The organism is Lysinibacillus sp. GbtcB16 (assembly GCF_019091145.1).
Lineage (GTDB): Bacteria > Bacillota > Bacilli > Bacillales_A > Planococcaceae > Lysinibacillus > Lysinibacillus fusiformis.
Window position 1 is genome coordinate 57672 of record NZ_JAGXJV010000005.1, and the last position, 115343, is coordinate 173014.

At 38.3% G+C, this 115343-nt stretch carries 103 protein-coding genes, 1 pseudogene and 1 riboswitch (2 of these 105 cut by a window edge); of the genes and pseudogenes, 87 read left to right on the plus strand and 17 right to left on the minus strand.

The annotated features are described in order from the left end of the window. Window positions 1–243: the start of a bifunctional hydroxymethylpyrimidine kinase/phosphomethylpyrimidine kinase gene (gene thiD / locus KVT27_RS17395; protein ID WP_217581681.1), read on the minus strand. It extends 588 nt beyond the left edge of the window; the window shows 243 of its 831 coding nt (coding positions 1–243); it begins with the start codon at window positions 241–243; its stop codon lies beyond the left edge, outside the window. Between the two features lie 174 nt (window positions 244–417). Here thiD and KVT27_RS17400 point away from each other — a divergent pair, with 174 nt between their 5' ends. The 5 genes from KVT27_RS17400 to KVT27_RS17420 all read left to right on the plus strand — a co-directional run bounded on the left by KVT27_RS17400 (window position 418) and on the right by KVT27_RS17420 (window position 3355). Further along, on the plus strand, window positions 418–1095 hold the full coding sequence (locus KVT27_RS17400) for a uracil-DNA glycosylase (RefSeq protein ID WP_008176027.1): 678 nt from the start codon (window positions 418–420) through the stop codon (window positions 1093–1095). A gap of 75 nt (window positions 1096–1170) precedes the next feature. Then, the gene (locus KVT27_RS17405) at window positions 1171–1350 is read left to right on the plus strand and encodes a hypothetical protein (protein WP_036122925.1); all 180 of its coding nucleotides are present in this window, start codon (window positions 1171–1173) and stop codon (window positions 1348–1350) included. After that, window positions 1347–1616 carry a YwdI family protein gene (locus KVT27_RS17410; protein WP_008176024.1) on the plus strand — a complete coding sequence of 90 codons (270 nt, stop codon included), beginning with the start codon at window positions 1347–1349 and terminating at the stop codon, window positions 1614–1616. Before KVT27_RS17405 ends, KVT27_RS17410 begins: the two co-directional genes overlap by 4 nt. Before the next feature lie 27 nt (window positions 1617–1643). Continuing rightward, window positions 1644–2024: a DUF423 domain-containing protein gene (locus tag KVT27_RS17415; protein ID WP_008176022.1), complete on the plus strand. Its 381-nt coding sequence runs from the start codon at window positions 1644–1646 to the stop codon at window positions 2022–2024. A 155-nt stretch (window positions 2025–2179) separates the two neighbouring features. Next, complete coding sequence (locus KVT27_RS17420) at window positions 2180–3355, plus strand: amidohydrolase (protein WP_217581682.1); 1176 nt, start codon at window positions 2180–2182, stop codon at window positions 3353–3355. 83 nt (window positions 3356–3438) lie between these two features. On the opposite strand, the gene gerQ is transcribed toward KVT27_RS17420, so the two are convergent. Both gerQ and KVT27_RS17430 read right to left on the minus strand, forming a co-directional pair. After that, window positions 3439–3774, minus strand: a complete 336-nt coding sequence (gene gerQ, locus KVT27_RS17425; RefSeq protein WP_008176019.1) for a spore coat protein GerQ — start codon at window positions 3772–3774, stop codon at window positions 3439–3441. A 22-nt stretch (window positions 3775–3796) separates the two neighbouring features. Next, complete coding sequence (locus tag KVT27_RS17430) at window positions 3797–4222, minus strand: cell wall hydrolase (protein WP_036122931.1); 426 nt, start codon at window positions 4220–4222, stop codon at window positions 3797–3799. Between the two features lie 246 nt (window positions 4223–4468). Here KVT27_RS17430 and KVT27_RS17435 point away from each other — a divergent pair, with 246 nt between their 5' ends. Both KVT27_RS17435 and KVT27_RS17440 read left to right on the plus strand, forming a co-directional pair. Further along, window positions 4469–4639: a hypothetical protein gene (locus KVT27_RS17435; protein WP_008176015.1), complete on the plus strand. Its 171-nt coding sequence runs from the start codon at window positions 4469–4471 to the stop codon at window positions 4637–4639. A 159-nt stretch (window positions 4640–4798) separates the two neighbouring features. Further along, window positions 4799–4981, plus strand: coding sequence for a hypothetical protein (locus tag KVT27_RS17440; RefSeq protein ID WP_008176013.1), 183 nt, complete (start codon window positions 4799–4801; stop codon window positions 4979–4981). A 43-nt stretch (window positions 4982–5024) separates the two neighbouring features. Here the strand turns inward: KVT27_RS17440 and hemQ are convergent, their stop codons facing one another. After that, complete coding sequence (gene hemQ / locus KVT27_RS17445) at window positions 5025–5774, minus strand: hydrogen peroxide-dependent heme synthase (RefSeq protein WP_031418454.1); 750 nt, start codon at window positions 5772–5774, stop codon at window positions 5025–5027. 155 nt (window positions 5775–5929) lie between these two features. Between hemQ and lipL the strand changes: the two genes are divergently transcribed. Continuing rightward, the gene (gene lipL / locus KVT27_RS17450; protein WP_036122935.1) at window positions 5930–6766 is read left to right on the plus strand and encodes an octanoyl-[GcvH]:protein N-octanoyltransferase; all 837 of its coding nucleotides are present in this window, start codon (window positions 5930–5932) and stop codon (window positions 6764–6766) included. A 37-nt stretch (window positions 6767–6803) separates the two neighbouring features. Here the strand turns inward: lipL and KVT27_RS17455 are convergent, their stop codons facing one another. After that, window positions 6804–7454 (minus strand): RsfA family transcriptional regulator, encoded by a 651-nt coding sequence (locus KVT27_RS17455; protein ID WP_025115432.1) that lies wholly within the window; start codon window positions 7452–7454, stop codon window positions 6804–6806. 236 nt (window positions 7455–7690) lie between these two features. On the opposite strand from KVT27_RS17455, the gene KVT27_RS17460 reads away from it, so the two are divergent. From KVT27_RS17460 to KVT27_RS17470, 3 genes are all read left to right on the plus strand, one after another. Beyond that, on the plus strand, window positions 7691–7918 hold the full coding sequence (locus KVT27_RS17460; protein ID WP_008179127.1) for a YuzB family protein: 228 nt from the start codon (window positions 7691–7693) through the stop codon (window positions 7916–7918). A gap of 182 nt (window positions 7919–8100) precedes the next feature. Continuing rightward, a complete protein-coding gene (locus KVT27_RS17465) occupies window positions 8101–9408 on the plus strand; it encodes an HD domain-containing protein (protein WP_036122938.1) in 1308 nt (435 codons plus the stop codon). 371 nt (window positions 9409–9779) lie between these two features. Next, window positions 9780–14948 carry a collagen binding domain-containing protein gene (locus tag KVT27_RS17470; RefSeq protein WP_217581683.1) on the plus strand — a complete coding sequence of 1723 codons (5169 nt, stop codon included), beginning with the start codon at window positions 9780–9782 and terminating at the stop codon, window positions 14946–14948. Between the two features lie 43 nt (window positions 14949–14991). On the opposite strand, the gene KVT27_RS17475 is transcribed toward KVT27_RS17470, so the two are convergent. Further along, window positions 14992–15654 carry a class A sortase gene (locus KVT27_RS17475; RefSeq protein ID WP_036222521.1) on the minus strand — a complete coding sequence of 221 codons (663 nt, stop codon included), beginning with the start codon at window positions 15652–15654 and terminating at the stop codon, window positions 14992–14994. 89 nt (window positions 15655–15743) lie between these two features. Next, entirely contained in the window at window positions 15744–15929 is a 186-nt protein-coding gene (locus KVT27_RS17480) for a 2-hydroxymuconate tautomerase (RefSeq protein ID WP_012292709.1), read from the minus strand. A 144-nt stretch (window positions 15930–16073) separates the two neighbouring features. Here KVT27_RS17480 and KVT27_RS17485 point away from each other — a divergent pair, with 144 nt between their 5' ends. Beyond that, window positions 16074–16592 (plus strand): YwhD family protein, encoded by a 519-nt coding sequence (locus KVT27_RS17485; RefSeq protein ID WP_036222524.1) that lies wholly within the window; start codon window positions 16074–16076, stop codon window positions 16590–16592. Window positions 16593–16948: 356 nt separating this feature from the next. Here KVT27_RS17485 and KVT27_RS17490 read toward each other — a convergent pair whose 3' ends face one another. Beyond that, window positions 16949–19003, minus strand: a complete 2055-nt coding sequence (locus KVT27_RS17490) for a transglycosylase domain-containing protein (protein WP_036122944.1) — start codon at window positions 19001–19003, stop codon at window positions 16949–16951. Window positions 19004–19323: 320 nt separating this feature from the next. Between KVT27_RS17490 and speB the strand changes: the two genes are divergently transcribed. The 21 genes from speB to KVT27_RS17595 all read left to right on the plus strand — a co-directional run bounded on the left by speB (window position 19324) and on the right by KVT27_RS17595 (window position 45916). Continuing rightward, window positions 19324–20196, plus strand: a complete 873-nt coding sequence (speB, locus tag KVT27_RS17495) for an agmatinase (RefSeq protein ID WP_217581684.1) — start codon at window positions 19324–19326, stop codon at window positions 20194–20196. Window positions 20197–20337: 141 nt separating this feature from the next. Next, complete coding sequence (locus KVT27_RS17500; RefSeq protein WP_036122950.1) at window positions 20338–20613, plus strand: hypothetical protein; 276 nt, start codon at window positions 20338–20340, stop codon at window positions 20611–20613. Between the two features lie 24 nt (window positions 20614–20637). Then, window positions 20638–21270: a membrane protein insertase YidC gene (yidC, locus tag KVT27_RS17505; protein ID WP_036122952.1), complete on the plus strand. Its 633-nt coding sequence runs from the start codon at window positions 20638–20640 to the stop codon at window positions 21268–21270. A gap of 156 nt (window positions 21271–21426) precedes the next feature. Then, window positions 21427–21858 (plus strand): YwiB family protein, encoded by a 432-nt coding sequence (locus KVT27_RS17510; RefSeq protein WP_036122956.1) that lies wholly within the window; start codon window positions 21427–21429, stop codon window positions 21856–21858. Beyond that, window positions 21858–23525 carry an arginine--tRNA ligase gene (gene argS, locus KVT27_RS17515; RefSeq protein WP_036145222.1) on the plus strand — a complete coding sequence of 556 codons (1668 nt, stop codon included), beginning with the start codon at window positions 21858–21860 and terminating at the stop codon, window positions 23523–23525. Before KVT27_RS17510 ends, argS begins: the two co-directional genes overlap by 1 nt. A 221-nt stretch (window positions 23526–23746) precedes the next feature. Further along, complete coding sequence (locus KVT27_RS17520) at window positions 23747–24136, plus strand: MerR family transcriptional regulator (RefSeq protein WP_036145223.1); 390 nt, start codon at window positions 23747–23749, stop codon at window positions 24134–24136. Next, a complete protein-coding gene (locus tag KVT27_RS17525; RefSeq protein ID WP_036145224.1) occupies window positions 24129–25631 on the plus strand; it encodes a class I adenylate-forming enzyme family protein in 1503 nt (500 codons plus the stop codon). The genes KVT27_RS17520 and KVT27_RS17525 overlap by 8 nt, the downstream gene beginning before the upstream one ends. A 1-nt stretch (window position 25632) precedes the next feature. Continuing rightward, complete coding sequence (locus KVT27_RS17530) at window positions 25633–27300, plus strand: acyl-CoA dehydrogenase family protein (protein WP_217581685.1); 1668 nt, start codon at window positions 25633–25635, stop codon at window positions 27298–27300. 59 nt (window positions 27301–27359) lie between these two features. After that, window positions 27360–27540: riboswitch (cobalamin riboswitch) on the plus strand. A gap of 144 nt (window positions 27541–27684) precedes the next feature. Then, window positions 27685–28656 (plus strand): ABC transporter substrate-binding protein, encoded by a 972-nt coding sequence (locus KVT27_RS17535; RefSeq protein ID WP_036122970.1) that lies wholly within the window; start codon window positions 27685–27687, stop codon window positions 28654–28656. After that, on the plus strand, window positions 28653–29654 hold the full coding sequence (locus tag KVT27_RS17540) for a FecCD family ABC transporter permease (RefSeq protein WP_036122974.1): 1002 nt from the start codon (window positions 28653–28655) through the stop codon (window positions 29652–29654). The genes KVT27_RS17535 and KVT27_RS17540 overlap by 4 nt, the downstream gene beginning before the upstream one ends. Further along, window positions 29651–31111, plus strand: coding sequence for an adenosylcobinamide amidohydrolase (locus KVT27_RS17545; protein ID WP_150908219.1), 1461 nt, complete (start codon window positions 29651–29653; stop codon window positions 31109–31111). Before KVT27_RS17540 ends, KVT27_RS17545 begins: the two co-directional genes overlap by 4 nt. 12 nt (window positions 31112–31123) lie before the next feature. After that, entirely contained in the window at window positions 31124–31687 is a 564-nt protein-coding gene (locus tag KVT27_RS17550; protein WP_004231536.1) for a cob(I)yrinic acid a,c-diamide adenosyltransferase, read from the plus strand. A 235-nt stretch (window positions 31688–31922) separates the two neighbouring features. Beyond that, window positions 31923–34142 carry a heterodisulfide reductase-related iron-sulfur binding cluster gene (locus KVT27_RS17555; protein ID WP_217581686.1) on the plus strand — a complete coding sequence of 740 codons (2220 nt, stop codon included), beginning with the start codon at window positions 31923–31925 and terminating at the stop codon, window positions 34140–34142. Window positions 34143–34339: 197 nt separating this feature from the next. Then, a complete protein-coding gene (locus KVT27_RS17560; protein ID WP_036122987.1) occupies window positions 34340–35545 on the plus strand; it encodes an acetyl-CoA C-acetyltransferase in 1206 nt (401 codons plus the stop codon). Then, window positions 35545–36396: a 3-hydroxybutyryl-CoA dehydrogenase gene (locus KVT27_RS17565; protein ID WP_036122989.1), complete on the plus strand. Its 852-nt coding sequence runs from the start codon at window positions 35545–35547 to the stop codon at window positions 36394–36396. The genes KVT27_RS17560 and KVT27_RS17565 overlap by 1 nt, the downstream gene beginning before the upstream one ends. A 59-nt stretch (window positions 36397–36455) precedes the next feature. Then, window positions 36456–37592: an acyl-CoA dehydrogenase gene (locus KVT27_RS17570; protein WP_036122992.1), complete on the plus strand. Its 1137-nt coding sequence runs from the start codon at window positions 36456–36458 to the stop codon at window positions 37590–37592. Window positions 37593–37748: 156 nt separating this feature from the next. Next, entirely contained in the window at window positions 37749–38885 is a 1137-nt protein-coding gene (locus KVT27_RS17575; protein ID WP_036122994.1) for an acyl-CoA dehydrogenase, read from the plus strand. Between the two features lie 3 nt (window positions 38886–38888). Continuing rightward, window positions 38889–39521 carry a TetR/AcrR family transcriptional regulator gene (locus tag KVT27_RS17580; RefSeq protein ID WP_025114794.1) on the plus strand — a complete coding sequence of 211 codons (633 nt, stop codon included), beginning with the start codon at window positions 38889–38891 and terminating at the stop codon, window positions 39519–39521. Between the two features lie 92 nt (window positions 39522–39613). Continuing rightward, window positions 39614–42862 carry a fused isobutyryl-CoA mutase/GTPase IcmF gene (gene icmF, locus KVT27_RS17585; protein ID WP_217581687.1) on the plus strand — a complete coding sequence of 1083 codons (3249 nt, stop codon included), beginning with the start codon at window positions 39614–39616 and terminating at the stop codon, window positions 42860–42862. Between the two features lie 464 nt (window positions 42863–43326). Continuing rightward, window positions 43327–43881: a DNA-directed RNA polymerase subunit delta gene (rpoE, locus tag KVT27_RS17590; protein ID WP_191967794.1), complete on the plus strand. Its 555-nt coding sequence runs from the start codon at window positions 43327–43329 to the stop codon at window positions 43879–43881. A gap of 442 nt (window positions 43882–44323) precedes the next feature. Next, window positions 44324–45916, plus strand: coding sequence for a CTP synthase (locus KVT27_RS17595; protein WP_008179025.1), 1593 nt, complete (start codon window positions 44324–44326; stop codon window positions 45914–45916). Window positions 45917–45965: 49 nt separating this feature from the next. Here the strand turns inward: KVT27_RS17595 and KVT27_RS17600 are convergent, their stop codons facing one another. Continuing rightward, window positions 45966–46496 (minus strand): DUF2529 family protein, encoded by a 531-nt coding sequence (locus KVT27_RS17600; protein WP_217581688.1) that lies wholly within the window; start codon window positions 46494–46496, stop codon window positions 45966–45968. Between the two features lie 155 nt (window positions 46497–46651). Here KVT27_RS17600 and KVT27_RS17605 point away from each other — a divergent pair, with 155 nt between their 5' ends. The 48 genes from KVT27_RS17605 to KVT27_RS17840 all read left to right on the plus strand — a co-directional run bounded on the left by KVT27_RS17605 (window position 46652) and on the right by KVT27_RS17840 (window position 91686). Beyond that, on the plus strand, window positions 46652–47011 hold the full coding sequence (locus KVT27_RS17605) for a response regulator (RefSeq protein ID WP_008179021.1): 360 nt from the start codon (window positions 46652–46654) through the stop codon (window positions 47009–47011). 228 nt (window positions 47012–47239) lie between these two features. Next, the gene (locus tag KVT27_RS17610) at window positions 47240–48094 is read left to right on the plus strand and encodes a class II fructose-bisphosphate aldolase (RefSeq protein ID WP_036123008.1); all 855 of its coding nucleotides are present in this window, start codon (window positions 47240–47242) and stop codon (window positions 48092–48094) included. 149 nt (window positions 48095–48243) lie between these two features. Continuing rightward, entirely contained in the window at window positions 48244–48894 is a 651-nt protein-coding gene (gene fsa / locus KVT27_RS17615) for a fructose-6-phosphate aldolase (protein ID WP_004269447.1), read from the plus strand. A 63-nt stretch (window positions 48895–48957) separates the two neighbouring features. Beyond that, window positions 48958–50244 (plus strand): UDP-N-acetylglucosamine 1-carboxyvinyltransferase, encoded by a 1287-nt coding sequence (locus tag KVT27_RS17620; protein WP_217581689.1) that lies wholly within the window; start codon window positions 48958–48960, stop codon window positions 50242–50244. 94 nt (window positions 50245–50338) lie between these two features. After that, window positions 50339–51295, plus strand: a complete 957-nt coding sequence (gene glpX / locus KVT27_RS17625) for a class II fructose-bisphosphatase (protein ID WP_008179010.1) — start codon at window positions 50339–50341, stop codon at window positions 51293–51295. Window positions 51296–51528: 233 nt separating this feature from the next. Further along, a complete protein-coding gene (gene rho, locus KVT27_RS17630) occupies window positions 51529–52812 on the plus strand; it encodes a transcription termination factor Rho (RefSeq protein ID WP_012292741.1) in 1284 nt (427 codons plus the stop codon). 135 nt (window positions 52813–52947) lie between these two features. Next, the gene (locus tag KVT27_RS17635) at window positions 52948–54849 is read left to right on the plus strand and encodes an AraC family transcriptional regulator (RefSeq protein ID WP_217581690.1); all 1902 of its coding nucleotides are present in this window, start codon (window positions 52948–52950) and stop codon (window positions 54847–54849) included. Between the two features lie 44 nt (window positions 54850–54893). Beyond that, on the plus strand, window positions 54894–56618 hold the full coding sequence (locus KVT27_RS17640; RefSeq protein ID WP_217581691.1) for an ABC transporter ATP-binding protein: 1725 nt from the start codon (window positions 54894–54896) through the stop codon (window positions 56616–56618). 41 nt (window positions 56619–56659) lie between these two features. Beyond that, the gene (locus KVT27_RS17645) at window positions 56660–57454 is read left to right on the plus strand and encodes an ABC transporter ATP-binding protein (RefSeq protein WP_008180587.1); all 795 of its coding nucleotides are present in this window, start codon (window positions 56660–56662) and stop codon (window positions 57452–57454) included. 46 nt (window positions 57455–57500) lie between these two features. After that, a complete protein-coding gene (locus KVT27_RS17650) occupies window positions 57501–58553 on the plus strand; it encodes a FecCD family ABC transporter permease (RefSeq protein ID WP_036145242.1) in 1053 nt (350 codons plus the stop codon). Continuing rightward, on the plus strand, window positions 58550–59584 hold the full coding sequence (locus tag KVT27_RS17655) for a FecCD family ABC transporter permease (RefSeq protein ID WP_025114782.1): 1035 nt from the start codon (window positions 58550–58552) through the stop codon (window positions 59582–59584). The genes KVT27_RS17650 and KVT27_RS17655 overlap by 4 nt, the downstream gene beginning before the upstream one ends. Window positions 59585–59676: 92 nt before the next feature. Next, window positions 59677–60726 carry an NAD(P)/FAD-dependent oxidoreductase gene (locus KVT27_RS17660; protein WP_217581692.1) on the plus strand — a complete coding sequence of 350 codons (1050 nt, stop codon included), beginning with the start codon at window positions 59677–59679 and terminating at the stop codon, window positions 60724–60726. Window positions 60727–60908: 182 nt separating this feature from the next. Next, a complete protein-coding gene (gene rpmE, locus KVT27_RS17665) occupies window positions 60909–61112 on the plus strand; it encodes a 50S ribosomal protein L31 (protein WP_025114780.1) in 204 nt (67 codons plus the stop codon). A gap of 116 nt (window positions 61113–61228) precedes the next feature. Beyond that, window positions 61229–61801: a thymidine kinase gene (locus KVT27_RS17670; RefSeq protein ID WP_025114779.1), complete on the plus strand. Its 573-nt coding sequence runs from the start codon at window positions 61229–61231 to the stop codon at window positions 61799–61801. Between the two features lie 170 nt (window positions 61802–61971). Beyond that, a complete protein-coding gene (prfA, locus tag KVT27_RS17675) occupies window positions 61972–63048 on the plus strand; it encodes a peptide chain release factor 1 (protein ID WP_008180577.1) in 1077 nt (358 codons plus the stop codon). Continuing rightward, window positions 63035–63895, plus strand: coding sequence for a peptide chain release factor N(5)-glutamine methyltransferase (gene prmC / locus KVT27_RS17680; protein WP_036123032.1), 861 nt, complete (start codon window positions 63035–63037; stop codon window positions 63893–63895). The genes prfA and prmC overlap by 14 nt, the downstream gene beginning before the upstream one ends. A 44-nt stretch (window positions 63896–63939) precedes the next feature. Then, window positions 63940–64530 carry a stage II sporulation protein R gene (locus tag KVT27_RS17685; RefSeq protein WP_036123034.1) on the plus strand — a complete coding sequence of 197 codons (591 nt, stop codon included), beginning with the start codon at window positions 63940–63942 and terminating at the stop codon, window positions 64528–64530. A 101-nt stretch (window positions 64531–64631) separates the two neighbouring features. Next, the gene (locus KVT27_RS17690) at window positions 64632–65666 is read left to right on the plus strand and encodes an L-threonylcarbamoyladenylate synthase (protein WP_150908214.1); all 1035 of its coding nucleotides are present in this window, start codon (window positions 64632–64634) and stop codon (window positions 65664–65666) included. A gap of 164 nt (window positions 65667–65830) precedes the next feature. After that, complete coding sequence (locus KVT27_RS17695) at window positions 65831–66328, plus strand: manganese efflux pump MntP (RefSeq protein ID WP_217581693.1); 498 nt, start codon at window positions 65831–65833, stop codon at window positions 66326–66328. 27 nt (window positions 66329–66355) lie between these two features. Further along, window positions 66356–66790 (plus strand): low molecular weight protein arginine phosphatase, encoded by a 435-nt coding sequence (locus KVT27_RS17700; RefSeq protein ID WP_150908213.1) that lies wholly within the window; start codon window positions 66356–66358, stop codon window positions 66788–66790. Window positions 66791–66804: 14 nt separating this feature from the next. After that, window positions 66805–68088 carry a methyl-accepting chemotaxis protein gene (locus KVT27_RS17705; RefSeq protein WP_036123044.1) on the plus strand — a complete coding sequence of 428 codons (1284 nt, stop codon included), beginning with the start codon at window positions 66805–66807 and terminating at the stop codon, window positions 68086–68088. 339 nt (window positions 68089–68427) lie between these two features. Further along, on the plus strand, window positions 68428–68865 hold the full coding sequence (gene rpiB / locus KVT27_RS17710) for a ribose 5-phosphate isomerase B (RefSeq protein ID WP_036145253.1): 438 nt from the start codon (window positions 68428–68430) through the stop codon (window positions 68863–68865). Between the two features lie 85 nt (window positions 68866–68950). Further along, a complete protein-coding gene (locus KVT27_RS17715) occupies window positions 68951–69493 on the plus strand; it encodes a TIGR01440 family protein (RefSeq protein ID WP_025114771.1) in 543 nt (180 codons plus the stop codon). A 28-nt stretch (window positions 69494–69521) separates the two neighbouring features. After that, a complete protein-coding gene (glyA, locus tag KVT27_RS17720; RefSeq protein ID WP_008180561.1) occupies window positions 69522–70763 on the plus strand; it encodes a serine hydroxymethyltransferase in 1242 nt (413 codons plus the stop codon). 269 nt (window positions 70764–71032) lie between these two features. After that, on the plus strand, window positions 71033–73189 hold the full coding sequence (locus KVT27_RS17725) for a bifunctional diguanylate cyclase/phosphodiesterase (protein WP_217581694.1): 2157 nt from the start codon (window positions 71033–71035) through the stop codon (window positions 73187–73189). Window positions 73190–73313: 124 nt separating this feature from the next. Continuing rightward, window positions 73314–73943 carry a uracil phosphoribosyltransferase gene (upp, locus tag KVT27_RS17730; protein ID WP_008180557.1) on the plus strand — a complete coding sequence of 210 codons (630 nt, stop codon included), beginning with the start codon at window positions 73314–73316 and terminating at the stop codon, window positions 73941–73943. Window positions 73944–74109: 166 nt separating this feature from the next. Beyond that, window positions 74110–75231 (plus strand): non-hydrolyzing UDP-N-acetylglucosamine 2-epimerase, encoded by a 1122-nt coding sequence (wecB, locus tag KVT27_RS17735; protein ID WP_305799932.1) that lies wholly within the window; start codon window positions 74110–74112, stop codon window positions 75229–75231. A gap of 536 nt (window positions 75232–75767) precedes the next feature. Then, a complete protein-coding gene (locus KVT27_RS17740) occupies window positions 75768–76139 on the plus strand; it encodes an ATP synthase subunit I (RefSeq protein WP_008180553.1) in 372 nt (123 codons plus the stop codon). 36 nt (window positions 76140–76175) lie between these two features. Continuing rightward, window positions 76176–76886, plus strand: a complete 711-nt coding sequence (gene atpB, locus KVT27_RS17745; RefSeq protein WP_036123061.1) for a F0F1 ATP synthase subunit A — start codon at window positions 76176–76178, stop codon at window positions 76884–76886. A 65-nt stretch (window positions 76887–76951) separates the two neighbouring features. Beyond that, complete coding sequence (atpE, locus tag KVT27_RS17750) at window positions 76952–77176, plus strand: F0F1 ATP synthase subunit C (RefSeq protein ID WP_004269474.1); 225 nt, start codon at window positions 76952–76954, stop codon at window positions 77174–77176. A gap of 173 nt (window positions 77177–77349) precedes the next feature. After that, on the plus strand, window positions 77350–77871 hold the full coding sequence (gene atpF / locus KVT27_RS17755; protein WP_008180548.1) for a F0F1 ATP synthase subunit B: 522 nt from the start codon (window positions 77350–77352) through the stop codon (window positions 77869–77871). After that, window positions 77868–78404: a F0F1 ATP synthase subunit delta gene (locus KVT27_RS17760; protein WP_036145261.1), complete on the plus strand. Its 537-nt coding sequence runs from the start codon at window positions 77868–77870 to the stop codon at window positions 78402–78404. The genes atpF and KVT27_RS17760 overlap by 4 nt, the downstream gene beginning before the upstream one ends. A 28-nt stretch (window positions 78405–78432) precedes the next feature. Next, a complete protein-coding gene (gene atpA / locus KVT27_RS17765; protein ID WP_012292766.1) occupies window positions 78433–79941 on the plus strand; it encodes a F0F1 ATP synthase subunit alpha in 1509 nt (502 codons plus the stop codon). A 47-nt stretch (window positions 79942–79988) separates the two neighbouring features. Beyond that, on the plus strand, window positions 79989–80846 hold the full coding sequence (gene atpG / locus KVT27_RS17770; RefSeq protein WP_008180542.1) for an ATP synthase F1 subunit gamma: 858 nt from the start codon (window positions 79989–79991) through the stop codon (window positions 80844–80846). Between the two features lie 48 nt (window positions 80847–80894). Beyond that, entirely contained in the window at window positions 80895–82310 is a 1416-nt protein-coding gene (gene atpD, locus KVT27_RS17775) for a F0F1 ATP synthase subunit beta (protein WP_025114766.1), read from the plus strand. A 24-nt stretch (window positions 82311–82334) separates the two neighbouring features. Then, complete coding sequence (locus KVT27_RS17780; protein WP_025114765.1) at window positions 82335–82742, plus strand: F0F1 ATP synthase subunit epsilon; 408 nt, start codon at window positions 82335–82337, stop codon at window positions 82740–82742. A 77-nt stretch (window positions 82743–82819) separates the two neighbouring features. Next, the gene (locus KVT27_RS17785) at window positions 82820–83059 is read left to right on the plus strand and encodes a DUF1146 family protein (RefSeq protein ID WP_008180537.1); all 240 of its coding nucleotides are present in this window, start codon (window positions 82820–82822) and stop codon (window positions 83057–83059) included. 366 nt (window positions 83060–83425) lie between these two features. Beyond that, a complete protein-coding gene (gene murA / locus KVT27_RS17790) occupies window positions 83426–84739 on the plus strand; it encodes a UDP-N-acetylglucosamine 1-carboxyvinyltransferase (protein ID WP_036123063.1) in 1314 nt (437 codons plus the stop codon). A gap of 82 nt (window positions 84740–84821) precedes the next feature. Continuing rightward, on the plus strand, window positions 84822–85760 hold the full coding sequence (spoIID, locus tag KVT27_RS17795; protein WP_036222605.1) for a stage II sporulation protein D: 939 nt from the start codon (window positions 84822–84824) through the stop codon (window positions 85758–85760). A gap of 37 nt (window positions 85761–85797) precedes the next feature. Continuing rightward, entirely contained in the window at window positions 85798–86475 is a 678-nt protein-coding gene (locus KVT27_RS17800; RefSeq protein WP_036123068.1) for a M23 family metallopeptidase, read from the plus strand. 156 nt (window positions 86476–86631) lie between these two features. Then, the gene (locus KVT27_RS17805; RefSeq protein WP_025114760.1) at window positions 86632–86892 is read left to right on the plus strand and encodes a sporulation transcriptional regulator SpoIIID; all 261 of its coding nucleotides are present in this window, start codon (window positions 86632–86634) and stop codon (window positions 86890–86892) included. 210 nt (window positions 86893–87102) lie between these two features. Beyond that, window positions 87103–88098, plus strand: coding sequence for a rod shape-determining protein (gene mreB / locus KVT27_RS17810; RefSeq protein ID WP_008180529.1), 996 nt, complete (start codon window positions 87103–87105; stop codon window positions 88096–88098). Between the two features lie 21 nt (window positions 88099–88119). Beyond that, a complete protein-coding gene (locus KVT27_RS17815) occupies window positions 88120–88953 on the plus strand; it encodes a flagellar hook-basal body protein (RefSeq protein WP_217581696.1) in 834 nt (277 codons plus the stop codon). A gap of 31 nt (window positions 88954–88984) precedes the next feature. Further along, a complete protein-coding gene (locus tag KVT27_RS17820; RefSeq protein ID WP_036123074.1) occupies window positions 88985–89824 on the plus strand; it encodes a flagellar hook-basal body protein in 840 nt (279 codons plus the stop codon). A 42-nt stretch (window positions 89825–89866) separates the two neighbouring features. After that, window positions 89867–90151, plus strand: coding sequence for a DNA-directed RNA polymerase subunit beta (locus KVT27_RS17825; protein ID WP_025114757.1), 285 nt, complete (start codon window positions 89867–89869; stop codon window positions 90149–90151). A 55-nt stretch (window positions 90152–90206) separates the two neighbouring features. Further along, on the plus strand, window positions 90207–90650 hold the full coding sequence (gene fabZ, locus KVT27_RS17830; protein ID WP_036123078.1) for a 3-hydroxyacyl-ACP dehydratase FabZ: 444 nt from the start codon (window positions 90207–90209) through the stop codon (window positions 90648–90650). A gap of 151 nt (window positions 90651–90801) precedes the next feature. Continuing rightward, entirely contained in the window at window positions 90802–91185 is a 384-nt protein-coding gene (locus tag KVT27_RS17835) for a hypothetical protein (RefSeq protein ID WP_008181355.1), read from the plus strand. Window positions 91186–91293: 108 nt separating this feature from the next. Then, complete coding sequence (locus tag KVT27_RS17840; RefSeq protein ID WP_036145270.1) at window positions 91294–91686, plus strand: hypothetical protein; 393 nt, start codon at window positions 91294–91296, stop codon at window positions 91684–91686. Between the two features lie 193 nt (window positions 91687–91879). Here KVT27_RS17840 and KVT27_RS17845 read toward each other — a convergent pair whose 3' ends face one another. Then, entirely contained in the window at window positions 91880–92305 is a 426-nt protein-coding gene (locus KVT27_RS17845; protein ID WP_025114753.1) for a YwpF family protein, read from the minus strand. Window positions 92306–92602: 297 nt separating this feature from the next. Between KVT27_RS17845 and KVT27_RS17850 the strand changes: the two genes are divergently transcribed. Continuing rightward, on the plus strand, window positions 92603–93001 hold the full coding sequence (locus KVT27_RS17850) for a single-stranded DNA-binding protein (RefSeq protein WP_036145272.1): 399 nt from the start codon (window positions 92603–92605) through the stop codon (window positions 92999–93001). A gap of 246 nt (window positions 93002–93247) precedes the next feature. Here the strand turns inward: KVT27_RS17850 and KVT27_RS17855 are convergent, their stop codons facing one another. Continuing rightward, entirely contained in the window at window positions 93248–96022 is a 2775-nt protein-coding gene (locus KVT27_RS17855) for a DEAD/DEAH box helicase (protein ID WP_217581697.1), read from the minus strand. Beyond that, entirely contained in the window at window positions 96019–97593 is a 1575-nt protein-coding gene (locus tag KVT27_RS17860; protein WP_217581698.1) for a hypothetical protein, read from the minus strand. The genes KVT27_RS17855 and KVT27_RS17860 overlap by 4 nt, the downstream gene beginning before the upstream one ends. Before the next feature lie 206 nt (window positions 97594–97799). On the opposite strand from KVT27_RS17860, the gene KVT27_RS17865 reads away from it, so the two are divergent. Together KVT27_RS17865 and KVT27_RS17870 are read left to right on the plus strand one after the other, a co-directional pair. Beyond that, complete coding sequence (locus KVT27_RS17865; RefSeq protein ID WP_031418525.1) at window positions 97800–98273, plus strand: hypothetical protein; 474 nt, start codon at window positions 97800–97802, stop codon at window positions 98271–98273. Window positions 98274–98472: 199 nt separating this feature from the next. Beyond that, a complete protein-coding gene (locus KVT27_RS17870; protein WP_217581699.1) occupies window positions 98473–99303 on the plus strand; it encodes a flagellin N-terminal helical domain-containing protein in 831 nt (276 codons plus the stop codon). A 39-nt stretch (window positions 99304–99342) separates the two neighbouring features. Here the strand turns inward: KVT27_RS17870 and csaB are convergent, their stop codons facing one another. The 5 genes from csaB to KVT27_RS17895 all read right to left on the minus strand — a co-directional run bounded on the left by csaB (window position 99343) and on the right by KVT27_RS17895 (window position 106823). Then, a complete protein-coding gene (gene csaB, locus KVT27_RS17875) occupies window positions 99343–100422 on the minus strand; it encodes a polysaccharide pyruvyl transferase CsaB (protein WP_217581700.1) in 1080 nt (359 codons plus the stop codon). Beyond that, entirely contained in the window at window positions 100422–102335 is a 1914-nt protein-coding gene (locus tag KVT27_RS17880) for a DUF5693 family protein (RefSeq protein ID WP_217581701.1), read from the minus strand. Before KVT27_RS17880 ends, csaB begins: the two co-directional genes overlap by 1 nt. A 20-nt stretch (window positions 102336–102355) precedes the next feature. Continuing rightward, window positions 102356–103912, minus strand: coding sequence for a putative polysaccharide biosynthesis protein (locus KVT27_RS17885; RefSeq protein ID WP_217581702.1), 1557 nt, complete (start codon window positions 103910–103912; stop codon window positions 102356–102358). After that, complete coding sequence (locus KVT27_RS17890; RefSeq protein ID WP_008181379.1) at window positions 103909–104631, minus strand: WecB/TagA/CpsF family glycosyltransferase; 723 nt, start codon at window positions 104629–104631, stop codon at window positions 103909–103911. Before KVT27_RS17890 ends, KVT27_RS17885 begins: the two co-directional genes overlap by 4 nt. A 341-nt stretch (window positions 104632–104972) precedes the next feature. After that, window positions 104973–106823, minus strand: coding sequence for an S-layer homology domain-containing protein (locus KVT27_RS17895; protein WP_217581703.1), 1851 nt, complete (start codon window positions 106821–106823; stop codon window positions 104973–104975). A 631-nt stretch (window positions 106824–107454) separates the two neighbouring features. Between KVT27_RS17895 and KVT27_RS17900 the strand changes: the two genes are divergently transcribed. From KVT27_RS17900 to KVT27_RS17910, 3 genes and pseudogenes are all read left to right on the plus strand, one after another. After that, window positions 107455–111099, plus strand: coding sequence for an S-layer homology domain-containing protein (locus tag KVT27_RS17900; RefSeq protein WP_217581704.1), 3645 nt, complete (start codon window positions 107455–107457; stop codon window positions 111097–111099). A 2009-nt stretch (window positions 111100–113108) separates the two neighbouring features. Then, window positions 113109–114935, plus strand: a pseudogene (locus tag KVT27_RS17905) (bifunctional metallophosphatase/5'-nucleotidase); the annotation flags it as partial. 93 nt (window positions 114936–115028) lie between these two features. After that, on the plus strand, window positions 115029–115343 hold the 5' end (the start) of the coding sequence (locus KVT27_RS17910; RefSeq protein ID WP_217581706.1) for an endonuclease. 4194 nt of this gene lie beyond the right edge of the window; only the first 315 of its 4509 coding nucleotides appear in the window; its start codon is at window positions 115029–115031; its stop codon lies off the right edge, out of view.

Here is a 115343-nt window from a genome sequence, read left to right on the forward strand (position 1 = left end):
AAGCATGCCTGTTTTAATAGCATCAATTCCTGTTGAAAGGGCAGTATCAATTTGTTTTTGTAGAAGTTCAGTTGGTAATGGTGTGACATTATGTGTCCAACCATTTGGGTCCATTGTTACGACAACTGTTAAAGCCACCATACCGTATGTACCGTGCTCTTGAAATGTTTTAAGATCGGCCTGCATACCTGCGCCGCCGGATGTATCAGAACCAGCAATTGTTAATGTTTTTTTTAGAGTCATGAAAAGATCTCCTTTATTGTTAAGAGTGTTAAAATTACCATTTAGTATAGTCTTATTCTGATTCTATAAAAATAGTCAGAATTTGATATTTTTATATGGTCAGTTTGAGCTGAGACTTGAATTCATGGATGATTTTTTGTACCGTTGTAAGAAAAGAAAGGGGCTTAAAGGACGATGAAACAAGTATTCCCGAATGATTGGCAAGAAATACTTGCAGCTGAGTTAGAAAAACCATACTATCACACATTACGTCAATTTATTGCTAATGAATATTCAACGCACACTATTTATCCTCCTATGCAGGATGTAATGAATGCATTTTATACAACAGCCTATCAACATGTGAAGGTCATTATTTTAGGACAAGACCCATATCATGGCCCTAATCAAGCACATGGCTTAAGCTTTTCTGTCAAGCCAGGTATTCCGCATCCACCTAGCTTACGAAATATGCTACAAGAGCTACAAGATGATCTCGGCTGTTCAATTCCTAAAGATGGCACTTTGACGAAGTGGGCAGAACAAGGTGTTATGCTTTTGAACACAGTTCTTACTGTGCGAGCTGGACAGGCAAATTCCCATAAAGATCAAGGTTGGGAGCAGTTCACTGATGCAGTTATCGATAAGCTAGCTGCAAGAGAGGAACCACTTATTTTTGTACTGTGGGGGAAGCCTGCGCAACGAAAAAAACAGTTGATACGTAAATATGACACGCCACATGTCATATTAGAAGCACCACATCCTAGCCCATTAAGTGCTTATCGAGGATTCTTTGGGAGTAAACCTTATTCAAAGATTAATCAACAATTAGTAGAATGGGGTAAACAGCCAATTGATTGGTGTTTAGCATAGATTGGCACAAATCGTTTACTTTATACACTACATAAATCGTGATACAGTTAAGATAGATGAAAGAGAGGGACAACGATGAAGGCGAATTGTTTTCAATGTCATTTTTTTAAAGTAACGTGGGACCCTCAAACTCCACGTGCCTGTGTCGCATATGGCTTTAAAACAAAACAAATTCCATCCGTTGTCGTGAAACAATCCTCAGGTATGGAATGTTTAAAATTTGTACCAAAAGTAGAAAGTAGGAGAACGCAATGATTCCTTATCAAGCCGTTATACAACAACTTGAAAAACAATTATCTGGTGCAAAAAATGCAGGGAATGATCAGCAGATCCGCGAAGCTCTTACAGCAATTCGAGCATTATGTGATGTGGTGTTAGATTCTCCTAGTAATACACCATCTATCACAACACCTTCTAAGCATTTACCACAAATGCTTGTATCAGAGATGAAGCCATCTAGTTTATCTACATCCAAAATTGAAGAAGATGGAGCCAATGGTGATTCAATTTTTGATTTTTAATCAATATTAAAGGTAGGGTAACGCGCAATGAAAAAATTTATCGTGACAGGGGCTCTCCATGGCCTATTAGCAGTAGCCTTTGGTGCATTTGGTGCACATGCTTTAAAGGAAATTTTAGATGATTATAGTCAAGGTATTTGGGAGACGGCTGTTCAATATCAAATGTTCCATGCTACTGGTTTGTTAGTAATTGGACTATTAATGAGTTCTAAATTATTTGGTGAAGTGAAGCAATTGAATTTGGCAGGAATTTTCTTTAATTTTGGGATTGTCTTCTTTTCGGGTAGCTTATACGTATTAGCGATTAGTGGTATTAAAGTATTGGGCGCGATTACACCAATTGGTGGTGTACTATTTTTAATTGGATGGATACTTATTATTTTATCGGCTTTAAAACATGCTCGTTAATTTAAAATTAGGACTCTCTTACATGATTTGTAGGAGAGTCTTTTCTTTATTTTGTAAGATTACGATTTAAATCCTATTCTTTTTGTAAGAATTTATAGTACACTACTACTATTACTTGCAATATTTCGAAAATACAAAAAGAGAGGTTGTGTAGGATGGAAAAGCTATTTACATTAATAGATGAGAATTATGAAGAAATGGTAGGGATTCGTCGTCACTTGCACGAATATCCTGAATTATCCTTTGAAGAAGTGGAGACACCAGCCTATATAGCCGCCTACCATAAAGAATTGGGTCATGAGGTTCGTGAAGGGGTAGGAGGAAGAGGTGTAGTTGCCGTACTACGTGGTGCGAGGCCAGGAAAAACAGTGGCGTTACGGGCTGATTTTGATGCATTGGCGATCCAGGAGGAAAACGATTTACCTTATAAATCAAAGGTCGCGGGTAAAATGCATGCTTGTGGGCATGATGGTCATACAGCAACATTACTAGGATTAGCTAAGGCACTCAATAAAATGAAATCTGAAATTACAGGAAATATTATATTTATTCATCAGCACGCTGAAGAGGTGGCACCAGGTGGGGCTAAGCCGATGATAGAGGATGGGTGTTTAGATGGTGTAGATGTTATTTTTGGTACACATCTCTGGGCTCCCACTCCCATAGGGGAAATTTTAGTGAAAGATGGCGCGATTATGGCAGCTGCAGACAAAGTAGAAATTGCTATTCAAGGGAAGGGTGGACATGGTGCCGAACCACATCACTCCATTGATGCAGTTTCTCTTGCCTCGCAGTTTGTAATTAGCGCACAACAACTTATTTCAAGACGTATTGATCCATTAAAGTCAGCCGTTTTAACAATTGGTCATTTCGAGGCGATTAATCCGTTTAATGTGATTGCTGATCGTGTTAAACTGGCAGGCACAATTCGCACCTTTGAGGAAGATGTGCGCACACAGATCGAGCAGGAGCTAGAAGCCGTTCTAAACGCCACTTGTCTAGCCTTTGGAGCAAGCTATGAATACCGTTATACAAGAGGTTATCCACCTGTGTATAACCATCAGAAAGAAACGGAGTTTGTGGCACAGTTAGCGTCAACTGTCCCAGGTGTAGAGCAAGTGAAAACTTGTCCACCGTTTATGGTTGGAGAGGATTTTGCGTACTATTTAGAAAAAGTACCGGGTACATTCTTCTTCACAGGTGCGAAAAGTCCAGAATGGGAAACAGCTTATCCACATCATCACGCGCGCTTTAATTTTGATGAACGTGCAATGCTAATAGCTGCTAAAACTTTAGGAAAAGCTACCTTGGAATATTTAAAAGAATATTAATCTAGCGCAAGTTAAAAATCCGCATACTCTCATCGACTATTGTCAGTGAGAGTATTGCGGATTTTTAAGATACAATATAGCGATTATGGATTTTGATTAAAATAAGCCATTTCTTCATCATATTCAGCAAAATCGAAGTAAATCATTGGGAATAAGAAGCGGTGATTGGATTTAAGTTCACGAATGATAACATGATCTCGCCCAGCAGCCTCTACCACACCACGCACAGTTTTTGTGTTTTTGCCTTGTTCCACTGCATGCTCAAAAGAAAAATGGAAGGTAGCTGGTTTTCCGCGATTCAACCGTAAAATATTTTCTATATAGGACTCTTCGCGGCCTGGTGGTCGTCCGGTCGGGATTGTGACTGGAGGAGGAGTCATTTGTTGTTGAGTTGTTGGTGTCCAATAATAAGGCATCATCAATAATCAACCTACTTTCTTTTTAAATTTGAGGACAATCTTCTTCAGTTGGCGAGAAGAAGCAATGAGATTTGTATCTGCCTGTATTCCATTGGCCATACCATTGTGCAGGACAATCGCCCGCCGGCATGAAAAACCACAAGGAACGGTTAGCTGGGTGAAATCTTTCGCCTTGAATCACCCTTCTGGCTAACCGGATATCTTGATCACGTGCTCGTTGATAAAAATAACTTTTTTGAGTTGCTTCAAAGCCACCTGGACGCTGATAAACCATCTGTTCAATTGTTCGAATATCACCAAAATCTAAACAATCACCCCTTACACGATTAACGCCAACATTCCCAACCATCAGCATGCCTAACTCACCTTCGCCTTCTGCCTCGGCACGCATAAGCCTTGCTAGCAGGGCTGTCTGGGCATCATTCGTCTTAATAACAGCGATTTTCATACCTCCTCGCTGTCAGTATATGCATGATGGTATTGTAGACATGTTCAATTTTGTGAAGAAAGAAATTCACACAACAAAGGTACTACGCATATAGTAGTAATAACGACAAGTCCGTAAAAAATAATCTAAAAGCCATTCATATTAGATAACTTTTATAAAAAATTGGGTAAATAGAAAAAGATATAAATAGGGGGATAGGGGATCAATAAATTGCATGTGTAGGCCATACATGTGAGGTGATTACTTATGGAAATAGGGGTATGGTTTGGGATATTACTAAGTGCAGTGCTGGCCTTTTTACTAGGGGAGTATTATGGACAGCCGCTCCATTGGTATCTATTTATTTTAATAATAGTGATTGGTTTCTTTATTCAAACGATCATCTTAATTTTAAAAGTAAAGGACGAAAGCTCTTGAGGAAATACGAAAAAAATAAATTCAATGATTAAGGAAGTGTCATCGCAGTGGGATGGCGCTTTTTTATTTTATAGATAATTTTACTTTGCCAGTATAGTACTGATATTCAGAGACATACTAAGGTTGAATTTATTTTTGCTTTCATGAAGGAGCGTTACAATGCGTATTTTTAGTATGTTTGTAGCAATAATTATTAGTGCCTTTATGGCAGTCGGGATAGCAGAATACTATCATCAGCCGTATAATTGGTATTTGGTTTTTCTGATGATTCTTACCGGATTTTTTATTCATACAATCATCTTAATATTTGAAGCTGAGAATGCGGAAGAAAATGAAATTTAAAATGCGAGTCCTCACTAGGGACCCGCATTTTTTAATGTACGTATTAAACTGTTAAGAATGTTACTAATTTATCGTTATCAAGTAGATTTCCGACGAAGAATGCACCAAACTCACCATAGCGAGCAGATACTTCATCAAAGCGCATTTCATACACTAACTTTTTGAATTGTAAAACGTCATCAGCAAATAATGTTACGCCCCATTCGTGATCATCAAAGCCAACAGAGCCTGTAATAATTTGCTTTACTTTACCAGCATAACCGCGACCAATCATACCGTGAGAACGCATTAATGATTTGCGCTCATCCATTGATAGCATGTACCAGTTATCATTCCCTTGACGGCGTTTATCCATAGGGTAGAAGCACACATATTTAGAACGAGGAAGCTCAGGGTATAGACGTGCACGTACATGTGGATTTTGATATGGATCTTCATTTGATTCACCAGCTAAATAGTTTGAAAGCTCAACAACAGATACATAAGAGTATGTAGGAATTGTAAAATCAGCAATGGCTAATTTATTAAATTCTGCTTCAAGCTCTTGTAGCTCATCCATTGTTTCACGCAATGTCATAATCATAAAGTCAGCCTTTTGACCAACGATTGCATAGAAGGCATGAGCACCTGTTTTAGCGATATCTGCTTCATTTAATTTCTCCAAATAAGCAAGAAATTCTTCTACTGCTGCTTGACGTTCTTCAGCAGAAACGAGCTTCCATGAAGCCCAATCAATTGAGCGAAAATCATGTAAAGCGTACCAACCATCTAACGTAATTGCTGCTTCATTCATTATTGAAAACACTCCTTTATAAGTGAATACTATTCAAAATTAGTTTATCATAGTTTGTGCAAAATCCCTAAGTTCATGAATGGTTTTCACGAATTTGACACCAACTATAGATGATGTATGCTAAAGAGAAGAGATGGAATTAGAGGAGTACCAATATGAAAAGTATTTTACAGCAGCCAATTTGGCGTTATTATGATCAATCAATTAGCGCAAAGCAGCGATCTCCGTTAGAATCATTTGCAACTGATGATACGTTGTGCCAGCTAGTTGGACAATTAGTATCACCACCAACTGTTCGGACATGGGTTCACGAGGCATCGGTTGTGCTTGGCATCCAAGATCATCGTTTACCATATGTACAGCAGGGAATGGATTTACTAAAATCGAGAGGTTATCAACCTATCGTTCGGAATTCAGGTGGATTAGCTGTTGTCCTTGATGAAGGAGTTCTAAACATTTCCATTGTATTATCTGAACAAATGGATTCATTAAGCATAAATGATGGCTATGATGTGATGGTCGACCTCGTCAAAGGTTTATTTCCAGAGGTAGCTGAGAAGATTGAAGCCTATGAAATAGTAGGCTCATATTGCCCCGGTTCGTATGATCTAAGTATTGAAGGGAAAAAGTTTGCAGGGATTTCACAAAGACGTTTACGCCAAGGTGTAGCTGTACAAATCTATTTATGTATAGAAGGTAGCGGCTCGCAGCGTGCTGCCCTTATTCGAGATTTTTACGAGAAAAGCTTACAGCAGGAAGAGACGAAATTTACTTATCCACAAATCGTTCCTGAAGTCATGGCATCATTATCGGAGCTTGTCGATCCACATTTAACAGTAGAGGCAGTCGTTATTCGTCTACAGCAATACCTTCATCACTTAGGTGGAAAAGTACATCCAGAATCTTTTCATGACGAAGAATTAACATTATACGGTTTCTATTTAAAGCGTGTTTTTGAGCGTAATGCTAAAATGCTAGAACGACATGAATAGAGACTGCTATTAACACACATAAAAAAAGGCGATGCTGCTAATTAAGCGCATCGCCATTTTCAGGCTGGAAATTAGAACTACTTACTACGAGATTTCCGTTTTTCTCCATTTTAAAAACAGGTGCAACACGTTCTTCCTCTTCATCTAATGTAACAAGTCGTCTAGCACGATTCATAATTTGAACAAATTGTTCGTAATCTTTGCGGATTGCTCGGTTTTCTTCTTCGAGCTTTGTAATTGTTTTCTCTAGTTTTTTATTTTTCTCTGATGTTACATGTACAAGCTGTCTCCATTTTGAAGATTCATTGCCTACTTCACCAGAATGCTGTAAACGTAGTAAATAAGCTATAACAATATCAAGAGAAAGAGCGGATAGCGGAATTGATTTTCCTTCTGCTGCACTACTATTTACTGTAAACATACTAGAAGTGCGACGTCTTGCAGGAGCTCCTAACACTCGCATTCTTTCTTTTCTTTCCTTTTTAGCCTCTGCTAATTGTTCTTCATATTCTTTACGAACAACAGCATTCCAACGGAAACCACAGGCTGCAGCCGTACGATTTAACGCATCACCAGCTTCTTCAAAAGCGTTTAGCTGTGTGCTTCCCTCCGTTACGTGACGAATGACCGCCTCTGCTAATAATTCATCATTTTCTTCTAACCAAGCATCTTGTCTGATTTTACTCATATTAAAAACCTCCACCTTTTTTGGAACTTATTATTTAAGACTAGCATGACCAATCTTTTAACCTTTTATTCATCCATGTGAAATGAATTATGCTTGAATAGAAGGGGAAAAGTACGATACAATACCCGTTGTAGGTTTGTACGTATGCTGCATACTTAAATATGTGAAGGTCATACGTTCCATAGAGCGAGCGGATTTTGTTTGAAAAATACTATATAGAAAGGGTTGTTGACAAAATGGCAAACGAGTTTAAAGTTTGCGATGAATGTCAGGCCGTTAACTTAAAAACGTTAATTCCAAAATTAAAGGAAATCGATCCTGATGCAACCATCGAAATTGGCTGTCATTCTTATTGTGGTCCAGGACGCAAAAAAACATTTACCTTCGTAAATAGCCGCCCTGTTGCTGCATTAACAGAAGAAGAACTAATGGAAAAGGTTTTAACAAAATTAAAGAATAAGTAAAACGAAAAGCTGTCTCTACTTGTTGGAGAAAGCTTTTTGTTCATTTATTCAATAGAAATTTAGAATAATTGTGAAAATGATCGAAAAAGGTTGTTAGTATCTATAGAAAAAAGTGAATAAGTATGCTAGTCCTAGATTTATCGCATATAATAGAACTATAACAAAATGGGGGTGCTATACAAATGACATATGCAAACGCTAAATTACAAGAAGAAAAGGTATTTAAAGACCCTGTTCACCGTTATGTGCATGTTCGAGACCAAGTGATATGGGATTTAGTAGGTACAAGAGAATTTCAGCGTTTACGTAGAATTCGTCAGCTTGGTACCACATTTTTAGTCTTTCATGGGGCGGAACACAGCCGCTTTAGCCATTCGCTTGGTGTTTATGAAATAGTACGCCGTATAGTGGATGATATCTTTGTTGGTCGTCCGGATTGGGATGAGGGTGAGCGACTTTTAGTGCTATGTGCGGCACTCCTACATGATTTAGGACATGGGCCATTCTCACATGCGTTTGAAAATGTCTTTGAGCTGGATCATGAATACTATACGAGAGAAATTTTACTGGGTGATACGGAAGTCAATGCTGTGTTGAAAAAAGTGGCAGGTGATTTTCCTGAAAAGGTATCACAAGTAATTGAAAAGACGTATCCAAACAAACAAGTTATTAGCTTAATTTCAAGCCAAATTGATGCGGACCGTATGGATTATCTACAACGTGATGCTTATTTTACTGGCGTTAGTTATGGTCACTTTGATATGGAGCGGATTTTAAGAGTAATGCGTCCTCGAAAAAACCAAGTGGTCATAAAAGCTACTGGTATGCATGCAGTAGAAGATTATATTATGAGTCGCTATCAAATGTACTTACAAATTTACTTCCATCCTGTGTCACGAAGTGCAGAGGTTATTTTAAATAAAATTTTAAAACGAGTAAAACAATTGAGCTTGGAAGGCTATACATTTAAGCATGAACCTACACACTTCCTAGCATTTTTCCGTAACGCAATTACGCTTGAGGATTATCTTGCCTTAGATGAGAGTATTCTTTTTACATATTTTCAACTATGGATGCAAGAGGAAGATACTATTCTAAGTGATTTAAGTCGTCGCTTTGTTAATCGTAAGCTATTCCAATACATTGATTTAGATCCTGGAGTAGAGCTTGATAAATATCAAAAACTACAGGAACTTTTCAAAGAGGCAGACTTGAACCCAGACTATTATCTTGTTCATGATACAACAGCAGATCTGCCGTATGATTTTTACAGACCTGGTGAAGAGGAAGTGCGCGTGCCGATTTTTTTAGAAATGAAAAATGGTGAACTACGTGAGCTTTCGCGTGAATCAATTATTGTTGATTCCATTTCAGGACGGATGAAGCGTGACCATAAAATATATTTCCCTTTAGATTTTTTAGAAGATGATTCAACGCATTCAACCATTAAACAGAGAATATTAACTTTGTTGAGAAGAGACGGAAAATAAAATATGAAATAGAAAGCAGTAAACACGTTCAAAGGAGCGATGTTTACTGCTTTTTTTGTATGTTTAGATGATTGTTTAGAATCTGTTCAGTACTTGTAGTTATAATGTATCAAAAATGATAAAAGGTGGTGATGTCTGTTGTTTTGAGTATCGCAAAAGTAATGCATCTAAATTGAAATACAGGAAAGTCTATAATTTGTTAATTCCTATGTCCTATGTTAGGATACAATTTGGCTTTTATTCACAAGAATGACAAGTTAATTTCAGGGAGGAGAGCAACCATTGTTTGGGGCAGGCTTAACTGAAAATGAAAGAAAGCTATCGTCGTAGTAAACAATCAAGCTCTCTATCTATTAGAAAAGAGGAGTGTCATGAGAAAAAAATTGAATATTGCTATGCTGACCATGTTGTTAGTGTTCCAAACACTACTCAGCCCACTGTCAGTATTTGCATCTGAAGACCTTTCGACACCACCAGTCGTGAATGACAATGGTTCGGATGATGAAATGGAAAAAAATCCTTCTACACCAGTGAGCAATGATACAGATTTGTCAGAAGATAACATAGGTGAAGAAGAGCTTTCTACAACACCGCAAGAAAATGAAAACAAGGAGCAAGATCCTGAGGGCCAGGCTCCTGAAGAAGAAAAAGTGGAGGATGAACCTGCTAAAACATTGCCAGTGGATAATTCACCATTGGTTCCTCAAGAAATTCCAGCTTCACTATTATCATTTGTAATGAAAATAGGTGAAAAAACAGTTGGAGCAGGTGAATTTGGTACAGAGTTAGCTCCAAATACAACAGCTAACTTCACGGTTAAATTTTCCGTGCCAATGCAAGATAGTCAAGCAGAAGCTTGGGGAGATGGGAGTTGGTTTGAATTCCAATTGACACAGTCGTTAATTGATTTTGATGGGGCATTCGCCGGTAGCAAAACAGTAAACGGTATCACATATAATTATGTAACTACGGATAATAAAGTTCGTGTAGAGTTAAGTGGTATGGAGCCCGGCTCAGGAAGCTCTCAACCAGAGGAATTAACCGTTACATTCAATTCTGGTTTTAATAACCTTTCTGACGACATTGAGCAGGATCTGGAAATTCCTGCAGCCACAGGCGGTAGTGAGATAATTAAAGTTAAATTTACTTTTTTACCTTCAACGAGCAACAAAAAGGTAAGTAAGGAGAAACTAGGGACTCCTACACCTGCAGCAAATGGTAACCATGAGATGGAATGGCAGGTATGGGTTAATGAAGCAGGTAAATTATTAAGTAATCCAACTTTAACAGACGAGCCAACATCACATGAAATTATGGCTAATTCCGTAAATGTGTATCAATATGAGGTTGGTCTTAATGGTGTGAGAACAAGTACAGAAAACATTGTTCTGACAAATGGTAGTTGGAGCGATATTCAAAGTACGCTGACTGGTAAGTATGCATATAAAATTACGTATAAAACGTCTGTAACATTAGAGGCGGATAAACGTGATGGTGTAGTTAACTTTAATAACAAGGTACTATTTACTAATGATGGACAAATAGAATCTTCTAATACGGCAACGCACACCATTACGTATGGAAAAGCGCTAGATAAAAAGTTAGATAAAAATACAAACTACGAAACAAAATGGCATATTGATTACAATCATAATTTGTTAAGTATCGATCAAACTGATGCATATATTATAGATACAATTAAAGGTCCTCACGAAATCGATGCATCAAGCATTAAGGTTTATAAAATGAATGATGCAGCTGGCAATGTGGCAACAAAAGTTTCGGAAGCTAACAGAGTAACAAATGGATTTACTATTAATCCGACAACTGGAAATGCTAAAAGCTTCACATTAACCTTTGATAACGATATTTCAGATGCCTATACAATTGTGTATGATGCGAACTATAGTAAACAGGATTTTTATGAAGATGAAGCAGGGCAGTTTAATAATAGTGTGACAAGCGGTTCAGGTAAAGAGAAGAATATAAACTATGTACTTACTGAAAACCTATTAAAAAAATCATATACAGTTGATTTTGATAAAAAAGTAATTACATGGACGATCAACATTGTATCTGATAATCCAACTAAACCAATTAACAACCTAACACTAACAGATACATTTACAGCCGGTGCTGCAGATGGGGTACATGAGTTAATAGATAACACTGTAAAGCTTAATGATAAAGCAATTCCTTATACTCTAATTGCCGGAGATAAGAAAAAAGGCTTTACAATTTCAGGTATTAACGTACCAGCAGGTAGTACATCAACTATCACTTATCAAACGAGCTTCGCAATTGGTGATGAGGGTACTGTACAAAAGCAAGGGTATGGAAATACAGCTGCTACAGAGTGGACAAGTGGCGGTAAATTATATGAAAAATCATCTTCTGCGAGCTATATTCCACAATCAACTACTGTTAATAATGGCAGTAAATCGGGAACGTTTAACTACTCCACGCAGCAATTTACATGGGATGTAAAAGTGAATATCAATAAAAAGGATATTAATGGAGCTATTTTAATCGATACAGTTGGTGAGGGACATAAGTATCTACCGGGAACAATTGAAGTGTTACCTTTAACTAATTTAGGTGGTAGTGATACAGGCGGAACTATTGGTACTACACCGATTGACTCGAATAATTACACAATTTCAGCGGAAACAGATAAAGGCTTTACATTAACATTCCATGATTCCTTATCAGGAGATATCAACTACCAGGCATATGTTGTTCGTTATAACACAAAGGATGACGATCATATTTTAGGTATTGGTTCTGATACGTCTACTGATAGAGGGAATGTATATACGAATGATGCCACATTTAAAACAAAAGGTACGCAAGAATTTACGCTGGAATCTACGCCAGTAAAAATTGATGAGAATGTAGCGAACAATTTAGTGACAAAAAATAAACCACAACAAAACGCGAGTAAAGAAACCATTACTTGGACATTAGATGTGAATAAATCTCATTCTGATTTAGGTCAAAATGTCATCTTAACAGATTTACCAGGTAATAATTTAATGCTATTGGAAAGTAGTATTCTATTAGCACCATATACAGTATCTAAAACAGGTATTCAAAATGGATCTAACTGGCAAACACCTTTGCAATTAGGGGTAACTGTCAAGTTTGATACTCAAGGTGGCTTTAGCCTCGAATTCCCTGATTTAAATCGAAAAGGGTATCAAGTACAGTATAAAACAATAGGCTTTGGTCAAATCGGTGATGCATTAGAAAATACAGCAACATTGCATTATACGGGGCAAACAAAGGCTAATCAAAAAACTGAGAGTGACTATAAGGGTAAATTTAACTTTAGTAGCTCCGAATCAGATTTTTCGTCAACACGAGGCAATGCCAAATTCAAAAAAATTGGTATCGATTCAGCTACAGGTCAATTTAAAGAAAATTTAGCTGGTGTTGAATTCCAACTAATTAAAAAAACCGCAAAACCAAATGAATATATCATACAAACAGCTACTACAGATGCAAATGGTGAGTTCACATTTGAAAATGTGCCGTACAATGACTATCTCATCCGTGAAGTAGCAGCACCAACTGGGTATACTAAAATGTCTGATTTTAAATTTAAGTTAGATGAAAACACGACACTAAATAAGCAGCCAGACTTACTAACACAACTTGTCAATACGACACCAATAGTTGGTGGCAGTTGTACACAATTCGAAATAGAGATTAAGGATATTGATGGTCATTCTATTACTACAGGTACAGTTACATTAAAGGATACCAATGGTACAGAAACAGCACCATATAAAGTAACAAATGGCAAAGTGACATTACCTAATCATTTTACTGCTGGTGAGTATACAGTCACTCATTCAGTTGAAGGTGAATTAGGAAAGGTGATAGTGAAATATGATGGTGGTTGTAAAGCTGTAGTTCAACCAGTGCCAAAATGTGAAAACTACACAATTGTAGTGAAAGATGGTCAAGGTAATATTCGTACAAATATTTTAGAATTAACATTAAAACAAGGTACTACAGTAGTGACAAAGGTATCTCCTGACGCAGTAGGTAAGTTTACTGTTCATTCAAATGACCCTACTACTGGTGTAAAACCAGGTGAATACACAATATACGAGGGTAACCAATTTTTGGGTACAGTTACACTGACATACAAGAAAAGCTGTGGTTATGAATTTACAATTATACAAGCACCAAAATGTGAAACGTTCGACCTAACGGTCAAAGATGTTGATGGAGAATTGATAGCAGATAAAACGAAAGTAACGATTAAAGATTTAGATGGGAAAACGGTAGCTACTGAAGAAACAAAAGACGGTAAAGTAGAATTAAAAGATTTAGAGCCAGGTGTTTATAGTGTATTTGATAAAGATGGCAATAAAATTGGGGAATTCTCCAGCAATATTAATTGCCAAGCAGAAGTTCAACAAACACCAGCCTGCGAGCGCTTTACAGTAGAGTTAAAGGATGCTAATAATGTCCTAATTAAGGCGGGGAAAGACGTTGTTATTAAAGATAAACAAGGTAACGTTATTTCCACAGTGATAGAAGTGGATGGTAGTATGACATTTGTTTCTAAAGATGTACCCGCAGGTAAGTATGACGTTTATGACAATAAAGTTTATTTGGGAGAAATTGTAGTTTCTTACAAACAAATTTGTAAAGTAGACTTATCAGTTGCCCCTGCGTGTCCAAACTTTACATTAACGATTAACAATATGTATGGTCAGCCTCGTGAAGGTGTCAAAGTAACATTCACAGATGAAGCTGGTGTAGTAATAGAAGAGAATGGTTCAACAGAATTTACAACAAATAATATAGGTCAAATTACGATAAGTAATTCATTAATTAGGCCGGGTAAATATATGGTCAAAGAGAATGGTATTACAATCCTTGGTACAGTAACAGTAGGTAATACGTGTGAGGCTAACATTCAGCCAACACCACCTGTAACAAATCCAACTGATCCTGATAATCCCACGTCAGAGCCAGGGCAGCCGGTTGATCCAAACAAACCAAATCCAGATCCAGAGAAGCCAGTTGATCCAAACAAACCAAAACCGGATCCAGAGAAGCCAGTTGATCCAAACAAACCAAATCCAGATCCAGAGAAGCCGGTTGATCCAAACAAACCAAAACCGGATCCAGAGAAGCCAGTTGATCCAAATAACCCAAAGCCAGATACTAACAAACCTACAACTCCTGGTAATGGTGGCACAACAGCACAAAATGTTATTGATCAAGGGAAACAATTACCACCGTATAATCCATCTAACGTAACTAAAGATACGTTAGATGCTTATAAAGATTTCCTGAAAAAATATAGTAAGCTATCAAAAGATGAGCAGACTGAGGTGGCTCAAGCTATTGATATTAATAAAATCAAAGCGGATGCAGAGCGCTTAGAAGCACAGCTAAGAGCACATGGTAAATTACCACAAACAGATGGAGCCAATCAAACAGCTCTTGTATTTGTTGGTTTACTTCTTGTAGCTGGGTCAATATGGTTCATGCGTCGCCGTTCAACAGAGATTTAATCAAAAAAGCGCCATCTTTTAGTGATGGCGCTTTTTGTGTGATTTAAAAGGTTCCTTTGGCATTTTCTAAAGAATAGCTTTGCACAAAATCTGCTTGTAGAGCCAGTCGTTTGGAGCCTTTTTCCGCGCAAGTAATTAAGGTTAACGTCGTCTGATTGGGGATATCATCCACGATGTAAACATCTGTTGCTGCAATAATTTTTTTAGTCGCTAATTTATACTCATACACATTACTCATGTCTGTGACATAAATAATATCGCCAATTTGTGCTTGATAGAGGGGACTGAATAAAATATCTTTCTCTTCAAAATAATGACCTGCCAAAGCATAGTTTCCTTGACCGAGCTGCTGATTGGGCTTCATCGTACCCGCTCCAATAGCAAGAACAGCATTGCCTACTCCCTTTAAAATAGGAAGCTGCATATGGACACTAGGCACGGCAATACTGCCGATAACAGGCATTTTACTAGCATTTATTTGCGCTTGGAGAACCTCGGCGATGGACAGTGATTGCACGGCTTCGAACTCAAAATTCGCATCTAGTTGGTTGTTCTTTTTTATATCGTCAGTGCTGTACTCTACTGCGTTGAATTGGTCACTCATACGTGCAATCAGCGCGTTTTGAATAGGTGTGATAAATATTAGTAACAAGCCGATGATAAGCGCACATAGAAGTAAGGCCAGTTTAAGTTTATTCCTTTTCATTAATCTTTGATCACATCCTAGCAATAGTAACGAAATATTGAAACGTTTAAAAATGGGTAGAGCGTTAGGCGGCTCTACCCAAGTTCAATTTATTTATCACTCAAACGAACGCCAGCAACGCCGTAATGGTTTTTAGACATTTCTTCAATAAAAACTGTTACATTTTCTGCAGGTGCATTCACTGTGCGAGAAACGGCCTCTGTTACTTCTTTTACAAGGGCACGTTTTTGTTCCTCTGTACGACCTTCAAGCATTTTAACTGTTACGTATGGCATAATATTGCCTCCTTTATAGAATAATGTTGTATAGTTAGTTTATAAGAAAGTAGTATAAACTTCTTACTTGCGTTGAGGCATAGTGCCATGATAATTGTGGCTATATGCTTCCTTTTATAATAGCAGAATGGAGGATATTTAAGTATGACAAATGAAGAAAAACCAAAACAAAAAATGGGCTTTACTATTATAAAAAATGACCCAACTGATGGACATAAGGGATTTGGGATTGGTTCGCTTTCGTTAGAAAATGTATCGCCAGTCATTATAGATGTGGAAGAGGGAACAGCATCTGTTGAGATTGGTGCTATGCATGCGCGTAGCGATGTGGAACGCGGAATTAAATTTACAACGGATCGTGCGGATTCAGAGGGTGGCAAGCCATATTGGCTAGTATGGGTGACAATTGATCATAAAGAGGATGGACCTTACTATGCGGGAATAACAGCTTGTGAAATGGTAGTGAACCGTGAAAAACGCCGTGGCTATAAAATTTTGGCTGATCATGTGAATAAAATGGATAAATCCATGAAGCGTCATATTATCGTAGAGCATATGGATACACCGTCTAAAAAAGTGTTAGCTTCTTTCCTAGAACAACTTAATCCAGACTTGTGGGAGCGAAGTAGCGAGCAATTGCGTCAAGACTTATTTGTCGAATAGCCCTTTAATGATTGAACAAACTGTGACATTTTGCAATCGTTTTCGATATTAGGTTGAAAGTGAGTTTGAAACAAAGTAAACTTGAGGCAGAGCTTACATTTTAGTAAGCTAGGACACTTGGTTTCGCGAAAGTGATGAGCGCTATGCGGCATTTGAACAACCCAAGCCAAATGCCCCATGATGCTCATACTTCGCAAACCATAAAAAGAAAAGCTTTCTGTTCCCACGGACACGTCTCCGGGGAAGAGAAAGCTTTTCTTATTTTTCGTATATCTATCTGTTACTTTGTCGAGAGCCTTCATAACTTAAAACGTATTAGGTTTAAAAAGGTTTCCGGATGATTGTTTGTTTTTTTTTTAGTCTTTAAATATGGAGAACGGTAGCATATTCCAAAATTCTCCCCATGTATTACTGTCAAGAATGTCGAAGTTTGTACATTTCTCAGTTGGTACATCCTTAGATTCCATATAGACAAGTCGTTGTTTTGGACATGCGTCAGTCGCTAATTTACCTGTTTCGATATCGATAACAACGCCTTCAACAGCTTTTGGCTTTTTGAAATCTTCATTTTTTGTCCCTTTATTAACAGTCTCCATAAAGTCTATCCATATTTGCTTTGTCGCTGCAGTATCTTCTTTTGTCGTTAGGTTTTTCCCTTGGTCATAGCCGTTCCAGACACCAGCAGTTAGACTTGGTGTAAAACCGATAAGCCACTGGTCACTATTGGTAGACCCTGATTTTGCTGCATAAGTATGGGTCATGCGTGAGCGAATGCTTATACCTGTGGCAGGTGAGTAATCGCTGAATACGGGGTCAAAAATACCTGTCATCATTTCTGTTAAGATAAATGCATTCTCTTTGGAAATAGCTGTCTCCGTTTTTTTCGTCACACCTTTGTTTTCATAAATAACGTCTCCATTAGCATTTTTTATAGATACAATTGCTGTCGGAGTCGTTTGCTGCCCTTGTGATGCTAAAACATTATAAGCATTTGTCATTTCATATAGCGTAGTTTCAATCGTGCCAAGTGCAATTGATAAATTATCCTTTGCACCAATGCCTACATTAAAACGGTTCGCCATATCGTGAAATTCCTTGAAGCCAATGTCTTCTAAAGTCTTTACAGCATAAATATTATCTGAGATAGCAATAGCTTGCGCCATAGTCATATCGTGATCAGCAAACTGCCCATTTACATTTTTAGGGGCATACGTCCCACGTCCATTATCATAGGTAAAAGTTGTTTCACCTACATCTAAAAAAGTAAGCGGAGTGTACCCATTTTCTAAAGCTGCCGCATATAAAATAGGCTTGATGGTAGACCCTGGCTGACGTTTTGCCTGTGTCACACGGTTAAATGAACTTACTGCATAGTCACGACCACCTACTAATGCTGTTACAGCACCAGTTTTTGATTCCATACTAACAAAGGCTGTTTGAAGATCATCAGCAGGCATGTTTTTTGCCACTGCTTCTTCGGCTGCTTTTTGATGTTCAAGATTCAAGGTTGTTTGAATCGTCCAGCCACCCTCACTAATATCCAGATTTTTTGATTTTAAAATTTCACTCGCTTCTTGCCAAGCAACATCTAGGAAATAAGGGGCAACAGATTTGGTAGCTACCCAACTGTCATTTTTCAATACAAGTTGTTCATTTTCCGCACGTGTTTTTTCTTCTTGTGAAATAGCTCCTTGATCTGCCATAAGCTTTAAAATAACATGTTGGCGATTTGTAGCTTTGTCCAAATTAGCAATTGGCGAATAGATACTTGGACCCTTTGGTACACCGGTTAACATGGCTGCCTCTGCAAGCGTTAAATCACGGGCAGACTTGCCAAAGTAAAATCGACTGGCTGCTTCCACCCCGTACATGCCATGACCGTAATAAACCGTATTTAAATAACCTTCTAATATTTCATCCTTATCATAAAAAACTTCTAATCTATAAGCATACAGAGCTTCATTTAATTTACGTGTCCAAGATTTCTCATGAGAAAGATAAAGGTTACGCGCATATTGCTGGGTAATTGTACTAGCTCCTTGTACCTTTCCTCCAGCCTTAATATCCACTAAAATCGCACCAGCAATACGAGAATAGTCAAAGCCACCATGTTTATAAAAATCTTTATCTTCAACAGCTACTACTGCTTCTTTTAAAAAAGGTGACATCTCATCGAGACCAACCCAATAACGTCTTTGATTTGTAAAGTGGTCTCCAATTTGGTTCTCATTTTCATCTAAGAAAATTGAGGCTTTCGGTACGGTTAAAGGCGGTGCACCAGCCACTTGAACATAGATGCGTAGTGCTACAAATGCTACGACAATTGCAGTTGCAAAGGCGACAAAATAAGTAAGTGATTTCCGTGTGCGCTTTACACGCTTTTGCTTTCGATGATAGCTTTTTCGTTTCATCCGACTTTCACCTCGTTTTCTCACAACTTCGAACTTACCGTTAGTATGTGTTCGAACATTCATCTTTAATCGAAATTCTACCTAAAAACTATTGCACTTTATTCAAAAACATCTATACTTTTTTTGTACTACTTGAAACGCTGGCATTCGACAAGAACAACATACTTTGTAGATTTTAATCGAAATTTGCTAGACGTTCCAATAATGTATACGAGGATAAAAGGATACAGGTTTCATTACAATCCTGTAAGCCATCATAGATGGACTTTAAGATAAGTTGTTTTTTAAAATAATATTTTATTTATAACGGAGGTCTAGCAATGAGATTTGATGAAGCGTATTCAGGAAATGTATTTATAAAAAGTCATCCTACATATGAGGATGCTCAGGCAGTTATTTATGGTATGCCGATGGATTGGACAGTTAGTTACCGTCCAGGTTCACGATTCGGCCCACAACGTATCCGTGAGGTATCTATCGGTCTTGAAGAGTACAGCCCATATTTAGATCGTGAGCTTGAGGAAGTAAAGTATTTTGATTCAGGTGATATTCCACTACCATTTGGGAATGCACAACGTTCATTAGATGAAATTGAAAAATTCATTGAAAAATTACTAGCTGATGGCAAAATCCCTGTTGGTATGGGAGGAGAACATTTAGTGTCTTGGCCTGTCATGAAAGCAGTATCTGCTAAATATGATGACCTAGCTATCATACACTTTGATGCTCACACAGATTTACGAGTGGAGTATGAGGGAGAGCCACTATCACACTCGACACCAATTCGTAAAATTGCCGAACATATCGGACCTAAAAATGTATATTCATTTGGTATTCGTTCAGGAATGAAAGAGGAATTTGAATGGGCGAAGGAAAACGGTATGCATATTTCTAAATTTGAAGTACTAGAGCCGTTAAAGGAAGTTCTTCCAACGCTGGAGGGGCGTAATGTTTACGTAACGATCGATATCGACGTGTTAGATCCAGCTCATGCACCGGGAACTGGCACGGTTGATTGCGGTGGTATTACTGCGAAAGAATTACTAGCTTCCATTCATGCCATTGCAGCAAGCGGCGTAAATGTTGTAGGCTTTGATCTGGTGGAAGTAGCACCTATTTATGACACATCTGAAATGACAGCTAACACAGCTTCTAAACTATTACGTGAAATGATTTTAGGCTGGGTAAAATAATTTAAATAAACATGATTAGATGGGGGTAGCTATGGCTAGCCCCATTTTTTTAGTCGTTTCAAAAAAGTAAAGGTATTATTTGACTCAATATTCACAATACGAATATAATTTTTTATATATATAAAGGGAAGGAGGGGTATTGTGATTTGGTCTCTTCTCGTGAATGATATATTTATTTTTATGAGTACAATGGAATATTTTTGGCTATTGGCTTCGTTCGTTCTAACAGTTCTGTGTGTTAATGTACAGCTATATTTCGCCAATAAATTCATGGTTCAAGACATACAAGATGAAGAAATTGAAGTAGATTATGACATCACTAATACTTGGACTCCACCTTTGCTAACGTGGTTCGTTCTATGTATAAGAACGTCAGAAAACAATGAGGAAGAAAGTGTGTCTCCTAGTTTGATGTAAACTTTAAAACTAGGAGGAGAATCATTGTTTACTTTTTTAACGCAACCAATTATTTATTTCGTTCATTTTATCCATTCTTTTACAGGAAGCTATGCCATAGGTGTTATTAGTATTACGATTGCAGTGAGAGCAGTACTTATGCCGCTTTTTATTAAATCGGCCAAGCACCAAAAACATTCAAAAGAATTAATGACATCCATTAAACCTGAACTAGATGTGCTTACTGCTAAATTGAAGAATAGTCATGACGAATCTGAAAAAATAATGGTGCAACAAAAAATACAAGAATTAACTTCAGATTCATTGAAAAGCTCATTATTAGGTTGTTTACCAATCATCATTCAATTGCCCGTGTTATTTTCACTGTACTATGCGATTAAGCTAGATACAGTGATTGCCAGTGAAAATTTCCTTTGGATGAATTTGGGCACAATGGATATCGGGATTTCAATAATTGCTTGTGTCATCTACTTCATGCAAAGCTGGCTTTCGTTAGATAAAAATCAACCGATAAATATGAAGATTATGATGTTCATTAATCCCATCATGATCCTTATTTTTAGTTTGTTTAATCCAGCCATTATTCCAATATATTGGACAGTAAGTGCTTTATTATTAACGGTTCAGCAATTAATTGTTAAAAAATTGTATAGATAAATGGCAAAAATCCACTCTTCATTAGAAGGGAGGATTTTTTTATTGTTCTATTATCCTTAGTAGTTGCGCTCTAGTTGACTTCTATCTTGAAAAAACAATGGTATTCATCCTATAATAAAAAGGTTATAGTAAAAGACTAAAAAGGGAGCGTCCGTTATGGCGAACGAAGTAAGATCGCAAGTAAATATTAAGCTCATTTCTACGATTCGCCCAAGTGATGGAGAATCCGAAAGTTATGAAATGCGGCTCAAAGGGCAGCTACTTGAAAAAGCAGGAAGCTTGTATTTGAAATATGATGAGGTGCAGGAGGATAAAACCATCCGCACGACTATGAAGTTAGGCCATGAGAAGGCGCTTATTATGCGTGCTGGAGCTGTCAGTATGCGTTTACCACTGAACATAATTGAACAGCAAAAGGGGCATTATGAAGGTGAGTTTGGCTCCATGCCACTCGTGATCGACACGAAGAAAATGTCGTTTACGAACAGGGCAGTAAGCGGAGATTTCCATGTACAGTACGATTTACTAATGGGTGGGCAATCTGTTGGCAATTATACATTAGATATTACATTTACGGAGGTACAATGATGAACGCAGTAGAACAAGTACAACAGGCTATAAAAGCAGCGTTGGCTCAAGCCGTGAAAAAAGCAGGCTTAGTGGAGGCTGACACAGAATTAACAATTCACCTGGAAACACCAAAGGATAAAGCAAATGGTGACTATGCAACAAACATTGCTATGCAATTAACAAAGTTAGCGAAGAAGCCACCTCGTGCAATTGCGGAAGCTATTTTAGAAAATCTGGATACTGAAGGAACAGATATTGAGAAAATTGATATTGCTGGTCCTGGTTTCATGAATATCACAGTGCGTAAAGATTTCCTAACAGGGGTAGTTACACAGGTTCTCGAGCAAGGCGCAGACTATGGTCGTTCAAATGCAGGCGCAGGGGAGAAGATTCAAATAGAGTTCGTTTCGGCTAACCCTACAGGAGATCTTCATTTAGGACATGCGCGCGGGGCATCTGTTGGAGATTCATTATGTAATGTATTAGATATGGCTGGCTACAGTGTCTCTCGTGAGTACTATATTAATGATGCAGGGAACCAAATTAATAACCTTGCATACTCATTAGAAGCACGTTATAAGCAGGCATTAGGATTGGATGCTGAAATGCCAGAAGACGGCTACCATGGCCCAGATATTATTGAAATTGCTGGCAAGCTAGCAAAAGAGCATGGTGATGCAATGCTAACTAAATCAGATGAAGAACGTTTTGCATTCTTCCGTCAGCATGGTTTAGAGTTAGAATTAGATAAATTAAAAACAGACCTAGCAAACTTCCGTGTAAACTTTGATGTTTGGTATTCTGAAACGTCTCTATATGAAAACGGAAAAATTGAAGTGGCATTAGATAAATTAAAAGCAAATGGTCATGTGTTTGAAGAGGATGGCGCTACTTGGTTCCGCTCAACAACTTTTGGTGATGATAAAGACCGTGTATTAATTAAAAACGATGGTTCTTTCACATATTTAACGCCAGATATCGCCTATCATGAGGATAAAATTGTCCGTGGCTTTGATAAACTAATCAATATTTGGGGAGCGGACCATCACGGCTATATTCCACGTATGAAAGCTGCCATTCAAGCATTAGGCTATGATCGTGATACATTAGAAGTAGAAGTAATTCAAATGGTTCAGCTTTATAAAAACGGTGAAAAATTCAAAATGTCTAAACGTACAGGCAATGCGGTAACAATGCGCGAGCTTGTGGAAGAGGTTGGTTTAGATGCAGTTCGCTACTTCTTCGTAAAAACAGCAGGCGATTCTCATATGGACTTTGACCTTGACCTTGCTGTATCGCAATCTAATGAAAACCCAGTGTATTATGCACAATATGCACATGCACGTATTTCATCAATTTTACGTTCTGCCAATGAACAAGGTTTTGCGGCTACAAGTGAAAACCTAAACCTATTAACGGCTGAAAAAGAAATTGATTTATTGAAAAAAATAGGCGATTTCCCACAAGTGGTAGCTGACGCGGCTAAACATCGTACACCACACCGTATCGCAAATTATATTCAAGAAACAGCAGCTGCTTTCCATAGTTTCTATAATGCAGAAAAAGTATTAGATGCTTCAAACAAAGAGCTAACAGAAGCTCGCTTAGCATTAATTACTGCAGTTCGTACAACAATTGCTAATGCGCTTCGTTTAATCGGCGTGTCAGCACCAGAGAAAATGTAATAGTCCAACTTAGCCCCTAACAGGAAAAGTGTTAGGGGCTTTTTATATGGATAGTAAGCAAGTTAACATATTAAATAATGGTAGTTAATGATACGAGAGTATTGGCTAGTCATTAAAATTTCTGCTTCGGACTATATTTTTCTGTTTATTTCGAAAATTTTGTTGAAGTTTACGTTAACGTCAATGGTATACTGTTGCCAATCAGGAAGGGGGAGAAGATTATGAAGACGATTCAAGAGGTGGCTAAGGAGTTCCATGTGTCCACGCGTACAATTCGTTATTATGAGGAGCTTGGGCTTCTTTGTCCTCAACGTTCATCTACGAATCAACGAACCTTTTCGAAAAAAGAATTTGCGAAACTCAAGCTTATTTTCAGAGGAAAGCGTTACGGCTTTTCACTGGAGGAGATCAAGGAAATGGTATTACTTTTCGACTTTGATCGCACAGGAATTCAGCAATTGGAGCGAACCGTTGAATACGGAGAGCAAAAGATTCAGGAGATTGATAGGAAAATAGCTGAGCTTACCCAAATGAGAAATGAATTACAACAAATGCATGGCATGTTTAATGAAAAATTAACGACTTTAAGGGGAGAGATGCACGATGAATAGTTCCGATTTATTAGCACGTAATGCCCGTAAGTATCCAACAAAGGAAGCCGTTATTTGTCATGGTAGAAGAGTGACCTATTATGATTTAGATGAGCAAGTGACCCGTTTTAGTCACGCCTTATTAGAACAGGGTGTAAGGCAGGGAGATAAAGTTTTGATTTTTATGCCTAACGTTGTAGAGTTTGTCGTTAGCTATTTTGCTATTCAGCGAATGGGTGCTATTGTCGTCCCAGTCAATGCTAAGTTCACATTACAAGAAGTAGAGTATGTGGCACAGCATGCTGAGGCAAAGGCGATTATTGCTCATGAAGCCATTTTTGCGGCAGTCCAGCATATTGCCGTAATCCCGTTAAAAATTAAAACAGGACAACAAGTAGCTGGCTGGCTTCATTATGAAACAATCATTCAAAGTGCCAGTGCCCAAACGATTGAATGTCAGTTGAACGAGGATGATGCTTCGACTATTTTGTACACATCAGGTACGACTGGGAAACCAAAGGGCGTATTGTTTAGCTATCGTAATATTTTAACGGTTACGCAAATGATTGCAGTTGAAATGGAGGTCAAGCCTGAAAGCCGTATATTGCTAATGATGCCATTAACTCATTCGGCTCCATTGCATTTATTTTTAATGGCAGGTGTATTTGTAGGCTCTACAAATGTGTTAACGCCAACTTTTACACCAGACTTATTAATGGATTCCATTGAACAGGAAAAAACAACCCATTTCTTTGGAGCACCTGTTGCTTATTTATTAACAGCACAGATGCCAAGATTGCAATCAGCTGATTTGTCCTCCATGAAATGGTGGGTATATGGAGGTGCACCTTTATCTGAAAACGAGGTTCGTTTCATTCAACAGTCATTCCGCACAACTAATTTAACATGTGTATATGGATTAACAGAGGCGGGACCAAGTGGATCATTGCTATTTGGCAAGGAACATGAAGGAAAGGCTGGGAGTATTGGACAGCGAGCACCTTTAGGTACAGAGATACGTATTGTTAACGACAGTGGCGAAGATGTACCAGCAGGAGAAGTAGGGGAAATCGTTTTATTTGGTGAGGGTAATATGCTTGGCTACTACAGAGATGAAGCGGCAACCAATGCGGCCTTTATAGACGGTTGGTTAAAAACAGGAGATCTAGCTCGTAAGGATGAAGACGGTTTTATTTGGATTGTTGATCGAAAAAAAGATGTGATTATTTCGGGTGGAGTCAATATTTATCCGAAAGAAATTGAAGATTGCCTTTTAAGCTTTGAGGGGATATTTGAAGCGGCAGTGGTTGGTGTTCCACATCCACAATGGGGAGAGACAGTGAAGGCTGTTTATTCCGCTAAACAGGATATTAATGAAGAGGCTCTAAAAGATCATTTAGAGGGGCAGCTTGCTAAGTATAAAATACCGCGTATTTTTGAAAAAGTGGAAGCGCTACCAAGGAATGCGTCAGGCAAAATTTTAAAACAATCTTTAAAAGGACAAGAGGTGAGATAGCATGAAAGTTTTACAACAGGAAATAGCAGGCACAAGTAATTTCTTTACAGATGATGATACGCTTCAAAAAGTGTTGGAAATGATGCTGGATAAAGAATTTTTATCTTATGCGCATCGGGAATTGATGGACTTTGGTGAGCTATGTGCGGGTGCTATAGACGTGAGGGCGAAACATACTGATCGACAAGGAGAGCCTCGCCTTCAAAGGTATAATGCCTATGGCGAAGAGGTTTCAGAGGTATGGGTCAATGACGGCTACAAAAAAACAATTGAGGAGACATATAATACGGGGATTGTTGGCTATGTGCATAAAGATATTCCCCAACTAGGTCACAAAGGGAATTATGTCTATAGTTTTGCACAAGGTTATTTACTGTCACATGCGGAGCCCGGTTTTTATTGCCCTGTGACGTTAACGATGGCCACTGCCTATTTATTAGACCATTATGCAGAGGAAGAAGTTAAGCAGCGCTTCTTACCGCATGTTTGTGCAACAGGCGATATGGAGCTATATGAGGGAGCGACTTTTTTAACAGAGCGACAAGGAGGCTCGGATGTTGGTGCGAATGTAGTAGAAGCAAAACTTGTGGGGAATGAATACCGCCTCTATGGTGAAAAGTATTTTGCCTCCAATGCAGGGATGTGTGGGGTTGCAATGGTATTGGCACGAATAGAGGGTGCACAAGCAGGCTCTAAAGGATTAACCCTATTTGCAGTTCCATGGCGAAATGAAGATGGATCGGCTAACCATCTTCGTATTCGACGACTAAAAGATAAATTAGGTGTGAAAGCCGTTCCATCTGGTGAGGTTGAGTTTGATGGAGCACTCGCGTATGTAGTTGGTGATCAAAATAAAGGGATTTATTATATGCTGGAGGCGCTTAATTTATCAAGAATTTGTAATGCTGTGGCATCCATTGGTATTATGCGCCGTGGCTTCTTAGAGGCGAAGCACTATGTGTCAAATCGATATGCCTTTGGTAAACCTTTAACACAGTATCCTATGATCCAGGATACATTAGGTAAATATGCCGCTAAGCTGCATGTAGAAGTAGCCACGATTTTTGATCTTATTCAATTATACGATAAAGTGACAAGTGGTCAGGGAACAGAACAAGACATCATCATGAACCGTTTATATATTGCCATTATGAAAAAGGAAACGGCAGAGCAAGCGGTCCATTATGCAAGTGAAGCAATTGAGCTACATGGCGGGAATGGCTATATTGAGGACTTTGTAACACCACGCTTACTGAGAGATGCGCAAGTGTTGACGGTATGGGAGGGTACGGCTAATATACTAGCTTTGGAGCTTATTCGCTTAGTGGATAAATACAGGGCACATGAATTGTTTGTTCAAGAGATGGGCGCGCGATTAGAAGTTTTAACAGACCATTCATTAGTGAAAATCGTTCAAGAGCAATTAACTAAACTATCGGCAACCTTACAAATTTTTAGTACTCTCGATGAAGCGACAAAAACGTTTGAAGCAAAGGATGTTGCCAAAAAAATGGCTCAATTATATGAAAGTGTCGTAGCCGTTGAGTGGGCACAAAAATTTGGTGGGAAATATGACAAACTAGCGGATGTTTATTTAGAGCAAACTTGGTCATTACGAACGATTGGTGCTCCGATGAAAACCATACAGTATTTTGCTGAAATCGTCTAATAACCTTTGGAGTCGCCTTGAGATAGAGGCGACTTTTTTTAATTTCATGTATAATAAAATCAACTGAATAGTATAAAGGTTCTTTACTTATGTAAAGTGAAAAGGGAAATCGGTGTAATTCCGATGCGGTCCCGCCACTGTAAGTGTGAGTTTTTTCAAATGATGCCACTGAAGATTTCGGGAAGGCTTGAAAAAACGTAATGCACAAGCCAGGAGACCTGCCTTTATAGCATAGACATGACAGCCTACGAGGATAGGATGGTGGATTTTGTATCAGTTTTTTGGTGCGATTTTGACCCCTCATCATTCGAAGATGAGGGGTCTTATTTTGATGGAACAATATTTCTAACACCTGAACGCACAAATCAACGAAGGAGGATTCACATGAAGAAATTTTGGAAAATAGGGGTATCGGCATTTTTAACGATAGGGTTGCTAGCAGCTTGTGGACAAGAGGCACAAAAAGACAATTCCACACCTACAAAAGAACAAACACAACAAGAAACATCTAAGGCGGAAGAAGCAACATTCCCTATGACTATAACGGATGCTATTGGGAAGGATATTACACTAGAGGCTCCTCCTGAGAAAATAGTGTCACTTATTCCAAGTAATACAGAAATATTGTTTGGCCTAGGTTTAAAGGATGAAATAGTAGGGGTTACAGACAACGACGATTATCCACCAGAGGTAGCTGAAAAAGAAAAAGTTGGTGGCATGGAGTACAATATTGAACAAATTATTGCCTTAAAGCCAGATATCGTTTTTGCTCATGAATCTAGCATGTCTCTTTCGGAATCAGCTATAGCACAGCTAGAATCGGCGGACGTGAAAGTATTTGTTGTAAAAAATGCCCAAGATTTTAATGAAACCTATACAACGATTGAACAGCTTGGGCGTGCTACAGGGAAATTACCAGAAGCCGAAAAAATCATTGCTGACATGAAGGCGAAAGTGGAAGAGGTTCAGGGGAAAGTGAAAGACGTTGAACCTAAGAACGTTTTTGTAGAAGCCTCTGATGAACCTAATATTTATACAGCTGGACAAGGTACATTTATGAACGCAATGCTTGAGATGATCCATGCAAAAAATGTAGCAGCAGATGGTGATAATTGGTATGAAATTGGTGCAGAACAAATTATCACAAAAAATCCAGATGTCATCGTGGTGACATATAGTTATGTACCTGATATTTTAACAAAAATACCAAAGCGTGCTGGTTTCGATACAATAAATGCAGTGAAAAATAATGCTATTGTGCAAGTAGATGAAAGCACAACAAGCCGTCAGGGACCACGTTTAGCGGATGGCCTTGAGGAATTAGCAAAAGCTATCTACCCTGAGGTATTTAAGTGAAAAAAGTAGCAACAGCCTATGTATTAACATGTACGCTTCTTATCATTAGCATCTGGTGTGGCGTCGCTATAGGCTCTGTTCATATTCCGATAGAAGTGCTGTGGAATCAGTCAGTTGATGAAACAGCTGCCAATATCTTTTGGAAAATTCGCCTGCCCCGTGTGCTTTTAGCGGGGCTAGTAGGAGCTTCTCTCGCCATTGCGGGAGCGGCTTTCCAAGGCTTGCTCAAAAATCCATTAGCAGATCCATATACATTAGGTATTTCATCTGGTGCTTCTGTCGGCGCAGTCATGACAATCTTTTTTAGTATTTCTATGCCTGTTGTAGGCTTGTATGCCTTACCTACCTTTAGCATGATAGGCGCGATTATTACAATGGTGATAGTGATGAGCTTTGCTAGAGTAGTGGACCGTTCTTTAAAGATGGAAACACTGATTTTAACAGGTGTTATCTTTAGTTCATTTTTAGGATCGTTAATCTCGTTAATGATTGCTTTATCGGGAGAGGAACTGCGCCAAGTAATCGGCTGGCTACTCGGTTCTGTTTCTATGCGTGGCTGGCCATATGTTCAAATGATTATCCCATTTGTCATTGTTGGTTCCCTTATGCTGTGGACACAGAGACGTGAGCTTAATGTTTTGTTATATGGGGAAGAAAGAGCGAAGCATTTAGGTGTCAATGTAAAGCGAAGTAAGTATTTGATTTTAGTAGGTGGCTCCATGCTAACTGGAGCAGCAGTTGCTGTTTCAGGCACAATTGGCTTTGTAGGGTTAGTTGTACCACATATGACAAGAATGATTTGGGGTTCTGATCACCGTCATTTACTTCCATTATCATTTTTTAATGGGGCAACATTACTTATTATTTGTGATTTAGTTGCAAGAACCATCATCTTGCCAAGGGAACTGCCCATTGGTGTCATTACTGCATTTATTGGAGCGCCTGTTTTTTCCTATATTTTTTATAAGCAACGAAGAGGCAAGGGGGTACGGGCGTGATTGTTGTTGAACATCTATCAGGTGGTTATGAAGACGTACCGATCGTCAAGGATATAAGCTTTACAGTTGGAAAAGGAAAGATTCTTGGCATTTTAGGGCCAAATGGTAGTGGGAAATCAACATTATTAAAGGTAATGAGTGGTATTTTACCAGCAGTTGAGGGCACGATTTCTATTGATGGAAAAAGCATTCTTTCCTACAATGCCCGTGCTTTAGCAAAAAAAATGGCTGTTTTACCACAGCTCCATGCGAACGCTTTCTCAAACAGTGTAAGAGAGGCTATTTCGCTTGGACGTTATCCACATCAAACAGGCTTTTTTTCAAGTTGGTCTGAGCAAGATGAACAAGCAGTTCAACATGCAATGCTGCAAACAGGCATAAAACGTTATGAGCATACACCGATGGAATTCTTATCGGGTGGTGAACAGCAAAGAGTTTTTGTTGCACAGGCTCTTGCTCAAACTGCGGAAATTTTACTGCTAGATGAGCCGACAAATCATTTAGACATTGCCCATCAGCGGCAAATTTTAGATATGGTGCGGAAGGAAGCTGTGGAGTGTGGTTTAACGGTAGTGATGGTATTACATGATATGAATTTAGCCTCTCTCTATTGTGATGAATTATTGCTCATGGAAAGTGGACAAATGAGAGCTTTCGGGGCACCACATGAAGTATTAATTGCTTCTCAGATTGAAGAAATTTATCAAGCACGAGTAGCTACTTATGCTCATCCAGAAATTCCTAAACCGCAAATTACGATGATGCCTGCAGCAAGCGACTATCAACAGCGAGCTGTAATAAAAAAAGAACATTTTATAATAACGGAACACTTTATTCAGCTTCAGTCAGAGATTCCTATAAAAACGGTATCCTCTGCTGTCCATAACCCTGGAATTGGATGGCATAATTGCTTGTTAAACCGCTCTGTTCCTAGTGATTATGTGATTAGTGATGTAAAGAGAGAGGTTAATGAATTTTTGCAAAGAGGCCATTTTTCGCCTACGAATACAGTTGTCATGCTGACAGCAGTGCCAACAGCTCTTGTGGCGATCAATGAAATTTCTGCACCATTTGGCAGTGTGATAGTAGCTGTTACTGCTGGTGTAGGGAATGCAGTAGATGTATCTCGTGTGCACGAAAGGCAGGATAAACCATATATTGGTACTATTAATACATGGGTAATTATCAACGGCTGTTTATCGGAGGAAGCATTTTTTCAGGCCATGATGACAGCTACAGAAGCGAAAACGAAAGCTATGCAATCAGAAAATATTCGTGATGAGCGTAGTGGAACGATTGCTACAGGTACTGCTACAGATAGCCTTTTAATTGCAGCAACTCAAAAAGGGAAAGAAATGTTATATGGTGGTCCTATTACGGAAGTTGGTAAAATGATTGCAAAGGGTGTTTTTGAAACTACGGTTCAGGCTATCAGAAATTACAAAAATCAATTTTAGGAGATGAGCGAAATGAAGCTGTACACAAAAACAGGGGATACGGGTAAAACAAGTCTTATAGGAGGACGCGTTGATAAAGATAGTTTACGTGTTGAAACGTATGGGGCTATTGATGAATTAAATTCTTTTATTGGTAAAGCTGTAAGTGAATTAGATCAAGCGCTATTCAAGGATATTTTAACGGATTTAGAAACTATTCAACATGAACTGTTCGATGCTGGTGGTGATCTAGCAAACGTGATGAAAGAACGACATTATAAGCTTACTGAACAACCAATTGAGGTGCTAGAGGCTCGTATTGATGCACTATCAGATGAGGCGCCACCATTACAACGTTTTATTTTGCCAGGAGGAGCACCAGCAGCTGCAACTTTACACATTGCGCGTACGGTTGCTCGGCGAGCAGAGCGTGAGATGGTGACACTTATGAAAGAAGTTGAAGATGTGCCAAAAGTTGTACAAAAATATTTAAATCGATTATCAGATTATTTATTTGCAGCCGCTCGTGTAGTAAATGCTCGATTAAATGTTGCGGATGTTGAATATATTCGCAGTGGAAATGTTTTTAAAAAATAAAATTTAGTTTTCTACAGAAAGTAAAAAATGCTACTTTGAAAAAAATCAGGGTGGCTTTTTTTCTTGTAAAATGTAAGAATATAAAATTATCAGAAATATTTCCGTTTTATGTTGACTGAATGCTCACTCATTTATTAGAATAGGAATATAATATCAAAGTGATGAACATTTCCGTATGAGGTAGCAAATTTATCACAAAGAGAGAAAAATTACGACAAACAAGGGGGGACCAACCATGAGTCCATTATTAATTGCTAACATTGTCTTAACAGTCGTGGTTGTACTTTATGCAGTAGGATTGTTCTTCTATCTGTTGAAAACACGCTATAAGTATGTGCAATTGGGGAAAAAGGTTGAGTTTGATGAAAGTGTAAAAGAACGACTTCGCTATATTATGGTCAATGTATTTGGCCAAAACAAGCTATTAAAAGATCCAAAGAGTGGTTTAATCCATGTAATGTTTTTCTATGGATTTTTAATGGTACAGCTAGGGGCGATTGATTTAATTTGGAAAGGATTAGCACCAGGCTCACATTTACCGCTTGGTATTTTCTATGGTGTCTTTACATTCTTCCAAGAACTTGTGGTCTTAATGATTTTGGTAGCGGTTGTCTGGGCATTTTACCGCCGCTATGTTGAAAAGCTAGTACGTTTAAAACGTGGATGGAAAAACGGTCTTGTATTAATTTTCATTGGTGGCTTAATGGTATCGACGTTACTTGCGAATGGTATGGGATTAATTTGGCATGGAGAGGGATTAACCTATACAGAACCAGTAGCATCTAGTATTGCTGCTATTTTTGGTTTCCTACCTGCGTCAGTAGCTGCTGGTGTGTTTTATGTCATGTGGTGGGCACATTTATTAATTCTATTAACATTCCTTGTGTATGTACCACAATCAAAACATTTCCATTTAATTGTAAGTCCACTTAATGTTTACATGAATCGTTTAGACCGAACAGGGACTTTAACACCCATTGATTTTGAGGCATTAGAAAATGCTGAAAGTGAAGAAGATATGCCTTCTATTGGGGTGGGACGCATACAGGACTTCACACAAAAACAAATGTTGGATCTGTATTCTTGTGTGGAATGTGGACGTTGTACAAACATGTGTCCAGCTACAGGGACAGGAAAAATGCTGTCTCCTATGGATTTAATCGTGAAATTACGAGATCATTTAACATTTACAGGAGCTGTTGTCACAAAGCAAAAACCTTGGGTACCTTATCAATTCTTTGCCAATACAAAGGGTAATCAGCTTGCGCTGGCAGCTGGTGCAGAAGGTGCAGTGATTGAAGATATCTACAGTCCATCTTTAATTGGTGATGTGATTACAGAGGAAGAGATTTGGGCTTGTACGACTTGTCGTAACTGTGAAGATCAATGTCCAGTAATGAACGAGCATGTTGATAAAATTATTGATTTACGTCGTTATTTAACAATGACAGAGGGGAAAGTAAATCCTGATGCGCAACGTGCGATGACGAATATCGAGAGACAAGGAAATCCTTGGGGATTAAACCGTAAAGAAAAAGAAAATTGGCGTGATTTAGACCCAACAATCCATATCCCAACAGTAAAAGAATTGAAAAAGTCTGGCGAGGAAATGGAATATCTTTTATGGGTTGGGTCAATGGGAGCATTTGATAACCGATCTCAAAAAATTGCATTAGCATTCTGTCGTCTATTAAACGAAGCCGGTGTGAAGTTTGCAATTTTAGGAAATAAAGAAAAGAACTCTGGGGATACGCCACGTCGTTTAGGAAATGAATTTTTATTCCAAGAGCTTGCTACAGCAAATATTGATGAGTTCGTTAAAAATGACGTGAAAAAAATTGTTACAATTGATCCTCATGCATACAATATCTTTAAAAATGAGTACCAAGATTTTGGTTGGAAAGGCGAAGTCTATCATCATACTGAATTATTAAATCAGTTAATTGAAGAAAATCGTCTAGCATTAAATTACGAGGTACATGAAACAATTGTTTTCCATGATTCATGTTATTTAGGTCGTTACAATGATGTCTATGATGCACCACGAGAAATTTTGCGTGGCATTCCAGGAGTGAAGTTAGTCGAAATGGAACGTAATCGAGAAACAGCCATGTGCTGTGGTGCCGGTGGCGGTCTCATGTGGATGGAAGAGCATGTCGGCAATCGCATTAATGTAGCTCGTACAGAACAGGCTTTAGCAACTAATGCATCTGTTATTTCATCTGGCTGTCCTTACTGCTTAACAATGCTGGAGGATGGTACAAAGGCTAAAGAAGTGGAAGACTCGATCGGCACATTCGATGTAGCAGAGTTATTGGAGCGTTCAGTATTTGGGGAAAAGGTAAAGGTTGTCGACAACTCTCCTGAGGAAGTAGAAGAAACTATGGAAGAAGTTGTGATGACAGTAGAAAATACCAATCAAAACGGGAATAGTGAAATAAGCGCAGAAAAATGATTGCTATTGTAGAAATATTTTAGTTATCTGAAAAATATAAATTGCACAATAAAAAATTGTTTTGTAGAATAAGATTAAATGGAAATGGGAGTTGAAATGAAAACTCCCATTTTTCATCGATAGAAGTCGAGCGAGCGTTCAGTCAATAAAATGCTTCACTACTTCATCGAGAACGTAAAACAAAAGGGGTGTTTTACTTGAATAGAGCTGTAATTTTAGCAGGAGCAAGAACGGCATTTGGTAAATTTGGTGGTTCTTTATCGGCAATACATGCAAGTGATTTAGGTGCCATTGCAATTAAGGGTGCATTAGAGAAAGCTAATATGGGACTTGATGAAGTCGATGAGGTAATTTTAGGCTCGGTTTTACAAGGGGGACAGGGACAAATTCCTTCTCGACAAGCAGCAATAAAGGCTAATTTGCCAATAGGGGTAAAAACAGAAACGATTAATAAAGTCTGTGCGTCGGGGATGCGTGCAGTGACATTAGCAGATCAACTGATTCGTTTAGGGGACGAAGAGGTAATTGTAGCTGGTGGAATGGAGTCCATGTCTAATGCACCATATTATTTGTTAAATGGTCGAACGGGCTTACGAATGGGTGATTCAACGATGGTTGATGGCATGCTTTATGACGGTCTAACATGTGCTTTTGATCCAGCAAGACCACATATGGGCAGCTATGGTAACTCGACAGCTAAAGAATTCTCGCTAAGTCGTGAGGAACAGGATGCTTGGTCAGTTCGTAGCCATGAACGTGCACTAGCAGCAATGGACAAAGGATATTTTGCAGAAGAAATCGTTCCTGTTGAGATTCCTCAACGAAAAGGGGAGCCACTTGTTGTGAATACGGATGAGGCGCCGAGAGCAGGGACTTCTTTAGAAATACTGACAAAGCTTAAACCAGCCTTTGATAAGGACGGTACCATTACTGCAGGTAATGCACCTGGCGTAAATGACGGAGCATGTGCGCTTGTAATCATGAATGAGGAACGTGCGACACGCGAAGGTAGAGAACCATTGGCAATAATTATAGGTCATGAAGAGCTAGCGATTGAGCCAGAAAATTTCCCTCAAACACCAGGATTAGTCATTAATAAGCTGTTGAAAAAGACGAATAAGTCATTAGCAGATATTGATTTGTTTGAAATTAATGAAGCCTTTGCAGCGGTAGCTTTAGTGAGTAAGCAGTTAGCTGATCTAGATGCTGAAAAGGTTAATGTTAATGGTGGCGCAGTTGCTTTAGGACATCCAATCGGAGCTTCTGGAGCACGAATTATTTTAACGCTTGCTCATGAATTAAAGCGTCGAGGCGGTGGCATCGGTATTGCCGCCATTTGTTCAGGTGGTGGGCAAGGCGATGCAATCATGATTGAAGTACCGAAAACAGGGGGACTGAACTGATGGGAATTCAAAAGGTAATGGTCATTGGTGCAGGGCAAATGGGTTCTGGCATTGCACAGGTTTGCGCACAAGCAGGCTTTGACGTGAAATTGAACGATATAAAACAAGAGTTTTACGAGCGTGGATTAGGGGCTATGACTAAAAATTTGTCACGCGATGTAGAAAAGGGTCGTAAAACAGAAGAAGAAAAGGCTGCAATTCTAGGTCGCATTACGATGTCACTAGATTTACAGGATGCTAGTGATGTAGATATTATCATTGAGGCAGCTGTAGAAAATATGGAAGTGAAGCAATCCATTTTTAAACAACTTGATGGAATTGCACAGGCACATGCTATTTTAGCTACGAATACCTCTTCACTACCTATTACAGAAATTGCCGCTGTAACAAATCGACCAGAGCAAGTTATTGGCATGCACTTTATGAATCCAGTACCTGTCATGAAGCTTGTAGAAATTATCCGTGGTTTAGCTACAACTGATGAAGTGTACAAAGCGGTGGAAGAGATGACTGTCAAATTAGCGAAAACGCCAGTTGAAGTGAATGACTTCCCAGGATTTATTTCAAACCGAATCTTACTTCCGATGATCAATGAAGCTATTTATGCTTTATATGAAGGGGTAGCGTCAAAAGAAGCGATTGACGATGTCATGAAACTTGGTATGAACCATCCAATGGGACCGTTAACATTGGCGGATTTCATTGGTTTAGATACATGTCTCTCCATTATGGAGATTTTACATGAGGGCCTAGGAGATAGTAAATATCGTCCTTGTCCACTGCTTCGTAAATATGTTGCAGCGGGTTGGCTAGGAAAGAAATCTGGAAGAGGCTTTTATATTTACGAATAATCCTATGGGGATGGGGTTATAGAAGTGCTACAGGACAACTTAGAGGGGTGACATAATAGATGCATTTGCAATTTACAGATGAGCAAATTATGATGCGCGATATGGTTCGTAATTTTGCTCAAGAAAAAATCCAACCATGGGTAGAGCGAATGGAAGCAGGGGAGTTTCCACGTGAGCTGCTTCAGCAGATGGGTGAACTTGGTTTAATGGGTATTACAACACCTGAAGAGCTTGGAGGCTCTGGCATGGATTTTACATCGTACATTATTGCGATTCATGAATTATCAAAGGTAAGCGCTGTAATGGGAGTTATTTTATCGGTGCATACATCGGTTGGAACGAATCCAATCATTTACTTTGGGAATGAAGAACAAAAGAAACGTTATGTACCTAAACTTGCAGCGGGTGAATATTTAGGTGCCTTTTGTTTAACAGAACCAGGTGCCGGTTCAGATGCTGGCTCTCTTCAATCGAAGGCAGTCCGTGAGGGTGATGAATATGTCATTAATGGCTCCAAAGTATTTATTACTAATGGTGGGGAGGCGGATGTATACATTGTATTCGCATCAACGAATCCTGCTGAAAAAACAAAAGGTATTTCTGCCTTTATCGTTGAAAAGGGAACACCTGGTTTAATTATTGGAAAAGACGAGCATAAAATGGGCTTGCATGGCTCTCGCACTGTACAGCTAACATTCGATAATTGCCGCATACCAGCCGACAACCTTTTAGGGGAAGAGGGAGAAGGCTTCAAAATAGCGATGGCTAATTTAGATGTGGGACGCATTGGTATTGCTGCACAATCTTTAGGAATAGCTGAAGCGGCACTTGAAGCAGCTACTGCTTATGCTAAAGAACGTGTTCAATTTGGCAAACCGATTGTTGCCCAACAAGGTGTTAGCTTTAAACTTGCTGACATGGCAACAGCTGTTGAATCATCCAAACTACTAGTCTACCGTGCTGCAGATTTACGTGCGAAAGGTTTACCGTGTGGCGCTGAAGCTTCAATGGCGAAACTTTTTGCATCTCGATCAGCTGTCCAAACAGCAATAGAGGCTGTTCAAGTATTTGGTGGCTATGGTTATACAGAAGATTACCCAGTAGAGCGATATTTCCGCGATGCCAAGGTAACTGAAATATATGAAGGAACAAGTGAAATACAAAGGCTAGTCATTAGTAAACATTTACTGAAATAATTTGGTGTAAGGTGTTGGTTGTAGCGAATAAAAATGAATCAAACAGCTGCAAAGAGGATGGGAATCGTTCGATATAGTAAGAAAACGACTTAATGAAACACTGAATCCAACTTACCATTACACAGAACAGAGTCTAATAAAAAGGGGAAATGGACAATGAACTTTCAGTTAACAGAAGAGCATGAGCAATTACGTGAAATGATTCGAGATTTCGCTATGAATGAAGTGGCTCCAACAGCGGCAGAACGTGATGAAAATGAAGAATTTGACCGTGCCATTTTCGATAAAATGGCGGAGCTTGGTTTAACAGGTATTCCATGGCCAGAGGAATATGGTGGAGCTGGATTTGATTATCTTGCATATGTCATTGCTGTTGAGGAATTATCACGTGTTTGTGCATCAACAGGAGTAACATTATCTGCACATACATCACTTGCAGGTTGGCCACTGTATAAGTTCGGTACAGAAGAACAGAAACAAAAATATCTTCGTCCAATGGCTGAAGGAAAGCATATTGGGGCTTACGGTTTAACAGAACCAGGATCAGGTTCTGATGCGGGTGGCATGAAAACTTACGCAAAACGCGATGGCGATGATTATATTTTAAATGGCTCAAAAATCTTCATTACAAATGGTGGAGTAGCAGATACATATATTGTATTTGCCGTAACAGATCCTGAAGCCAAAAACGGTACATCAGCATTTATCGTTGAAGCGGGATATGAAGGTTTCTCTGTAGGTAAGAAGGAGAAGAAATTAGGAATTCGTTCATCTCCTACGACAGAAATTACTTTCGACAACTGTCGTGTTCCAAAAGAAAACTTGCTTGGAGCTGAAGGAGAAGGCTTTAAGATTGCGATGACGACACTAGATGGTGGACGAAATGGTATTGCGGCGCAAGCTGTAGGAATTGCACAAGGAGCACTTGATGCAGCAGTTGACTATGCGAAAGAACGTGTACAATTTGGCAAACCAATTACAGCAAATCAAGGTGTTTCCTTTAAGCTAGCGGATATGGCCACTCAAATTGAGGCATCTCGACTTCTTACATATCAAGCGGCTTGGTTAGAATCTAATAACCTACCATATGGTAAGGCATCAGCAATGGCGAAATTAATGGCTGGCGATACGGCGATGAGTGTAACGACGGAGGCGGTTCAAGTATTTGGTGGTTACGGTTATACAAAAGATTATCCAGTAGAACGCTTTATGCGTGATGCGAAAATTACACAAATTTATGAAGGTACGCAAGAGATTCAACGTCTAGTTATCTCGCGTATGTTAACTAAATAATTGATGACAGAAAAAGATAAAAGGCCCCAAGTACAGTCAACTGTAAAAGATGAAAATTTAATCGCCATTCGTCGTGAGCAAATGATTCAGGGAGCAATTAAGTTATTCAAAGAAAAAGGCTACCATCGGGCCACAACGAGAGAAATCGCAAAAGCTGCAGGCTTTAGTATCGGTACTTTATATGAGTACATTCGAACAAAAGAAGATGTTCTTTACCTCGTATGTGATAGTATCTATCATCATGCAATGGAGCGACTATCAAGTTACGAGATTAAAGCAGGGACAATCGAAGAGCTAAAGGAAATGATTCGAGAATATTTCCTGCAAATTGATAGCATGGTTGATGAGCTTACAATCATGTATCAAGAAACAAAATCATTGTCAAAAGAAGCGCAACGTTATGTCTTTAGTAAAGAGTTTGAAATGGTTGCTACGTTTGAAAGATTGCTAAAGCGCTGTGTACAATCTGGTGACATAACAATGACAGACAAGCAAATTCATTTAGCAGCTAATAATTTAGTAGTGTCTGGACAAAGTTGGGCATTCCGCAAATGGGCATTACATCGCCAACATTCAATTGATGAGTTTATTGACATGCAAATCACATTGTTCATTTCAGGCATAAAGGGGTTTTAATATTTCGTTAGGGGTTTGTCGGTAATTGCATAGAGCGACATTGCAATTGCCGGCTTTTTTTATTCATTAAGGGGAGAGAGTGGGGATTTCATATGACAAAGGTAGAAGTATATCGTCCAAAAAATCACGTACGTTTTGTGACAGCATCGAGTCTTTTTGATGGACATGATGCTTCGGTCAATATTATGCGACGCATTTTGCAATCGAGCGGTGTGGAAGTAATCCATTTAGGTCATAATCGTTCCGTGGAAGAAGTCGTAAATGCTGCGATACAAGAGGATGCACAAGGTATTGCTATTTCTTCTTATCAAGGCGGGCATATGGAATACTTTAAATATATGTATGATTTACTGCGTGAAAAAGGGGCGCCACATATAAAAATATATGGCGGTGGTGGTGGAGTAATTCTACCACGTGAAATTAAAGAGCTGCATTCTTACGGCATTGCGGGGATATTCTCACCAGAGGATGGCCGCGTTTTAGGGCTTCAGGGAATGATTAATGAGCAAATTAAAGGAACAGATTTTCCTACTGCAACTGGTAGCTACTTAGAAAAATTAGAATCTTTAACAACAGAGACTCCTGAAATTTTAGCTAATTTAATTACAGCAGCCGAGTCAAATGACGATGAAGACACGAAAAAAATGCTGGAGGAAGCAAGGAAGCGTTCAAAAGGAACACCTGTTATGGGAATTACCGGAACTGGTGGCGCGGGTAAATCTTCGTTAACGGATGAACTAATCCGCCGTTTCTTAAAAGAATTCCCAGAAAAGCATGTGGCAATTCTGTCCGTCGATCCAACAAAGCAAAAAACAGGTGGGGCATTACTTGGAGATCGAATTCGTATGAATGCGATCTTTAATAATCGTGTCTATATGCGTAGCTTAGCTACACGAGGCTCTCGTACGGAATTAACCGCATCCATTGGGGACGTAATAGATGTAGTACGTGTAGCTGGCTATGATTTAATTATCGTTGAAACAAGTGGTATTGGTCAGGGTGATGCCGAGATTACTAAATATACCGATTTATCAATGTATGTTATGACAAGTGAGTTTGGTGCACCAACGCAGCTTGAGAAGATTGATATGATTGATTTTGCGGATGTTATTGCTATTAATAAGTTTGAACGTAAAGGTTCTGAGGATGCACTACGTCAAGTGCAAAAACAATATCAGCGCTCGCGCGAACTTTGGGATGAATCAATTGATAATATGCCGGTTTACGGGACAATCGCTAGCCAATTTAATGATAAAGGAACAAATGCTTTATTTGCCGCGTTAGTGCAAATTATTAACCAAAAAGCTGGTAGCGATTGGGAAACGAGCTATGAGCAATTTGCTAAAACGCAAAAGCAAGATGTAATTATTCCGAATGATCGTCGTTATTATTTACGAGAGCTTACTGATACAGTTCGTGGCTATCATAAAAAAACAGAACAGCAGGTGGCATTTGCTCGTCGTCTTTTCCAATTAGAAGGGGCTCTCACTGCAGTTAAGGAAAAAGCACCTGATGATGCACTTATCACATCACTTAATTCTTTAGCAGAAGGTGTCCGAGACGAATTAACGGCTGAATCCAAGCGTATATTAGACAATTGGCAAGCTTTAAAGGAAGCGTATGCTGGGGATGAATTTGTGACGAAAATTCGCGATAAAGAAATTCGCACAATTTTAAAGACAATAAGTCTTTCAGGTACAAAAATTCCAAAGGTTGTATTACCAAAGTTTGAGGACTATGGTGAAATTTTGCGCTGGGTTTATAAAGAAAATGTACCAGGCGAATTCCCATATACAGCGGGTGTTTTCCAATTCAAACGAGAGGGAGAAGATCCAAAGCGCCAATTTGCTGGTGAGGGGACGCCAGAGCGTACAAATAAACGCTTCCACTATTTATCGAAGGATGATGACGCGAAACGTTTATCTACGGCATTTGATTCCGTAACATTGTACGGGGAGGACCCAGATTACCGACCAGATATTTATGGTAAAGTTGGGGAATCAGGTGTATCTATCTGTACATTAGAGGATATGAAAAAACTATATGCAGGCTTTGATTTATGTGCACCCTCCACATCTGTATCGATGACAATTAATGGTCCAGCACCTATCATTTTGGCTATGTTCATGAATACAGCGATTGATCAGCAAATAAAATTACGTGAGCAAGAGTTAGGACGTACTTTGACAGTTGAAGAATTTACAGAGACACGTGAGAAAACACTTCAGGTCGTACGTGGAACAGTACAAGCGGACATCCTGAAAGAAGACCAAGGTCAAAATACATGTATTTTCTCTACAGAATTTGCCCTACGTATGATGGGTGATATTCAGCAATACTTTATTGACCATAAGGTACGTAACTACTACTCTGTTTCAATTTCTGGCTATCATATAGCGGAGGCGGGAGCAAATCCTATTTCGCAATTAGCCTTCACATTAGCGAATGGCTTTACGTATGTAGAATATTATTTAAGCCGAGGCATGAATATTAATGAATTCGCGCCTAACTTATCATTCTTCTTCTCTAATGGACTTGATCCAGAATATACAGTAATCGGACGTGTAGCTCGTCGTATTTGGGCGATTGTGATGCGCGATAAATATGGCGCAAATGAGCGTGCCCAAAAGTTAAAATATCATATTCAAACTTCAGGTCGTAGTCTACATGCGCAGGAGATTGATTTTAATGATATTCGTACAACATTACAGGCTTTGATGGCCTTACAGGATAACTGTAACTCCTTGCATACAAATGCCTATGATGAGGCAATTACAACGCCTACTGAGGAATCGGTACGTCGTGCAATGGCTATTCAAATGATTATTACAAAAGAGCATGGCTTAGCGAAAAATGAAAATCCACTTCAAGGTGCTTTTATTGTGGAAGAGCTGACAGATCTTGTGGAAGAAGCTGTCCTCGAAGAATTTGATCGTATCAATGATCGTGGTGGTGTGTTAGGAGCAATGGAGACACAATACCAACGAGGGAAAATTCAAGAGGAATCGATGCATTATGAAATGTTAAAACATTCAGGGGAGTTACCGATAATTGGTGTTAATACTTACCTGAACCCAAACCCAGCTTCTGATGCTGATATTGATAATATGGAGATTGCTCGTGCTTCGACGGAAGAGAAGGAAACTCAAATCCACAATTTACAAGATTTCTGGAAGGCCAATGAAGCTAAAAGCGAGGCAGCTATTAACCGATTACAAGAGGTAGCTGTCCATAACGGAAATATCTTTGCGGAATTAATGGAAACTGTTAAAGTAGCTAGTTTGGGACAAATTACGAAGGCTTTGTATGAAGTTGGTGGACAATATCGTCGTAATATGTAAACAGAGATAGAAAATCTCACTAGTTTACCGACATTTCTTTCTAATTTATGTAATAAGCTTCTCTAGTTTTTAGTGTCTAGTCTTAGGATTAGGCACTTCTTTTTTTTTTCGCTATAATAGAAATGTAAAAAAAAGGGGAGGCGCGGTAGAGGATGAAATCAGCTATTCACTACATAATTGTATTAGCTTTAGTATTGGGAGCCATTTTCCTGTATAATAAGCAAATTGGCGCTATTCCTTTACTACTATTATCTGTCTATTTGTTTTATCTTGGCATAAAAAAAATGCGTAATATAAAAAACAGTAATTGAAGCTAGCAAAGGGGCTAAAACTTTGTATATAATGGGTATTATGCTTATTGTATGGAAAGTACCTTTTGCGTGGCCATTTTTGCTGCGCTTGGAAAATAAAGCACCATGTAATTTTAAAACGTCCATTGTGATGAGGGAAAGGAAGTGCACGAATTGAATTTTCGTGAAATGACAAAGGAACAATTAACTGAAGAGTCGTTAATTAACTTAGCGTATGCAATTTTAAATGAAAAACGTGCCTCAGTAACGTTTAATGATTTGTTAAAAATAATTCAAGAGCTTGTAGGCTACAGTGATGAAGAAATTAAATCCCGCCTACTACAATTTTACACAGATATTAATGTAGATGGCCGCTTCTTATATAACCAAGAAACAGGCTGGGGCTTACGTGAATGGTTTAAAGTAGAGCAAATTGAGGAAGAAACAGCACCTTCTGTTAAAACTCAAAAGAAAAAATCTAAAGCTTCTGTGGATGAAGATGATGATCTAGAAGAAGATATCGATTTGGATGAAGAAGATATCGACTTCGACGAGGACTATGAAGAGTTCGTAGAAGAAGAAGAAGAGATAGACGAAGAAGATGAAGATAAAGAAGATATTGATTTTGATGAAGACGAAGATTTAGAAGATATTGAAGAAATCGATGAAGAGTTTATTGATGAAGACGAAGATGAAGAAGAGTTCGAAGAAGAAGAGGAAGAAATCTAAAACCTCGCTCTTAGAATTTTCTTACTTTTACGCTTGATGTAAAAATTCTTGACTTCTATCACGGTTACGTTTAATCTTTTACTTGGGCTCCTTAAAAGAAGGAGAAAGACCGTGTATATAATACGCTCCCCCTGCAGACCTATGCAGGAGGAGCGTTTTTTTGTTTTTAACTTTATTCAGACCAGCTCTCCCATACTTTTTGTGCGGATATGAATATAAATGTTTTAAAGTATTCATGATGTATAGTAAACGGTGACTGAATAAATGTTAAAGTTTTAAGGTTTAAAGGAAAGTGGAAAAGAGATAGAAACGATGACAGCTTCGAATCGACTACAAGTTTGTAGACATTCTCGGCTTTTCTTTTTTTAGGGTGTTTGACTGTCAGATGTTCTAATCCCTAACAAAACAACTTATCTAGCAATTCTAAAGGAGGAATTTTTTCATGACGAAGTATATTTTTGTAACAGGTGGGGTTGTATCATCACTTGGAAAAGGGATTGTTGCAGCATCTCTAGGCCGTTTATTAAAAAACCGCGGTTTAGAAGTTACGATTCAAAAATTTGACCCATATATTAATATCGACCCAGGTACGATGAGTCCTTATCAGCATGGTGAGGTTTTTGTAACAGATGATGGTGCTGAGGCTGACTTAGATTTAGGGCATTATGAGCGTTTTATTGATATCAACCTAGGAAAGCATTCTACAGTAACTTCAGGTCGTGTGTATCAATCGGTATTACAGAAGGAACGTCGTGGCGATTACAACGGTGGTACAGTACAAGTTATTCCTCATATTACAAATGAAATTAAAGATCGTATCCAACGCGCTGGTCGTGAGACAAATGCAGACGTTGTTATTACAGAAGTAGGTGGAACAGTAGGGGATATTGAATCATTACCTTTCCTTGAAGCTATCCGTCAAATGAAAACTAATTTAGGTCATAATAATGTCATGTATATCCACTGTACATTGATTCCTTATATTAAAGCCGCTGGTGAATTAAAAACAAAACCAACTCAGCATTCTGTAAAAGAGTTACGTTCTTTAGGTATTCAACCAAATATTATCGTTGTGCGTACTGAACAAGAAGTACCACAAGATATGAAAGAGAAATTAGCTTTATTCTGTGATGTTCAACCACATGAAATTATTGAATCTCGTGATGCGGAGCATTTATATGAAGTACCATTAAACCTACATGCACAAGATATTGATGATATCGTTCTTGACCACTTTGGTATGGAAGCTCCAGAAGCGGATATGGAAGAATGGCGCGAGCTTGTAGACAAAGTGAAAAACTTACCAAACAAAAGAAAAGTAGCGTTAGTAGGGAAATATGTAGAACTTCAAGATGCTTATATTTCAGTGGTAGAAGCATTAAAGCATGCAGGCTATGTTTATAATTCTGATATTGAAATTGACTGGATTAATGCAGAACATGTCAATGCTGATAATGTAACTGCACTATTAAAAGATGCTGATGCGATTTTAGTACCAGGTGGCTTCGGTGATCGTGGTGTGGAAGGTAAAATTTTAGCTACGCAATTTGCGCGTGAAAATAATGTACCTTTCTTAGGAATCTGCTTAGGTATGCAGCTTGCAACAATTGAATATGCACGTAATGTGTTAGGATTAAAAGGCGCTCATTCTACTGAGCTTGATGCTAACACAGAGTACCCAATTATCGACTTCTTACCAGATCAAAATGATAGCGTAGATATTGGCGGGACATTACGTTTAGGCCTATACCCATGTAAATTAAAAGACGGTTCTAAGGCAAGTGAAGCATATGGCAAAGAGCTTGTTTATGAGCGTCATCGTCATCGTTATGAATTTAACAATGAATATCGTGAAGCAATGGAAGCAGCTGGTCTTGTCTTCTCGGGTACAAGTCCTGACGGTAAGCTGGTTGAAATTATTGAGCTACCAGAGAATAATTTCTTTGTAGCATGTCAATTCCACCCAGAGTTAGTGTCACGACCAAATCGTCCACAACCACTGTTCCGTGACTTTATCGGCGCAACATTTAAATAAACAAAAAGAGTTGTCTCGAAAAATGAGACAACTCTTTTTAATTGGATTATTACAATTCTTCCTCATCAAAACCAAGCATATCATCATAGGCCATTTTGACAGCTTCATAAACAAAAAGCCCTGCAAGTGCATGTGGTACAACTACCCGTTGACCTAAATCATTTGGCAATAAACCACCTTTAATACGAGTAGAAATATACGTATAGGCTAAGTCTGCAAGAGGATTTTCTGTACTTGCTGGTTCACCTGCAACAGCAGCGAAGGGAATAAATTGAGTATTTAATTTCTGAGCTAAAGCTAGTGCTTCTTCATCGTGCGCACTACGAGTAAAAATGCAAACCCGATCGGCTTCTGTTAAGCTTGTATCCGAAGTCCAAGGTGCTAACTTGCTAAATGGTTCTACTGCTTGCAGTGCATTTAATTCCACTGTCTGCATTTCTCCAAAGCAAGCAAAATAGACATTACCTTCGCCAATTGCAGCTTGTGCCAATAACCTGGCAGTCTCCTCGATCGCATTCTCTTCATTTTGTGTAATTCTTTGTAATAATCCACTTAATTGTGTTGTTAGAATTTTTGACATGATCCCACCTCTACCCATATTATAGGGGGGAAAAAGATAGAAAGCAAAAGCAGATAATTTATAATACTAGAAGGTATTAAGCTGAAAAAGTAGAATTATACATAATAAAGAATGTTTTTGTGTAAGAATAAAAAATAAAAAGGGCGGAATGGAATGTGAAACGATTACTAATTGTCGATGATCAGCAGGGAATTCGTTTGCTTTTAAACGAAGTGCTGAAAAAGGAAGGATATGTTACATATTTAGCAGCCAATGGTTTAGAGGCATTAAAGTATGCAGATGAACAAGACATGGATTGCGTATTACTAGATATGAAGATACCCGGAATGGATGGTATCGAAATTTTAAGACGTTTAAAAGAAAAGTTCCCAAAACTTCCTGTATTTATGATGACAGCGTATGGAGAGCTAGATGTTGTACAAGAAGCTTTAAATTTGGGAGCGATCCGTTACTTTACGAAGCCTTTTGATATTTTTGAAGTGCGTGACGAAGTTAATAAAGCGTTACAAGTTTAAAGAACAGGCAGTGAATACACGGCCTGTTTTCTTTATGCTTAAAAAAGGAGTACATATTTTCTTAGCGCCGCCGTTACGTTGCCCTGTACTTTGGCGACACTGCTGCTACGTTGCACTCCGCTTTCGTGTAGAAAATAATAGCCCCTGCTTTTCAGGGGCTATTATTTTTGCTATGATTGAGGAGCATATTTATGTAGAAAGAATAGTCCTAAGAGGAGGATTTTTAGTATGGCATTAGTATCTATGAAAGAGATGTTAATTAAAGCAAAAGCAGAGGGTTATGCTGTTGGTCAATTCAACATTAACAACCTAGAGTGGACACAAGCAATTTTACAAGCAGCTGAAGAAGAAAAATCTCCAGTGATTCTTGGTGTTTCTGAAGGTGCAGGTAAATATATGGGCGGATTTATTTCTGTTGTTCACATGGTAAAAGGTTTAATGGAATCTTATGGTACTACAGTTCCAGTAGCCATTCATCTTGACCATGGTTCTAGCTTTGCAAAATGTAAAGAGGCAATTGATGCAGGCTTTACTTCTGTGATGATTGATGCTTCACACCATCCATTTGAGGAAAATGTGAAAATTACTTCAGAAGTAGTAGAATACGCACATGCTAAAGGCGTTTCTGTAGAAGCGGAATTAGGAACAGTTGGCGGAGATGAAGACGGTGTAATCGGTGGTATTATTTACGCTGATCCAGAAGAATGCCGTAAAATGGTTGAGTTAACAGATATCGACTGCTTAGCGCCAGCACTTGGCTCTGTACATGGTCCTTATAAAGGAGAACCAAACCTAGGCTTCAAAGAAATGGAGGAAATCTCTAAATTGGCAGATCTTCCACTAGTATTACATGGTGGTACAGGTATCCCAACAAAAGATATCCAACGTTCTATTTCATTAGGTACTGCAAAAATTAACGTGAATACTGAAAATCAAATTGAAGCAACAAAAGCAATCCGTGAGATTCTTGACAACGACAAAGTTGTTTACGATCCTCGTAAATTCCTTGGTCCTGCACGTGAAGCGATTAAAGCAACAGTTGTTGGTAAGATTCGCGAATTTGGTAGTGCACAAAAAGCTTAATTTTTGCATTTAATATGTTACAAAAGCATAGATAAATACACATAATAAGAGAAGTGTTGATGCTTTCAATCGACCTTCTCTTGTTTTTGAAATAAAGAAATTTTGGAAAATATTTAATAATATAAGAAAAATGATCAGGAGGAAATAATATGAAATTTTTTATTGATACAGCAAATTTTGAAGAGATTAAAGAGGCACACGCATGGGGGATTTTATCAGGAGTTACAACAAACCCATCACTAGTGGCTAAAGAAGAAAATGTTTCTTTCCATGATCGTCTTCGTGAAATCGCAGAGCTTGTCGATGGTTCCGTAAGTGGAGAAGTTATTGCACTGGATGCAGAAGGAATGATTAAAGAAGGTTTGGAATTAGCTGCTATTGCTCCTAACATTACAGTGAAACTTCCAATGACACCAGCGGGATTAGAGGCTTGTCGTTTCTTTGCAAACAAAGGAATTAAAACAAACGTAACATTAATTTTTAGTGCAAACCAAGCATTAATGGCTGCGCGTGCAGGTGCTACATATGTATCACCATTTATCGGCCGTTTAGATGACATTGGTCAAAATGGTGTAGAGCTAATTGAAACAATTGCCGACATTTTTACAATTCATAATATTGATACACAAATTATTGCTGCCTCTGTTCGTCACCCTCAGCACGTTACGGCTGCAGCTTTAGCTGGCGCGCATATTTCAACAACTCCATTTAAAGTTTTAAAACAACTTTTCCACCATCCATTAACGGAAAAAGGAATTGAAGGATTTTTAGCGGATTGGAATAAGAGAAAAGGCGAATAATAAGAATATACAGTGAGCCAAATGCAAAAAATACTACTTTCCAATCATGAGGGAGAACGCAAAATGGATGTTTATAAAATTACTGGCGAAAATCGTCTTCAAGGTACAATTAAAGTTAGTGGTGCAAAAAATAGTGCAGTCGCCTTAATTCCTGCATCAATTTTGGCGAACTCTCCAGTGACAATTGGAGGGATACCAGAAATTTCAGATGCATGGACGTTAAAGGCTTTATTAGAGGAAATTGGTGGGGAAGTATCGTTTGAGGATGGGAAGATGACAATCGATCCAACAGACATGATTGCCTTACCATTACCGAACGGCAATGTTAAAAAGTTACGCGCTTCCTATTATTTAATGGGGGCAATGCTAGGACGTTTCAAGAAGGCGGTCATTGGTTTACCAGGTGGCTGTTTCTTGGGTCCCCGACCAATTGATCAGCATATAAAGGGCTTTGAAGCATTAGGCGCTAAAATTACGAATGAGCATGGCGCGATTTATTTACGTGCAGATGAATTAATTGGGGCAAAAATTTATTTAGATGTCGCAAGTGTTGGTGCCACAATTAACATTATGTTAGCTGCTGTCCTCGCGAAGGGCCGTACGGTTATAGAAAATGCAGCGAAGGAACCTGAAATTATTGATGTAGCTACACTTCTAACAAATATGGGGGCCAATATTAAAGGGGCAGGTACAAGTGTCATCCGTATTGAAGGGGTAGAAGAACTACATGGTACAGAGCATACAATTATACCGGATCGCATTGAAGCTGCAACATTTATGATCATGGCTGCAGCAGTAGGTGATGGTATTACAATTGATAATGTAATTCCACTGCATTTAGAAGCAATTATAGCGAAGCTTCGTGAAATGGGTGTGAAGTTTGAAATTGGTGAAGAAAGTATTTATGTACCAAAAACAGACCTCTCCACTTTGCAAGCTGTTGATGTAAAAACATTGGTGTATCCTGGTTTCCCAACCGATATTCAGCAACCACTTGCTGTGTTAATGTCACAGGCATTCGGTTCCTCAAAAGTAACAGATACTATTTATACAGCTCGATTTAAACATATTGATGAGCTTCGTCGTATGAATGCTGATGCTCGAGTAGAAGGCAACACGGCTATTATTAAAGGGCCTAGCAGATTACATGGCTCAACAGTAACGGCTACTGATCTACGCGCAGGCGCAGCATTAGTTTTAGCTGGTCTTCTAGCGGAAGGCGAAACGGAAGTGCAAGATATTTATCATATCGAACGTGGCTATAGCTCACTTATTGAGAAATTACGTGATTTAGGCGCTGATATTCGACGTGAAACAATCCTGGCACGCGTAGCTGAGACAAAGGAATAATGAGAGCTAAAAGTTTTCACTCAATTATGTTACAATAGAGGTAATTTGAATGTTTCGGTATGAAAAATGACCGATAACGGGAGGCAAAGCAACAATGGAACGTAGTTTATCGATGGAAGTAGTACGAGTAACAGAAGCAGCAGCAATTGCATCCGGGAAATGGATGGGACGCGGTTTAAAAATTGAGGCAGATGATGCAGCAACAACAGCGATGCGCAAAATGTTCGATACAATTCCAATGCATGCTACAGTAGTAATTGGTGAAGGCGAAATGGATGAAGCACCAATGCTATATATTGGTGAAGAACTTGGCTTACGAAGTGGTGGTCCAAAAGTAGATATTGCTGTGGATCCATTAGAAGGTACAAATATTGTAGCAAAAGGTACGAATGGTGCAATGACAGTCCTTGCAATTGCAGATAAGGGTAATCTGTTAAACGCACCAGATATGTACATGGAGAAAATAGCTGTAGGGCCAGAAGCAGCTGGTAAAGTAGATATCAATGCTTCTGTCACTTATAACTTATTACAAGTAGCAAAAGCAAAAAATAAAGATATTTCAGATGTAGTTGCTACTTTATTAGATCGTCCACGTCACCAAGCAATTGTTGATGAAATTCGCGAAGCTGGTGCACGTATTAAGTTTATCCAAGATGGCGATGTTGGTGCAGCGATTAATACCGCCTTTGATGAAACAGGTATTGATATTATGTTTGGAACAGGTGGTGCACCAGAGGGTGTTATTTCGGCTGTAGCCTTAAAATGTCTAGGTGGGGACTTCCAAGCAAAATTAGTACCAGAAGATGAAGAGCAATTAGAACGCTGCCATAAAATGGGTGTAGATGTTGATAAAGTTCTTTATTTAGATGATCTAGTAAAAGGTGACGATGCTATTTTTGCAGCAACAGCTGTGACAGATTGTGAGCTTTTAAAGGGTGTTCAATATAAAGGTGCTTACGCATTAACTCACTCAGTAGTTATGCGTGCTAAGTCTGGTACGGTTCGCTTTGTAGAAGGCCGTCACGCACTTGAGAAAAAACCTAGATATTAATGATATTTTCTTCTAAAATATACCTAGTACATCTATTGTGCTAGGTACCTTCTTCTTTAAATAAACCATCCCGTAGTTTGTAAGGCAATGTTTCATCATATGGTGGACTATGTATTTATTATTGACCTACTGAGGTAACCGTATCGTGGGAACAGAGCCATTCGTTCGTAAAAAATCTTCGATGATAACCCCAATAATTGTATTATATTTTGAAAAAGACTGGAGTTGTGCATATGTCTGCATTGACAATCGCTCAATTAGAAAACATGACGTTAAAAGAGCTTTACGCTCTTGCACGCCAATATAAAATTTCATATTATAGCAAGCTAACGAAAAAAGAATTAATATTTGCTATTTTGAAAACGCGTTCAGAGCAAGAAGGCTATTTCTTTATGGAAGGCGTACTTGAAATTGTTTCGCAAGAGGGCTTTGGCTTCCTTCGACCAATAAACTACTCTCCAAGTAAAGAGGATATTTATATTTCTGCATCTCAAATTCGTCGCTTTGATCTTCGTAATGGGGACAAGGTATCTGGGAAGGTGCGACCACCTAAGGAGAATGAACGTTATTACGGATTATTACAAGTTGATGCCGTCAATGGCGAGGATCCTGAAGTTGCAAAGGAACGTGTGCATTTCCCTGCACTAACACCGTTATATCCAAACAGACAAATTAAACTGGAAACAACTCAGCGTAATTTATCAACACGTATTATGGATTTAGTGGCGCCTGTAGGTTTTGGTCAGCGTGGATTAATCGTTGCACCGCCGAAAGCGGGGAAAACATCTTTATTAAAAGAAATTGCAAACGCTATTACGACAAATCATCCAGAAGCAGAGCTTATTGTCCTACTGATAGATGAACGTCCTGAGGAAGTAACTGATATTGAACGATCTGTAAATGCAGATGTTGTTAGCTCAACGTTTGATGAAGTTCCAGAGAATCATGTTAAAGTGGCAGAGATCGTTTTAGAACGTGCACGCCGTTTAGTGGAACATAAACGTGATGTCATTATATTAATGGATTCCATCACACGTTTGGCACGTGCATTTAACCTTGTCATTCCTCCAAGTGGACGTACACTTTCAGGGGGGATCGATCCAGCTGCCTTCCATAGACCTAAGCGCTTCTTTGGATCGGCTCGAAATATTGAAGAAGGCGGTAGCTTAACGATATTAGCAACTGCTTTAGTAGATACTGGTTCACGTATGGACGAGGTTATTTACGAAGAATTTAAGGGGACAGGTAATTTAGAGCTTCATTTAGATCGCCAGTTGGCAGAGCGCCGAATTTTCCCTGCGCTTGATATTCGCCGTTCAGGTACACGTAAGGAAGAGTTATTGCTTGAGCCTGAACAACTTGAAAAACTATGGGCGATTCGTAAAACATTTTCAGATGCGCCTGATTTTGCGGAACGCTTCCTGAAAAAACTGCGTACAACAAAATCGAACGAAGAATTTTTTGAAAAACTGAACGAAGATATGAAAAAAGCAACAAAAGGTAAAGGTTTATTATAGAACAGCCATCACCATTGACAAATAATTGTCAATGGTGATTTTTTTGTATATTTTTAAATGAATAAATGTTTATTGAAATTGATAATCATTATCAATATAATGAAGTTAATAAATATCTTTTTGAAGGAGATTCGGATGAATTATGATGCCTACATGCTGCTTTGGCAAAATGCCTATGTTCAAATGAAGCATATTAATTACATAAATAAATCAAAAGTTCAAGTTTCAAAGGTAGTAACTAATAGTTCGTTTCTTATCATAACAGCAGGCGAGGCGCAAATTATCATTGATGAACAGCCTTATTATGTACAGCGTTTCAGTATTTTTCACATTGGTAAATCTCAATGTTTACAAATTAATGCACAGCATAGTGTTAGCTACTTCCTCATACGTTATGAAGGAGATGTCATCTACAAGGATGCCTTTATGCAACATCTACAGATGCAATATCAACCTTTTCAAATAAACTTCTCTTGTGTGCCTGCTAATCCAATAGCCATTCACAACATACTTCAAGATATGTATAGCAAATGGATGTCTGGCTCTATTCAAGATCATTTTTCAGTTAAAGCCTCTTTGTATGAATTTGTTTATCGTGTGTTTCAAGAATTAGCAGATGGGCAGGGGAACCCGCATGAAATGGATAAGGCAGAAGTAGCACGACTGTATATTCATCAGCATCTTCACCAAGCATTATCTATACAAACATTGGCAGATACGCTTCATATTAGCACACGTCATTTATTACGAATTTTTAAAGCACGCTATGGGGTAGGACCACAAATATATTTACAGCAATTAAGAATTGAGCAGGCACAACAATATTTGGTGGAAAACCAATTTGGTATAAAGGAAATTGCAATTTCACTTGGCTATGAAGATGAATACTATTTTAGTCGTGCCTTTAAAAAGGCTACAAATATGGCACCAAGTAATTTTAGGCTGAAATATACATCCTATATGTCTGAAATGGCCATTACAAATGAGAATCATTTTCAATACAATGAGAATCAGCTCGCGCAAGCAAACCGATTTGAGAATGGAGAAAATGAAATCATGATGCAAAAGATGATTCAACATATAAAACTGCCTTTTTTTCTGAGTCTGTTTGTTTTATTAGCAGCATGTAATGAAGATTCGGTCTCATCGAAGGTAGAGGAACAAACTACTCCAGATACTATAGAGACGAGAATGGTGACAGATGACAGTGGCCGTGAAGTAGAAATTCCAGTGAGAGCAAAAAGAGTCATCACAGACTGGTATCTAGGCCAAATTTTAGCGTTAGATGTTGTACCAGTAGGAGGGGTAACAGCTAACCTCAATTATGCTGCGTTTTTAAAACAACACTACAAGGATGGGGAAATTTCGAATATTGGGACTGATGGGAAGGTATCATTGGAAAAAATTCTAGAGCTAAAGCCAGATTTAATCATTACATGGAATCCAGAAGATGTAGGAAAATATGAAAAAATTGCACCTACAATTGTCTTTGCTGAAGATGCTCATTCATCAGCTATAGAGGAAATTAAGGCGATGGGAAGTTATTTAGGAAGACAAAAAGAAGCTGAAACTTTTGTTAATGAGTTTGAAGATCGAATAGCTACAGCTAAGGAAAAAATAAATGATGTGGTTCCAGACGGCGCAACATTTACTATTTATGAAATGTTTGAAAAAAATGCAACGATTGTTGGAAATTCAAGCGTATCAGGTGGTAGAGCACTCTATCAAATTTTGGGCCTGAAGCCTCAAGAAAAAGTGCAGGAGTTATATGATGCAAAAGAGGCGAGTGGCGGACGTTATGAGATTTCCTACGAGGTAGTAGGTGATTTTGTAGCTGATTATAACTTCATGATTAATTTCTTTAACAAAGATGGGAAGTTACCAGGGACTTGGACAAGCTTAGATGTCGTAAAAAATAATCAAATCATAGAGCTTCCATCTGAATATTATTTTGCCTCTGATCCACTTTCGGGTCTCCATCAAGCTGAAGAGCTGGCTGACAAAATAGTAGAGTTTACGAAGGCTCAACAAAAATAAATTAGTAGATATGAAGATTGATATTGCAATAGGAGGCTACAACCATGTTATTACAGCGATTTTTCTCATATTACAAACCATATAAACGCTTATTTATTTTAGATTTTAGCTGCGCCATTTTAGTAGCATTAATCGAATTAGCGTTTCCAATTGTTTTAAATAAAGTAATTGATGATATTTTGCCAGATGGCGAACTAAAGTGGATTATTATGGCGAGTTTATTGTTATTTGCCTTATATATTTTTAATTCCATACTCCATTTCATCGTATCGTACTGGGGACATATGCTAGGGATTAATATTGAAACGGATATGAGAAAGGAATCCTTTAGCCATGTACAAAAACTTTCCTTTAGATATTTTGATAATAATAAAACGGGACATCTTGTTTCGCGATTAACAAACGATTTAATGGATATCGGTGAGCTTGCCCACCACGGTCCTGAAGATATTTTTATTGCAGCAATGACCATTATAGGGACATTTGGTGTGATGTTCTACATAGATCCAACCTTTACAATTCTTATTTTCCTACTTGTGCCGATCATCCTAGTTCTGACGATCATTTTCGGAAAATTAATGTCCAAAGCATTTCGTCAAATGTTTGGTGATATTGCTGATTTTAATGCTCGCGTTGAAAACAATGTCAGCGGTATTCGTGTTGTACAGGCTTTTACAAATGAGGATCATGAAATTAAACGCTTTAAGGTAAACAATGAAAGATTCCGAATGACTAAATTGTTCTCTTATAAGGTCATGGCTTGGAATGAAGCCATTTCAGGTATTTTAACAAAGGTATTGTCATTATTTACATTATTTGTTGGAGCTTATTTTGTCCTAAATGGCGATCTATCTAATGGAGACTTTATCGCATTTATTTTACTTTCAGGGATTCTGCTAGGCCCTATTAATAAAATCAACATGTTTATAGAAAGCTATCCAAAAGGTATGGCAGGATTTAGACGCTATATTGAATTTCTTGAAACAGAGCCCGAGATAGCGGATCGACCAGAAGCGAAAGACATCGATGAAATTGATGGTGAAATCACATTCACGGATGTATCATTTGGCTACTCAGATGCGAATCGTACTTTACATCACATTAATTTACAGGTTCGCCCTGGTGAAACAGTTGCACTAGTAGGTCCATCAGGAGCAGGAAAATCTACAATTTGCAGTTTGCTGCCACGTTTTTATGATGTCAATGAAGGCTCCATTAAAATTGATGCTGTGGATATACGCGATTTCAAATTGCAATCATTACGTGGTCATATTGGGATTGTTCAACAAGATGTCTTTTTATTTGATGGCACTATTCGCGATAATATCGCTTACGGCAATCTGAATGCTAGTGAAGAAGATATTTGGTACGCAGCTCAGCGCGCACAGCTGACCGATGTCATTAAAGCACTCCCAGAGGGAATGGATACATTAATTGGTGAGCGAGGTGTGAAGTTATCAGGAGGTCAAAAGCAAAGACTATCCATTGCACGAATTTTCCTGAAAAACCCAAAAATTTTAATACTTGATGAAGCAACATCGGCATTGGACACTGAAACGGAACAAGCTATTCAACAAGCATTAAACGAGCTTTCTATTGGTCGTACGACGTTGGTAATTGCCCATCGATTAGCAACGATTAAGGATGCAGATAGAATTGTTGTTGTATCGAAAAAAGGCATTATTGAAGAAGGAACACATGAGCAATTAATGGAACGAAAACATGCTTATTATGGGTTGTATACAGCTCAATTTGGTCTGCAAATATAAGGTTGGTTCAAAGCACTCTCAAAAATGAAAGGAAGTTAATTATGTCAGTACTAGAAATAGATCGTGTGGCGATTGGTTATTCCTCGACGCTCATAGTCAATGATTTAAGTGTGGAAATTCCAAAAGGGCAGATTTCCACAATTATCGGTCCAAATGGTTGTGGTAAATCTACTTTATTAAAGGCAGTGGCTCGTGTACTACAAACTCAAAATGGGGCGGTTTATTTAGATGGTAAAGCAATTCACCAATTGAAGACCAAGGAAGTAGCCAAAAGAATGGCTATTTTGCCTCAAACAGCAACAGCTCCAGGAGGCTTAACTGTTTTTGAGCTAGTATCATATGGTCGCTTTCCTCACCAAGTCGGATTTGGTACATTGCGTAAGGAAGACTATGAGTATATCCATTGGGCTATTGATGTGACGGGATTAAGGGAATTTAGTGATCGACCAATTGAAGCATTGTCAGGTGGCCAACGCCAAAGGGTTTGGATTGCCATGGCATTAGCACAAGGCACTGATATTCTAGTACTGGATGAACCAACCACATATTTAGATTTAGCCCATCAGCTAGATATTTTATTGCTTTTACAAAAGTTAAATAAAGAAGAAGGTCGAACAATAATCATGGTATTACATGATTTGAATCATGCATCACGTTTCTCCCACTTTATCATGGCCATGAGAGACGGGAATTTAATGGTGGATGGAAGTCCAGAAGAAGTGATGACAAAGGAAAATTTACAAAGAGTGTTCAATATTGATGCTGAAATGGCTGTTTGTCCATATAGTAAAAATCCAATCTGCCTATCCTATCAGCTATACGATATGAAGAAATAAAATCTAGTCTGTATGTTTATTGGGAAGTTTATAAGGAGGAAATAAAATGACTACGTCGACAGGAGTAGGAGAGCTCAACGATTTAGAGGAGCTACAGAAACGATCTCATCCGATCCGTGGAGTAGTAGCTTTAATTGTAGGAGTAATTGGATTAATTTTAGCTATTGGCTTATCGATCTCTTTTGGTGCAGCAGATATTTCACTGGGTACTGTTTGGACAGCGGTTACCCATTTTTCACCGGAATTAACTACACATCAAATTATTCATGATATCCGCTTACCGCGAGTACTCGGGGCAGCTCTAGTAGGAGCAAGCTTTGCGGTAGCGGGGGCGATTATGCAAGGTATGACACGTAACCCATTAGCAGATTCGGGATTGTTAGGCTTGAACTCGGGAGCCGCATTTATGTTGGCAGTGTGCTTTGCCTTTTTCCCTGGTATGCCTTACATGTTTTTAATTTTATGGTCCTTTATTGGAGCAGGTCTTGGGGTGGCCATTGTTTATGGTATTGGGTCACTGTCTAAAGGTGGTTTAACACCTATGCGACTTGTTTTGGCTGGTGCAGCTGTTAGTGCATTGCTTGGAGCGCTCGGAGAAGGAATTGCCCTTTATTACCGTATTGGTCAAGACCTTGCTTTTTGGTATGCGGGCGGTGTTTCGGGAACAAAATGGAGCCATCTACAAATATTATCACCTTGGATACTTATTGCGATGATAGGAGCTCTTATTTTATCACGTTCAATCACTGTACTGAGCTTAGGGGAGGAAATTGCTGTTGGGCTTGGACAACGTACGGGTGTTGTAAAAGTATGGGGAATGATCATTGTGTTAATTTTAGCGGGTGCGGCAGTTTCTGTTGTAGGAGCAGTTGGTTTTGTTGGCTTAATAATTCCCCATTTAACGAGATACATAGTTGGTCATGATTATCGCTGGATTATCGTTTGTTCGTTAGTATATGGAGCGTTGCTTGTGGTGTTAGCTGATTTAGTAGCACGCGTTATCAATCCTCCTTATGAAACGCCGATTGGTGCTTTAATTGCCTTTATTGGTGTTCCTTTCTTCCTGTATTTAGCACGTAAAGGAGGGAAAGAGCTATGAGTAACAGCTATTTAACGCCAAGTCAGCAGAAGACAAAAAAGAAAAATTTTATCATTATTGCTACATTGCTTGTGTTAATCTTCATTACCTTTGTGATTAGTATGAATACTGGAGTGATTAAGCTAACACCAATGGAGGTTTTTAAGACTCTTTTTGGACAAGGAGATGCACAGCAACAATTAATCCTATTTGAATTTAGGCTTCCGCGAATTGTGATAGCTGTATTAGTGGGAATGGGCTTAGCTATATCAGGTGCTATTTTACAAGGTGTTTCTAAAAATGCTTTAGCGGACCCGGGTATTTTAGGGATTAATGCGGGTGCTGGTCTTGCAGTTATGTTGTATATTTCATTTTTTCCAACAACGAAGGCGGCACCTGTCTATTTACTGCCAGTACTTGCCTTTATAGGAGCGGGCTTAACGGCAGTTCTGATTTATTCCCTTTCTTATAAACGACATGAAGGTATTACACCCATGCGTTTAATTTTAACAGGGGTAGCTGTAGCAGCAGGGATTAGTTCAGCAATGATTGTCCTAACACTACGCCTATCACCTGAAAATTATCAGTTTGTGGCAACATGGCTGGCAGGGAGTATATGGGGTTCAAATTGGAGATTTGTTCTTTCATTATTACCATGGTTAGTGATCTTGTTACCATTTGTTTATGCGAAATCGCGGGTTTTAAACATTTTGAATTTAGGCGAATTAACAGCTGTCGGATTAGGGGCTTCGATTGAAAAAGAGCGCCGTTGGTTACTAGCCGCAGCAGTTGGCTTAGCAGGCGCTAGTGTTTCTGTAAGTGGTGGCATTGGCTTTGTAGGGCTCATCGCTCCACATTTGGCTCGCCAACTGGTTGGGGCAAAGCATCAGTTTTTACTCCCTGCAGCTGCATTATTAGGTGGTTTTCTCGTCTTAATGGCTGATACGATAGGTCGTTCTATACTCGAGCCTTCAGAAATTCCAGCGGGGATCGTAGTAGCCGTTATAGGCGCTCCTTATTTCTTGTATTTATTAGCACGATTAAAGGAATAAATAGTGAAAGTATTTTTGTAAACAATAAAGGTAGGGTAGCCGAGTGCCTGTCATAATTCTCGGAATTAGCATGAAGGGGATGGAATCTAATAATGGTGAAAGAACTATATGATGTAACGATTGTTGGCGGTGGTCCAGCGGGTCTCTATACAGCCTTTTATAGTGGCATGCGAGATTTAAAAACGAAAATTATCGAGTATAGCTCTCAGCTCGGTGGTCGTATGTTAATTTATCCTGAAAAAATGATTTGGGACGTTGGTGGAGTTACTCCTATTTTAGGCGGCCAGCTTATCAAACAGCTTGTTGAACAAGCTCAAACTTTTGATCCGACAATTGTTTTAAATCAAAAGGTGGAAGGATTAGAAAAACAACCGGATGGAACATTTATATTAACTTCCTCGACGGGTGAAAAGCATTATTCCAAAACAGTGATTTTGGCAGTTGGTTATGGCGTTCTAACGATGCAAAGGCTTGAAATAGAAGGAGCAGATCGCTATGAAGTAACTAATTTACACTACACTGTTCAGGAATTAGAGATTTTCCGAAATAAACATGTTTTAATTTCAGGCGGTGGTAATTCAGCTGTCGATTGGGCGAATGAGTTAGAGCCAATTGCAGCAAGTGTTACGATCGTACACCGTCGAGAGGACTTTGGTGGTCATGAAAAGAACGTTTTACGGATGAAGGAATCCTCCGTATGTGTAAAAACGCCGTATGAGGTAGTGCAATTACATAGTGATGGAGATGTAATACAATCTGTATCGATTATGAATAAAGAGACGGAAGAGATAGAGCGAGTTGAAGTAGATGCCGTTATTGTGAACCATGGCTTAAAATGCGATTATGGTGCACTAGAAGAATGGGGATTACATATAGAAGATGGCGTAGCACTCGTCAATGAAAAGAGAGAAACTAATATAGAAGGAATCTATGGGGCGGGTGATTTTATTGATCATCCAAGTAAAGTTAGGTTAATAGCAGGTGCCTTTACAGATGGCGTATTAGCGTTAAATAGTGCAAAACTATTAATAGAACCTGATGCACCAAAAGTTGCTTATGTTTCTTCCCATAATATCCGTTTCAAAGAGCGAAATGAAAAAATAGGGTTACAAGATAATGATTATCGTGAGGTTCGTGGATAAAAACTATTGAAATATTTCTTTTGATATTTTTTTCTTGAAAATAATAAAACGCCTATGCTATACTTCATAAGTATGCAACGTGTACATATATAGCTGATGGTTTCACTCATATTCGGGCTATGTAAGGTACAGTTCGATAATACTCTGTTCCAGATGGTTCAGGGCGAGAGGAGAAAACGAATATGAAACAAGGAATTCATCCAGACTACAAAGAAGCAACAGTAACTTGCTCTTGTGGGAACACTTTCAAAACTGGTTCAGTAAAAGAAAACATCGTTGTCGAGTTCTGCAACGAATGTCACCCATTCTATACTGGCCGTCAAAAATTCGCGTCTACTGATGGTCGCGTGGATCGTTTCAACAAAAAATACGGTCTTAAAAACTAATGTTAGTTTAATACCTGCCAAGCATGTGCTTGGCAGGTATTTTTTTCAGTAAATATGACACGTTGATGCAAGTCTTTTCAAAATACAGATCGACCAAAAGAAAGGGAGAAGACAGTATGGCGCAGCTATATTTTAAACATGGTGCAATGAATAGTGGGAAATCAATAGAGATTTTAAAAGTTGCCCATAATTATGAAGAACAACAGAAACCTGTAATGATGTTTACATCAGGTTTAGATACACGTGATGAGGTTGGTTTTGTTTCCAGTCGAGTAGGTCTAAGACAGCAAGCCATTCCTGTTTATGAAGATACAAATATTTTTGAACTTGTGAGAAACAATTCGGTTAAACCATATTGTGTACTTGTGGATGAAGTTCAATTTTTAAAAAAAGCACATGTTTTACAACTTGCTAACATTGTGGATGAATTAGATATTCCAGTCATGGGCTTTGGCTTAAAAAATGATTTTCAAAATGAACTGTTTGAAGGCAGCCAATACATGCTTACATATGCAGATAAAATTGAAGAAATGAAAACCATTTGTTGGTTCTGCCATAAAAAAGCAACGATGAATTTACGAGTAGATGGAAATGGACAGCCTGTATATACAGGAGATCAAATTCAAATTGGTGGAAATGATTCCTATTATCCAGTATGCCGAAAATGTCATGCTCATCCTTCGCTATAATGGAAGATCACAGTATGAAGCACTAAGAAAAAGTGGCGTATATGCGAAAAGTTTTTTATACTAAGTAGTGGACATACACATTGTAAATAACCATTATGCTTGAGCATAATTTTAATGGAGAGCTCTTGGTAAATAGGAGCAATTTAAGAAACTAAATAGAGGTGAAATCCATGTTTGATCGATTACAGGCAGTGGAGGATCGCTATGAAAGGCTGACAGAGCTTTTAAGCGACCCGGATATTGTTAATGATAGTAAGAAATTACGTGAATATTCGAAGGAACAGTCAGATATCCAAGAAACTGTGGATTCGTATCGTGAATATAAAAATGTCAAAGAGCAATTAGTAGATACACGTGAAATGTTAGATAGCGAAAAAGATCCTGATATGCATGAAATGGTAAAGGAAGAATTTAACCTATTAAAAGCACAGCAGGAAGAACTTGAGGAACGCTTACGTATTTTATTAATTCCCAAAGATCCTAATGATAATAAGAACGTTATTATGGAAATTCGTGGAGCGGCTGGTGGAGACGAGGCAAATATTTTTGCTGGTGATTTATTCCGCATGTATTCTCGTTATGCAGAAACACAAGGCTGGAAAATTGATATTATGGAAGCCACTCCAAATCCAATGGGCGGCTATAAAGAAGTGATCTTTATGATTAACGGACAAGGTGCTTATTCAAAGTTCAAATTTGAAAATGGTGCACACCGTGTACAACGTGTACCAGCTACCGAATCACAAGGACGTATTCATACATCAACAGCAACAGTAGCATGTTTACCTGAGGTAGAGGAAGTAGACGTTGAAATTCATGAAAAAGACATTCGTGTAGATACATTTGCATCTTCTGGTGCGGGTGGTCAATCTGTAAATACAACGATGTCTGCGGTTCGTATGACCCATTTACCAACGGGTGTTGTAGTTTCCATGCAGGATGAGCGTTCTCAAATTAAAAACCGTGAAAAGGCTATGAAAATTTTACGAGCTCGTGTAGCAGATATGTACATGCAAGAAGCACAAAAAGAGATCGATGCCACACGTAAGTCAGCTGTGGGTTCTGGTGATCGTTCAGAGCGAATTCGCACATACAATTATCCACAAAACCGTGTAACAGACCACCGTATTGGGTTAACGATTCAAAAGCTAGATCAAATCGTCGAAGGTAGATTGGACGAAATTATCGATACGCTTATTTTAGAAGAACAAGCATCGAAGTTAGAGCGTTTAAATGATGACTTATAAAAATGTGATGGAGGCCCTTGAGTGGGCTTCTTCTTTTTTAGTGGATAATGGTCGGGAGCAAACTGCGGCACGTATTGTTATGCAGCATATACTTGATACAAGTTATTCAGAGGTTATGCTACATTTACAGGATAAATTAACAGAAGAACAGCAAGTAAAATTTAGAGCTCTTATAGAAGAACATGTCAATGGTCGCCCAGTTCAGTATTGCGTGGGAAGTGAGGAGTTTTATGGTCGTTCATTTATCGTCGATGAATCAGTTTTAATTCCTCGACCGGAAACGGAAGAACTAATTCTTGGCACTATTAATCGTATGACTAAACTATTTCAACATCAAGCATTGAAGGTAGCTGACATAGGTACGGGTAGTGGGGCTATTGCCATTTCAATGAAGCTGGAATGTCCTGCGTTAACGGTCGTAGCAACTGATTTATCCGAGGATGCATTAGCGACAGCACAAAAAAATGCACAGAGATTAGAGGCCGATATCGATTGTAGGTTGGGAGATTTAACTGCTCCGCTCGCGGGTGAAAAATTTGATATTATTTTATCGAATCCTCCATATATCGCATTTGATGAGGCTGAAGCTATGTCAGATGTTGTACTAAAGCATGAGCCCCATAGCGCACTATTTGCGGAGGAAGATGGTCTTATTTTATATCGACAATTAGCAGAGCAATTGCCAATGTATATGAATAGACCTGCATTAATTGGATTAGAAATCGGCTATACACAAGGTGAAAAAGTAGCAAAATTCTTTCAAGATAGTTTTCCACAGGCTACGATTTCGATAGAAAAAGATATTAATGGGAAACCGCGAATGATTTTTTGTGAGATTCATGTATAAAGTGTCTTTATCTTGCCAACAATGTTGAGCAAGGAGGGATTTACATGTTAAATGAATACAAGTTTATTAGATTGCCTAAACAAAATATCTTTCTAGCGTTTGCTAGATTAGTAGTAGTGGCCATTGCCTTACAGCTATGTGTTTTATATATTCCATCATTAGTAGGTTTTGCAAAAGAGGCTACTAATCAAGAACAAGAAAACGATTTTAGAATTCGTGTAATTGCTAATAGCAATACAGCACAAGATCAGTATGAGAAAGAGCAGCTTGTGGAAGAATTAAAGCCCTATTTTATGCAAGTAGTAACTGCAGGAGTTGCGGGGAATGAGCAAATCCAAACATTAAAGCAACAAATTGAAACAGAATTAAGCGAAAATTATCCACAGATTGATACACAGGTAGTGGTTGGGGATAACTTATTTCCGCCTAAAAGACAGGGAGCGGTATTATATCCACAAAATGTGTATCACTCCATTGTAGTTAAAATTGGTGATGCGCGTGGCGATAACTGGTGGTGCAGTATATTCCCATCCATTTGCGAGCCTGAAAAAGAAGAAGTAAAAGCAGAAGAGCCAGAAGAGGAAGAGCAAGTAACATTCTTTATTTGGGAATGGGTGAAAGGGCTTTTTGCATGAATTGTTCACAAATTCAGATAACTTATGCACATTTTTTAAGAAGTTATAAACAATATGTGGATAATTCAGTAAGAATCAATAAGTGAAGGTAGGTTTTAATCATGGAAACCGTTTGCAAGGTTGTGGACAGTAATGTGAATAGTCAAATTAATTATACACAAGCTGTGGATATCTTAAATGCGGGAGAGGTAGTAGCATTTCCGACAGAAACGGTTTATGGGCTAGGAGCTGTTGCCACAAATGATGTGGCAGTGAAGAAGATATTTGAAGCGAAGGGCCGCCCTTCAGATAACCCTTTAATTGTTCATGTTGGTACAAAAGAGGAAGTAACGAACTATATAGAACATATTTCTGACATTGCCAAACAATGCATGGATTTATTTTGGCCAGGACCGTTAACGCTTGTGATGCCTGCTAAACCAAATGTGCTGGCTCAAAGTGTAACGGCTGGATTATCGACTGTCGGTATTCGGATGCCAGACCATCCAGTAGCGCTTGCCTTATTACAGCAGCTTCAAAAACCACTTGCTGCTCCAAGTGCTAATCGTAGTGGTAAGCCGAGTCCAACAGAAGCAATCCATGTTTTAGATGATTTGGGAGGGTACATACCTTATATTTTAGATGGAGGTTCCACAGGTATTGGGCTAGAGTCTACTGTATTAGATGTGACACATGAGCCTCCAGTAATTTTACGTCCAGGTGGCATTACAAAGGAGATGCTTGAAGCTAAAATTGGTCCGGTTATTCAACCAACCAAAATAGAGCAGAAATTAGAAGAGACTCCAAAGGCTCCGGGCATGAAATATACACATTATGCACCAAATGCACCGGTATACTTAATCAATTGTCATGATGGGGAAGTAAGCAAAGCTGTTCAACAATTACAGCAGCAAGGACATGCCGTAGCACTTCTTGCACCTGAAAATTTCCAACATAGTAAAGCTGATTTTTACTTTTCAGTAGGTGAAGAGGGAAGTAAAGAAGAAATGGGTGCTTCGTTATACCATGCACTTAGAGCATGTGATAAGACAACAGCTACCGTTATTTTAGCTACGACAACTTCGACGGAAGGCGTAGGGGCAGCTATTATGAATAGACTTGAAAAGGCCTCTGGGGGCAAATGGTATTCATTATAAATAAAGTTGAGTGACAAAAGACATTGAAAATTCACATGTCTTTTGTCCTTTTTTATGTGCATGGATCATATTTATAAAAACGAAAAACTTATGTGGACAAATATGATAATAATGTATTTTCGAGCATAAAATGATAAAATATTAGGGAGAGAAGGAGTGCATTCTTGCAGGGAATTCTTGCAGGTATATTAACGTCTGTTGATGTTATTGGTCTATATGTATTGCTGCCGAATGTTAGATATCGCTTATTTTTATCAATATGGACGGCTGCATTGCATATGATTTTTCCTTTATTGGGATTTGAATTAGGAAACTATTTAGTTCGTTTTCTATTAGAATGGGGACAATGGATATCGAGTATTTTGTTATTTTGCATTGGCGTGCATTTACTATTATTCTCTCACCGGGATGAAAAAGTTACAATTTCCCCCGTACTTTTAGCCGTGACTGCAAGCCTAGATACCTTTTCAGTTAGTGTTTCTTTTGGTATGCTAAACTTAGAAAAAACAATTTTTATTATGAGTGCAGGCTTGAGTGCCTTGATTTGCGCCTATGGGTCATTAGTCATTGCACGTAGGAGCCAAGTCTTTTTTGGGAATAAAATTCAAATCGTTGCTGGCATTATTTTTATACTCATGAGTATCCTAGCTATTCAGCAATAATTCATATAAAAATGGAGAGTGATAAGTGTGAAAATATTATTTGTTTGTACAGGCAATACTTGTCGCAGTCCAATGGCAGAAGTCATATTAAAACATAAACAAATAGACAATTTAGAAGTACGTTCTGCAGGTATTTATGCTATGCCTAATGCCCAAATGTCAGCACATGCGCAACAAATGTTAAATGATGCCGGGATGTCTCATCAGCATTCTGCAACACAATTATCCATGGTAGAAATGGACTGGGCAGATTTAGTCCTAACGATGACTACCGCTCACAAAGACACTGTCATTTCAAGTTTCCCAGGAACTGATCATAAAGTATTTACATTGAAAGAGTATACGAATGAAGGTAGCCTGGAGAATGTAGTCGATCCTTACGGTGGTAATAGAGCAATATACGAAGCAACATATGCGGAGTTACATGAATTGGTTGATCAATTAATACAAAAACTAAAATAGAATTGAGGAGCCCTATGAAAAAACAATTTGGTTTACGACTTAAATTGGTGTTATTTGTGAGCGTGCTAGCATTAATTACTTACAGTATCAGTTTTATATTTATTGAATATTTACAACCGACCTTCTTCCCGAGTATTAATGGAAAAGTGTTTCAAGTGGTGACTTATGCATTAGGAATTACATGGTCAGGCATATTGGCTGCCATTTTTAGCGTAATTTTAATTAAACCGTTACAACAACTTGAGCATTCCGCAACTCTCGTAGCAGAGGGGAAAATTGGACAGGATGTTCAAATGCCAAAAACAAACGATGAGATTCGTTCGGTTGCAGAGGCATTCCAACAAATGGTGCTAAATTTACGTCAAATGGTGGAAAGTATCGATCAAAATTTCCAACAGACCAATCAATCGATCATTCAGCTCTCAGATGAAGCGGGAGTCGCTACTCGAAAAGCAGAAGGTATTGCGTCAACCGTTAAGCATATTTCGGCAGGAGCCGAAGCATCTGCGACAGCTGTACAAGATACCGCTGAGGCAATTGAGGATGTACGAGCTCTTGCGACAGAAGTAAATAGTAGAGCAGAGGCATCTGCATCACAATCTACAGAGATATTACATAATTTATCGACAACAACAAATGCAATCGAAACATTAGTTAATAGTATTCAGCAAATAGCTACGGGTAACAATGAGGCCTTAAAAAGCATTCATGCATTAGAAGAAAATGCGGGTCAAGTTGAGCGTATTATAGGCTTAGTTGGTGATATTGCGGCACAAACAAATTTACTAGCTTTAAATGCATCAATTGAAGCAGCTCGTGCAGGAGAACATGGAAAAGGCTTCGCTGTAGTTGCGGAAGAAGTTCGCGGTTTAGCAGATGAAAGTGCAAAAGCTGTCCAAGGGATTACAGCTTTGATCCAGTCTATGCAGCAAAATGTTGAGGTCGTAGTTAAACAAATGAATGAACAGGTAGCCTTTGCAACGAAGGAAGCAGATCGAGTATCTGAAACAACGACAGCTGTAGAAGGTATGTCATCTAATGTACATGAAATGGCAACAGCGATTGTAGAGATATCTTCACTAATTGAACAGCAAATGCACAATATTGAGACAACTGCTCGTCAATCACAAGAAGTGGCTGCAATTGCAGAAGAAACATCAGCGGGTGCACAAGAAGTTCGTAGTGCGGCTGAAGAGCAAGCCTATGCTATTGAACAGGTAGAGCACCTAGCACAAAGTTTAAAAAAGCAATCAGAAGCTTTGCATAAAGTGATTCAACAATTTGATCGACAGGCTTAGTCCTGAAAGGCTGTTTATAAATGCGATGAAAAATCGGATTTATAGACAGTTTTTTTATTTTTGGAAGAAATAGTGAGTTAGTTTGTCCACTGTATATAAAATGTGAAAAAAACTTTAGTAGATAGAATATTACAACAAAAGACCGTTATCCGAATTTATTAACAGGATATGCACACTATCCACAGGAAAAATAACTTAAAAGTGAATTATTTTTAGCTTGTTAACAATAAATGTTCGTCTTTTAGGAGAAATCAGCATAAAAATACAAGAAAAATCGTGTTATTCTTCAGAAAGAAGTGGTACACTAAGGTTGACTATAATTCGAAAAGAGGGAACCCAGTGAGAATAGCAATTTCTTCTGATCACGGAGGCAACAACCTACGTCGTGAGATCATGCAGCTACTAGACGAGCTTCATATTAGCTACGAAGATTTTGGTCCACAATCTGCGGATTCAGTAGACTATCCGGATTACGCAAAGCCAGTTTCAGATGGTGTAGCGAACGGAGAATTTGATAAAGGCATTTTAATTTGTGGCACGGGAATTGGTATGTCAATTGCTGCAAATAAGGTGAACGGTATTCGTTGTGCGCTAGTACATGATGTATTTAGTGCGAAGGCAACACGATGCCATAATGACTCTAATGTTTTAGCTATGGGGGAACGTGTTATTGGCCCAGGTCTTGCACGTGAAATTGTCCAAACGTGGCTAGAAACTGAGTTTGAAGGTGGTCGTCATACACGACGCATCGAAAAAATTACTGAACTTGAGCAATAAATGATTGTTATTCCATATATGGCATTCATCAAGGATGTCATATATGGCATGATTTTAATGGATATAGATGAAGGAGCTGAGCTTAATGGTTGTAAAACAAATACGAACGCATTTGACTCAGTTACTCAGTGAATTTGAAGAGCAGGTAACATTACGACCTCATACTATTTTTGTCGTAGGATGCTCTACATCTGAAGTGATTGGTCAGAAAATTGGCACAGCAGGCGCATTGGAGATAGGGGAAGCGATTTTCGAGCCGTTACAAGAATTTGCAATGAAACACCAGCTACATTTAGCGTTTCAAGGCTGTGAGCATATTAATCGTGCTATTACAATGGAGGCATCAACAGCTGAACGCTTTGGCTACGATCCAGTGGCGGTAGTTCCAGTACGTACTGCTGGTGGCTCTATGTCCGCATACGCCTATACGCGTTTTGCTAACCCTGTGGTTGTTGAAACCATTCAGGCACATGCAGGTATTGATATTGGCCAAACATTAATTGGTATGCATTTGAAAGCAGTAGCTGTCCCAGTTCGCACATCAGTGAAAATGGTGGGAGAAGCAGTGGTGACGATTGCAACAACACGTCCAAAGCTAATTGGCGGGGAACGTGCTGTATATAAATAATAGAGGATACTAGGAGGCTTTTTCTAACATGGCATATGAAAAATTAGCAGTACAAGACAAAGCAGTATTAGAAGGAATTCTTGCAGAAAAAAAACGTCAACAAGCAAATATCGAATTGATTGCATCTGAAAACTTTGTTTCAGAAGCAGTAATGGAAGCTCAAGGTTCTGTACTAACAAATAAATACGCAGAAGGTTATCCTGGTAAACGCTACTATGGTGGCTGTGAGCATGTAGACGTAGTTGAAGATATCGCACGTGATCGTGTGAAAGAAATTTTTGGAGCAGAATACGCAAACGTGCAACCACACTCTGGTGCGCAAGCGAATATGGCTGTATACCACACAATTTTAGAACCAGGTGACACGGTTCTTGGTATGAACCTTTCACATGGTGGTCACTTAACGCATGGATCTCCTGTAAATTTCTCGGGTATTCTTTATAATTTTGTGGAATATGGTGTAACAAAAGACACACAAGTTATCGATTACGAAGATGTGCGTCAAAAAGCATTAGAGCATAAGCCAAAACTTATTGTTGCAGGTGCTTCTGCATACCCACGTGAAATCGACTTCTCTAAATTCCGTGAAATCGCAGATGAAGTAGGTGCATACTTCATGGTGGATATGGCACATATTGCTGGTCTTGTAGCTGTTGGCGAACATCAATCTCCAGTTCCGTATGCAGACTTTGTTACATCAACTACACATAAAACATTACGTGGACCACGTGGTGGATTAATTCTTGCTTCAAAAGAATGGGAGCAAAAATTAAACAAATCTGTATTCCCTGGAATTCAGGGTGGACCATTAATGCATGTCATTGCTGCTAAAGCTGTTGCATTTGGCGAAGTATTACAACCAGAATTTAAAGACTATGCAAAACAAATAAAATTAAATGCAAAAGCTCTAGCTGAAGTACTAATTGAAGAGGGCGTTGAAATTGTATCTGGTGGTACAGATAACCACTTATTACTATTAAACGTTAAATCTCTTGGTCTAACAGGTAAAGTAGCAGAGCATGCATTAGACGAAGTGGGCATTACAACTAACAAAAATACAATCCCTTACGATACGGAGTCTCCATTTGTTACTTCAGGTATTCGTATCGGTACACCAGCCGTTACATCTCGTGGCTTTAAAGAGGAAGATATGAAAGAAGTGGGTGCAATTATTGCAGCTGTTCTTAAAAACCCTGAAGATGAAGCGGTTCAAGCGGATGCAAAAGATCGCGTAAAAGCATTAACAGATAAACATCCATTATACGCTTAATCTCATTTATAGACTGTGTTTAGAGTGAAAATTTCACTTTAAACACAGTTTTTTATTTCAAAACAATAAAATACATATTTTTTTAATTAAGTAGAATAATCCTCTTTATTTTGAATAAATTTACATATAATCAGTAGAAAGCAATATATTATAGTAGACTGAGGACAGATAGTGTCCAAGAAAAGAAGTTTTTTTTAATAAAAGTGAAAATTTAATTAAATATTATGTACAATGGAAATGGGATGAAGTGATAGAGACGGAGGGGTTGGATGGTCACTAAATCGTTAGATGTAGATAATGATGTTTTATTAAATAGTATTCTTAAATTAGGGGATAATTCTAAGGAAAGCTATGTAATTTTTGATGCAACAAATCATCATATTATAGTAGAGTGTAATGAATCTTTTTGTAACCTTACAAATGCTTCGAGGTCACAAATCCTAAAAACTAATTATTTTGCATGGCTATCAGATGAAAAAATGACAACCATTAAAATGATCAAAGAAAAAATACATAACGGTATCCTGGTGCAAGCAAAGCTACATCATAAAGGTATCAATAAACCCCTATTTTGGGCAGAAATACAAGCACTACCATTTCGAAATGATACAAATATTACGCAATATGTGTTGGTCCTTATGAAAGATGTTACGTATTATCATACAGAAGATTTCTTAATGCGTTTAGAAAATGATATGTATAAGGCGATAGAGAGAGATAGCTCTTTTGAGCAAAAGATGCATATTATTTGTCATGGAATTGATGAGTTTTTTATGCCGAAAACTTCAAGTATGGTTCTCATCAAAACAGAGAGCAATCTATTACAGGCTTTTACAGATAATTGTCGATCAAAAGATGTACCGAGATGCTGTGAAAATAATGATTTTTTTACGAAGGTTATGCAATCAGAAAACTCTATTTTCATTGAAAACTTGGATGAGGTACATATTCCAGATGAACATAAACAGTTTGCTGCCTCATCGCACAAACCGTATGGATTATTTATACCTATACGCAATCAACAGCGGCAAGCCATAGGGCTATTTTCAATATATTATGAGCAAGCACAGAATGACTCCTCATATTTTAAAAGTATGTTTCGTAAAATTGGTGCGCTTGTTGCCTTAGCGTTTACGTATGCAAGAGCACAAAGAAAAATATGGGATCTAGCCTATACTGACATTACAACAGGTTTACCTAATCGTCATAGCTTTGTGAATTTCCTCGAAAAAGAGGTTGAACGTGGACAAAATGGTTATATCAAAATTGTAAAGCCAAGCGAATTTCATCAAGTGGTTGAATTGTATGGGCGAGAATTTGGCGATGAATTATTAAGGCAGCTCGCCAAACGACTAGAGCAAGACAAACCAGCGGATCGCGAATATATTGCTAGATTTACTAGCTCGAGTCTAATTTTATCCACCATGACTTTCGAGGAAAATTTAAATAAATATGAAAGCCGTATTAAAGAGACAATTAGGCAGCCATTTATAATAGGAGGAAAACAAATCTACATCACGTTAAAAACAGGCATTGCTTCTTTTAATGATGACATAAAGATTAATGATGCAATTCGGTTTGCTGATAATGCGCTCTCCTTTGCTACCGATAAACCAGGTACACATATTGAAATTTTTACGACAGAAAAAAATGATGTTCTGGTACAGCAAATGACTGTTTTAAATCATTTGTCACAGGCAATCAAAAATAAAGAAATTACAGTTCATTTACAGCCAAAAGTAGATTTACGGAATGGAGAGATTCAAAGTATAGAGGCTCTTGCACGCTGGATATCCCCAAAGCTAGGCTTTGTGTCACCAGCAATCTTTATTCCAGTAGCGGAAAGTGCAGGAAAGGTTAGAGAAATTGACGTTTTAGTTTTAGAAACTGTGCTTTCATGGCTGGCAGAGCGGCAAAAGTTAGGAAAGAAATTAGTGGAAATAGCAGTCAATATTTCACCTGATCATTTTTACTATACGCATTTTGTTCAAGATACGCTAAAGCTCGTTCGGAAGTATGGTATAGAACCAAGTAATATTATATTGGAAGTAACAGAAAATATAGGTTTAGTAGATTTCCAATCTGCCTATAAAATTATACAAGAATTAAAAAGCTATGGTTTCAAAACATCCGTGGATGATTTCGGGACAGGATTTTCTTCATTGAGCTATCTGCAACAATTACCATTCACTGAATTAAAGATTGATCGAAGCTTTATTAATGCGTTAGAGGATCCTGCAACGCTTGCTATTGTACGCTCGATTATTCAATTGGCTTTAAACTTAGGAATGATTTCTGTGGCAGAGGGAATTGAAACAGAAGAACAGGTTGAAATACTCCGTGCATTAGGTTGTACAGTTGGACAAGGATTTTTCTATTTTAAACCAATGGCAATAGAAGAGTTAGATTTAATTCTTGATCAATAACTCACTTGGTCCAAAGAAAATATAATAAAAGGAGTTGCCTTAAATTTATTTTTGAGGCGGCTCCTTTTTTCTGTTATACTAGTTGAGATAAAAATGAAATCCGAACGGTTAGGAGAGAATCCCTTTGAGCAAAGTCTATGTATTTGATCATCCACTAATCCAACACAAATTAACTTATATTCGCGACAAGAATACAGGTACAAAAGAATTTCGTGAGCTAGTAGACGAAGTAGCAACACTTATGGCATTTGAAATTACACGTGATATGCCAGTGGAAGAAATTGAAATTGAAACACCTGTAACGATTGCGAAAACAAAAGTACTTTCTGGTAAAAAGCTAGCGATTGTACCAATTCTACGTGCAGGAATTGGTATGGTAGATGGCGTACTAAAGCTTATCCCTGCAGCAAAAGTTGGCCATATTGGTCTTTATCGCGATCCTGAAACATTAAAACCAGTTGAATATTACGCAAAGCTTCCAGCAGATGTGGAAGAACGTGATTTCATTATTGTAGATCCAATGTTAGCAACTGGTGGTTCAGCAGTGGAAGCTATCAACTCATTGAAAAAACGTGGAGCTAAAAACATTAAATTCATGTGCTTAATCGCTGCACCAGAGGGTGTCAAAGCTATTCAAGAAGAACATTCAGACGTAGATATTTACATTGCTGCTTTGGATGAAAAGCTAAACGATCATGGCTATATTGTACCTGGTCTAGGTGATGCCGGAGACCGCCTATTCGGCACAAAATAAAAATGTTGTTATGAATTTCCTCATTTAGGAAACTAATAATTTGTGAAAGCGTCCTTCAATTTTGAAGGGCGTTTCATAGTATGTCTAGGTAAGTACTCCTCTTGTTGAACTTCAACTGGTGTGGTGTCCTTTTCATACAATAACAAAAAGGACGGTGCAGATCGTTTTGATGAAAAAATGGAAAGTAATGACGATTTTTGGTACAAGACCAGAAGCAATTAAAATGGCTCCTCTTGTTTTGGAGTTACAAAAGTATCCTGAGCAAATAGAATCTATTGTAACAGTAACAGCACAACATCGCCAAATGCTAGATCAAGTACTAGAGACATTTGAAATAACACCGAACTATGATTTAAATATAATGAAAGATCGTCAAACATTAATTGATGTGACGACAAACGCATTGCAAGGTTTAGATCAAGTAATGAAGGAAGCACAGCCGGATATCGTTTTGGTACACGGTGATACAGCAACGACTTTCATTGCAAGCTTGGCGGCGTTTTATAACCAAATCGCAATTGGGCATGTTGAAGCAGGACTGCGAACTTGGAATAAGTATTCACCATACCCGGAGGAAATGAACCGCCAGTTAACAGGTGTAATGGCTGATTTACATTTCGCCCCAACTGAAGTATCTAAAAAGAATCTTTTAGATGAAAATAAAAACGCTGATACAATATTTGTAACAGGTAATACGGCTATTGATGCATTAGCTACAACTGTTAGCGAACATTACACGCATCCTGTATTAGACAAAATTGGCGAAGATCGCATGATTTTATTAACGGCACATCGTCGTGAAAATCTTGGTGAGCCAATGCGTCATATGTTCAAAGCAATCACTCGAATTTTAGCTGAGCATGATGAAGTTCAAGTGGTATATCCGGTCCATATGAATCCTGCTGTAAGAGAAATCGCAAATGAAATTTTAGGTGACAATGAACGTGTACATTTAATAGAGCCTCTTGAAGTATTTGACTTCCATAACTTCGCGGCGAGCTCTTACATGATTTTAACGGACTCAGGTGGCGTCCAAGAAGAGGCACCATCACTAGGGAAGCCAGTTCTTGTCCTTAGAGACACAACAGAGCGCCCTGAAGGAATTGCAGCTGGAACACTAAAGCTAGCAGGAACTGAAGAAGATACAATTTACGCCTTAGCTAAAGAATTGTTAACAGATAAAAAGGCTTATGAGGCGATGGCACAAGCATCAAATCCATATGGTGATGGACATGCATCTAAACGAATTGTAGAGGCATTGCTAGGTTTTTTACAAAAAACTAATTAATGTACTATAATTAAATTAAAAAATAAGTCTAATGTACCTGTTGAATTGGGTAAGCTAATTTATGAGCATAATTATGTCGTAAATTAGCTTTTTCTATGAGCCAAGAAAATAAGAACATTTGAAACTATGAAATTTCATACACAAATTTGTCAACAATTTGACAAGAGTATATAGGTTGTGAAGTTTTTCTCTATTACCAATTGACTTCAAATATCACCTATTGTATGCTTACAAAGGGTAAGAATGATAAGGGTTTCAGTCATAATTAGGACGTTGAAACACTTGTTATATCAACTTTCTACTAAATTGACAGTTCAAAATAAAACTGTCGATTTGCAACGTTTTGTGCGTTTCGGTTTTTACCGAGTTGGTAAGGGGTGTAAAGTTATTTTTTGGGTATTTACACCTGTAATTGAAATGACTCTCCCATTACTATTCCGCTGTGAGTAGTGCCTTTCACTGCTCTTTTCTGATTTCACATGGTGGTCAGCAAACGCTTTCAATACTCGAAAATTTGATTCAGGAGATTACAACCAATGCTAGATTTGCATCACATTTTTGCTGTGCAGAAGAGGGCGTTATTTTTTTTGCTTGCACTCTGCGCATTAGGCTGGGGATTCACTTCCTTTCAAACTGTATTTGCGGGCATCGCAGTCGGTGCATTCTTTGGTACGTATAATTTTTGGATTCTAGTTCGCCGTATGGAGAAGTTTGACAGGTCCATTAGTGAAGGGAAGAAAATAGGCTCACTTGGTACAGCACTTCGCTTTGGATCAGGTGTTGCGGCAGTCGCAATAGCCATTTCGTTGCCAAACTATTTTCACTTAATTAGCACGGTCATAGGGCTAATGATTCCGTACGTTTTTCTCTTTGTCGAGAGAATTGTGTCACATGTAAGGAACCGCTAATGTGCTTTAAATTAGAAAGAGAGGTGAAAAATAACAATGAATCATGAAGCTCCGTTACTAGAAGTCGGTTTTTTAACTTTTAATAAATCGACAGTTCTGATGTTACTAGTTGCTGCAATTATCGTATTTTTAATTGCCTTTATTTCAACTAGAAGCTTAAAACTAAAACCAACTGGTATGCAAAACTTCATGGAATGGATTATGGACTTCGTTAAGAATATCATCAAAAGCAATATGGACTGGAAAACTGGTGGTCGATTCCACATTCTAGGTATTACGCTAATTATGTTTATCGCAGTATCTAACTTATTAGGTCTTCCATTCTCAATCGCTTATGGTCATGAACTTTGGTGGAAATCACCAACAGCTGACCCAACTGTAACGATGACGTTGGCAACGATGATTTTAGTTTTATCGCATTTCTATGGTGTAAAAATGAAGGGTACAGGCCATTATGCTGGTACATTCTTTAAACCAATGTCTTTCATGTTCCCACTTAAAATAGTAGAGGAATTTGCAAATACATTAACGTTAGGTTTACGTCTTTACGGTAACATTTACGCGGGTGAGATTTTACTTGGCTTATTAGCCGGTTTAGCATCATCAGGTGCTGTGGGATTCATCGGGGCAATCGTTCCAATGATGGCATGGCAAGGTTTCTCAATTTTCATCGGCTTTATCCAAGCCTTTATCTTCACAATGTTAACAATGGTTTACATGGCTCATAAAGTGAGCGATGACCATTAATATAAAGCATATATCATATGCTTGAACAACAAAAAAACAAACAATTCCAAGGAGGAAATTTTCAAATGACAGGTTCATTAGGTTTATTAGCAGCAGCAATCGCAATCGGTTTAGGTGCACTTGGTGCAGGTATCGGTAACGGTCTTATCGTATCAAAAACAGTAGAAGGTATTGCTCGTCAACCAGAAGCTCGTGGCGTTCTTCAAACTACAATGTTCATCGGGGTTGCATTAGTTGAAGCCCTACCGATCATCGCAGTAGTAGTAGCATTCATCGTAATGAACAAATAATTCAGTTGAACACTGAATTTTACTAGTGGCGAAGCAGGATTCTCCAGATGAAACTTCGCCCTTCATTTTGGAACGGATAAAAGCTATGTGTAAATATAGCTTTTTAAAATAGGTAGTTTTTTAAATCCATAAATTATGTTGAAGTTAAAGCTCTTGAAGGGAGTGAAACAATCGTGTTTTTAGATAATCTTGTACTAGGTGCTGGCGCTGGTCAGTTCAACAGTGGAGACATCATCGCAACATTAGTTATCTTTTTAGTATTAATGTTCTTACTTAAGAAAGTCGCTTGGGGTCCACTTATGGGCATCATGCAACAACGTGAAGAGTTAGTAGCGAGTGAGATCGAAGCAGCTGAAAAAGCGCGTAAAGATTCGCACCAATTTTTAGAAGAACAAAAGAGCCTTCTTAAAGAAGCTCGTACGGAAGCACAATCGATTGTTGAAGGCGCTAAGAAGCAAGGCGAACTACAAAAAGATGAAATTCTTACTGCAGCTCGTAATGAAGCAAACCGCTTGAAAGAATCGGCTTTACGTGAAATTGAGTCTGAAAAAGAAAAAGCTATTGCAGCTGTACGTGATGAAGTCGTTTCATTATCTGTACTTGCAGCATCTAAAGTCCTTAGCAAAGAGATTTCTGAGGCAGACAACCGTGCTCTAATTGAAGAGACGATTGCGAAGGCAGGGGAAGCTCGATGAGTAATTCAGCTGTAGCAAAACGTTACGCTCAAGCGCTTTTTGAATTAGCGCAACAAAAAAATATTCTTGCTGAAGTTGGAGCAGACTTAAACGAGCTAACAAAGATTGTTAAAGAATCTCCGGATTTATTAACGCTTTTAAATGCTCCGAAGTTCTCTATCGGACGTAAGAAACAAATGGTAGCTGAAATCTTTGCAGGTGCAACTCCAGAGGTTTTACACACAGTTCAACTATTAGTTGAGAAAAAACGTGTAAACGAAGTGAAGCTTATTGCAAATGCATATGCTGAGCTTGCTGCAAAGGCACAAGGTACTGCAGATGCAACAGTATTCTCTACTCGTGCACTTTCTGCTGAAGAAAGCGCTAATATTTCTACAACATTTGCGAAGCTTGTAGGGAAACAATCATTAAACATTACAAACGAAATTGATCCATCACTTCTTGGTGGTATTCGTGTTCAAATCGGTAATCATATTTACGATAGCTCAGTAGCGAACAAACTTGAGCGCCTAAAACGTGAATTAATCGGTTAATAATTTAGAAATGTGAGAGGTGACATACATGGGCATCAAGGCTGAAGAAATCAGCAGTCTGATTAAACAACAGATTGAGAATTATGAATCTGAACTTAAAGTAAGCGAAGTTGGTACAGTTATCCGTATTGGTGACGGTATCGCTCTTGCTCATGGCCTCGACAACGCCATGGCTGGAGAACTTCTTGAGTTCTCTAATGGTGTTATGGGTATGGCTCAAAACCTAGAAGAAGGTAACGTTGGTATCGTAATCTTAGGTCCATACACAGACATCAAAGAAGGCGATGAAGTTCGTCGTACAGGTCGTATCATGGAAGTACCAGTTGGTGAAGAACTAATTGGCCGTGTTGTAAACCCACTTGGTCAACCAGTGGATGGACAAGGTCCAATCAACACAACTAAATCTCGTCCAATCGAAAGCCCTGCTTTCGGTGTAATGGCTCGTAAATCAGTACACGAACCATTACAAACTGGTATCAAAGCAATTGACGCTTTAGTACCAATTGGTCGTGGTCAACGTGAGTTAATCATCGGCGACCGTCAAGTAGGTAAAACATCTGTAGCAATCGATACAATCTTAAACCAAGATGGCGAAAATATGATTTGTATCTATGTTGCAATCGGTCAAAAAGAATCAACTGTACGTGGTGTAGTTGAAACTTTACGTAAGCACGGTGCATTAGATTATACAATCGTAGTAACTGCTGCTGCATCACAACCAGCACCATTACTATTCTTAGCACCATTTGCTGGTGTTTCTATGGCAGAAGAATTCATGTTACAAGGTAAGCACGTATTAATCGTGTATGATGATCTTTCTAAACAAGCATCAGCTTACCGTGAACTTTCACTTCTTCTACGCCGTCCTCCAGGTCGTGAAGCTTACCCTGGTGACGTTTTCTACTTACACAGCCGCTTACTTGAACGTGCTGCGAAGTTAAATGAAACATATCAAAATGGTTCTATTACAGCACTTCCATTCGTTGAGACACAAGCTGGGGATATCTCTGCATACATCCCAACTAACGTTATCTCAATTACTGATGGTCAAATATTCTTACAATCTGACTTATTCAACTCAGGTGTACGTCCAGCGATTAACGCCGGTCTTTCTGTATCACGTGTAGGTGGATCTGCTCAAATTAAAGCGATGAAAAAAGTTGCGGGTACACTACGTCTTGACTTAGCTGCATTCCGTGAGCTTGAATCATTTGCTCAATTTGGTTCAGATTTAGATAAAATTACACTAGCTAAACTTGAGCGTGGTAAACGTACGGTTGAAGTTCTTAAACAAGACCTAAACAAACCACTTAAAGTTGAAAAGCAAGTTGCAATCCTTTATGCATTAACTAAAGGTCACTTAGATGATATTCCAGTACAAGATATCGTTCGCTTTGAAAGTGAATTCTTAAGCTGGTTAGATTCAAACCACACAAACGTTTTAGATCACGTTCGTACTACAAAAGAGCTTGCTCCAGATGCTGATTACGTAGCAGCTTTAACGGAGTTCAAAAAAACTTTCGCTAAATCAGAATAAGTTCGAGCTAGTCACTTGATTAAAAAACAAAAGGTGGTGAAATACCAGTGGTAAACTTACGCGAAATAAAAGGTCGTATTAATTCTACAAAGAGTACGAAACAAATTACGAAAGCGATGCAGATGGTTTCTTCTTCTAAGTTACGTCGTGCAGAGCAAAACGCTAAAGCGTACGTTCCTTACATGGAAAAAATTCAGGACGTAGTAGGCGCGATCGCTTCAGGAACAAAAGACAGTGGACATCCAATGTTAACTGCTCGTCCTGTTAAGAAAACAGCTTACTTAGTCATTGGTTCTGACCGTGGTCTTGCAGGTGCTTACAACTCAAGTATCCTACGTCAAGTACAACGTACAATTGACGAGCGTCATAAATCTAAAGACGAATACGTGATTTTAGCAATCGGTCGTGTTGTACGTGACTACTTTGTGAAACGTGATCATAATGTCATCAGTGATGTTGTCGGTCTTCCGGACCAACCTACATTTGCTGATATTAAAGAAATCGCTCGTAATGCTGTTGGTATGTTCATTGACGGTACGTATGATCAACTTTATATGTACTATAATCACTTTGTCAGCGCTATTGCTAACGAAGTGACAGAGAAAAAACTTCTTCCATTAACAGATCTTGCACCTGCTAGCAGCAATGCTTCTTACGAATTTGAGCCATCTGGTGAAGCAATTCTTGAAGTGTTACTTCCACAATACGCGGAAAGCTTAGTTTATGGCGCATTATTAGATGGAAAAGCAAGTGAACATGCTTCTCGTATGACGGCTATGAAAAATGCAACTGATAACGCATCTGATCTTATTTCAGACCTTTCATTGCAATATAACCGTGCGCGTCAAGCGGCGATTACACAAGAAATTACAGAAATCGTTGGTGGAGCTGCAGCCTTAGAATAGGCCAGCTTCCCAATGTCGTATAAGAATACGATAGGAGGATACACAGTAATGAATAAAGGACATGTTATTCAAGTAATGGGTCCAGTTGTTGACGTAAAATTTGACAATGGCCAATTACCAGCAATCTATAACTCACTAACAGTTAAGATTGAACGTCCTAATGAAGAACCAACAATTCTTGCATTAGAAGTTGCGCTTCATTTAGGTGATGATTCTGTTCGTACAATTGCAATGTCATCTACTGATGGCTTACAACGTGGAGCAGAAGTAACAGACTCAGGAAAAGCTATCTCAGTACCAGTTGGTGAAGTTACTTTAGGTCGTGTATTCAACGTACTAGGTGAAGTAATCGACTTAGGTGAAGAGATTCCAGCTGACGCTCGTCGTGATTCAATTCACCGCGAAGCACCAACATTCGAAGAACTTTCAACTACAGTTGAAATTCTTGAAACAGGTATCAAAGTAGTAGACTTATTAGCACCATACATCAAAGGTGGTAAAATCGGTCTCTTCGGTGGTGCCGGCGTAGGTAAAACAGTATTAATCCAAGAATTAATCAATAACATCGCACAAGAGCACTCTGGTATCTCTGTATTCGCTGGTGTAGGTGAGCGTACTCGTGAAGGGAACGACTTATTCTTCGAGATGAGCGATTCAGGCGTTATCAAGCAAACAGCGATGGTATTCGGTCAAATGAACGAGCCACCAGGTGCACGTATGCGTGTAGCTTTAACGGGTCTTACAATGGCAGAATACTTCCGTGATGAGCAAGGTGCTGACGTACTTTTATTCATCGACAATATCTTCCGTTTCACGCAAGCAGGTTCTGAGGTTTCTGCCCTATTAGGTCGTATGCCTTCAGCGGTAGGTTACCAACCAACACTTGCTACAGAAATGGGTAAACTACAAGAGCGTATTACATCTACGAACAAAGGATCTGTAACTTCTATCCAAGCGATCTATGTACCAGCCGATGACTATACTGACCCGGCTCCAGCTACAACTTTCGCCCACTTAGATGCAACTACTAACCTTGAGCGTAAATTATCAGAAATGGGTATCTACCCTGCGGTTGACCCATTAGCTTCGACTTCACGTGCATTATCACCTGAAATCGTAGGCGCTGAGCACTATGCAATTGCTACTGGTGTACAACGTACAATCCAACGTTACCGTGAATTACAAGATATCATTGCAATTTTAGGTATGGATGAGTTATCTGATGAAGATAAACAAACAGTAGAACGTGCTCGTCGTATTCAATTCTTCTTATCACAAAACTTCCACGTAGCGGAACAATTCACTGGTCAAAAAGGTTCTTATGTACCTGTAAAAGAAACTGTTCGTTCATTCAAGGAAATCCTTGATGGCAAATGGGATCACCTACCAGAAGATGCTTTCCGTCTAGTTGGTTCAATTGATGAAGTAGTTGAAAAAGCGAAAAGCATGGGCGTAGAGGTTTAATACTAGGGACGAGGAGGAAAAAATATGAAGACAGTTCTAGTCAATATTGTCACTCCCGACGGCCCGGTATACGATTCTGAAGTATCAATGGTAATCGCTAAAACAACTTCAGGAGAAATCGGTGTTCTTGCAGGCCATATTCCAATGGTTGCTCCACTTGCAATTGGTGCAGTGAAGCTGAAAAAAGCAGACGGTTCTACTGACATTGTTGCTGTTAGCGGTGGTTTCATTGAAGTTCGTCCAGAAAAGATCTCTATTTTAGCGCCTTCTGCTGAAGTTGCTGTAAATATTGATGTTCAACGTGCAAAAGAAGCCGTTAAACGTGCTGAAGGACGACTTCAAGGTAAACAAGACAACATTGATTTCAAACGTGCTGACCTAGCATTAAAACGTGCGTTGAATCGTATCAACGTTCATGAGGGTAATATCTAATTCATTTTTAACGGGCAGATATAGCATCTGCCCGTTTTTTAAAGTACTTAAATTAAAGGACAGTTGGAGGGGGAAAAATGGAGCTTTATGAAGCAATAGGACAAGAAGCTTTATTGGGTATATTATCTCATTTGTTTTTTATAGCTATTACATTTTACGCATTACAGGCTTTTATGACAGAAAAATTATTCAAGAAGAATAGAGTATTTCAGATTCAACTTATTTATATTTTATTGAGTATTACAATTGGTTCTGCTGTATCCAATTTCTTTCTACAAATATCTAACTGGTCTGGAAAACTTCCATACTTATTTTAAAGCCTCGACAATATCAATTCGAATCTTACACCTCAACACTACATACTTCAAAGGACTTTATAATAACATTTATGTGGCCCTTTGAACTATGTATAAAAAAACTTCTAAAAGTTGTTTTTTGTTCATACATCTTTGGGTATGTATTAGAAGCGAACTGGTTATTGGTCATTCACAAAAAAAATTTGATAGCGTACAATAAATAAATAGCAAAATATCTAATAATGCCTTAAAATAGTGATTTGGACGCTTGAATGGGCGTTAAAAAAGTTGTACTATAGAGTTGTTTGTTTACTGATTATGACATTATACTTCTTTATTAAAATAAAAATTCGGTAGGTTAATAGATTGAATTCGGAGGGACATAGGGTGGATAAAATAATAGTGACTGGCGGCCAAAAACTACAGGGAAAAGTACGTGTAGAGGGCGCAAAAAATGCAGTGTTACCAATCCTGGCAGCAGCTTTACTTGCTTCAAAGGGAGAAAATGTAATTAAAGAAGTCCCTAACTTAGCAGACGTCTTTACAATAAACGAAGTACTTAAAAGTTTAAACGCAGCAGTTACATATATACCTGAAGATAATGCCGTATATATAGATGCAACAAAAGAACTTTCTAGTGAAGCACAATTTGAGTTTGTTAGTAAAATGCGTGCATCTATTTTAGTAATGGGATCATTGCTTGCGCGTAATGGTTATGCTCGTGTTGCATTACCAGGAGGATGTGCAATCGGTTCTCGCCCAATTGAATTACACTTAAAAGGTTTCGAAGCAATGGGGGCGAAGATTTCATTTGGTCATGGCTATGTAGAGGCAAAGACAGAGGGTCGTTTAAAAGGAGCAAATGTATATTTAGACTTCCCAAGTGTTGGGGCAACTGAAAATATTATGACAGCAGCATCTCTAGCAGAAGGGACAACTGTGATTGAAAATGCTGCAAAGGAGCCTGAAATCGTTGACCTTGCTAACTTCATTAATAGTATGGGTGGTCGTGTAATTGGTGCTGGTACAAATACGATTCGTATCGAAGGAGTCGATACATTATATGGAGTAGAGCATCATATTATTCCCGACCGCATTGAGGCTGGTACATTTATGGTAGCAGCAGCTATTACTAAGGGTGATGTGGTCATCGAAAACGCAGTTCCTGAGCATATGACAGCTTTGATTGCGAAGATGCGCGAAATGGGCGTAGAAATTATAGAATTGGATGAAGGTATTCGTGTACGTGTTCCTCAGACATTAAAAGCTGTAGATATTAAAACAATGCCACATCCAGGCTTCCCGACAGATATGCAATCACAAATGATGGCCTTAATGTTGACTGCAGAAGGTACGAGTATCATTACAGAGACCGTATTTGAAAATCGTTTTATGCATGTTGAGGAGTTCCGTCGCATGAATGCGGGTGCTAAAATAGAAGGACGCTCTGTGTTTATTGAGGGGCCAGTACAGCTTCAGGGTGCTGAAGTAATGGCAACGGATTTACGAGCTGCGGCTGCACTGATTTTAGCAGGTTTAGTATCAGAAGGAATTACACGTGTTACAAAGCTTCACCATTTAGATCGTGGATATGTTGATTTCCATGGTAAATTGGCTTCTCTTGGGGCAAATATTGAACGTATTACGGATGAAGAAGTTGTGACAGCTGAAGACATTTCTGTTGAATTACCTACAAACTAATATGATGTTAAAACCCTTTGCTTACAGTAGCAGAGGGTTTTTTATTTCTCATAACTAAATAGTATCAAGCATATTATTCCTTATGAAAAAATGGATGATTAGTATAGGTGTCCTTTGTTTATTGGGAGCGTTATATGTGCTTCCTGTTTTAGGGGTAAGCGAAAGACGGGAGGAAGTGCAACCTCCAACAGCGGATGAAAAAGCTTGTGAACTATTTATAGAAGTGGAGGGACAAAAGGAAAAAATCCCTTTAGAGACGTATATAACCGGGGTAGTAGCGGCAGAAATGCCTGTTTCTTTTAAAAAGGAGGCATTGAAGGCACAGGCAATTGCAGCACGTACTTATGCATTAAAAACGACAAATTACGGTAAAAAAGCAATCGCACCGACTGTAGCAAAGCAAGTTTTCTATGATGAGAGTCAAAGAAAAGCGAATTGGGCTAGCAATTTCCTGGGAAATGAAAAGAAAATTGTCGAAGCCATCAATGAAACGAAAGGACAAGTTCTTCTTTATAATAATGATTTAATTACAGCTATGTTTCATTCAACAAGTAATGGACAAACTGAAAGTGCCTATGGTTATAGTGGAAATAATATTCCATATTTGCAAAGTGTTGCAAGTGTTTCAGATCAAACATCTCCGAAATTTGAGGCAGAGCAAGAGTGGTCGTTAGCACAATGGAATAAATTATGGCCAATACAATGGCAAGCTAGTGATTTTAATCGTATACAGCTATTTTACAATGACTCAGGGCGTGTGGAGCGTCTACAGTTAGGGAATAATGTTTGGACAGGGAGAGAGGTTCGAACGTTTCTTGGAATACCATCCACTGACTTTTCAATTGTTTATAATGGTAATACTAGAAAGGTTCATGTAAAAACTAAAGGATATGGTCATGGAGTAGGAATGAGTCAATATGGAGCAGAGGCTATGGCAAATGAAGGGAAAACTGCTGCTGAAATTTTACACTATTATTATCAAGATATTGAAATAAAAAAAATAGATGCATGTTTAAAATAACTTCTAGTTGTTCACACTGCAACTAGAGGTGATGAAAATGAGAGAGGATAAAAATAATAAAGCTTCTCAAAACCAGAATCCAAATCAAAAGGAAAATGGTCAGTTACAAAAGAAACCATGGTTTTGGCCAGTAGTTTACACAGGTGGTGCACTAGTTCTAGCAGGATTGTTATTTGGTTACAATAGTCTCGTATCTAAAGTAGAAGAGGCACCGTTACCAGATTTAGCAGAAGTTGATTCAGGTCCTGTTGTAGAAACAAATGCACGTACTGAAAACATGATGTATCCATTCAAAGAAGAGAGCCTTAGTAAAGTACAAATCTTACAAGAGTTTTATGAGCTAGAAGCGAATGAAGAGTCTCGTGAAAATGCACTAATGGTATTTAATCAAACATTTACAACGTCTTCTGGTATCTCTATTGCTATGAATGGTGAAGAATTTGAAGTACTAGCTGCAATGACTGGTAAAGTACTAGAAGTAAAACTAGACGCATTTACAGGCAATAAAATTGTCATCGAGCATCCAAATGGCATGCAAACACATTATAGCTCTGTAAAGGATATCGCTGTAAAAGAAGGCGATGAGGTTACTCAAGGTCAAGCTTTAGGAAAAGCGACTGATAACGAGTGGAATCAAGCGGCTGGCGTCCACATGCATTTCGAAGTAGTTGAAGACGGAAAATATATTAATCCGAAAAAATTACTAGCTTTTTAATTCTAAAAGCTAGTAACGCATAAAAAATCAGCATTTTATTAGGAAAATGCAAAACGTGTTCTGAATAGCTTTGTCCTCACATAAGGTGAAGAAATGCGCAAATGTGCATCTGATTGCCAAAGCATTTTGTGAAATTGTGTGGAAAGGACGAAGAACGTGCATGAGCACATTCGGAAGCGCTGCATACGCCTCGGTGAATTACTGATTGAGACGCGTGAGACTGTGCGAGTCCTCGCGAAAATGACTGGTTATTCAAAAAGTACGGTGCACAAAGATTTAACAGAGCGATTACCAACAATTCATGAAGGATTAGCTGACCAAGTGAAAGAAATACTCGCCTACCATAAGGCCGTACGTCATATTCGCGGAGGAGAAGCAACGAAAAACAAGTGGAAAGAAAGAGCGAGTCAAGATTGATTCGTTCTTTTTTGTTGTGTGAACAGGCATAAAATAAGTTTGTATAAGGTAAAGTAATACTATATTATTGCCGTCCAGAACGTGAAAAGAAAACAGTCTTTATCATTAAATTCAGGGTGAAATTACCAATAGAATATGATAAAATATTCTAGATAAAGAGATAAAATGAACGTTATGTAGTTGGAACTGGCGGGAAGGAGAAATTATAAAATGTTTTCGAAAGATATCGGCATTGACTTAGGTACTGCGAACGTATTAATCCACGTTAAAGGTAAGGGGATTGTCCTAAATGAACCATCTGTAGTGGCTATTGATAAAAAGACAAATAAAGTATTAGCGGTAGGGGAAGAAGCTCGCCAAATGGTAGGGAGAACGCCAGGTAATATTACAGCAATTCGCCCACTTAGAGATGGAGTCATTGCAGATTTTGATGTGACTGAAGCGATGTTAAGACATTTCATCAATAAATTAAATGTCAAAGGATTTTTAGCAAAGCCACGTATTCTAATTTGTTGTCCAACGAATATTACAAGTGTTGAGCAAAAGGCAATTCGTGAAGCGGCAGAGAAATCAGGCGGTAAAAAAGTATATTTAGAGGAAGAGCCAAAAGTAGCAGCGATTGGTGCAGGCATGGATATCTTCCAACCAAGCGGAAATATGGTAGTTGATATCGGCGGTGGAACAACAGATATTGCCGTTCTTTCAATGGGTGATATTGTCACAAGTGAATCCATTAAAGTGGCAGGAGATGTGTTTGATAACGATATTTTACAATATATTAAAAAAGAATATAAATTGCTAATTGGTGAACGCACAGCAGAAGCCATCAAAATGACAATCGGAACAGTTTTCAAAGGTAGTCGTAATGATACAATGGATATCCGAGGCCGTGACATGGTGACAGGTTTACCACGTACAATTTCTATTCATTCTGAAGAAATCGAACGTGCATTACACGAATCTGTAGCAATGATCGTTCAATCTGCAAAAAATGTTTTAGAAAAAACACCACCGGAGCTATCGGCTGATATCATCGATCGCGGCGTTATTATTACTGGTGGCGGAGCACTTTTACATGGTATGGACCAACTATTAATTGAAGAATTAAAGGTACCTGTCTTCATTGCTGAAAGACCAATGGATTGTGTAGCTATTGGTACAGGCATTATGCTCGAAAATATAGATCGTGTACCAGCGTCCTTATAAAATTAAAATGAGGTGATCTCTTTGTTTAAAGGTTTTTATACAGTTGCAACCGGTATGATCACGCAACAAAGAAGAACAGAATTACTATCCAACAATTTAGCTAATGCGAATACACCGGGATTTAAGGCAGACCAATCAACGATTCGTTCATTTCCAGATATGCTGATGTCTAGCATCGGAAAAACAAATGCGCCTGCCAATCAACAAGCTGGTGCCGAATATATGAATCAAGTAGGCGCATTAAATACGGGGACATATTTACAAGAAACATTACCAAATTACATACAGGGCCAAATCTATAGCACGGATTTTACAACAGATATGGCATTGATTGATGGAAACTTACCACAAAATGAAGAGGGTGTATCTGGCTCAATATTCTTCAGACTCGCACATCCAGATGGTGGAGAAGCCTATACACGTAATGGTAATTTTACTTTGGATGGCCAAGGCTATTTAGTAAATGGGCAAGGCCTTTATGTGTTAAATGATGCTGGACAACGAATCCAGTTACCTAATGATGATTTTCACCTCGATGAAAGTGGCGCCATTTACGTTAATAATCAGCAAGTAGCGCGAGTAGGCGTATCATATGCTGCCAATCCGAATATGCTACAGAAACAAGATAACGGTCTTATTCGAACAGAAAATGGCGTAAACCTGCCATCAGCCTATGGAGCGAATGGTGTTTCCTTTACACTACGACAAAACTTCTTAGAGGGATCAAACGTAGATTCTGGTCGTGCCATGACAGATTTAATGACAGCGTACCGAGCATTTGAAGCCAATCAAAAAGTATTACAAGCTTATGATCGCAGCATGGAAAAAGCTGTTAATGAAATCGGTAAAATTTAATGGACGAAACAGAACAGGAGGCTTTTTATAAATGCTACGTACAATGATTACAGCAACTAATACAATGGGCCAATTACAAAATAAACTTGATACTATTAGTAATAACATCGCCAATAGCAATACAACAGGCTTTAAAGCGAAGGAAGCATCTTTCAATGAGTTACTCTATCAACAGTTTAATAACGACAAATTGGATCGTGCTGAGCGACAAACACCTGTTGGTATTCGCTATGGATCAGGCGCAATGCTTGGCCAAATTAAATCCAATCAAAAGCAAGGTTCTTTGCAAACGACTAATCGAGATTTAGACTTAGCCTTTACAACAGCAAAACAATATTTCAATATTTTAATGCCAAATGGTGAAAATGGAACCGAAACAGTGTATACTCGACAAGGTGACTTTTATTTATCGCCGCTAAATAATGGAACAGTTATGCTAGTAACGGCTGAGGGATACCCAGTGGCAAATGCTGCTGGACAAGCTATTACATTACCAGATAATGTGCAAGGATTTTCAGTACGAGATGGTGGTATACTAGAAGCATCTTATCCAAATGGCGATATCATTCGTACGGATTTAGCGGTTACTGAATTCCAAAAACCGCAACTAATGGAACATGTTTCAGGTTCTTATGTTGGATTACCAGACAACCTTGCTGAACTTGGCTTTACACAAGCTGAGGTTCTAACAGAGCTAGTAGGTGCTAATCGTCAGCAAATTGGCATGCAAGGTGGTACTTTAGAAATGTCCAACGTTAACCTTTCGAAGGAAATGACAGAACTAATTCAAACACAACGTTCCTATCAATTCAATGCAAGAACGGTTACATTAGCAGACCAAATGCTTGGTCTTATTAATGGTATTCGATAGGAAGTCATCCTAAAAAGCAAGGAATGAAGAGGAGTACAATTTATGACAAACGATTCACGTCGACGTTCTGTGCCGACACAAGAAACCGATACGCAACCAGAAAAGAAAGAACGCCGCTCAAATGGAGAGCAACGCGAGGTTCGATGGGTGCAAATCCGACTGATTCCGATTTGGTTACGCATTGTAATTGTTCTCATCTTAGTTGTTGCTGCCGCAACGTTAGGCGCAATGGTTGGCTTTAGTGTTATTGGAGAAGGAAATGCTATGGATATTTTCAAAAGAGAAACATGGCAACATATATTTGATATTATGCATGGTAAAGAATAATTTTATTCTTTACCTTACTTTGTGTATACATACTTTATTTTGAGGGGGATATGACATGTTAACAGCAGAGCAAATTCAAGCAATTTTACCACACCGCTATCCATTTTTATTTGTAGATCGCATTATTGAATTAGAAGAAGGAAAACGTGCAGTAGGCTTAAAGAATGTTTCTATGAATGAGGATTTCTTTAATGGGCACTTCCCAGGATATCCAGTAATGCCAGGTGTGCTAATTGTAGAGGCATTAGCACAAGTAGGTGGAGTAGCTCTTTTAAATGCAGAAGAATTTAAAGGACGTTTGGCATTTTTAACGGGTGTTGATAACTGTCGTTTCAAACGTCAAGTAGTACCTGGAGACCAACTTAAATTGGAAGTGGAGTTTGTAAAACTTCGTGGTTCGATGGGTAAAGGACATGGAATAGCAACTGTAGATGGAGAACTTGTATGTGAAGCCGATATTCTATTTGCAATTGGACCTGAGCAGCCAAAGCAAGCATAATTTGCATTTATAGACCACAAGATATAAAATAGATAAAGTCAAGTCAAAAAAATTGAGACTAGTAGGTTCTTATATTGCGATGGCGATTAAGCGATTGTGAATTGAAATAGATGTAATTTTTAGGTTTTACAAACGTAGGAGGATTATTAAGATGTATAAGGAATTGTCTTCAGGTATTAAAATTAGCATTACTCGTTCTATTTCAACATCTTTTGAAACATACTTAGCAAGTATTGGTTGGGATGAAGAGCGCTTTTCTATGGAAGACTTCATTGCAAGCTGGCAGACTTATTTCCAAGAGAATGCAGCATGGATTGAAAAAATTCCAGCCGAAATATTGATGAGTGCAGAGTTTCATGAAGAGATGGCACAAAAAATTGATGAGGTCATTGCCAAAATTTTAAATGAAGAACCAACAGCACAGCAAGTTGAAACAATCGAGGCATTGCAAAAAGAGCTAGGAACAGACTATAGCTATGACTGTAAAGCAGAAGCAGCATATATTGAACAGTTATTAAAAGAAAAACAAAAATAGTTTGAACAAAAATCGGATAGTTCCCTCCTTTCTCGGGCAATCTATGTTAGATCACAAATACACATGATGTATTTGATGACATAGTACCAAGAAAGGAGGTTTTTTGCTATGTGGAAAATGTCATTTTTAACCATTATTCTGGCTACTGTATTCCTTGGAGGATGTAACTGGGGAAATAATGCAGTTGAAGATCATCCTGTGAGAGACGCAGAGACTGACGTTCGTAATGGTGTGGATCGTGTCGAGGACGCATTGGATCCGAATAATCGAGACGATGCATACGATCGAAATGTAAATGGTGTTGAACGAGGTACTGTAAATGAAAATACAACATTACCTGAAGCAACAACGCCTGGGTCAAATGCTGATATTAACAGCACAAATGGCTATGACAACGTACCAAACGCGAATGGCGTAAACGGTGTTGAGCGTAATGACAACATGGTGGATGAAAAAGCCAACGACACTGAGAAGTATCGTGACGGTATGAACAACCGATAATATCAAAAGAGTGTTTCCTATATGGAAAACACTCTTTTTTTATGAGTCGAGAAGCGGAGTAACTATAGAAATATAATATTTTACGCTACTCATGATCTTGTTCACTAAAGACCTGTGCTTACAAGCCCACATCTAACAGAAAAATTTCCAAGATTGTACAAGCGTTAAAAAACGATGCAAAAATTTTGCATCGTCAGTCATTCTTTAATTTTGGCCGCTGTTTCATATCTTTTGTAAAGCGTTCCAGTAAATGTTCTAAAGAAACACCTTCAGCTAGTAGTTCAGAAAGCAATTGTTCAGCATATTTAGAGCGTTTTATCTTGAGTGTACCTTTTAAAAGTACGGATACATGGTCACCGATTTCTTGAACAGTATGTACGATTACCTGGAAAGGAGCGGGTTCATTATCGGGAAATGAAATAACGGCACGTACATTAAAAATAGTAGCATTCGCTAAGAGCTCATCAAAGGTTGAGCGATATTGTTTTTCCATAAACAATTCGAGTACCCAAGACTGATGGCTATTTTCCTGATTAATAATAATACCATCGACTAAAGGGAATGGTTGCACGCCATCTTTTGTGACAAGGTCAAAGGAAAGCATTTTAAATGTTTTCATTATGTATATTCCTCCTAAGTCTGTCATTCTTTTAGTATAACACATACGGCTACGGTTGTTGGTCATACGCACCTGCTCGTTAATCTCAATAAATGCGAAATTGCTGATTTCATGAAATAGCATTTGCCATTACTGCCTAAAGCATTCTGGTGAAAAAATAAGAAATAAAAGAAAAATAAAACAGGTAATTTACCTATTTTATGCTGAAGAATTGATGCAAATTATCACTTTCTGATTTTGCTAATACTGGAATCGTTTTGTAAGATGAGAGCAATCCAAAGCAAAGGAGGTGAATGAATGAATCAAGTCGGACTGGTCGGAAGGTTTACGAAAGATCCGGTATTACGCTACTTATCTGGAAATCGTGTACAGACTCATTTTTCACTTGCCATTAATCGCAATTTCAAAAATAGTCATGGGGAAGTAGACACAGATTTCATATTCTGTACAGTTTGGGGAAGGCTTGCAGAACATATTGTCAAGTATTGCGGGAAAGGCTCATTAATTGGTGCAAACGGCCGTATTCAAACAAGGTCATTTGTAAATGAAGAAAACACTAAAATTTTTATGACAGAAGTAGTGGTCGAAGATGTTCGATTTTATCAGCTTAAACAAAGGGACAGTGGCGAAGCTTCTATTGTGACGCCACCTCCTCCGAATGAACAGGAAGACTTAAAAGATTTTGTATTGCCATAGCATGCTACATACGGCGCAGGAAAAATTATTGTCTGATCCGCCATTCTCCTTAATCTTCTTGCACCGTTGTAACAGAAAGGAATGATGTGGACGAACTTTTACTGAAAAGTTGCTGTAGACCGCACAGCAATGAAATTTTTAACACAACTGAATATGTTTATGAAGTAAGTAGGGAAGAGAAGAGAAGAGAAGTAAACATGGTTCCACTGAAAAAGCGCCAAGAACTTTTGCCCTTGGCGCTTGTCATTAATATATATCTAATGAAATGAGGTCACGAAGTTCTTGATCCTCTAATTCAGTCAACCACTGGCTTGATTGAATAAGTTCTTCAGATAGTGCTGATTTTTGCGCTAGCATTTTATCTATCTTTTCTTCAATTGTGCCAAGTGTTACAAATTTATGGACTTGCACAAATTGTGTTTGACCGATGCGATAAGCACGATCGGTTGCTTGATTTTCGACAGCGGGATTCCACCAGCGATCTGCATGTAAGACATGATTAGCAGCTGTTAAATTAAGTCCTGTTCCACCTGCTTTTAAGGAGAGAATAAATATCGGGAAATCTCCTGCCTGAAACGCCTCTACTAAGCGGTCTCGTTGCTGCTTAGGCATAGCACCGGTTAAAAAAGGTGCATCTACATTGTATAATTCACTTAAACAATGCTGTAGCAATTGTCCCATTCCGATATACTGTGTAAAAATCAGACATTGCTCGCCATTGTCCACAATTTCAGCCGCCATTTGCACAATGCGCTCTAGCTTTGCCGAACGTGCAAGCATTGTTTCGGCATCCTCGAAAGGTTCCTTTAAATATAGGGCAGGATGATTACATAGTTGCTTTAATTTACTGAGCATTTTTAAGACGCGTCCCTTTTTTTGAAAGCCTGTTAACTCTTCTAGCTGATCAAGCGTCTCTAAAATATATCCTTCATAAAGAGAAGCTTGCTCGGCTGTTAATGGACAATACTCATTTGATTCTAGCTTATCTGGCAAGTTCAGCTGCAAATGCGGATCACGTTTTGTCCTACGTAATAAGAATGGTTGAATTTTCGTGCGTAGCTTTTGTTTATGGGATTCAGATTCATCTCGTTCAATGGGCAATATAAATTCTTCATTAAAGCGACCAAAGCTACCTAAATAGCCTTTATGAATAAAATCAAAGATAGCCCAAAGCTCAGATAAACGATTTTCTACAGGCGTGCCAGTCAGGGCAATGTGATGATCACCCAGTAATTTACGAATGGCTTTTGATTGTAAGGTCTGCATGTTTTTTATATTTTGAGCTTCATCTAATACAACAGTTGCCCAGTCAATATCCTGTAAAAATTCAGTATCCTGTGACACAGTGCCATAGGTTGATAAAATGACATGTGGCTGATCAATCGATATCATTTTTTTGAAATCATCATCTTTTGCACGGTTAGTTTGGTAATGAGTATGGACAATTAGTGAAGGAGCGAATCGAGCAAGCTCCTTCTGCCAGTTACCAAGCACTGAGGTTGGGCAAATAATAATGGATGGTTTTGTATAATCAGCTATTGCTTCATATATATGAAGTAAATAGGCTATCATCTGTACTGTTTTACCAAGACCCATATCATCGGCTAGACACGCACCGAAACCTTGCTGACGCATAAAGACTAGCCATTCAAAGCCATCAATTTGATAAGGACGTAATTCTGTTTGTAATGACTCTGGAATTGGCACAGCAGGTAAACCCTTTTTATCTAAGAGCTGTTCCATATAAGCCTTTAACGATTGTTGTATCTCCAATGCAAAGATAGGATCATCCCGAAGCGCATCTTCAGCATCCTCTTCTTCAAGAGGTGCAGATAAATCCTCAGGCAATTCTCTGAATAATAATTCTCGGACAGTCCAGCTCTCATTTTCTGCCTGCTGCATTAGAGCACGCATTTCTTGCATCCAGTTAGCGTCAACACGGAACCATTCTGTTCCTATTCGAATAAATTCACGCTTTTCCTCCACTAACTTTTTAAATTGCTCAGGCGAAATGGTCTGTCCATTCATTGAAAATTGCCACTTGAACGTTAAAATATCATCTAATCCAGCGACTTTTTTTGTGGATGCATTGCTAGTTGTGACACGGACACGGAATTTGGATTGTTTTAAATCCTTTAGCCATGCAGGAAGTACCACATCAAAGCCAAGTGCCTGTAATCTGGCAAGATCCTCACGTAAAAAAGATCGTACCTCCATGTCTTCAAGTGTCACACGAATAAAGGTTTCGCTACTGATCGCATCTTTAGATAGTAGATCGGCTATTTGTTGTTGTTGCTGCTCAATTTCAGTTGCAAACATTCGCCATTTTGTAGGTAGAGCATCTTCGATAAGTAATGACTGCTTACGAATGGCAGGTGTCCAGTAATTTTTGGTAGTAGGGGTACTAAGGACCGTTTCTAATAGCCAAACATCTGAATCTTCTTCTGGCTCACTTAATCGTAAAGAGACTGTAATCGCACCAACTTGGCGAGTTTGATCTAATGGCCAGCCACCTCGCAAGAAAAAGGGCAATAGCTTTGGTAAATCAGAAAGTATTAGGCCAACTTGTGAAAGTTTTTGCTGTACCGCCATTTCTAATAATGCAGAATCTATATTCTCTATAGGAAAGGATAGTGAAGAAAAATCCTTTGCAATGACAGCATGTGACCAAAGAGAGGGCTCCTGCCAATAAGCTTGTAACGCCAATACTTTACCGAGCCATTCTTTACTATCTTCATTTACACCAACCCAACTGATAAAGGGATGTTGATAGCTTAATGAAAAAATATCAAGAAGCTCAGCAGTGGACACCTCGATTGTTAAATCAGCCTGATTGGTTAGTAAGCCGTAGATATTTGCCTCATACGTAAAGAACAATGAAGATTTGAATGTTTCTACGTCGATTGTTGTACCATTTGCAGTAAAGCCCCGCAACGTAAAATATCCTTCCCGAGCTACATCAATACGAAGCTGTTGAGTTTTAGAAAAAGGGGAAGGAGCATTGGCATTTATTGTCATCATACTAAGTTTCCTTTCTCGATTTCTTCCTGTAACGCACGGAGTCGCTTATATTCTGAACGAATTGTTTGTATATACGTTTCAAAATAAGCCATTTTACCAGCCCGTTTTGCGGCACTACGCATACTTTGCCAAATGCGCACTGCCTGCTTATAATTCATGCGTGATTTTTGGGCAATTTCCGCCATGGCATATACGTGATATAAAGGTAAAACCGTAGCGGGTTCAACTTGTATCACATCCTTTAATCCACACATCTCTAAATAAGATAGTGAAGAAGGATTTAATTGATGAAGAGCTGCCCAATCTCGATAACGTCCTTTTTTAATTAAGAACGAAGAGAATGGTTGAAGGCCGTAGACTCCAAAGGCGCTGTATAGAATGGCTTCCTCTTCCTCGGTAAGCTGTATTTCATCAAATAAAAGCTGAAACTGACGGACATACTGAGCGCGTTGTACCACTGGTACGACTTCCTGTAAAAAGGCTTCTGTCATTGGCAGTATTGCTCGTAAAATAATAGCCATCGCATGTGATTCGCCAGCACGTTGAGCAAATGTAGCGAGTTCAAATAGATCTTGTATATGTTGCAATTTAATATGTGTCAAACTTTCAAGTAGTAAGTCCTCTTTTTGTAAGAGTACATAAAATAATAACTTTAATGATTCTAATGATATTTCTGCTGAAAGGTTTTCAAGATTATTTATATAATCTAATTCCTGCTCACGTCGAGGCTTTTCATAAAAAAGCACCGCCCAAAGTAGCATGTACAGGCGAAGTCGATTTGGAAATAGTCCATGTCGTTCTAATAAAAACGTCCGTACTTCCTCTTGAAGAGCATCATAAAACGGATCAGTCGCGAAAAGTCGAGACCGATTAGTCAGCTCTGTAAGTATGCTCTCAAACGATTGACTGCTTTGATCAATAAAGTATTTCATATAAGGTGAATCCAATGAATGACCAGGTGTTTCATTTAAATGTCGCCAAATCGTATTGAAAATAGCTAACTCCATATACAGTTTATAAAGAGGTTGCCATTCACGCTCAAAAGGCATATGTCGACGAAGACGCTCCAAGGCATCAGTCCTTATAGCAGAAAGGCCATAGCCTTCTAAAACGCGACCTGGTGGCAATAGTCGTTTCATTACTTCCTCAACCATCATTGACCAACTTTGTGGGCTACGTTCATCAGCTAATGATTTTAACTGGACAGATTTTTGAGCACGCCAAGCACTCGACCAATTTTGAACTGAATCAAAGTACTGGTAGAGAGCAAGTAAAGTACCTACCTGATGTCGACACCATTTTGGCTGAGGACAGCTACAGCGTAGCTCTTCCTTGGTGAAATCAATTTCAACAGAAGCGGGTCTGACATCCTGGACAGTTGCATATAATATAGAACTGGCTCCATTAAAACGGTCAAAAATAATGGACTTATTTCTAACCGAAAAGACAGCACGACGGACTAGTTCTTCATCTTCCGTAGAGGAAGGATGTAAATCATGTTCAGCTTCTTTTAATTTAGTTAACACGAATTCTTGATGCTCTTTAGCCAATTGCGATATTGACAATGCCATCACCTCACTCCTTTCTTCATATATGGCTATGTTGAATATGGATTAATTGTAGTAAAGGAAAAAAAGACTGTCCTTCCATTATACGATTAAAATGAGGCAATGATAAGCTGAATGATCAGAAAGAAAGAAATTGATTCAAAGATAGTTAACAAGACTTTTGATTTGTGTTAAAATCTGAATAATCAGATAATTGGGAGGGATGAAGGATGATGCAAGTTCAATACATGAAGCCGTTTTATACAAAAATTACTGGAGACAAATTACGTCTCGTATTTGCTTATCAATATTTCTCTATTTTAAAAGAGAATGAGATTTTCCATTTCATTCCCATAGAAGGTAAAGAGATGATTATCAACATGAAGACACAACAAATTGAAAATTTATCTGAGGTGTTTGTATTCCAAAAGGGCAATCGATTTATTCGATTACCACTTTATCAGCTACTTCTTATTACCAACGTCCATGATCATCTGGCACCTATACTTGAAAGCGCTACACCGAAGCAACTTCCTCTTGTTTCTACAGTGACTGTAGGTGAAATTGATCAGCTTATTGCAGAAATTGAGAACAGAAATCTGGATTACTTAATCGATCAAGCATTATTAGAGAACAATAAATCACTCTTTTTTAATCTATTGCAGCAAAAGAACCATCAACTTGGAGGTTTCAAAATTGAATAGATGGTATACCCATTAAGCACCTACTTTTCTTACTAGGAGAAGGGGTGCTTTTATTATCACAGGTAGGTCAAAAGTTTAAAGGGATGAATAACTTTCCTTCAAATAATTAATAAATCCTACTATATTGGAAACTATTACCGATGGAACGTTAAAAAAGCGGAGGATAGACCGATATAAGTGGCAAAAGGGTGGTGAGTAAATGCTAGGTAATTGGTCAGCTACAGGGATGTCGATCCTGAATAATATGAATCGACATTATGGTGCTATGAGTAAAGCAATGTTACGAATTTCTACAGGTTACCGAATCAATAGTGCAGCAGATGATCCAGCCGGTCTTGCCATATCTGAAAAAATGCGTGCTCAAATTCGCGGATTGAATATGGGGGCAAAGAATATACAGGATGGCATCTCATTAGTGCAGACAGCAGAGGGCGCATTAAATGAGACACATGCGATGATTCAGCGTATGCGAGAACTGGCAGTGGAGGCAGCCAATGATACATTGACGGATGAAGACCGGAAACAACTGGATTTGGAGTTCCAAGAGCTGAAGAAGGAAATTCAACGTATATCAACCGATACTGAATTTAATACAAAAACATTACTGAACGGCGATTATGAAACAAATGGGATTAAAATACAGGCAGGTGCCAATGCAGGGCAGAGCATTGAACTGTTGATCAATGGTGTCGGTTCAGAAGCACTAGGTTTGAAAGATGTTTCGATTGCTACGAGGGATGAGGCAGATAAGGCTATATCTTCTATGGAAGACGCTTTAAAACGAGTATCCAATGAACGTTCTCGTCTTGGTGCCTATCAAAACCGTTTGGAACATGCCTATAATGCCAATGTGAATACCGCAGAGAATTTACAAGCAGCAGAGTCACGAATTCGAGATGCTGATATTGCAAAAGAGATGATGAATATGGTAAAAGCCCAGATTTTAATGCAGGCCAGTCAATATGTTTTGGCGATGCATATGCAGCAGGCTCAGTCCGTTTTAAAATTATTAGACGTCGGAAAAAAATGATGAATTTCAATTAATATTGAAATTCATCATTTTTAATGTTTATTTAGAAAAAGTCTCAATCGCTAATTTAGCCGTTGCCGTAGCTTCGTGCTGTAATGGCAGCACAGCCTGACGCATATTTTCTTGAACGGTCGTATACGATTCTAGAATGGCGATCGCTCGTTCGAACAATGTGACACCGTTCCAATCATCCTTTTCGACATGCCCAATTACCGGTTGATCAACAATATCAGCAAATGCATCAATTTTCGGATCATACGAAATGGCGATAAACGGTGTAGCATAAATGGCAGAAAAGATTAGGGAATGTAATCGCATCCCAATTAATAATTGAGATTGTCCAATAACCGCGATTTTTTCCTCAATGGATAAATCGGAAGGAGCAATTAAGCTTTTTTCCTGCATGAGTGCTGCCACTTCCTGAGAAGTTTTTAAATCATGCTCACCATGCATGGGTAAGAAAACAATTTGCTCACCCTGACGCACTAATTGGTCTAGGCTATGTGCAATTTTTTCTTTATACGCAATTGTAGATGGCCAGTCACGAACACTAACTGAAATATAGCTTTCGGCTGTTAGAGATTCATGTTCTAACCATTCACAATGAAAGTCGCCACCGTTTAGCCCCATAACAGGATCCGGGACGATTTTAGCCTCTTTACGTACACCAATCTCTGTTAAAAGAGTTTGGGAAGCTTTATCTCTAACCGTAATTTGATCAACCTTGTTAAAGGTTTTACGCACGATAAATTTACTAAGAGTGTGGTTGATTGGGCCCATACCTTGGGCGTAAACAAATACTGGCTTTTTCAGCCATTTTGCAATTTGAATAACGCCCGCATAGTAAGGAATAGTTTTCATGCCTGTTTGATCCTGCATTAAACTGCCGCCGCCACTAATAAGTCCATCAGCTGTTTTAAGCAATTGGTGGATTTCTTTCATTTTCCAACGATTCACGGCTTTCACGCCATACGTTTGCTCTGTAGCAGAAGGGTTATTCGACAATACAGTGATTTCTATATCATGTTGCCATTTCTTCAAGCCTTGAATAATGGACAACAGAATAGCATCATCTCCGACATTATCGAAACCATAATAGCCAGATAAAACAATGTGCATTATGACCACCTCGCGATTGCCTTAGAAACCCAACGATAACCTACTTTGAAAATTAGGATAAAGACCAGTCCTATAACAAAACCAAGAGACACACTGTATAGTGTACGCAATACAGAAACAGCTACTGGAATGTGTAAATGTGTAAAGGTGTTAACGATTGATAAGAACCCGATCACACCTGGTACGAGTAAGATACTACCCCATTTGCGATTAATGCCCATTACGTATAATGCTAAAACAAAGAATGGGAAACCAATTAAGAATTCCTTCGTTCTTGGTCGTACATATAAGGTATTTTCTAGCCATTGTCTAAACGCTAATTCTAAATCGCTAACTGAGCCAGAGTTACCAGTTCGGCTAATGTAGAATAAACCGATACCCGCCACGACAATTAGTAGAAGTACATGCCAATATTTTAATTCTTTGTTTAACAATGTTACCGTATTTGATAAAGATTTTTTAATATTTTGATCAGCTAGTCGGTTCATCTCAATTAATGTAAATAGGAGGACGCCCATAATTGGAATCAGATAAACTAACTTCACGCCTTTGAATGTAGCAAAGCCTGTCATAAAGGCATTGCCATTTAATAAGCCAATGACAATAACAATCCCGATAAGGCTAATCGCTACTGCCTTCAAGTATTGCACAAGAATTTTAGACATTTTCGTAGAACCTTGAGCCGATTTAATTACGGCATAGGTAGGTGCAAGGACTGCAATAATTAATGCAAATGCCTGTAAGAATAGAGTACTTTTCAGGATAAAGTACGCAATAGCTAGTACTGTCATAAATCCAGCTGCCGCAAAGCGTAGAGGCAACCATTTGACTAATTCTGAAACGATAAAGGTAAATAAAATACCTGCTAATAATACAGCCGCTGTGACCCAGGCTGGTACAACTACCTTATCAAACAGCTTTGGCTCGCCAGGTTGGAAATGATCTGGCATTGCATCGTGTACTCCATTTAAGTAGTCAATTGTTTGCTCCACATTTTCCTTGGCATTACCAGTTGTTTTAATATGGTAGAAGATAGAGCGGATATTACGCTCTTTTACAGCTCTTGTTGTGCGGTCAATACTTTCATTTAACTTTAATTTCGTTTGTCTGTTGATGTTAATACTATGCAAACGAATCATCTTGTAATCGGTCTTTTGGGCGATTTTACTTTCGCCCTTCAATGGATTACTTTCAATTGTATAGAAGTAATAGCCAGCATCACTTAATTTTTCTACTAATTGATGGCCGTCTTCTTGTCCAAAGCCAATCGCTTCATCGCCTTGACCAAGCAAGCGACCTGATGAACCATCTTTTAAAGCTAGTAATTGATTCACCAATTTATCGTTAGCCACTTCATTATCGGCATTTTCCACTTTAAAGACATAGCCTAATCCATGCTTACTAATGACATCCATAGCAGGTTGATCGTAGCCAATTGGTGTTTTTAAGTCAAAGTTATGGTTAGAAGTAGGGAGGAAATAAAAAGCCTCTTCTCCTATTTGAACTTCCTCTGGCTCTACGCTATTTTTGATGAGTTTTTGGTAGTCAGCATTTTCAGGTACTCGAATATAGTAACCACTCTTTGAACGATCAACAGCATCTTTATAAGGTGTAAATAATAATTGTGCTGCTAGGTCGTTTTCTTTATAAACAGTAATTAAATTTTGTTTTTCCATTTCCTTTAACGTTAAAGGCTCTAGACTAACAGTTGTCAGTCCAGCTTCCTTTAAGGAGGAAAGGATTTCATCCATTGTTAAATCACTGTTTTTATCTGCAGTTTGTATTTCATCAAAGGGAATCACAATTTCATAAGAATCATTCGATTGCTCCGCATTCCACCTCATCATAATACCTGTGGAGGAAACGACGAGTAAAAGAACAATAATTCCCCAAAGCCATTTCTGTTTCGACATAAGTGTCCTACCTTTCTTATTTATGAAAATCTTTTTCCGATAACAGGGATTTTCTTTAAATCTTGCTTATGAATAGCTTTCATTACCCAAAGTAAAAGGAAGTATATAGCTCCTCCAACGATGATGGAAATAGTCAGATAGCCCATTGCCCACATACGAGACCCATGTGTAAAATCAAGCCAAAGCGTTGGTAAACCAACGGCTGCTCCCATTACGATCGAAGACACAATCATTTTCACCGTATCTTTTCCAAGAACAGTAAAGCGAATCATACGATATATAAAGACAGTATTTACAATAAATAACACAAAGTACACCAATAAAGTTGCATAGGCAGCACCATCTAGACCAAATGCTTGAATGAAGAAGATGTTCGCAAACACCTTCAGAACAACGCCACTTAAAATAATAAGAGCGCCTGTTTTAGCAGCATTCATTCCCTGTAAAACACCAGTTCCGAGAAGAGTCAGAGATGTAAAGACCGAGCTAAGGTTAATCATGGCTAACATTAAGCTTCCCTCTAAGTCTTTGAAAAGAGCTAGATTTAAAGGCAAGGTTAAGGCTAGCAGTCCAATAGCAGCCGGCCATGATATTAGATGAGTCATACGATGTGTTCGCTCAATAATACTGCGTGTTTCATCCATTTTACGTTCGGCAATCTTAGTAGTAATGAGTGGCACAAGCGGTAAAATAATCGAAGACGCAAATACAGTCGTAATTTGAACTAATGTCAGCCCGCGGCCATATATTCCGTAAAGGAAGCTAATTTCACTTGCGTCAGCGCCTGCATTTCTCAAGCCATATGTGACTGTAAATGAATCTACAAAGTTAAAAAGTGCCATTGTAACAGAACCAATTGCAATTGGAATGGAGATCTTTAAAATAGTCTTACTATATGTGGAGAAATCCTTGCTAGAATATTTTTCCTTGCTCGAAACTTTTACCGAAGAACGGAAATATTTATAGAGTAAATAAACAAGTGAACCGAGTGCCCCAAGGACAGAACCAGCCATAATTCCACCAGCTACAATGTCATTTGAATAATCCATCCCAACTAGCAAATATGCAACAATTAAAATTAACGCAACTCGAACTAACTGTTCAATTACTTGAGAGATAGCAGTAGGTCGCATATCTCCAAAGCCTTGGAAAAAGCCACGATAGACGGCCATATAAGGAGCCACAAGTAATGTCAGTGCCACAATAATTAACGCAATTTCTGTTGATGGTCCACCAAGTGCATTCGCTATCTGTGCTGAAAAACCGTAAATGATTGTAAAACTAATGACGCCAAAGGATAGGGCAAGGATTCTTGCGGTCACATAAATTTTCTTTATTTTGGCAGTATCCTTACTTGAGTTGGCCTCCGCAATCAATTTAGAAATAGCAATAGGGATACCCGCAACAGATAAATACAAAGCTACCATATAGACAGGATAGACAAGACTGAAAATACCCAGTACTTCGTCACCAGCAATATTTTGAAGGGGTATACGGAAAATGCTTCCGATTACCTTAGAAAGTAATGTCGCAATCGTTAAGACGAGTGTACTTTTGACAAATGTTGATTGACTCATTTTGCTGTGCCCTGCCCTCTAAGCTTTAATGAGAAAACCTTTAAAGCAAAACGTGGAAGGACGAGCATTCTTATAAATCGACTTGGCTGGCGAAGTAATCGATAAAGCCACTCAAGATTTAACTTTTGCCAAATGACTGGTGCACGCTTCACGGTGCCAGCGATGACATCGAAGGAGCCACCTACACCAATAAATACGCCCTTTGAAAACTTGTCCAGATTTTCAGTAATCCATTTTTCCTGTCTCGGTACTCCTAAAGCAACAAACACCAAATCAGGTTGTAAGGCTGCGATATCATCGGCAATGTGATTGTTATTCCAATCAAAGAAGCCATCATGATAGCCAACAACTTCAACATTTGGATAATTCTTATGAATATTGGCAATGGTCTTTTCAATTGTTTCTTTTTGTGCACCCAATAAATAAATTTTAAAGCGCTTTTGTTGACCAACCTCCAACAGTTTCACCATGGTATCATAGCCTGTCACACGCTCTGGAAGTGAATCTCCAAGGATTTGAGCAGCCTTAACCACACCGATGCCATCCGCACAAATGTAAGTTGCCTGATTTAAATATCCCTTCACAGTAGGATTTTCATTTGCCTGCATGACAACTTCAGGATTGGCTGTCACAACGAAAGTTTTTTCTTGCTGTTCAATACGATTAACAAGTAGATCTACAAACCCCTGCTGACTAATATGTAAAAAGGGTACGCCCATAATCGTTACATGCCTCATATAGTGTTCAAACCTTTCTGTAATTCCTTTTTCACTGCAATCTATCATACCATAAAAGCAATATTGACAGGAAATTTTCGATAATAGTTCACCTATTGATATAGGCTGCATAAAAGGGGATTCATCGTTATAAAAAGGGTAATCCCCTTGCACAATACAAGAAAATTAAATTAAAAAATGCACTAATTTTTAGGAGGAAAAGGTATTGATCCTAAAAGGGCGATTTGAGTTTCTTCTATTATATAGTGTTTTATATTCGTGTCATGAAGACAACAAAAAGAGTGCGAAACAATATCGCACTCTTTTTAGATGATCGTGGAAAATCATTTTTTCACAATATAATCGCCGTGCACCCAGCCGGTTTTGCCATTATAGATAACCTGATACCAGGCACCATTTTTTATGAATTCGCCTTTATCATCTACTGCACCGATAATAAAGCCATTTGGTTTAACTGTACCTAGTATAGCAGCTGTTGTTGACGGTTCGCTTCGAACATTGAGCGTGATGTTCATGTTAACAATCTGTAAACCATTTTCTAGCTGAACATAATCATCAAACACCCAGCCCTCTTGCCCATTGACGCTTATTTTGAACCAACCACCATTTTCTCCAAGTACTTTGAAGGATGTATCTTTAGGTAAATTCGTCATTATGGATGCAGCATCTGCAGTATTAGGATACGTTCTCATATTGAGATTAGTTGTTGCCTTTCCGATTGCCCCAGCTATATAGGAATCTAAAGCATATTGCTTCGTAGGGCTTGGTAAGGATGGAGCGGAAGGCTGACCCTGATAAGCTGGAACATCAAACACTAAATTCGTTGTCGTATGTGCACCAACTAATTCATAAATATCATAAATCTTTTTCGCCTGAATGACTGCCCACATTACATGTGTAGCATATTGATGGACGGTTGGATTATCAGGGTTCCAGCGCATTTTATATAACGTATCTTGTCCTTTACTAATATACTGATCTTTGACAAATTGTGCCCCACCGATAATCGCATCCTGCACGGTAAACCAACCATTTGTATAAGCACGCTCAGCACCAAATTTATTAGCATCTGCATCAATAGCACCAATACCATAAGCATTATACGTTTTCTTAATTGCGGTTAAACTGTCTCTATTTTCAGGAGTGACCATCACTGGCTTTCCACCCGTATCTAAGCCTACCTCAATGCCATTCATAAGCGCAGAGGCACCATTAGCTGTTTCATGTAAAGCATGTGATACCAGATAGATAGCATTTACATTATTATCGACACCCGCCTTAATAAAGGCATCAGCCGTACCTGCTAAGCTTCCTTTATTAGCAAGTACCTTGTCATTTAGTTCCTTGGCATTCAGATTATTGACCACAGTGGATAGTTTTAAAAATTGATAAAAAGATGGGCTTTCCTGCATAACGCTCTTTGGGTGTACATAGTATGACACTAGTGCGTTGCTAGCAGTAAAAATGCCAGCACCGTCGACCTTTGGATTATTGGCAGTTTGTTTATTAACCACCGAGGAATAGTCAAATGAGTAATTCGTCGTTATATATTCCTTTCCACCAGTTTCTGGTGCTTCTAAATGAATTAAACGATAGAGAACGGTCGCTGCTTCAGCACGAGTTGTTTGTGCAAGCGGTGCAAATTGATTACTTGGCTTCCCTACAAGTAGCCCTGATGTTACGACAGCTTGTACATCAGCATAGGCCCATTTGGCGATACGAGCATTGTCACTAAAGTTAATAGGGGAGGAAGATGTAAGGATGTTTTGATAATTGAGAGCTCTTTTTAACATAGCCGCCATTTCCTGACGATTAATATGTGCGTTCGGGTTGAATTTGCCCTGCTCGTCACCTTTAATCAGACCATGATAGCTCGCTTGCTCGATTACTCCGTAGTACCAGTCGCCTTTCTTTACATCTGAGAAGGTTGCTTGACTAGAAGCAGCTGGCAAGTTAAGCGTTCTGACTAGAAATGCTGCGAATTCAGCTCGAGTGACGGCATCGTTTGGACGGTAATTGCCAAACTCGTCACCCTTCATTAAATCGTTCGTAATAAGATAGTTCATTTCATGATAGGCCCAGTGCTTCGAAATATCTTCTGCTGAAGCGGTAGTAGGCGCAAGATAGAGCATTCCTGCAAGCACTGCCCCGTAAAGAGGAAATTTTCGTTTCATGTTTCAAGCTCCCTTCAATAGCTGATAATTGTTCTATCAAACTACCAAAAGTGTAACACAAAAAAAGGTAATCTATTATTACAACATAGGGACAGATAGATTTAGCTAGCATTTAATAATGAAGAAACTCTTAAAAAGAGAAGGAAAGAGGTGGAATTCGCTAAAAAGCTCTACCTATGTTTCTTTTTCTTTACAAATATAACTAAAATATTACGGGAATCTTTAATTTTTGACAATTTAGTAACCATTCCAGAAAATGCTTGGTTATTATGGAGAGTCAGGTATAATAGGAAATGGAACTATATGTTACCAATACATTTGAGGGTAAAATTAGTTGGAAGAAAGTAGCCATCTAGTAAATACCATGGTAAAAAAATCTTCTATATCTAAATTTATGTCCCAGTGCTTGAATTTCGGAAAAGATAATGTTATATTATTGTAGAAAGTGAATAAGCTTACTAGAATGGTATTCTACTACTCTTTTTCTAGTAACTTTACTAAGAAAATTTGCTTTAGTTTTGAATTATTCGAGAAAGCTATAATACATAAATTTAGGCAACTAATTATGGTGATACTATAGTTTTCATCGGAATAATATCAATTTTTAGGAATATTAGGGAGGAATAAATTAATGGCAAAGCAAAACAAAGGCCGTAAGTTCTTCGCGGCATCAGCAACAGCTGCATTAGTTGCATCAGCAATCGTACCTGTAGCATCTGCTGCACAATTAAACGACTTCAACAAAATCTCTGGCTACGCTAAAGAAGCAGTACAATCTTTAGTAGACGCTGGTGTAATCCAAGGGGATGCTAACGGCAACTTCAACCCACTTAAAACTATCTCACGTGCAGAAGCTGCTACAATCTTCACTAATGCTTTAGAATTAGAAGCAGAAGGCGCTGTAGACTTCAAAGACGTTAAAGCAGATGCTTGGTACTACGATGCTATCGCAGCAACTGTAGAAAACGGAATTTTTGAAGGTGTAAGTGCAACTGAATTCGCACCAAACAAACAATTAACTCGTTCTGAAGCTGCTAAAATTTTAGTAGATGCATTCGGATTAGAGGGTGAAGGCGATCTAAGCGAATTCGCTGACGCTTCTACTGTTAAACCATGGGCTAAATCTTACCTAGAAATCGCAGTTGCAAACGGCGTTATCAAAGGTTCTGAAGCAAATGGTAAAACAAACTTAAACCCAAATGCTCCAATTACTCGCCAAGACTTCGCAGTTGTATTCTCACGTACTGTTGAAAACGTAGATGCTACTCCAAAAGTTGACAAAATCGAAGTAGTTGACGCTAAAACTTTAAACGTTACTTTATCTGACGGTACTAAAGAAACTGTTACTTTAGAAACAGCTTTAGAGCCTAATAAAGAAACAGAAGTTACTTTCAAAATTAAGGATGTTGAATACAAAGCTAAAGTTACTTATGTTGTAACTACAGCTACTGCAGTTAAATCTGTATCTGCAACTAACCTTAAAGAAATCACAGTAGAGTTCGACGGTAAAGTTGACAAAACATCTGCTGAAGATGTTGATAAATATACTGTTGATAGCTCAATTGAGTTAGATTCAGCTACATTATTAGAAGATGGTAAAACTGTCCGTTTAGCAGTTAAAGAAGTAAACGGTAAAGTTTTAGAAAACCAAAAATCTTACAAACTTTCAGTGAAAAATGTTAAAGCAGGAGAAAAAACTATTGATGCTACTAATGTAGCTTTCACTCCAGTTGATAACACATTACCTGAAGTTTCAGAAGTGAAATCTCTTGGAACAAAAGCTATTAAAGTAACTTTCTCTGAGCCAATTAAAAAAGCTTCTACAACAAACTTCAAACTAGATGGTAAATCATTCTTTGGTACTGTTGATGAAGGTTCTCGTGAGTTAATCTTAAAACCTTATTCTTCTACAGACTTATCAGTTGGAAAACACAAATTAGAAGTATCTGGTGTTGAAGATTTCGCAGGCTTCAAAGCTTTAACTAAAGAAGTTGAATTTGAAGTGGCTGAAGATAAAGTTGCTCCTACTGTTAAGAGTGTAAGTGCTACTCTTGAAAAAGTAACAATTACTTTCAGTGAAGAAGTTGATGCAGACACAATTTCTAAATCTAACATCTACTGGATGTCAGGTTCAGATAAAAAAGCTGCAGGTTCAGTGAAGAAAATTGCTGGAGATGTTTATGAATTTGACTTCTCTGCAAATGCACTACCTGGATATGAAATGACATTGTTCGTAGAAGGTGTTAAAGACTACTCAGGTAACCAAATTACTGAAACTCAAGTTAAAGTAAAAGCTGAAGTAGATCAAACTCGTCCAGAAGTTACTGAAGCTTCTATTAACAAAGTGGATAACAAAAAAATCACTCTTAAATTTAACAAACAAGTTAAAATTGCTGTTGGTGATACTAAGTACTTCACTTTAACAGATAAAGATGGTAAAGTTGTTCCAATTAAAACTGTTACTGACGAAACTGGAACAGGTGTAAACAAAGTATTTACAGTTGAAGCTTACGATGCATTAACAGAAGGCTACAAACTAAAAGTTGTTGGAGTACGTGATACTACAAAACTTCAAAATACAATGAATGATGTAACAGTTACTATTACTGGTAAAGATACAGTTGCTCCAAAATACGTATCTAACTCTGCAAATAGCAAAACTCGTACAATCATCGTTAACTTTAACGAAGAAATGGATTTAGCAACACTTGCTGATTCTAAAAATTACCTTGTTACAATTAACGGAAAACAACAACAACTTCCTTCAGGTACAGAAGTAACTCCTGTACAAGGTGGTAAAGCTGTTCGTATCATCTTCCCAGAATACATTGGTAATGACCTAGTTGGAATCAACGATTCTACTAAAGCTGCTAATGTAACATCATTTAAATTATTAGCACTTAAAGATGTTGCTGGTAATATCGTTGAGCAATTTGGTGGAAATGATATTCTTCCAAATACTGCAGCTGCAACATTAACTGCTTATGATGAAAACACTACTGATAATGCAAAATTAACTGAAAAAGGTATTGTAAAAGTTCGCTTTAACCAACCAATTGGTAAAGCTGCAGTTTCTGACTTTACTTTAACTGGTTCAAGTGTATCTATTGCTTCAGTTGAAACTGATGGTTCAGATCTTGTAACAGTAAAATTATCAGGTGAAGTAGGTAGCACAGGCTTTACAAATACTGCATTAGATGCTTTAACATTAACAGTTAAAGCTGATAACAAAATTACAACTACTTCTGGTAACAATGTTACTGGTGCTACTGTAAATGTAAAAGATGCTGTTAAGCCACAAGTAGAATTAACTAAGGATCAACATCGTTTGGTAGTAAATAGCAATAAGATTGAATTACCATTCAGTGAGAACTTAAAAGCTGTTGATCAGGCTAATTTCAAATATGATTTAGTAGTTACAAATGTAAGAACTGGAAAAGTTGTATCTCCAGCAGAATACGAAACAGCTCTTAAATCTTCTAAAGCGAATATTATTGAAATTGAATTAAAAACTTCAACAAACGATGAATATAAAGTAAGTGTGAAGAAAGATGCTTCATTCATTGGGGATGAGGCTGGTAACAAAGCAGTTTCATCTTCTGAATATTCAACTGCTGTAGGTGCTATTGACACAGTTGCTCCAACAGTAACTAACATTACTTCTACTATTGCAGATGGAACATATAAAATTGGAGATCTTATTCCAGTATCTGTAACATTTAGTGAAGCTGTAAATGTTACTGGTGGTAATCCAACTTTATTATTAGAAACTGGTGCAACTGACCGTGCTGCAACTTATGCATCTGGTTCAGGTACAAATACACTAGTATTTAATTATACTGTTCAAGCTGGTGACGTTTCTGCTGATCTTGATGTAGAAGCAAGTGCAGTAATCACATTAGCTGGTGCTACAATTAAAGATGCTGCAGGTAACAACGCTGTATTAACACTAAAAGCTCCTGGAACTTCAGGTTCATTAGGTGCTAATAAAGCTATCGTTATTGATGGTATCGCACCTGCTGCAGCTGTTTCACCTACTGCTACTTTAAAAGCTATCACTGGTGTTGCTGCTTCTGTTGAAGCTGGTTCAAAAGTGACAGTTTATGATACTGCAACAGGTGGTAACCTTGTTGCTGGTACTGATGTAGTTAGCGCTGATGGTTCATTTGTATGGACTGCAACTGCTGATTTAACTGCTGGTACTAAATATTATGTTGAAGTAACTGACGCTGCAGGTAATAAATCTGTAACTCGTACAGAAGTAACAGCTTCTTAATAAAACTAAACGAAACGTTACTCTATAAACTGATTTATTCGGTGAAATGAGTGGAACTGAAAACCCCATGTTTTGCATTAAGCAATAATTATGGGGTTTTCTCTCTAACTGTTACTTCCAATTGACAGGTGAAAGTCCTGTTCTTGTAAAACAGTCAGTCTACAAGTACCTAATCCTCCTGCATCCAGTGCTGTGCTGAATGACACAAAAGGGATGAAGTCAGGTAAAGTCGTATCCGGTAGTACCGGGGCGGGGTTCTTTAAAAGATTTCTATGGTTAGGCAGACGAATCCATGTAGGCAGGGTAAGCTAATGTATGGTGCGAAATAAAGCTAGGAGCTCACTGTATATCCCTATAGATGCAATGCTATAGTGGCGATCGATGAATTGACTGTTAAACCGGTCGTTCTTATTCCTGGATAGTGGAAACCTAAGGAAATCAAAATAAGGGATGGAAGTAGTGGAACGTTTGAAGTCTTGTTAGAAGAGGTGTGTCAGCACCAGTGAGGCTAATAAGATGGCAGCGGGTTTGTAGTAGTGTGGATCGCTAGCCGTTTGGACTTGTATGGTAACATAGGAGAAGGGTAAAACTAGCAGGAGCGAAGAAACCCAGTCAGTGGTAGATCTATAAGAAACTTATTTCCCTAAAATTTGTTTCTTTTCATTTTTAAACTTAGAGACAATCATATTATATGATTGTCTCTTTTTTTATTTTGTATTTACTCAATGAAAGAAAGTAAACTTTGGATAGAAGAATGCTCATTCAAGTTAATATAGAGAGATTCCATGTATATGTTTATTATATTTCTTAACCAATGTAATCTGATTTTTAATACAAACCTTTTCTTAATAAAGCAATAGCAAACTCTTAAAAGTTTAACTTCTAAGTATTTAATGTTTGAATAACTTTAATGAAAAAAGGAGATGAATAAGTAAAAATCATTAGGTAGGTTCAATATGGAATTTTATAAAGAAAAAGAAATCTTTTGCTACAGTTGTCGTAAAAAAACTATATTTACTTATAGAGATACGTATAGAAAGAACGGGGTAGACAGTCATTGTAGTGAATGTTCTGGGATTTGGTTTGAATGGCAAAATAGAGCTGTTGAGAGGGAAATGGAAAAGTGGATTGACTATAATAAACAGCTTATCAAATGACTGATAGGTTGTTTATCAATATTTAATCGAGAAGTTTATATTAGAAGCTCTGTAAAGAAAGTGTGTTGCTTTGAAATGTAATTTGAACAAAAATGCATTGCAATCCTTTATTTTGCGTTAATAAGAAGAATCCCTTTTGAAAAAAGATTGATCAAAAGGGATTCTTCTGTAGCAGTTTTAAGTTAGGTTTTATAAGTTTGATTATTTCTACCTGTGTTGCTCCAAAATCGCGCCCTTTAATGGAATAACTAAACTTCATTTTGTGGTTTTTAAGTGTGTTTCCAAACATTCATTTGAGAGCGTTCTTGAGGGTTAATTTGTATTGTTTATACATCTTTTTCACACTAAAAGAATAAACCTATTTTTGCTTACTTTCTTTTTCAGTAGAGCAATTCATAAGAAAGGACTTACCTTCGGGTGAGTCCTTTTCTTTTTTCTATCACTTTCCTGTGTGATTCTTTTTACGTTTATTTAGAAACTATATTTATTCCCCATCCAAAGAAGAACCTCCTAAACTGCTTTCATTTAGGAGGTTCTTCTTTTTATTGATCTATTTTGCCGGCAGCATGTTGGAACTGTAAATCTATTGATAATATTTTTTAAAATTTATCAAATTTTCTATGATAGCTATTACATTACTAATATTACAATTTATTTACATACTATAGATACTATAAAAATAGTGCATTAACATTACTATGTTTACATATATATTGTAGTGGGGAAATAAGTTTTGAATATTTAGACTATTGATGGCACGCCGTATGCGATGAAAGTCGCCTGTACGGTGTAGGCCCAAACCGAAAGCCCAGATAGAGAGATGTGGTATAAGGTGGGAATGGCAATAAGCAGTTTACTTTGTCGTTAATGCATTCGAACGACACGCATGCTAATTTAGCGAATATCGCTAGAAAGGTAACCGCTGTGAAGGAGGTTAGAGCTAAAAAACCGAACGCATTATTATTAGATGCTGGTGATGTTTTCTCGGGAACTTTATATTTTAACGAATTTAAAGGACAAGCTGATTTAGCGTTTATGAATTTAATGAAGTATGATGTCATGACTTTCGGGAATCATGAATTTGATTTAGGCGCTACTCCTGAGGGACATCAAGCCTTAGTTGATTTCATTAAAGGCTCGCAATTCCCATTCGTTTCTTCTAACGTTGATTTTTCAAAGGACACAAAGTTCACAGGTTTATTTACGGATCTTATTTCTAGTGAGCCTCAAAACGGAAAAATCTACAATGGAATTATTAAAGAAGTGAATGGAGAGAAAGTAGGTATTTTCGGATTAACAACGGCTGAAACGAAAGATATATCGTCTCCAGGAAGTATTGCGTTTGAAAATTATATTACAGAAGCCAAAAAAGCAGTCAAAGCCTTTGAAGATAAAGGTGTTAATAAAATTATTGCCTTAACGCATATTGGTTATGATGATAATCCAGCGTATGATAATGATCAAATCTTGGCAAAATCTGTTGAAGGAATTGATGTGATTGTAGGCGGGCATAGTCATACCCAGCTAGATAAACCTGTTGTGGTAGATAAAAATATTGCTGGACAAGCAAAGGATACTACATTGATTGTTCAAGCCTATCAGTACAATGATTATTTAGGAACTTTAGATGTTACCTTTAATAACAAAGGAGTTGTCGTTGCGCATAATGGGGCTTTGTTAAAAGTAGCTGATTATGTAGAGGATGCGCAAGCGCTTGCAACATTAAAACCATTTAAAGATAAAGTTGAAGAACTTTCTAATACAGTGACTGGGGCAACCGCAAGTATTGCCTTAGATAATCCTCGAACAGGTGGAGATAATACAAAACCGAGTGTTCGAAAAAATGAAACTCCGTTAGGCAATTTAATTACAGATGGAATGCTAAAAAAGGCTAAACAGTATAACAATGATGTCATTTTGGCACTTCAAAATGGTGGGGGTATTCGAGCTGGTATTAATCAGGGGCCCATTACAGTGGGGGAAGTCATAACGGTACTTCCTTTTGGTAATACTTTAGCGACGATGAGCCTAACTGGCAAAGAATTAAAAGAAGCTTTAGAAGTGAGTGTTGGACAATATCCAGCTGAAAATGGTGGTTTCTTACATGTTTCGGGTGCAAAGGTTGAGTTCGATTCATCTAAAGCAAAGGGTCAACGAATTGTTAAAGTTTCATATATGGATGGACAAGGGAAATATGTAGAGATTCAGGATAATGTCACGTATACAATAGCTACAAATGCGTTTACAGCTAAAGGTGGAGATGGCTATGATGTCTTCAAAAAAGCATACGAAGAGGGCCGTGTGACCGATTTAGGTTTATCAGATTGGGAAAACCTAGCTGAGTATATTACGTCTCTTGGCACAGTCAATCCAAAAGTTGAGGGAAGAGTTGTAGACGTTTCCAACAGTCAAGTACCTGACGAAACTATTGCTGAAACTGAATTCTCCGGGACAGTTACTACCCCTAAAGTATATGAAGGCAATGTAACAGTTGATATTAACAATATTTCAATCTTAGAAAATGCTGTAGTGAAGGGTCATTTAATCATAACAGGTACTGTCACAAATGAATTATCATTTGTAAATGTGAAAGTAGAAGGAAATCTAGATCTTTCCAAAATAGATGTTGATAAAGTGGATTTCGATGGAATCACAGTGAATGGAGAAACAATTCTATAAGTTTAATTGCAAAGCCTTCTATTCAGAGAGTAGAGGCTTTGCAATTAATTTTTACAAAAAAACCTTCCTATAATTGAAAGGAGAATTAACTTGATGTCCAAGAAGAATTGGAAAAAACCCGTAAATGCCTTTTTAGCAACCACACTAGTAGCAGGCGTTGTCGCACCAATAGCACCACTTACAGTTAAAGCTGAAACATTTGCAAAGGATTTAATTATTTCAGAGTATATCGAGGGAAGTTCATTTAATAAGGCAATTGAAATATACAATGGTACGGGCTCACCAGTGGATTTAAGTAATTATACATTAGAGCTTCATACAAATGGTGCAGTGGCCGCTGATAAAACAATGAATCTATCAGGTGTTTTAGATAATGGAGCAACGTATGTTGTCTATCATAAAGATGCT

What these genes read in the sequence shown, in the direction of transcription:
- prmC (WP_036123032.1), top strand. Translation starts at nt 63,035, where the DNA reads ATGATGACTTATAAAAATGTGATGGAGGCCCTTGAGTGGGCTTCTTCT.
- csaB (WP_217581700.1), bottom strand. Translation starts at nt 100,422, where the DNA reads ATGCACATTGTTTTATCTGGCTATTATGGTTTCGATAATGTCGGAGAT.
- KVT27_RS17490 (WP_036122944.1), bottom strand. Translation starts at nt 19,003, where the DNA reads ATGAAACGAAAAAGCTATCATCGAAAGCAAAAGCGTGTAAAGCGCACA.
- KVT27_RS17835 (WP_008181355.1), top strand. Translation starts at nt 90,802, where the DNA reads ATGTATAAGGAATTGTCTTCAGGTATTAAAATTAGCATTACTCGTTCT.
- KVT27_RS17785 (WP_008180537.1), top strand. Translation starts at nt 82,820, where the DNA reads ATGGAGCTTTATGAAGCAATAGGACAAGAAGCTTTATTGGGTATATTA.
- KVT27_RS17460 (WP_008179127.1), top strand. Translation starts at nt 7,691, where the DNA reads ATGGCAAACGAGTTTAAAGTTTGCGATGAATGTCAGGCCGTTAACTTA.
- KVT27_RS17650 (WP_036145242.1), top strand. Translation starts at nt 57,501, where the DNA reads ATGACTACGTCGACAGGAGTAGGAGAGCTCAACGATTTAGAGGAGCTA.
- KVT27_RS17870 (WP_217581699.1), top strand. Translation starts at nt 98,473, where the DNA reads ATGCTAGGTAATTGGTCAGCTACAGGGATGTCGATCCTGAATAATATG.
- KVT27_RS17850 (WP_036145272.1), top strand. Translation starts at nt 92,603, where the DNA reads ATGAATCAAGTCGGACTGGTCGGAAGGTTTACGAAAGATCCGGTATTA.
- atpA (WP_012292766.1), top strand. Translation starts at nt 78,433, where the DNA reads ATGGGCATCAAGGCTGAAGAAATCAGCAGTCTGATTAAACAACAGATT.
- KVT27_RS17620 (WP_217581689.1), top strand. Translation starts at nt 48,958, where the DNA reads ATGGATGTTTATAAAATTACTGGCGAAAATCGTCTTCAAGGTACAATT.
- glyA (WP_008180561.1), top strand. Translation starts at nt 69,522, where the DNA reads ATGGCATATGAAAAATTAGCAGTACAAGACAAAGCAGTATTAGAAGGA.
- KVT27_RS17440 (WP_008176013.1), top strand. Translation starts at nt 4,799, where the DNA reads ATGCGTATTTTTAGTATGTTTGTAGCAATAATTATTAGTGCCTTTATG.
- KVT27_RS17525 (WP_036145224.1), top strand. Translation starts at nt 24,129, where the DNA reads ATGAATAGTTCCGATTTATTAGCACGTAATGCCCGTAAGTATCCAACA.
- atpD (WP_025114766.1), top strand. Translation starts at nt 80,895, where the DNA reads ATGAATAAAGGACATGTTATTCAAGTAATGGGTCCAGTTGTTGACGTA.
- KVT27_RS17420 (WP_217581682.1), top strand. Translation starts at nt 2,180, where the DNA reads ATGGAAAAGCTATTTACATTAATAGATGAGAATTATGAAGAAATGGTA.
- KVT27_RS17475 (WP_036222521.1), bottom strand. Translation starts at nt 15,654, where the DNA reads ATGAAAAGGAATAAACTTAAACTGGCCTTACTTCTATGTGCGCTTATC.
- KVT27_RS17635 (WP_217581690.1), top strand. Translation starts at nt 52,948, where the DNA reads ATGAATTATGATGCCTACATGCTGCTTTGGCAAAATGCCTATGTTCAA.
- KVT27_RS17520 (WP_036145223.1), top strand. Translation starts at nt 23,747, where the DNA reads ATGAAGACGATTCAAGAGGTGGCTAAGGAGTTCCATGTGTCCACGCGT.
- KVT27_RS17565 (WP_036122989.1), top strand. Translation starts at nt 35,545, where the DNA reads ATGGGAATTCAAAAGGTAATGGTCATTGGTGCAGGGCAAATGGGTTCT.
- prfA (WP_008180577.1), top strand. Translation starts at nt 61,972, where the DNA reads ATGTTTGATCGATTACAGGCAGTGGAGGATCGCTATGAAAGGCTGACA.
- KVT27_RS17895 (WP_217581703.1), bottom strand. Translation starts at nt 106,823, where the DNA reads ATGAAACGAAAATTTCCTCTTTACGGGGCAGTGCTTGCAGGAATGCTC.
- KVT27_RS17840 (WP_036145270.1), top strand. Translation starts at nt 91,294, where the DNA reads ATGTGGAAAATGTCATTTTTAACCATTATTCTGGCTACTGTATTCCTT.
- KVT27_RS17660 (WP_217581692.1), top strand. Translation starts at nt 59,677, where the DNA reads ATGGTGAAAGAACTATATGATGTAACGATTGTTGGCGGTGGTCCAGCG.
- KVT27_RS17465 (WP_036122938.1), top strand. Translation starts at nt 8,101, where the DNA reads ATGACATATGCAAACGCTAAATTACAAGAAGAAAAGGTATTTAAAGAC.
- spoIID (WP_036222605.1), top strand. Translation starts at nt 84,822, where the DNA reads ATGAAAAAATGGATGATTAGTATAGGTGTCCTTTGTTTATTGGGAGCG.
- KVT27_RS17570 (WP_036122992.1), top strand. Translation starts at nt 36,456, where the DNA reads ATGCATTTGCAATTTACAGATGAGCAAATTATGATGCGCGATATGGTT.
- KVT27_RS17595 (WP_008179025.1), top strand. Translation starts at nt 44,324, where the DNA reads ATGACGAAGTATATTTTTGTAACAGGTGGGGTTGTATCATCACTTGGA.
- KVT27_RS17430 (WP_036122931.1), bottom strand. Translation starts at nt 4,222, where the DNA reads ATGAAAATCGCTGTTATTAAGACGAATGATGCCCAGACAGCCCTGCTA.
- rpmE (WP_025114780.1), top strand. Translation starts at nt 60,909, where the DNA reads ATGAAACAAGGAATTCATCCAGACTACAAAGAAGCAACAGTAACTTGC.
- fsa (WP_004269447.1), top strand. Translation starts at nt 48,244, where the DNA reads ATGAAATTTTTTATTGATACAGCAAATTTTGAAGAGATTAAAGAGGCA.
- KVT27_RS17455 (WP_025115432.1), bottom strand. Translation starts at nt 7,454, where the DNA reads ATGAGTAAAATCAGACAAGATGCTTGGTTAGAAGAAAATGATGAATTA.
- KVT27_RS17410 (WP_008176024.1), top strand. Translation starts at nt 1,347, where the DNA reads ATGATTCCTTATCAAGCCGTTATACAACAACTTGAAAAACAATTATCT.
- KVT27_RS17845 (WP_025114753.1), bottom strand. Translation starts at nt 92,305, where the DNA reads ATGAAAACATTTAAAATGCTTTCCTTTGACCTTGTCACAAAAGATGGC.
- KVT27_RS17655 (WP_025114782.1), top strand. Translation starts at nt 58,550, where the DNA reads ATGAGTAACAGCTATTTAACGCCAAGTCAGCAGAAGACAAAAAAGAAA.
- KVT27_RS17890 (WP_008181379.1), bottom strand. Translation starts at nt 104,631, where the DNA reads ATGGGCGTACCCTTTTTACATATTAGTCAGCAGGGGTTTGTAGATCTA.
- KVT27_RS17400 (WP_008176027.1), top strand. Translation starts at nt 418, where the DNA reads ATGAAACAAGTATTCCCGAATGATTGGCAAGAAATACTTGCAGCTGAG.
- KVT27_RS17510 (WP_036122956.1), top strand. Translation starts at nt 21,427, where the DNA reads ATGGCGAACGAAGTAAGATCGCAAGTAAATATTAAGCTCATTTCTACG.
- speB (WP_217581684.1), top strand. Translation starts at nt 19,324, where the DNA reads ATGAGATTTGATGAAGCGTATTCAGGAAATGTATTTATAAAAAGTCAT.
- KVT27_RS17820 (WP_036123074.1), top strand. Translation starts at nt 88,985, where the DNA reads ATGCTACGTACAATGATTACAGCAACTAATACAATGGGCCAATTACAA.
- rho (WP_012292741.1), top strand. Translation starts at nt 51,529, where the DNA reads ATGTCTGCATTGACAATCGCTCAATTAGAAAACATGACGTTAAAAGAG.
- KVT27_RS17530 (WP_217581685.1), top strand. Translation starts at nt 25,633, where the DNA reads ATGAAAGTTTTACAACAGGAAATAGCAGGCACAAGTAATTTCTTTACA.
- KVT27_RS17640 (WP_217581691.1), top strand. Translation starts at nt 54,894, where the DNA reads ATGTTATTACAGCGATTTTTCTCATATTACAAACCATATAAACGCTTA.
- KVT27_RS17485 (WP_036222524.1), top strand. Translation starts at nt 16,074, where the DNA reads ATGACAAATGAAGAAAAACCAAAACAAAAAATGGGCTTTACTATTATA.
- KVT27_RS17480 (WP_012292709.1), bottom strand. Translation starts at nt 15,929, where the DNA reads ATGCCATACGTAACAGTTAAAATGCTTGAAGGTCGTACAGAGGAACAA.
- KVT27_RS17610 (WP_036123008.1), top strand. Translation starts at nt 47,240, where the DNA reads ATGGCATTAGTATCTATGAAAGAGATGTTAATTAAAGCAAAAGCAGAG.
- fabZ (WP_036123078.1), top strand. Translation starts at nt 90,207, where the DNA reads ATGTTAACAGCAGAGCAAATTCAAGCAATTTTACCACACCGCTATCCA.
- KVT27_RS17405 (WP_036122925.1), top strand. Translation starts at nt 1,171, where the DNA reads ATGAAGGCGAATTGTTTTCAATGTCATTTTTTTAAAGTAACGTGGGAC.
- KVT27_RS17645 (WP_008180587.1), top strand. Translation starts at nt 56,660, where the DNA reads ATGTCAGTACTAGAAATAGATCGTGTGGCGATTGGTTATTCCTCGACG.
- KVT27_RS17580 (WP_025114794.1), top strand. Translation starts at nt 38,889, where the DNA reads ATGACAGAAAAAGATAAAAGGCCCCAAGTACAGTCAACTGTAAAAGAT.
- KVT27_RS17760 (WP_036145261.1), top strand. Translation starts at nt 77,868, where the DNA reads ATGAGTAATTCAGCTGTAGCAAAACGTTACGCTCAAGCGCTTTTTGAA.
- KVT27_RS17415 (WP_008176022.1), top strand. Translation starts at nt 1,644, where the DNA reads ATGAAAAAATTTATCGTGACAGGGGCTCTCCATGGCCTATTAGCAGTA.
- KVT27_RS17470 (WP_217581683.1), top strand. Translation starts at nt 9,780, where the DNA reads ATGAGAAAAAAATTGAATATTGCTATGCTGACCATGTTGTTAGTGTTC.
- mreB (WP_008180529.1), top strand. Translation starts at nt 87,103, where the DNA reads ATGTTTTCGAAAGATATCGGCATTGACTTAGGTACTGCGAACGTATTA.
- KVT27_RS17670 (WP_025114779.1), top strand. Translation starts at nt 61,229, where the DNA reads ATGGCGCAGCTATATTTTAAACATGGTGCAATGAATAGTGGGAAATCA.
- atpE (WP_004269474.1), top strand. Translation starts at nt 76,952, where the DNA reads ATGACAGGTTCATTAGGTTTATTAGCAGCAGCAATCGCAATCGGTTTA.
- KVT27_RS17885 (WP_217581702.1), bottom strand. Translation starts at nt 103,912, where the DNA reads ATGAGTCAATCAACATTTGTCAAAAGTACACTCGTCTTAACGATTGCG.
- KVT27_RS17740 (WP_008180553.1), top strand. Translation starts at nt 75,768, where the DNA reads ATGCTAGATTTGCATCACATTTTTGCTGTGCAGAAGAGGGCGTTATTT.
- KVT27_RS17555 (WP_217581686.1), top strand. Translation starts at nt 31,923, where the DNA reads ATGAGTCCATTATTAATTGCTAACATTGTCTTAACAGTCGTGGTTGTA.
- KVT27_RS17725 (WP_217581694.1), top strand. Translation starts at nt 71,033, where the DNA reads ATGGTCACTAAATCGTTAGATGTAGATAATGATGTTTTATTAAATAGT.
- KVT27_RS17550 (WP_004231536.1), top strand. Translation starts at nt 31,124, where the DNA reads ATGAAGCTGTACACAAAAACAGGGGATACGGGTAAAACAAGTCTTATA.
- KVT27_RS17715 (WP_025114771.1), top strand. Translation starts at nt 68,951, where the DNA reads ATGGTTGTAAAACAAATACGAACGCATTTGACTCAGTTACTCAGTGAA.
- KVT27_RS17690 (WP_150908214.1), top strand. Translation starts at nt 64,632, where the DNA reads ATGGAAACCGTTTGCAAGGTTGTGGACAGTAATGTGAATAGTCAAATT.
- argS (WP_036145222.1), top strand. Translation starts at nt 21,858, where the DNA reads ATGAACGCAGTAGAACAAGTACAACAGGCTATAAAAGCAGCGTTGGCT.
- KVT27_RS17535 (WP_036122970.1), top strand. Translation starts at nt 27,685, where the DNA reads ATGAAGAAATTTTGGAAAATAGGGGTATCGGCATTTTTAACGATAGGG.
- icmF (WP_217581687.1), top strand. Translation starts at nt 39,614, where the DNA reads ATGACAAAGGTAGAAGTATATCGTCCAAAAAATCACGTACGTTTTGTG.
- lipL (WP_036122935.1), top strand. Translation starts at nt 5,930, where the DNA reads ATGAAAAGTATTTTACAGCAGCCAATTTGGCGTTATTATGATCAATCA.
- KVT27_RS17600 (WP_217581688.1), bottom strand. Translation starts at nt 46,496, where the DNA reads ATGTCAAAAATTCTAACAACACAATTAAGTGGATTATTACAAAGAATT.
- hemQ (WP_031418454.1), bottom strand. Translation starts at nt 5,774, where the DNA reads ATGAATGAAGCAGCAATTACGTTAGATGGTTGGTACGCTTTACATGAT.
- KVT27_RS17705 (WP_036123044.1), top strand. Translation starts at nt 66,805, where the DNA reads ATGAAAAAACAATTTGGTTTACGACTTAAATTGGTGTTATTTGTGAGC.
- KVT27_RS17860 (WP_217581698.1), bottom strand. Translation starts at nt 97,593, where the DNA reads ATGGCATTGTCAATATCGCAATTGGCTAAAGAGCATCAAGAATTCGTG.
- glpX (WP_008179010.1), top strand. Translation starts at nt 50,339, where the DNA reads ATGGAACGTAGTTTATCGATGGAAGTAGTACGAGTAACAGAAGCAGCA.
- KVT27_RS17880 (WP_217581701.1), bottom strand. Translation starts at nt 102,335, where the DNA reads ATGTCGAAACAGAAATGGCTTTGGGGAATTATTGTTCTTTTACTCGTC.
- KVT27_RS17435 (WP_008176015.1), top strand. Translation starts at nt 4,469, where the DNA reads ATGGAAATAGGGGTATGGTTTGGGATATTACTAAGTGCAGTGCTGGCC.
- atpB (WP_036123061.1), top strand. Translation starts at nt 76,176, where the DNA reads ATGAATCATGAAGCTCCGTTACTAGAAGTCGGTTTTTTAACTTTTAAT.
- KVT27_RS17800 (WP_036123068.1), top strand. Translation starts at nt 85,798, where the DNA reads ATGAGAGAGGATAAAAATAATAAAGCTTCTCAAAACCAGAATCCAAAT.
- KVT27_RS17575 (WP_036122994.1), top strand. Translation starts at nt 37,749, where the DNA reads ATGAACTTTCAGTTAACAGAAGAGCATGAGCAATTACGTGAAATGATT.
- KVT27_RS17865 (WP_031418525.1), top strand. Translation starts at nt 97,800, where the DNA reads ATGATGCAAGTTCAATACATGAAGCCGTTTTATACAAAAATTACTGGA.
- KVT27_RS17780 (WP_025114765.1), top strand. Translation starts at nt 82,335, where the DNA reads ATGAAGACAGTTCTAGTCAATATTGTCACTCCCGACGGCCCGGTATAC.
- KVT27_RS17900 (WP_217581704.1), top strand. Translation starts at nt 107,455, where the DNA reads ATGGCAAAGCAAAACAAAGGCCGTAAGTTCTTCGCGGCATCAGCAACA.
- gerQ (WP_008176019.1), bottom strand. Translation starts at nt 3,774, where the DNA reads ATGATGCCTTATTATTGGACACCAACAACTCAACAACAAATGACTCCT.
- KVT27_RS17685 (WP_036123034.1), top strand. Translation starts at nt 63,940, where the DNA reads ATGTTAAATGAATACAAGTTTATTAGATTGCCTAAACAAAATATCTTT.
- KVT27_RS17825 (WP_025114757.1), top strand. Translation starts at nt 89,867, where the DNA reads ATGACAAACGATTCACGTCGACGTTCTGTGCCGACACAAGAAACCGAT.
- KVT27_RS17855 (WP_217581697.1), bottom strand. Translation starts at nt 96,022, where the DNA reads ATGATGACAATAAATGCCAATGCTCCTTCCCCTTTTTCTAAAACTCAA.